Genomic DNA, 115,343 nt, shown 5'->3' on the forward strand with positions numbered 1-115,343 from the left:
TCGGATGCGATCTCGCGCACACGGCGACCGAGACCGTCATGGACGTAGTCCAGACGACGGCCATCCGGCAGCGAACGCGACAGCAACTGGCCGGCAGCGTCATACACGGACGACGAAGCGGCCCCGTCGACGGACTCTCGGATCAGACGACCGGCCTGGTCGTAGACCCAGGTCGAATACGACCCTCCGTCCGCTCGCAGCGACGTCAGCTGGCACGCGTCGTCGTAGCCGTACTCGACGCCGCCGTCCGGACCGGTCACCCGGGCGATACGGCCCGCGTCATCCCGCGTGATGCGAGTCGTTCGGGCACCGTCGGCACCAGTCGTCGTGTGTTCGACTAGGTCGCCGTCGGCGTAGGTCCAGCTCTGGAGCAGGTCCCCAGCCGCCGAGCCGATCACGCGCCCCGCGGCATCGTAAGAGACCGACGACTCGACACCGGCGTGCAGCACGGACACGACTCGTCCAGCGGCATCGCGGCGGTACTCCGTGCGGGTGCCGTCGGGATCGATCCGGGCCGTGCGGCGTCCGTCCGCGTCGTACTCCCATGCGATCGACGACTCGCCCCGCGAGCGACGCACCAATGCGCCGCGGCGGTCGTAGGTCAACTCGTGCTCGACATCGCCGCCGTCACCACGGGTGTGGTCGGTCACGACCACCGACCGCGAGAACGCATCGCGCGACACGGTGGAAAGGCGACGGCCGTCGACGACCGTCCCGACCTCCCGCCCGGCCTCGTCGTGCAGCCACTCGGTCACGTGTCCGTCGGGGTCGCGCTGCAGCACCTGCCGTCCGGCGCCGTCGTAATCTGCCGCGGTGGTGCGTCCCCGCGCATCAGTGACACTCGTGACCTTGTCCCGGGCGTCGTAGGTGCGACGAGTCACGGCACCCAGGGGATCGGTGATCGCCACCACGCGCCCGCGAGCGTCGTACTCGTATCGCGTGATCCCGCCGAGACCGTTGATCGCCTCGATCAGCTGGCCAGCCGCGTCGTAGCGGAATCGTCGCTGCCCGTGACGGGTGTCCTGGCTCGAGGTGAGGCGCCCTGCAGCGTCGTAGCCGAAACGAGCGACGCCGTGTCCCGGTGTCCTTCTGCTCACGACACGGCCCACGGCGTCATACTCGACGCGCTCGACGTCGCCGGTCGGCAGCGTGCGCGCGACGACCCGCGAGTCGGCGTCGTAGGTCAGGGTGGTGCGTGCGCCGAGGGGGTCGACGCTCGCCGAAGCGCGGCCGCACGAGTCGTACTCGTAGGTCGTCCGGGCTCCCGAGGGGGTGACGACCGCGGTGACGCGCCCGCCGGCATCGCGCTCGAGACGTGTGAGACCGCCCTCGCCGTCGACCAGCTCGACCGGACGGCCGCAGCGGTCGTACGTCGTCAGCTCGGATGAGCCGTCGGCGGCCTCGGTCGCGACCGGGCGGCCGAACTCGTCGAAACGGAGGGTCGTGGTGCCGAACGCGTCGCGCAGGGTGCCGGTGCCGTCTGCACGGTCGACCCGCGCCTCCTGCCGGACTCCCGTCGGGTCGACGGTCGCCGTGAGCGCACCGGTGACGTCGTACTCGCGGGTCCAGTCGTGGCCGGTGGGGTCGGTGATCGTCCGCAGGCGCGAGAGACCGTCGTGCGCGAACGCCCACGACGAGCCGTCCGGCAGCTCCAGAGCCGAGACGTCGCCCTGGTCGTCGAAGCGACGCGAGACGACACGGCCGAGCGGATCGGTCGTGGTCTCGAGGTCTCCGTGCGGGCCGTAGCCGAATTCGGTGCGCGCGCCCAGGGGGTCGATGATCGCGCTCACCCGGGCACCCGCACCATGCTCGAAGCGCCAGATCGCCCCGTCGGCATCGCGACGCGAGACCAGCAGCCCCGCGGCGTCGTACGTGTAGGTCGTGCGGGCTCCCGACGGGCTGACCGCCGCCACCGGACGACCGGCGTGGTCGCGCTCGATGCGCGCCACGTCGCCGACGGCGTTCTCCGTGGCGATCAGGTCGCCGTACTCGTCGTAGTGGCAGCGGACGACGACACCTGTCGGGTCGACGACGCTCTCGAGCAGCCCGTCGCGCCAGCGCATGAGCGTACGGCCGCCTTCGGGGTCGACCAGTGCCGACGGGTTGCGCTCGGCGTCGTCGGCGTACTCGTACTCGACGACGGCGCCCGACTCGGTCACGACGGTGGTGACCCGGTCGAGGGCGTCGTAGCCGTAGGTGAGATCGGCGCCCGACGGCGTGACGGTGCGGACCTTGCGCCCGCGCTCGTCGTAGCCGTTGACGGTGACCGATCGGTCGCGCTCGGTGACCGAGACGAGGTTGCCGTTCGGGTCGTAGCTCATCGACTGGCGCTGGTCGTCGGAGTCGACCACCCCGACGAGTCGGCCCTTCCTGTCGGCCATGTAGCTGTTCGACCGGGTGCCGTCGACGTCCGAGACGACCGTCACCCGACCCGGCAGATACGCGAAGCGGACTGTGCGGCCGTGCGGCGACACCTGCAGTGTCACGCGCCCCTGCTCGTCGTACGTGTTCAGGGCCTCGACCACGCCGGAGGCGCTGGTCACCGTCGAGATCAGACCCGCGTCGTTCCAGTCGTACCGTCGCGTGCCCACCTCGTTCGCGGCGCCGGTCAGGCGCCCGGCTGCGTCGTAGGCGTACTCGACCCGGCGGCCGTCGGAGGCGGTGAGGGTCGCGACGCGACCGTCGACGTAGTCGATGTCGATCGTTCGACCACGCGCGTGGGTCAGGCGCGATGGGAGTCCGTCGGGGGCGCGGGTGACGCGGACGACGGTGCCCGCGCCTCCTCCGCTCGCCAGCCAGACGCCGGCGGGGGAGAAGGCCCACCAGCCGCCGGTGTTGTCGCGGACCACGAGGAGCGTCTCGGCGCCCGTGTCGCCGAGGCCGGGCAGGGTCGAGGCGACCTCGGCTGCGAGCCAGAAGTTCTCGCCGACGGCGCGATCCCACGAGCTGCCGAGACGGGGGAACGTGACGACGCGGCCGTCGTCCATCGTGAACGCGGCGCCCTCGTCGTCGAGGGTGAGGCCGATCTCGAGCACGGAGCCCCAGCCCGGGCCGAAGGGGCCGACGTGGTCGTCGAGCGAGTTGTAGGTGCGCGAGACCCGCAACGAGGAGGCGGCACCCGCGAAGGCGAGGTCGACCTCCGTCTCGAGGAAGTTGCCTGTGGTCGTGTTGACCGGGTCCATCGTGAAGCCGGTCGTGGGCGGCGACCCCCAGCCCTGGGCGGGCGGGACGACGAGGTCGTCGCGCTGACCCTGGACCCCGGCGGACTGCAGTGCGGCGGCGAGAGCAGAGTCCGCGACGGTCGAGACGACGCCCGAACCGCCGGCCGCCTCGAACGCGCCGGCGACCGTATTCGCCCACGCGACATCGGTGTCGTTGGCGGTCAGCCAGGTCGAGAAGCTCGAGACCACGCCGTCGGCGTGGATGACGCCCCACTGGCAGTCGGACGCGAAGTCGGCGAGCTTGCCGGAGAGCGTCGAGGGGCGGCCCGCGAGCTCGGCGTCGAGGGCTGCGCTGCCGGTGGCGAACGAGCGGAGGTCGTCGGGCTTCGCCGACGAGGTGCCGCCGCTGCCGCCGCCCGTACCGGGCGCGGGAGTCTCGCGGGTACCGACGTTGGCGTCCTGGGGCTCGAGCTGGGGCGCCGGCTCGGGCTGCTCCCGAGGCATCTCCTCGCCGCCCCAGATGCTGTCTCGCCACTCTTCGAAGCCGTTGCGATCGTCCTGGCGCTGCTGCCATTCCCGTGCCTTGCGGCGGCGGTCGTTCTCCTGCTTCGCCGCCTCCTTCAGCTCGCCGGCGAAGTCCGCTATCGCCCGGAAGCTCGTGGCGAGGGTGCTGGCACCCGTCGCAGCAGTCGCCGCGTTCGTGGTGAAGAGCTCGGAGAAGAGACCACGGAACTCCTGCGACGCGGTCGTGACGAGCGACGAGCGAGAACCGCTCTGCCCCTCGATGTCGTCCGCTGCGTTGTTGAACGCGGTGACGAGTGCGTCGGCCGTGCCGTTGTCGAACGGTACGGGCTCATTGCCGCCTTTGGGATCCCCCATGAATTGTCCTCCCCCTCAGGAGTGATGCTGCGATGTCGCGGATAGCTGGTGCTGACGCCTGCCGGGCGTCTGGCGTCGTCGTGCCGAATCTCACGGCGTCGCGTGATCTCTGACGCCCGGCGCGACGCGAACGCCCCCGTCCCCCCGGAGATCGGGGTGACGGGGGCAGTCGTCTGGTGTTACGCGCCGCCGCCGGCGGAGAAGATGTTGGCGGAGATGTTGTCGAGCTGGGTGCGGAGCTGCTCGAGCTCGGTCTTGGCCTTGTCGAGGGCGGCCTTGGTCTCGGGCCAGGTGGAGCCGCGGAAGGTCGCCGCGAGAGGTCCGTCCCAGACGTTGGGGTCGGACAGGATGCGGCCCTGAGCGTCGAGCTGCGAGATCTGGTCGGTGAAACCGCCGTTGACGATCGACTGGACCTGGCGGATGGCCGTCTTGGCCTGCTCGGTGGAAAGTACGCGTGACATGGTGATGTCCCCTTCATCTGGAATTAGCCCCCGTGCAAGACGCCCCCGGGGCTTGAACATGACGAGACTAGCTCGTCACGGCCAGGATGCACCCCTTCTGCACCGATCTGTCGGTCCCCGTTCGGGGGGTGGCAGCCTGGGGAGGGATCAACGGCGTCGCAGCCTTCGCCGGCGCAGCCGCTCGGCGCGGGGTTCGCCCCGTCGAACCGAGTTCGGCGTCGATGTTCGCCTGTGGAAAGGCCGCCGATCCTCGTCCCTGCACCGATCCGTCTGTCGCCGGGCCGCTCACGACCCTGATGGGGGACATCACAGCCGTCCGACATACCCCTATCATGCAAAGGAGGGACAGCACTTTCTAGGGGGAACGGTCTGCATGGCCAGGGGAACGAAGACACACAGCACGACTCTGCGACGGCACCGAGGGGGGCGCGCACTGGGCGTCGTCGCCATGGCGGGCGTCGTCGCACTGCTGGCCACGGCCTGCACGTCCGAGCCGACGGTCGTCGAGAATCCGTCGAAGGTCCTGCAGACCGTCGACACGGCACTCGCCACCGACGGGTCGATCACGGCCGTCTCGAGCACGGCCATCTCCGTCGACGACGCGACCCGTACCTCCTCGACGACCACCGCCGAGCACGTGCCCGCCGACGTCGCGGGCGACCTGCCGCTGCGCATCAGCACGCAGTACCGCACGACCGACGGCACGGGCACCGACCTGGCCGACCTCGACGGCTACGACGGCCGCGTCGAGATCGAGTTGACGGTCGAGAACCTCACCGTCGCCCCGCAAGACCTCAGCTACGACGTCGCCGGCGCATCCCGCACCGACGCGGCCCTCGTGGGCGCGCCCATCAGCCTCGCCGCATCGACCGTGCTGACCGGCGTCTCGCCGAGCCAGGTCATCTCCGACTCGACCGGCAGCGGCACCGGTGCCGGCACCGACGGCATCGTCAGCACCACGGAAGACGGCGACGCCGTCGTGCAGTGGGCCGCCTTGCTCGCCCCTCCGCGCTCGGGTGCCAGCACCACCCTGCACCTCGTCGCCGATGTGACCGACTTCGCCGCACCCACGATCGACCTCGCAGCGCAGCCCGGCATCTCGACCGACCTCACCGTCGACGGCGTGCTCGGGTCGGCCTTCGACTCGTCGACGACCTCGGAGCTGGCGCTGCAGCAGCGCACCATCGAGCTGGTCGGCGACGTCAACACCGTCCTGAGCCGCGCCGGCGAGACGATCACCGAGGTGCGTACGAACCTCGAGAGCACGTCCGAGACGCTCGGCGTCCGCACCGCAGAGCAGCTGAAAGAGAGCAGCTCGTCTCTCGCCAGCACGATGGACGGCCTGAGCGGCCAGCTCGGTTCGCTCGAGACCGACCTCTCGGCCACCGTCACCGGCACCCAGTCGACCGTGCTGAGCCAGCTGCAGCAGACCGTCTCGAGCGTCGACTCGCTGCTCGGCGACACGTCGGCCACGGCACCCGCCGTCACGATCGACGGCGAGGGCTGCGCCGCGGTCGTCGCCGAACCGGGTCAGACCGCCAGCGTCTACGGCAGCCTGCTGCAGGTGTCCGCCCAGCTCGACGGATACGCCCAGTCCACCGCCGGCTGCCGCGACCAGGTCGCCGCCGAGCTGCAGCGCACCGTCGGCCCGTCGAACCCCGACGCCGCGAGCTGCGCCACCGAGTCGTCGCTCACCTGCTCGCTGTTCGCCTCGTCGGTCACCGTCACGGTCGCCCTGATCGGTCTCGTGACCGACGGCGTCGCGCTCGCCGAGTCGCTCGACGCGAAGCCTGCAGTTCTCGCCATCGAGAGCAACGACGCGCTGACGGCCGATCTCGCCGCGCTCGACGCCCAGCTCGACGCCCTCGCGGCCGACGCGTCGGAGGACGACGTGGCCGAGGCCCTCGACGACCTCCGCGACGCAGCCGACGCCGTCTCGGTCGGCGTGCCGACCCTGCGCGACCAGGTCGACGCCCTGCACGACGCCGCAGAAGACGCACGGGCCGAGATCGGCGACCTGCCCGACGCCGCCGACGGCGGAATCGACCTGCCGTTCTCCGGCGACACGATGCAGGAGCAGAACGCCGAGCTCGCCGCCCGTCTCTGCGACGAGATCGGCGAGGGTATGTCCCGGAGCGAGGTCGAGCGGCTGCGGGCGTACCTGACCGATGTGGCCTGCGAGGTCCCCGAGGGAGGCGACGACGACGGGTCCGAGCCCACGCCCGAGCCCACCGGCCTGCCGACCGGTCAGCCCACGACCGCACCGACCGGTGAACCGACGGTGGCTCCCACCGCTGCGCCCGGCGGCGACAGCGAAGGAGGCGCGGCTCCCCGCATCATCGACCTCCCCATCGGTCTCGAGCCGATGAGTCAGCGTCTCGACGCGCAGGCCACCGCCTGGGACGCCGTCCTCGCGGCCTCCGACGTCGACGACGATCGTGCCCCCGGCGGGATCGGCGACACCATCGCCACCCTCGACGAGACGACCTCCGCCGTGGATGACGCCATCGATCGACTCGCGCGCACCATCGAGGCGGGCGACGGCGGGCTCGACTCGTCGATCGAGGCGCTGCAGATCAGCGTTACCAGGGCCCAGGGGCAGAACGCCGCCGTGGCGGAGAATCTCAACACGCTCAAAATCCAGCAGGACGCCCTGGCGGACGAGGTCGAGAAGGCCTTCGTCGAGGCCTCGATCGACGCCTCGAACGAGATCCAGGGACTCATCGGCGATCAGGTCCGAGAGGTTTCGACGCAGGGTGCCGCTACGCGCCAGACCGTCATCGATGCGTTCGACCGCTCCATCGTCGGCCTCTCGTCGACGTCCGACGTGGTCGTCGGCGATGCGAAGGAGACCATCGAGGGTCAGCGAGTGGACCTCGACGAGCAGACCTCCGGGCTCGCCGCCGCCATCGACGAGCAGACCGCGTCGTCGCTCGAGCGCATCGCCGCGAGCACCCAGAACTCGACGCGCGACGTCGAAGGCGCCTCGACGCTCCTCGCCGGCGACCTCGCGAAGGTCATGCTCGACCTCGGCGACCGTCAGGTGGAGGGCTCGGGGATCCTCGGAGCGATGGCCACCAGCGCGGCCAAGGCCGACACCGCCGACTTCCAGCTCGCCCTCGCGACGCAGAACGCGTCCGGCTACGCCAACGTCCGAGCGGAGGACATCGCCGGCATCATGCTCCGCCAGGCGCAGTTCACCGCGTCGCTCGAAGCAGCCACCGCCCTCCCGGCGTTCCACCTCGACGTGCCCTCCGGCGCCACGTCGACCACCCTCTACGCCTTCACGATCGGCGGCGCACGATGAGCGAGCGCGGAGCACGCCACAGCGAGACGCCCGGCGCCACGTCCGACGGGGCCGGCAGCTCGCCGAGCGCGAAGTCGACCGACTCAGTCGAGTCGGCCGCATCGACTGTGGACACCGAGACCCGCCCGCGTCGCCGTGGTCGCACCATCGCCATCGTGGCGGGTGCCCTCGTCGTCGCCGCGGCCATCGTCGTGACCGTCGTCGTCGTGCAGCCCGACGACGAACCCGTCGGCGCCCCCGTGGCCGCGACCCTCCCCGTCGCCCTGACCGCGACCGATCTGCCCGAAGGCACCACGGTCGGCGTCATCGTCACCCTCGGCCCCGGCGCCGAGGGCGCCGACTGGAACGGGGCCGCCCAGGGCGCCCTGGTCGCCGAACGGCGCCTCGAGCTCGGCGGGGCCGACATCGCCCTCGCGACCGAGAACGACGGCGGCACCGAGGCCGGCGCAGCACAGGCCGTGACCGCCCTCGTCGACCAGGGCGTCGCCGGCATCGTCATCGCCTCGTCCGGTCCGCACATCATCGGCGCGGTGACCGCCGCCGCCGACGCAGGCATCCCCGTCGTCCTCCCCTACGCCCCCGTACCCGACGGCGCCTCGGGCGACGTCTGGTCGACGGCTCCCGACGCCGCGCAGACCGGTGCCGCCCTCACCGAGGCGCTCGGCGGCGCGACCAACACGCTGCTCGTCGACGCCGGAGGCGGAGCCCCCGTCGGCGTCGAGATCGGCCGCACCGAGACGGCGTCGTCGTCAGCCGGCGACGAAGCCCTCGCCCGCGAGGTCGCCCGCCTCACCGGGTCGACTCCGCCGGCCACGAGCACGACCGCGACCGGCGACGACGTCTCGGCCACCGCCTCCCAGGAGACCGAGCCGGTCGCCGATCCGTCCGACGCCGTCCTCGTCAGCGGCTCGGCGACACGCCAGGCCGCCGTCGTGGCGCGGCTGCAGGCCGCCGACCTCGCCGTCCCCGTCGTGCTCACCCCCGACGCCACGAGCCCCGCGTTCTCCGCAGTGCTGAAAGAGGACGGCGCCAGCCTCTCCGGTTCGCTCGTCACGGTCGGCGCCGAGAGCGGCGACGCGACCGCCCTCCGCGGTGACGGCGCCGGTCGATCGGTGTCGGCGTTCCTCGGCGGAGTCCGCGTGCTCGCACAGGACCCGGACGCCGTGAACCTGACCGGCGATCAGCCGTTCTCGGCCGTCGCCGGTGCGGCCGACGCCCGCAGCCACGACGCCGTGGTCGCCCTCGTGCGTGCCGTCGAATCGGCCGGCTCGATCGAGCCCCGCGCCGTCGGCGACGCACTCGGAGCCCTCGGTCTCGGCGCCGGCGACGGCATGGCCGGCCCCGCCGTCGACTTCTCGTCGGCGCAGGCCCTCGACGCCGACGTCGCCGTGCTGAACTCGTCGTCGCAGGACCTCGGTCTGCGCCCCGCCGTCGACGACGGGTCGACGGGACTCATATGGTTCGCCGGCCCCGTCACCGCTCCCGCCGCCGGCTGACGAGAAGAACAGCGCCCCCAGCGAGCCCGCCCCACCCCACCTCCGACCGAGGAGCCCCCATGCGTGTCCTGATCGATCTCGACGGCGACCGACGGAGCATCGACGTCGACCGCTGGCAGAGCGCGGCGACCCTGGGCGAGCTCGTCACCACCGCCGGGGGAGCGCTCCACGCCGGCGACGCCGACCTCTTCGTCGACGAGGCCGCCGTGCCGCTCGACACCCCGCTCGACGAGCTCGTGCTGCTCGAGGGATCGCGCATCGCCCGCACCCCCGGCACGCGCCGACGCCAGGTCGCAGGCTGGAGCGTCACCCTCGCCGGCGGTCTCGCCGCCGGGCAGGTCGTCGAGGTGCCGCGCAGCCGGCCGCTCGTCGTCGGCCGCGCCCCGCAGGCCGACCTCGTGCTGCCGACCGCCAGCGCCTCATGGGAGCACTGCACCATCGAGAACGAGCCCGACGGCGACGGGGTCCGCATCCGCGACGCCGGCTCGACCAACGGCACCCTGATCGGCGGCGAACGGGTCGATGCCGAGGGCCTGGTCATCACCGAGGCGACGACGGCCATCGTGGGCGGCGCCGTCCTGCTCGTCCGCCCCGCTCTGGCCGAGGTCACCGTGCCGGCGCCCGGGTCGCTGCACAACCTGACCCCCGCCTCCACGGCTCCCTTCAACCGCCCGCCCCGCCCGGGCCGAGCCGACGACGGTGAACCCGTGCAGCCGCCCGACCGCAAGGAGGTGCCCCCCGCCTCGAAGTTCAGCTACATCACCGTGCTCGCGCCGCTGCTGCTGGCCGGTGCGATGGTCGCGCTGCTCGGCGACGCCCGCTTCGCGCTCTTCGCGCTGCTCAGCCCGGTGACCGCGATCGGCATGTGGCTCGAGCAGAAGCACCGCCGCACGAAGAACCTCCGCGAAGAAGAGGAGCGCTTCGAGAAGGCCATCGGCGACTTCTCCGCCGAGATCGCCGAGGCGGCGGCCGAGGAGGCGCGGCGCCGCTTCGATCTCGTCCCCGACCCGGCGACGGTGCTGCGTCGCCCCGAGCTGCCGACCACGCTCCTCTGGCAGCGTCGGGTCGGCGCCGACGACTTCCTCGCGCTGCACGCCGGCATCGGCGACGTGCCCTGGCGGCCCGCCCTCGACGACCGCGGCTCAACCCGCCGAGACGACCGCGTCAAGGAGGCCCTCGCCGCCGGGCGGCTCGCCTCGGCGCCCGTCGTCGTCGACCTGACCGACGCCGGCGTCGTCGGCATCGTGGGCGACCGTGCCGGGGCGCTCGCGCTCGCCCGCAGCCTGCTCGCCCAGGCCGCGGTGCACTGCGGCCCCGCCGACCTCACGATCGGCACCTTCTGCGACCCCGGTCGCGACGGCGACTGGGAGTGGGCCTCGTGGCTGCCGCACACCCGTCAGGTCGGCAGCAGCACCGGCGACCGCTGGATGTCGGCCCGCCGCGAGGCGAGCGTGTCGATGCTGCGCGGCCTCCGCGAGACGGTCGACGAGATGCCGACCCCCGCCCTGCTCGTCGTGCTCGACTCCGAGGTGCTGACCGAGGGGCGCGACGCCCCGGCCCGCGCGATCCTCGGTCACGGCCGCTCGACGCCCGGTTCGTCGCTGCGTCCGAACGAACGCAGCGTGCGCGTGAGCGGCATCGTCATCGCGACCAGCGAAGAGCAGCTGCCCGCGTCGTGCACCACCGTCGTCGTGGTCGGCGAGGATGCCGCCGCGACCGTGCACCGCCCCGAAGACCGCACCCGCGTCGACGACGTCGTCCTCGCGGGGGTCGACGTGCCCACCGCCGAGGAGTGCGCCCGTCATCTCGCCCACTTCGACGACCCCGAGCTGATCGTGCCGGGCGCCTCGCTGCCCTCCCTCGTGCGCCTGCCCGAGCTGCTCGGCGTCCCGCGGGTCGACGCCGAGTCCGTGCAGTCGATGTGGCGCGCCCGCACCGGTGTCTCGACCCCGATCGGGTCGTCCGAGTCGGGGGTGCTCACCCTCGACCTCGTCGCTGACGGACCGCACGGACTGGTCGGCGGCACCACCGGTTCGGGCAAGAGCGAGTTCCTCCGCTCGCTCGTCGCCGGGCTCGCCGCGCGCAACGACCCGACGCGGCTGAACTTCATCCTGATCGACTTCAAGGGCGGCGCGGCCTTCGCGGCCTGCGAGCGGCTGCCCCACACGATCGGCACGATCAGCAACCTCGACGAGCAGCTCGCCGACCGCGCCCTCCGATCCCTCGAGGCCGAGATGCAGCGCCGTCAGCGCGTCTTCGCCGAGGCGGGCGACGACATCGACAACCTCGAGGCGTATCTGGCGACGTCTCCTGCGGAGCCGATGCCGCGCCTCCTCCTGGTCGTCGACGAGTTCGCGATGCTCGCGAAGGACTTCCCCGACGTGCTCAGCTCGCTCGTCAGCGTCGCCGCCGTCGGCCGCACGCTGGGCGTGCACATGATCCTCGCCACGCAGCGCCCGGCCGGCGTGGTGAACGACGACATCCTCGCGAACACGAACCTCCGCGTCGCGTTGCGGGTGCAGAGCCGCGAGGACTCCAGCAACGTGATCGGCGTGCCGGCGGCCGCGGGCATCTCGCGCGCGCAGACGGGTCGCGCGTACGTGAAGCTCGGACAGGACGACATCACCCCCGTGCAGACCGCCCTCGTCACGGGGCGCGCCCTCGAGGCGGCGGCCGAGGCCGTCAGCGTGCGCGAGATCGGCCAGTTCGGCGTGCCCGCCCCGCGCCCGGCGCCCCCGCGCGCCTCGGCGAAAGACAGCACCGACCTCGACGAGCTGATCGACGCGATCGTCGCGGCCGACTCCGAGGCCGGCTTCGCGCCTCCTCGGCAGGTCTGGCCGGAGGCGCTGGGCGAGTCGATCGCGCTGGCCGGGTTCCCGACGGCGGACGGCGACGGCGGGTCTAGCGACGGCGAGGGGTCGGGCGACGACCGGGCGCGCCACGACCGCGTGCGCGGCGGCGGGCCGCAGGTCGGCGGGGTGGTCGGCGACCGGGTCGTCGTGGCTCTGGCCGACGAGCCCGATCTGCAGCGGCAGAGCCCCGCCGGGTGGGACATGGCGCAGGGCAACCTGCTCGTCATGGGGATCCCGGGCAGCGGCACGAGCACGACGCTCGCGTCCCTCGCGCTCGCCCTGGCGCGAGAGACCGACCCCGCCGACCTCGACCTGTACGTGCTCGACCTCGGCTCGCGCGACCTCGCGCCCCTGGCCGATCTGCCGCACACCGTCGCCTACGTCGGACCGGGTGCCGGGGCGAAGGAGCAGCAGGCGCGGTTCCTCCGGCATCTGCGCACCGACCTCGAAGCCCGCCGCGCCGACCCGAGCGGCCGTCGTCGCGCCGTCGTGCTGCTCGACGGGCTGGCCGCGCTGCGCGACGAGCTGCAGGACTACGAGGGGCAGCAGCTGCTCGACCTGCTCTACCGCGTCTACGCCGACGGGCCCGCGCTGGGGCTCTCGTTCGCCGTGTCGACCACCCGCGCGAAGGCGGTGCCGTCGGCGATGGACGAGGTGACGACGCAGAAGTGGCTGTTCCGCCTCGCCGACCCCTACGACTACGCATCGCTCGGGGTGAAGGGCAAGAGCATCCCCGCGCCGGTGCCCGGTCGTCTCGTCGACGTGACGAACCGGCTGCAGATGCACGTCGCGACCCCGGCGGGCAGCCTCGTCGAGGCCGTCGCGCACGTCGCCTCCGTCTGGAGCGACGCCGCCCCCAAGTCCAACGCCATCGGACAGCTGCCCGACGACGTGCGCGTCGACGAGCTCGGCCTCGCCCCGACCTTCGACGACGAGCCGTGGCGACTGCCGATCGGCATCGGCGAAGACGACCTGACCCCCGCCGTGCTCGAGGTCTACGAGGGCGAGCACGTGCTCGTGGCAGGGCCCGCGCGGTCGGGCAAGTCGACGCTGCTGCTGGCGATCGCCGAGTCGATCCGGTCGGTGTCGGGTTCTGCGCGGCCCGTCGTCTGGGGCATCGGCGACCGCCGTTCGCCGCTCGCCCACGCTCCGCTCGACCGGGTCGCCGTCGGCGCCGACGAGGTGCCCGCGCTGCTCGCAGCGCTCCGTCTCGAACGCGGACCGGTCGTGCTGCTGATCGACGACGCCGAGCGCTTCGACGACACCGACCAGTCGATCGCGACCCTGCTCGCATCGAACCGGCCGGGCCTCTGCGTCATCGCGGCGGGTCGGTCGGCCGACCTGCGCACGCTCTACGGGCACTGGACGAAGACCGTCCGCAAGTCGCGCTGCGGTGTGCTGCTGCAGCCCGACGTCGACTACGACGGCGAGCTGCTCGGCGTGCCGCTGCCGCGGCGGGCGCCGGTCGCGCTGACCCAGGGGCGCGGCTACGCCGGTGCAGGAGGCGCGGTGCGGCTCGTGCAGGCGATGAGCCCGAGCGTCGCGGAGCCGGCCCGCACGGCCTGACCCGCGCCTCCTCGGCGTCGTGCCTGCGGTCGCCGGCGTGCCGGGCCGGGGCGTGCTGGGGTGCGCTGAGGTGCGCTGGGGTGCGCTGAGGTGCGCTGGGCGTGCTCCGCTCGGCGTGCTGGGGTGCGCCCGCACGCAGCCGGATCGAGGGTGGTCAGAAAGCGTCCTTCCGGGCGCCGTGAAGGGCGTCTTCTGACCACTCAGGTGTTCTGCCGACGTGGGCGCGGTCGCGGGGTCGAGTGGTCAGAAAGTGTCCTCCTGCGCGCCGTGAAGGGCGTTTTCTGACCACTCGAGTGCGGTGGCGACGTCGGCGACGCCGGGGTGGGGCGGTCGCGGGTGGGAGCGGGGTGAGTGGTCAAAAACTGTCCTTCCGCGGGCCGCGAAGGGCGTCTTCTGACCACTCGAGTGGGGTGGCGATGCCGGGGTGGGGCGGTCGCGGGTGGGAGCGGGGTCGAGTGGTCGGAAACTGTCCTTCCGTGGGCCGCGAAGGGCGTTTTCTGACCACTCGAGTGGGGTGGCGACGCTGGGGCGCGGCGCGGGCGCGGGGTCGAGTGGTCAGAAAGCGTCCTTCCGCGGGCGGTGAAGGGCGTTTTCTGACCACTCGATGGGGCGACCCGCGCACGCACGCCGGCCGGCCGGGCGGACCGACGGCTAGTCGCGAGTCGTGATGCTGAAGGGCGAGCTCTCGAGGTTCGTGAAGTTGCCGACCGTGGCGCGCAGCACGCACGCGGGCGCGATCGACAGCGCCGTGACCACGAGCCCGTCGGACGACACCGCCAGCGCCCCGCCGCAGCCGTCGGCGAACCGCACGCCCTCCTCGCCGCCCGCAACGTCGACGAGCATCTGCGACGGCGACCCGGTGCTCGGGCTCGAGTACAGCGGGTTCAGCTCGTCGGGACCGCCAGCCCAGACGGGCACGAGGGTGACGGTCAGCGGCGTCTGGCTGACCGTGCGCGACGGCGTCACGACCTGGACCCCGAGGAGGCGCTGCGCCGGATACGCGGATCCGGTCACGGTCTCGTCACCGGTCGCCTCGGTCGTCGCCGCCGCTGCCGCATCGAGCCAGGCGTCGAGCGCCGTGGCGTCGGCGAACTCCGCCGGGAGCGTCGCCTCGACCTCGACCTGACCGCCCGCGGGCACCTCGACCCCCGTGAGGGACCAGCCGCAGTCGACCGTCACCCCGGTGACGGAGGGCTGGTTCCGGGTGCCGGTCGCTCCCGTCCAGGTGACGGGCGGGCAGCCGTCGCCGTCGGCGGCCGCGGGCAGCACCTCGAGCAGCGGGCCGGTCAGCGGGGCGCTCTGCGCGGCGTAGGCGATCGTCACCGAGACGGTGCCCGCCTCGGGGTCGTAGCTCGCGTCGCGGACGATCGACAGCCCCGTCGGCAGCGCCGTGTCGCGCTGGCTGGCCGTGGCCGCATCGGGGGAGGTGGGGGTCTCTTCGGCGGGGGAGTCGCCCGGCAGCAGCACGACGAGCCCGATCACCAGCGCGGCGATCAGCACGACGCCCAGCCCGGCGAACGCCGCGACCTTGTTCGTGAGCCAGACGGGTCGCCACCCGGGGGTGGCGGTCTCAGCCGCCGCGGCCGCACGGGTCGGCGGTGCCACGCGACGGGGCATCGGCCGCACGATCGTGGCCGAGCCACCTGTGCCGAGGTCGGGTCGGGGCTCGGCGAGGGCGGCCGCGGCCGCGTCGGAGCCGGCCGCGTCGGGGTCGCCGGCCGCCCCGGGGGACCGGCTCGCGCCTCCTGGGATGGTGTCGGGCGAGGCGGACCCGGCCGCCGCACCACGGACGATCGTCGCCGGCCGTTCGACGTCGTCGAAGCCCTCGGGTGCGACCACCGGTGCGAGTGCCGGCAGCTCGGCGTGGGCCGCTGCGAGCCGACGCATCGAGCTCGCCGCGTCGGCGGCCGACGGGCGTGCGGCAGGGTCCTTCGACAGCACCGACTCGAGCGCAGCCCACAGATCGGCCGGCACGTCGAGGGGAGGGGGAGTCGAGGTGACATGACGGTAGGCGACCGTGAAATCGGTGCCGGGCCCGGCGAAGGGCGTGCGGCCCGAGAGGAGCTCGTAGAGCATCACACCGGTGGCGTAGACGTCGCCGGGCCCACCCGAGCGACCCTGACTGATCAGCTCGGGCGACATGTACTGCGGCGTGCCGAGCAGCCCGGTGGTCTGCCTCAGCTTCTCGTCGACCACCGAGGCGATGCCGAAGTCGCTCACCCGCACGGCACCGGTCAGACCGGGGCGCCACGGCTCGGAGAGCAGCACGTTGTCGGGCTTCACATCGCGGTGCGTGACCTGGCGTGCGTGCGCGGCCGCCAGGGCGTCGAAGACCTCGGCGACGAGATTCAGGGCGTCTCGAGCGGGCAGCGGACCGGACGCGGCGAGCAGATCGCGCACCGAGCCGCCGGGCACGAGGTCCATCACGATCGCGAGACGGTCACCCTCGACCACGAGGTCTCGCACCCGCACGATGCTCGGGTGACGCAGCGAGAGCAGCACCGAGCGCTCGCGCACGAACCGCTCGACCAGGCCTGCGTCGTCGGCGTGCTCGGGTTTCAGCAGCTTGGCGGCGGCCTCGCCGGAGTCGGCGGGTGCAGCGTCGGCAGGCGAGCCGTCGGCGGCGCCGTCGACGGCGCCGTCATGCGTCACCTCGGCTCGCGACACGGAGACGCGCCAGACCTCGCCGACCGCGCCGGTGCCGATCAGCTCGACGAGTCGATAGGACGCACCGAGAGCCTCCCCTGACCGCGACTGCGCCACTGCTTCCCCCTCGTGTACCCCCGTGCGGACGATCCGGGCCCGCGCCCGACCGTTCCACCCCTCATCGTACTGACCGCACCGGCACCGGGATGCGCGCGGCGCGGGGCGCTGTGGAGACGACGCGACGCAAGCCGCGGAGACGACGCGACGCACGCCGCGGAGACGACGCTGATCACGCTGTGGAGACGACGCGACTCACACCCATCGGGCGTGCTGGACCTCTGTCGGTGGTCGATGCCATGCTCGATCCATGGCTACCCTCACTCGTCCCCGCCGCGGCAAGGTCATCGCCGGCGTCTGCGCCGCGCTCGCCAACCGCTTCAACCTCAGCCCGTTCTTCGTGCGACTGCTCTTCGTGCTGTCGATCGTGCTGCCCGGGCCCCAGGTGCTGCTGTACGTGGTGCTCTGGGTGCTGTTCCCGAAAGAGAAGTAGGCGCGACCTGCCGCGTGGCGCTGGCCAGGCCGACCCCGCTCAGCGACGCGTGAGCGTCTGCAGCAGCGACTCCTGCAGGTAGCCGAGCCAGTCGAACACGGCGAGCATCGCGCGGAGGTGCGGTTCGGCGTCGTCGGGCATCCCCTCGTCGGTGACGCCGAGGCGGGTTCCGAGGGTCAGCCGCAGATCGGTCAGGCTCCGCAGCCACGCCTGCTGGGCGGCGGTGTCGAGCCGGCGCTCGTCGGGGCGAGGTCCGCGCGGTCTCGACCCGCGCCTCCTCGGCTCCGTGTCGGCGGTCGTCGGGCCGGTGTCGTCGCCCGACGGCTCGAGCGGCCGGTCGGCGAGGGTCGCGAGCACGACGCGGGCGTTCGCGATCTTACGATTCGTCAGATCGTCGGCGGTGAACCGTCTGAACTCCGAGGCGGCCTCGGCGTCGTCGGGGTAGGCGGACGGCAGGAGGCGCGCGACGGCGGCATCGTCGGCGTCACCGTGCTCGAGCAGCTGCACCACCTGCCTGGTCAGGTCGATCAGCAGCGCGCGCTCGTGCTCGGGCAGCTCGAGCAGCACGTCGTCGCCGCCGCGCTCGCGACGGAACGGCAGCTTCACTCGTCGGCCTTCGACACGGTCGCCCACAGGCCGTAGTCGTGCAGAGCCTCGACGTGGCGTTCCATCTGCTCGCGGGGCCCCGTCGCGACCGTCGCCTTGCCGCTCGTGTGCACCTGCATCATCAGGCGTTCGCAGCGTGCCTTCGGGTAGCCGAAGTAGGTCTGGAAGACATAGGTCACGTATGACATCAGATTGACCGGGTCGTCCCACACGAGAGTCACCCACGGGGTGTCGGGGGCCCCGAGGAGGCGCAGGTCGGCCTCGGCCCGGGTGCCGGTGCGTTCTTCGTCGAGGGTCGTGCTCACCTCACCAGGGTGTCACGCCCGGCCGTCGTGGGGTCGCCCGGCGCCCGGGGCCTACCCGGTGCCGGGCGGTCGCGTTATGCTGGGGCGGTCGCGACTGGCGTTCAGATGGTCGACCATCGGGGAGCGACTGACACACGGTTGGTGGCCGTACGCCTGGGCCACGACACCAGATCCCGTCCGTCCCGTGTGCCGAGGAGCAGTCCCATGACCGTCAACCAGAAACTCCCGTCGACCTTCAACGAGCCGCTCTCGGTCGTCGACCCCGAGATCGCCGCCGTGCTCGAGCAGGAGCTGGGCCGACAGCGCGACTACCTCGAGATGATCGCGTCCGAGAACTTCGTGCCCCGCGCCGTCCTCGAGTCGCAAGGCTCCGTGCTGACCAACAAGTACGCCGAGGGCTACCCGGGTCGCCGTTACTACGGCGGCTGCGAGTTCGTCGACGTCGCCGAGAACCTCGCCATCGAGCGCGCCAAGTCGCTGTTCGGCGCCGACTTCGCCAACGTGCAGCCCCACTCGGGCGCGCAGGCCAACGCCGCGGTGCTCGCCGCGCTGGCCGACATCGGCGACACCATCCTCGGTCTCGAGCTGTCGCACGGCGGTCACCTGACCCACGGCATGAAGCTGAACTTCTCGGGCAAGATGTACAAGGCGGTCGCCTACGAGGTCGACCCCGAGACCTACCTGATCGACATGGACGTCGTCCGTCGTCAGGCCATCGAGCACAAGCCGAAGGTCATCATCGCCGGCTGGTCGGCCTACCCGCGTCAGCTCGACTTCGAGGCGTTCCGCGCCATCGCCGACGAGGTCGGCGCGTACCTCTGGGTCGACATGGCCCACTTCGCGGGTCTCGTCGCGGCGGGCCTGCACCCGTCGCCCGTGCCCCACGCCCACGTCGTCTCGTCGACCGTGCACAAGACCCTCGCCGGCCCGCGCTCGGGTGTGATCCTCTCGAACCACGAGCCGCTGTTCAAGAAGCTCAACTCGGCCGTGTTCCCCGGCCAGCAGGGCGGCCCGCTGATGCACGTCATCGCGGCCAAGGCCACGGCGTTCAAGCTCGCCGCCGAGCCCGAGTTCAAAGACCGCCAGGAGCGCACGATCCGCGGCGCTCAGCTGCTCGCCGCCCGCCTGATGAAGGACGACGCGCAGGCGGCCGGCGTCGACGTGCTCACCGGCGGCACCGACGTGCACCTCGTGCTCGTCGATCTGCGGGCCTCCGAGGTCGACGGCAAGCAGGCCGAGAACCTCCTCCACGAGGTGGGCATCACCGTCAACCGCAACTCCGTCCCGTGGGATCCTCGTCCGCCGATGACGACGTCGGGCGTGCGCATCGGCACGTCGGCCCTCGCGACACGCGGCTTCGACGATGCCGAGTTCACCGAGGTGGCCGACATCATCGCCCTCGCCCTGATGCCCGAACCCGACATCGCGGCCCTCGCGGCACGGGTCAAGGCGCTGACCGACGCGTTCCCCCTCTACGCGTGACGGTGGGCGCGACCGGGTCGACCCGCGCCTCCTCGGGAGACGTCGTCGATCCGGTGCTCGACGTGCCGGCCGCTGATGCGCCGACGGCTGATGTGCCGACCGCCGGTGCGGCGGCCGACGTGCCGACCGCTGATGTGCCGACGGCCGAGGTGCCGGTGCTCGACGCGCCGGTCGTGCCTCGCGAGCGGTTCGTCGCCGGTGACGAGTCGACCGCGATCCGCATCGACGGGACGGCGCTCGCCGCGGCGGTGAAAGACGACCTGAGGGTGCGGGTCGAGGCGCTGAAGGCGCGGGGGATCGCCCCGGGGCTCGGGACGATCCTCGTCGGCGCGAACCCGGGGTCGCTCTCGTACGTCGCGGGCAAGCACCGCGACTGCGCCGAGGTCGGCATCGAGTCGATCCGCATCGACCTGCCCGATACCGCGAGCGAGGCCGAGATCCGCGGCGCCATCGAGACGATGAACGCCGACCCCGCGGTCACCGCCTTCATCATCCAGCTGCCGCTGCCCGCCGGCATCGAGCCGACGGCCATGCTCGAGCTGATGGACCCGGCGAAGGACGCCGACGGACTGCACCCCGTCAACCTCGGCGAGCTCGTGCTCGCGGTGCCCGGCGGCAAGGGGTCGATCGACACGCCGCTGCCCTGCACACCGCGCGGCATCGTCGAGATGCTGACGGCGTACGACATCCCGATCGCGGGGCGGCACGTCACGATCATCGGCCAGGGGCTGACGGTGGGGCGCCCGCTCGGGCTGCTGCTGACGAGGCTCGAGGCGACGGCGACGCTGACCCACTCGCGCACGGCCGACGTCGCCGCCGAGGTGCGTCGCGCCGACATCGTCGTCGCGGCCGCCGGCGTCGCGGGGCTCGTGAAGCCCGACTGGGTCGCACCCGGGGCCGCCGTGATCGACGTGGGCATCACCCGCGTGCTGAACGACGAGACGGGCAGGTACCGGCTGCGTGGCGACGTCGACCCGGCGGTCGCGTCGGTCGCCGGGTTCCAGTCGCCGGTGCCGGGAGGGGTGGGGCCGATGACGCGCGCCATGCTGCTGAAGAACGTGGTCGAGGCCGCCGAGCGCTGATCCGCCGAGCGCGCGGCGCCCGGCGCCCGTCGCCCCCGGACCACGACGCCACAGACTCGACACGACGCCACGCGATCCGGTGGCGGCGTGTCGAGTTCGTGGCGGCTTGATCCCCCACGACGCCAGAAGGTGGACACGACGCCAGGTTTAAACCCGGCGTCGTGTCCACCTTCTGGCGCGCTGGCGCGCTAGGCGTCGCGGCGCGCGCCCTCGTCGGCGTTCACCGTGAAGACGGTCGGGGCGGCGAAGCCCGCCTCGGCGAAGGCCGCGACGACGGCCTGCTCGACCGCGGCGCGTGCCTCCGTCGGCACGAGCGCGATCGCCGAGCCGCCGAAGCCGCCGCCCGTCATGCGGGCGCCGAGGGCACCCGACGCCTGGGCGGTGGCGACCGCGAGGTCGAGCTCGGGCACCGAGATCTCGAAGTCGTCGCGCATCGAGACGTGCGAGGCGTCGAGCAGGTGCCCGATCGCGCGGGCGCCGTCGGTCCGCAGCGTGCGGACGGTGTCGAGCACGCGCTGGTTCTCGGTCACCACGTGGCGCACGCGGCGGAACGTCTCGTCGTCGAGCACCTGCTCGGCACGAGCGAGGTCGTCGGCGTCGAGATCACGCAGCGACGAGACGCCGAGGGCTGCGGCCCCTCTCTCGCAGGAGGCGCGGCGATCGACGTACCCGCCGGTCGCGTGCGCGTGCTCCACCTTCGTGTCGACCACGAGCACCTCGAGGTCGGCGGCGGCGAAGCCCAGCTCGACGACGTCGGCGTCGAGGCTGCGGCAGTCGAGGAACACGCCCGAATCGGCCCGCCCGAGCAGCGACGCGGACTGGTCCATGATGCCGGTCGGTGCGCCGACGGCCTCGTTCTCGGCGAGCTGACCAACGGCGGCGAGCGTCGAGCGGTTGACGTCGATCGACCAGAGCTCGGCGAAGGCGAGCGCCACCGAGCATTCGAGGGCGGCCGACGACGACAGGCCGGCGCCGACGGGCACGTCGGACTCGACGAAGAGGTCGAGACCCGTGGCGGTCGACAGGTCGACACCCGACAGGTCTCCGCCGGCGGCGCTGAACGCGGGGGACTCGGCACGGGTCGGGGCGACCTGCAGCGCCCAGGCGATGCCGAAGACGTAGCTCGACCAGCCCGACATCGACGCCGGGTCGAGGGCGTCGAGCGAGATCTCGTGCACGCCGGCCTCGAACGACGACGAGACGCGGAGCAGGCGATCGGTGCGGACGCCGACGGTCACGGTGGTGCGTCGGTCGATGGCGAACGGCAGCACGAAGCCGTCGTTGTAGTCGGTGTGCTCGCCGATGAGGTTCACGCGGCCGGGGGCCGACCAGCGGCCGACGACCTCGGTGTCGAAGACGTCGGAGAACCCTCGGGGTGTGGTGGTGTCGGTCATGCGCGTTCGATCGCCTCTCTGATCAGGTCGGCCTGGGCCTCGGGCACGAGGTCGCCGATCCAGGCTCCCATCGCCGCCTCCGAGCCGGCCAGGAACTTCAGCCGCTTCTCGGCTCGTCGCGGCGACGTGATCTGCAGGTTGAGCCGCACGGTGTCGCGGCCCACGTTGACAGGAGCCTGGTGCCAGGCCGAGATGTACGGGGTGGGGTCGCCGTAGAGGGCGTCGACCCCCCGCAGGAGGCGCCGGTACATGATCGCGAGCTCGTCGCGTTCGTCGCCGGTCAGCCCCGCGAAGTCCGGCACGTGACGATGCGGCAGCAGGTGGATCTCGATCGGCCAGCGGGCCGCGAAGGGCACGAACGCCGTGAAGTGCTCGCCGGCGAGCACGACGCGCGGGCCCTCGCGCTCGGAGTCGAGCAGGTCGGCGAACAGCGTCGGGCCGTACGACTCGATGCTGCGCAGCAGACCCAGCGTGCGGGGCGTGATGTACGGGTAGGCGTAGATCTGACCGTGCGGGTGGTGCAGCGTGACGCCGATCGCCTGGCCGCGGTTCTCGAACGGGAAGACCTGCTCGATGCCGGGCAGCGCCGACAGCGCCTCGGTGCGGTGCGCCCACGCCTCGACGACGGTGCGGGCACGCGACTCGCTGAGCTCGGCGAACGAGCCCTCGTGCTCGGGGCTGAAGCAGACGACCTCGCAGCGGCCGACGCTGCGGCGCGTGCGCCCCATGCCGAGGCGGGCGAGGTCGTCGACGCCCTCGGGCGCCTGGTCGTCGGTGAGCAGGGGGCCGAACGAGGGCGAGCGGTTCTCGAAGACCGCGACGTCGTAGACGTCGGGGATCTCGGACGGATTGGTGGGCGACGCCGGGGCGAGCGGGTCGAGCTCGGCCGGGGGCAGGAACACGCGGTTCTGCCGTGACGCCGCGATCGACACCCAGTCGCCCGTCAGGACGTCCTGTCGCATCGTCGCGGTGTCGGGGCGCGGGTCGAGCACGCGGGCGTCGGCCTTGCGGTCGGGGCCGAGCGTCGTGTCGGCGTCGTCGAAGTAGATGAGTTCACGCCCGTCGGCGAGCACCGTGGTGCGGGTGGCGATCGACGCCATGGGGGAGCCTCCTCGGTCGTGCCTCGCACCGCGGGATTTGCAGTTGCGAAAGCACCTGAAAGCATACGAAAATGACGGGGTGAACGCCAACCCGATCGACGAGCAGCTGCCGGCCGGTCGCCGCCGTGATCGGATCGCCGACCTGGTCGGTCGGCGCGGCTTCATCCGCACCGCCGAGCTCGCCCGTGAATTCCGCCTCTCCGAGGTGACGATCCGCACCGACCTCGAGAGTCTCGCCTCCGACGGTCTGCTCTCACGCGTGCACGGGGGTGCGCTGTCCCTCGACAGGCCGGTCGTCGAGCGCCCGTTCGAAGAAGAGAGCTCGGTCGGCATCGAGGCCAAGCGGGCCATCGGGGTGACCGCCGCCTCCTTGGTCCGGTCCGGCGACTGCGTCGTCATCGACGTCGGAACGACGACCACCCAGATCGCCCTCGCGCTGCTCGAGCGAGACGACCTCGACGACGTCGTGGTCGTGACCAACGGTCTGACCATCGCGCTCGCGCTCGAGCAGGCGGTGCCGCGCTTCACGGTGATCGTGTCGGGCGGCACGCTCAGGCCGCTGCAGCACTCGCTGGTCAACCCGCTCGCGACCAGCGTGTTCGCGAGCATCACGGCCGACGTCGCCTTCATCGGCTGCACCGGCGTCGACGCCGCGCACGGGGCGACCAACGTCAACCTGCCCGAGACCGATCTGAAGCGGCTGATGACGCAGACCGCGCGGCGGTCGTATCTGGTCGCCGACGGGGCGAAGCTGGGGGAGGCGCACCTCGGCGTCATCGCTCCCCTCGACACCTTCGAGGCGCTCGTGACGGCCGGGGCGTCGGGTGCTGAGATCAGCGGACTCCGAGGTGCCGGTCTCACAGTGATCGAGGCCGATCGGGACGACGACGCGGCGGCGCGTGACGATGGCGGCCATCGCCACGAGGGCCATCACCGCCCTGAGGGTGACGAGACAGGAGACGCGACATGACCGAGCCATCCAGCGAGGGCCCCCGCCCGGCGACCATCCATCCGCCCACGGGTGCGCAATACCGCCTGTCGCTCGACGAGGCCGGGCACGAGGTCGGCGCGATCGTGACCGAGGTCGCAGCGGGCATCCGGGCGCTGTCGGTCGACGGGCATGCCCTCACCGAGACCTTCGCCGAAGACGAGACCCCGCCGTCCGCCTGCGGCATCACGCTGTTCCCGTGGCCGAACCGGGTCGACGGCGGCCGGTGGACCCTCGACGGCGTCGTGCAGCAGCTCGATCTCACCGAGCCCTCGAAGGGCAACGCGTCTCACGGCCTGCTGCGGTACACGGCCTACCGGCCCCTCGTCGTCGAGCGGCATGCGGTGACCCTCGGGGCGACCGTCCACCCGCAGCACGGGTTCCCGTTCCAGCTCGACCTGACCGTGCGGCACGAGCTGGTCGTCGACGGCATGCGGGTCACGCAGACCGTCGCGAACGTGGGTCGGGGCAGGGCGCCGTTCGCGGTCGGCGCCCATCCGTTCCTCCGGGTCGGCGACCACGACCCGGCGACGCTCCGGGTGACGCTCGACGCGGCCACCCGGTCCGAGGTCGACGATCGCAGCATCCCGACGGGTACGGCGCCGGTCGCCGGCACCGAGTACGACCTCACCGGCGGGCCGCTCGTCGGCGACCTCGATCTCGACACCGGTTACCGCGACATCGCTCCCGACGACGCCGGCATCCGCCGGACCCGCCTCACGGCCCCCGACGGCTGGGCCACCGAGCTCTGGCAAGACGAGGCCTTCCCGTTCGTGCAGGTCTTCACGCCTCGCAACTTCCCCCGCGGGGGCGTGATGGGGCTCGCGGTCGCCGCCGAGCCGATGACGGCTCCCGCGAACGCCCTGGCGACGGGTGAGGGGCTCGTCTGGCTCGACGAAGGCGAGACCTGGTCGGCCCGGTGGGGCATTCGGCGGACCCGCGCTTGACCCCGATCCGCTGAGAGGCTGTCCTGTTTGCGCACTCTCACGCAGATCGTTTCCTTGTATGAGAAAGCGCGATACCGTGAATCGTCCGGCTGGTTACCGGACGACAGTCGCCGGGTAACGCAGGTGGCCGCTCTTTTCCTGATCCGAATGGCGGCCTCGCCCGCCCGGTGCATCGTGCCCCCGGTCCCGACGCCCAGCGCCTCGGAGCCGGGGGTGCGGTCCGTCACCGACGGTGGGGTGCGGCGCACAGGCGTGACGCAGTTGGCGGAGCGCCGTCCTCGACGCCGGAGAAGAGTGGGCCCCATGGGGCTCGAACCCATGACCCGCGGATTAAAAGTCCGATGCTCTACCAACTGAGCTAGAGGCCCTCGGCGACAACAATACGGGATCATGCGCGGCGCCGTCGTCGCTCGGACGCCCCGCCGGGGGAGTGAGTGTCAGGGGTCGCGCCTATCGTTGAGGCGATGCCAAGAGACTTCCACCGCCCCACCCAGTTCTCCGGCGCCGAGTTCGAGGCCTTTCAAGGCGGAGACGACCCGGCGACGATCAACCGCGTCGCCCACGAGTCCGCCGCGGCGCTCGTCGCCCGCGTCAAAGACGACCCGTCGCCCGAGATCCTCGACCGCCTCGTCAGCTACACCGACCTCCACGGCATCGACGCCGTCGCCGAGCTGTGGGCCCACGCCGGGGCGCACACCCTGCCCGGCGCCCTCTGGCGCATCTACCTCGTGCGGGCGGTCATCCGGCAGAACCCGGCCGACATCACGTTCCTCTTCGAGCGCGGCGTCGAGTCGTCGTCGACCATCGACCCCATCGTCGCGGGTGCCCCGGCGCCGGCCAGCCCGGAGGAGATCCTCGAACTCGCCGACCTCATCCTCCGCGGCGTGTTCGTCGGCGACTTCGCGACGGCGCTCGAGCGAGGGGCGGCGTTCTGCCGCCTCGCCTCCGCCGGGGCCACGAATCTCGCAGACGACCACGACTCGATCGGCTCCGACCACGCCTCCGACCTGACCCGCCGGGCACTGCGGCTCTCCGAACTCGCCGTCGACCTCGTCGCCTGCGCCCACCTCTGGCGCACCGACAGTCTCGACTGACCCCTGCCTCGCGCCACCCGCCCGATGCAAGTCGGCGGGCGCATCAGGTCGCGGATTTCGCACCCGGCGAACGTCGAGGCGGATGCCCGAGACAGCGGGTAACATCGATTCTCGCCGGGCCGCAGTAACCCCGGGCTCCAAATTTAGCCGCTTCGAGCGGCCTCGCGCCGAGAGGCGTTTCTGCGGCCTGGCACCTCTTCCGGCTGAAGCCGACATCACCAGTCGTGCATCGCCCGCAAACTCGCCCAATCCGGCTGCGAGCTCGTGCCGAACCAATTGTGTGAGAGCGAAAGCTCCTCCGCCGGTTCCGGTCTCCCTAAGACCGGGGTCAGCGGTCCGCTTCCTCCACGAGGCCCTCGGCGTGTTTACCATCCCAGGCGGTGCGCCTCGCGGAGGGAGCGGACACACTCCACGTCACCCGACGTGCTGTCCACAATCGCAGGCGCGAAGCGTCCTGCACGACCCGACGCGGCCGTCACGATCTTCTCGTGAACAGGCCCCTGAGAAGCGCACGGAGGTGAACCCTGACATGCTGAAGCTCGTGACCCGAGAGACCGAGATGCCCGACGCGGCGCAACCGTCGTCCCCCGACGAGCTGCTGCACAGGGTCGCCGGCGGCGACCAGGTCGCATTCGGAGAGCTGTACGACCAGACTGCGCCACGGGTGCTGGGTCTGATCAAGCGCCTCCTGAAAGACCACTCGCAATCGGAAGAGGTCGCCCAAGAGGTGTTCCTCGAGATCTGGCAGACGGCGTCGCGCTTCGACACCACGCGCGGCAGCGCCGCGAGCTGGATGCTCACCATGGCTCACCGGCGGGCGGTGGATCGCGTCCGCGCCTCGCAGGCCGGTCGTGACCGCGACCTCCGCATCGGCGTCCGCGACATGGCTCCCGAATACGACTCGGTCACCGAGTCGGTCGAGATCCGCATCGAGCACGAGCGCGTCGAACGGGCTCTGGCCCGATTGACCGAGCTCCAACGCCAGGCGGTCCAACTGGCCTACTACGGCGGCTACAGCCACAGTGAGGTGGCCACCATGCTGGGGGTGCCGATCGGCACCGTCAAAACACGACTCCGCGACGGAATGATCCGACTTCGCGACGAAATGGGGGTTGCCTCGTGAACGACCGCAACGAACCCACCGGCACCGATGGTGTCGGCGAAGCGACGGAGAACCTCTCCGGCGCGTACGTGCTCGACGCCCTCGGCGACGACGAGCGACACGCCTTCGAGGGACTCCTCGACGGCTCACCCGATCTGCAGAGAGAAGTGGCCGATTTGCGCGAGACAGCACTGTTGCTCGCTCACGCGGCACAGCCGGTGGCACCCTCGGCCGAGCTGCGGAGCTCGCTGATGGAGAAGATCGCCCGCACACCCCAGCTGCCGCCGCTGCGGCAGCCCGAGGCCGAGACCGCCGGAGGCGCGGGTGACGAGCACGAGCGCGTCGCCCCCCAGCGTCGGCCCGTCCCCGAGATGGAGCCCACCGAGACCGAGGCGCGCATCCTGCGTCCGACCGGTGCCGCCGAGCGTCGTTGGTTCACCCGCCCCGCCGCGATCCTCGGCGCTGCTGCAGCAGCCGCCGGTCTGTTCTTCGGCGGAGGCGCCGTGATCTCCGCAGTCAGCGGCCCGGGTCAGTCGCAGGAGGCGACGGCTTCGGCTCTCGACGAGATCTACGCCGCGTCCGACTTCCAGCGCACGGTGGCCGAGGTCAGCACGGGCGGGACGGCCACGCTCGTCTGGTCGAACGAGCTGCAGCGCAGCGCGATCGTCGCCGACGGCCTCGAGTCGCTGCCCGGCGACCGCACCTACGAGCTCTGGTACATCGGCGACGACGGCCCCATCCCGGCGGGCACGTTCGACACGACGACCGACTCGGCCGTCACGCAGGTGCTCAAGGGCGAGATGTCGCCCGGCGACGTCGTCGGCGTCACGATCGAGCCGGCCGGCGGCTCCGACCAGCCGACCACCGAGCCGATCGTGGCCCTGCCGAGCGCCTGACGCGACGCGACCACGAGAACGACGAGAGGCGCCCCACCTGCTGGTGGGGCGCCTCCTCGGCTCTCCGGGGTTCTAGACCGGACGGGGCCCGGACCGGCCCGAGGGCTCGATCAACCGAAGCGGCCCGAGACGTAGTCCTCCGTCGCCTGAACGCTCGGCTTCGAGAACATCGTGGCCGTGTCGTCGTACTCGATGAGCTTGCCCGGCTTGCCCGTGCCGGCGATGTTGAAGAACGCCGTCTTGTCGCTGACGCGGCTGGCCTGCTGCATGTTGTGGGTCACGATCACGATCGTGTACTCCTGCTTCAGCTCCTCGATGAGGTCCTCGATGGCGAGCGTCGAGATCGGGTCGAGGGCCGAGCAGGGCTCGTCCATCAGCACGACGTCGGGCGAGACCGCGATCGCGCGGGCGATGCAGAGACGCTGCTGCTGCCCGCCCGACAGACCCGAGCCGGGCTTGTCGAGGCGGTCCTTGACCTCGTTCCAGAGGTTGGCGCCCTGCAGCGACTTCTCGACCAGGCCGTCCTGGTCGCTCTTCGACATGCGGCGGTTGTTGAGCTTCACACCGGCGAGCACGTTGTCGCGGATGCTCATCGTCGGGAACGGGTTCGGGCGCTGGAAGACCATGCCGACCTGACGACGGACGAGCACCGGGTCGACGCCGGGGCTGTAGAGGTCGTTGCCGTCGATCAGGACCTCGCCGTCGACGTACGCCCCGGGGATCACCTCGTGCATGCGGTTCAGCGTGCGGAGGAAGGTCGACTTGCCGCAGCCGGAGGGGCCGATGAAGGCCGTGACGGTGCGGGGCTCGATGGTGATGTTGACGTCTTCGACGGCCTTGAACTTGCTGTAGAAGACGTTGAGGTCACGGACCTCGATGCGCTTGGACATGGTTCCTCCGGGTGGTTCCTGGCCTAGCGGCCGAGCTTGGGTGCGAAGATTCGGGCGATCAGACGGGCGAGCAGGTTCAGCGCCATGACGATCAGGATGAGGGTGAGGGCCGAGGTCCACGCACGGTCGATGTAGGCGGCCGCGTCGGTGCCCTGGCTCACGTAGGAGCTGTAGGCGAAGACCGGCAGCGACTGCATGCGGCCGTCGAACAGGTTGTAGTTCATGCTCGCGGTGAAGCCGGCGGTGATCAGCAGCGGGGCGGTCTCGCCGATGATGCGCGCGATGGCGAGCATGACACCGGTCGTGATGCCGGCGATCGACGTGGGGAGGACCACCTTGAGGATGGTCAGCCACTTCGGCACGCCGAGCGCGTACGCCGCCTCGCGCAGCTCGTTCGGCACGAGTTTCAGCATCTCCTCCGTGCTGCGGACCACCACGGGGATCATCAGCACGGCCAGGGCGACGGAGCCGGCGGCGCCCATGCGGACGCCCTCGCCGAAGAAGATGACGAACAGGGCGTAGGCGAACAGACCCGCGACGATCGAGGGGATGCCCGTCATGACGTCGACGAAGAACGTGATCGCCCTGGCCAGACGGCCCGTGCCGTACTCGACGAGGTAGATCGCGGTCAGCAGGCCGATCGGCACCGAGATCACCGCGGCGAACGCGGTCATCAGAACGGTGCCCACGATCGCGTGCAGGCCACCGCCTCCTGCGCCGACGACGTTGCGCATCGACTGGGTGAAGAAGTCGCCGTCGAAGCGACCGGAGCCGGCGGTGACGACCGTGATCAGCAGCGAGACGAGCGGGATGAGGGCGATGATGAACGCCGACCCGACCAGGGTCGTGACGACGCGGTCCTTCGCGCGGCGGATGCCCTCGACCTGCATGGCGACCACGAAGACCAGAGCCGCGTAGAGGACGGTGCCGAGGATGAGCGCTGGCACCCAGTTGAAGCCCTCGGTGACCCCGGCGGCCTGCAGCAGGGCGAAGACGACGCCCATGATGATCCAGCTGCCGATGAGGATGATGACGGGGGCGCCCTTGGGCAGGCGTCCGGTCGTCAGGGTGTTGACGGCCTGGCTCTCGCGACGCACGCCGCTCGTGGTGGGGGTGGTCGTGGCCATCAGTTCGCTCCCGAGAAGGCCTTGCGGCGGTTGATGACGAAGCGGGCGATCGAGTTGACGATCAGCGTGATGACGAACAGCACGAGGCCGGTCGCGATCAGGGTGTTGATGCCGATGTCGTGCGCCTCGGGGAACCTCAGCGCGATGTTCGCGGCGATGGTCGACGAGTTGGTGGACGTGAGGATCGCGGGGTTGATGACGAGCGCCGGCGACAGCACGAGGGCCACGGCCATCGTCTCGCCCAGGGCGCGCCCGAGACCGAGCATGGCGGCGGAGATGATGCCGGGGCGGCCGAACGGCAGGACGGCGATCTGGATCATCTCGAAGCGCGTGGCGCCGAGGGCCAGCGCGGCCTCTTCGTGCAGCACGGGCGTCTGGAGGAACACCTCACGGCTGAGGGCGGTGATGATCGGCAGGATCATCACGGCGAGGACGATGGAGGCGGTGAGCAGCGTCCGCCCCGTGCCCGACACCGGGCCGGCGAAGATCGGGATCCACCCGAAGGTGTCGACCAGCCAGGTGTAGAACGGCTGGATCGCGGGGGCGAGGACGATGCTGCCCCAGAGGCCGAACACGACCGACGGCACGGCGGCCAGCAGGTCGATGATGTAGCCGAGACCCTGCGCGAGGCGGCGGGGCGCGTAGTGCGAGATGAAGAGCGCGATGCCGATGGCGACGGGCAACGCCATGAGCAGGGCGAGGGCAGCCGCGTAGACCGTTCCGAACGCGAGGGGGCCGACGTACTGGAAGAACGAGTCGGGGAACCCCGAGAGCGAGATGTCGTCGGCGTTCGCGGTGAGCGCCGGGATGCTCTGGACGACGAGGAACAGCGCGACCGCGGCGAGGATCGCGAGGATCAGCCCGCCGGCGACGATCGTGCTGCCCGCGAAGATCCGATCGGCGGGACGACGCCGGGGTTTTGGCGCCTGGGGCGGCGCCGAGGTCGTAGCGGGGGCGGTCATCGGACGGATCCTCCGGGTGATCGGTGTTCGAGTCGAGCGGGGCGATTCAGGCAGACGGCCCGGGAACGCACGCGGTGCGCCCCCGGGCCTGTCGTGTGGTGCGGGTCGTTACTTGATCAGCTCGATCGCGGCGGCGACCTGGGTCGAGAGCTCGCTCGAGATCGGAGCCGAGCCGGCGGCCTCGGCCGCGACCTGCTGGCCCTCGTCGCTCGTGACGTAGCTCAGGTACGACTTGACCAGCTCGCCCTGCGCGGCGTCCTCGTAGGACTCGCACGCGATCAGGTAGCTGACGAGGACGATCGGGTAGACGCCGGCTGCATCGGTGGTGCGGTCGATCTCGATGGCGATGTCGCCCTCGGTGCGGCCCTCCTCCTCGGGGGAGGCGTCGACGATGGCCGCGGCGGCCTCGGGCGAGTAGCCGACGAACTCGTCGCCGACCTTGACCTTGGCGACACCGAGGTCACCGGCGCGCGAGGCGTCGGCGTAGCCGATGGTGCCGGTGCCGTTGGTGACCGCGTCGATGACACCCGAGGTGCCGGTGGCGCCCTCGCCGTCCTTCGTCGGCCAGACGCCGTCCGCCTCGGCCGTCCACACGTCGGGGGCGGTCTTGTTGAGGTAGTCGGTGAAGTTCTCGGTGGTGCCCGAGTCGTCGGCGCGGTGCACGGCCGTGATCGGCGTGCTGGGCAGGTCGACGCCGGGGTTGTCGGCGGCGATCTCGTCGGCGTCCCACGTGGTGATCGAGAGGTTGAAGATGCCGGCGATCGTGGCGGGCGACAGGTTCAGCTCGGTGATGCCGTCGAGGTTGAAGACGACCGCGATGGGCGAGACGTAGGCGGGCAGCTCGACGATGCCGGTGTCGGGCGTGCAACCGGCGAAGGTGCTCGACGAGATCTCGTCGGTGGTGAACGCACGGTCCGAGCCGGCGAAGGCGGCCGCACCGGAGATGAAGCTCTCGCGCCCGCCACCCGAACCCTGGGGGTCGTAGTTGACCGTGACGCCCTCGTTGGCCGTCTGGTAACCGGCGACCCAGGACTCCTGCGCAGCCTGCTGCGACGAGGCGCCGATGCCGGAGATCGTGCCGGAGAGGTCGGAGCCGCCCTCGGAGGAGCCGGACGAGCCGCCTTCGTTCGTGGCGCAGGAGGCGAGGAGCATGGTGCCGACTGCGGCGATGGCGACGAGGCTGCCGGTGCGCTTGAAATTCAAGTGTGATTCCTTCTCGGGTGGTGACGACTGTGTTCTGAGACCGGGTTCCGGCCCCTGCGAGACGCTACGTCGACGGGTTAACCACGGTCGCCCGTCTCGGTGAACGGCAGGTAAACGGGCGGGGAACATCGGAGCCGTCCGCGGCGGCGCTCCGACGCGTTCCGCGCGCCAGGGTGTTGGTGTGCGAATCGCGACGGATCTGGGGCGGAACGGGGTGTTTCGACGAAGATGAGCGGCGTGCCGCGGCCGTTCGGTCGGGTTCGGCACGGCTGCAGCCGTCCGCGCGGTCGCGATCTGCACGCGGGGCGCGGTCGCGATGTGCGCAGGGGCGGGCGCGGTCGCGATTTGCACAGTCGTCGGGCGCCGCGCGTGGGCAGGGCGGCGCCGCGCGCGGGCCGGGCGGCGCCGCGTCAGGCGAGCGGGCCGTGCGTCTCGACGGCGACCAGCGAGGCGTCGGTGGTCGACACGTGCAGCACCGTGTACTCGCCCGGCGACAACGAGGAGGCGCGGCGCAGATCGAGCCGTTCGCCCCCCTTGGTCGCGAGCGCGATCTGACGGATCAGCTCGGGCAGCACGGGACCGTGGCTGCAGAGCACCGCACTGGTGCGCTTCTTGAGACGCTTAGCGACGACGCTCGCGACGTCGTCGGAACCGTTCTCGAACGAGTCCTGGCTGATGGCGTCGGTCTGCTTGACGCCGACGCGGGTGAGCGCCGAGAGGGGCTCGAGCGTGGCGAGGCAGCGGGCGGCCGTGCTGCTGACGATCCGCTGCGGTGACCAGGCGGCGATCCCGGGGGCGATCGACTTGGCCTGCCGTCGACCGGCGGGGAGCAGCGGTCGCGTGGCGTCCGAGCCGCTCCAGTCGCCGGGGGCGGTCGTCTTGGCATGACGCAGGGCGACGAGGGCGAAGGTGCGGGCGTTCTTCGCCGCGACGCGGTCGGCGAATCGCGCGAGCACGTCGGCGTCGCGCTCGTAGGTCAGCTTCGCGCGGGCCTTGTCGATGCCGACCCACTCGATGGCGCCGACCTCGCTGTTGGGCGTGAACTCGCCGGCGGCGACGAAGGCCTCGTCGGTGACCTCGGCGGCCCAGTAGTGCACGATCTTGTCGCGGCCGCCGGGCATGACGTACTCGACGTGCCCGAGGGGGGCGCCGAGGGCGACCCGGTAGCCGGTCTCCTCCCGGATCTCGCGCACGGCCGCCTGAGGCGTCGACTCGCCGGGGTCGACCTTGCCCTTGGGCAGCGACACGTCGCCGTGATGATCGCGGTGGATCAGCAGCACCCGGGCCTTGCCGTCGACGAAGCGGAAGAGCACGGCGCCCGCGGCGACGACGGTCGTCGAGGCGACGGTCACCGGCTGCTCCGCTTGCGCTGGTTGATCTGCTTCATCAGCGCGTTCTGCAGGTCGACCAGAGGGCGGCCCGACTCGTCGCGCGCGTGCCGCGTCCACGTGCCGTCGGCCTCGAGCCACCACGAGGCGGTCTCGTCGCTCATGGCGCTCTCGAACAGCGACGCCACCTCGTCGAGGTGGTTCTGCTGGGTGAGGCGGACGAGCGCCTCGACGCGGCGGTCGAGGTTGCGGTGCATCATGTCGGCACTGCCGATGAACAGCTGCGGGTCGCCGTCGTTCGCGAACCAGAAGAGCCTGGAGTGCTCGAGGTAGCGGCCGAGGATGGATCGGACCCGGATGGTCTCGCTCAGACCGGGCTGCCCGGGCTTGATGGTGCAGATGCCGCGCACCCAGACGTCTACCGGCACCCCGGCCTGGCTGGCCTTGTAGAGCGCGTCGATGATCTGCTCGTCGACGATCGAGTTGATCTTGATCTTGATGCCCGACGGGCGACCGGCCTGGGCGTTCTCGATCTCGTTCTGGATCTGCTTCAGCAGACCGCGGCGGAGATAGCGCGGCGCGACCAGCAGGCGCTTGAACTTCTTCTCGATGGCGTAGCCGGAGAGCTCGTTGAACAGACGCGTGAGGTCTTTGCCGACCTGGTCGTCGGACGTGAAGAGACCCATGTCTTCGTAGATGCGGCTCGTCTTCGGGTTGTAGTTGCCCGTGCCGATGTGCGTGTAGTGCTTGAGCGTGCCCTTCTCCTGGCGGATGACCAGGGCGAGCTTGCAGTGCGTCTTCAAGCCGACGAGGCCGTAGACGACGTGCACGCCGGCCTTCTCGAGCTTGCGGGCCCAGGTGATGTTGTTCTGCTCGTCGAACCGGGCCTTGACCTCGACCAGCGCCAGCACCTGCTTGCCCGACTCGGCGGCGTCGATCAGGGCCTCGATGATGGGCGAGTCGCCGCTGGTGCGGTACAGCGTCTGCTTGATGGCCAGCACGTTGGGGTCGGCGGCCGCCTGCTCGAGGAACGCCTGGACGCTCGTCGCGAACGACTCGTACGGGTGGTGCACGAGGATGTCCTGGCGGGCGATGCTGGCGAACATGTCGGGCTTCATGTTCGGCTCGGTCGGCTGCAGCTGCACGGCCGTGGTGGGCAGGTGCTTCGGGTACTTGAGGTCGGGGCGCGACATCTTCGTGATCTCGAACAGCCCGGCGAGGTCGAGCGGCGCGGGCAGCTTGTAGACCTCTTGATCGGTCACGTCGAGCTCGCGCACGAGCAGCTCGAGCGTCACGGGATCCATGTCGTCGGTGATCTCGAGACGGATCGGGGGCCCGAAGCGACGACGCAGCAGCTCGCGTTCGAGGGCCTGGATGAGGTTCTCCGACTCGTCTTCGTCGACCTCGACGTCTTCGTTGCGGGTGACGCGGAACACATGGTGCTCGACGACCTCCATGCCCGGGAACAGGTCTTGCAGGTGGTTCGCGATGAGGTCTTCGAGGGGGATGAACCGCACGCGCCCGGATTCGTCGTCGGGGAGCTGGACGAAGCGCGGCAGCATCTGCGGCACCTTCAGGCGCGCGAACTCCTGTCGCATCGTCTTCGGGTTGCGGACCCGAATGGACAGGTTGAGCGACAGCCCCGAGATGTACGGGAACGGGTGCGCCGGGTCGACGGCGAGCGGCATCAGCACGGGGAAGATCTGCTCGGTGAAGATCTCGCGCATGCGCACGCGGTCGGCCTCTTCGAGGTCGGACCACTTCTCGACGTGGATGCCGGCCTCGTCGAGGTCGGGCTTGACGATGTCCAGGAACGCGCGCGCGTGCCGCTCTTGCAGCTCGTGCGCCTTGTTGCTGATATCGGCCAGCACCTCGTTCGGACCGCGGCCGACGTTGGTCGGCACCGCCAGCCCGGTCGCGATGCGACGCTTCAGACCGGCCACGCGGACCATGAAGAACTCGTCGAGGTTGCTCGCGAAGATCGCCAGGAAGTTCGCCCGCTCGAGCAGGGGGGTGCTCGGGTCTTCGGCGAGCTCGAGCACCCGCTGGTTGAACGAGAGCCAGCTGAGCTCACGGTCGAGGTACCGCTCGGCGGGGAGGGTGCCGTCTTCGAAGCTGACGATCTCGTCGAAGTCGTCGAGGAAGTCGGGGGTGACGCCGGCGCCGTCGACTCGGGGTTCGCTGTCCATCGTCCTATCGTGCCACCGCCCGGGCCCCTCGCGACGCCGCTCAGGTAAACGGTGGATGACGAGGCCCGGCGGGCGCCCTGAGGAGGAGCGGTGCGGGTGTCAGAGAGCGCCTCCCCGCAGTCGCGCGACCGACCGCCAGGTGATCGTGCGCCACAGCCACTCGACCGGCCCGTACGACAGGCGGGTCAGCCAGAGGCGGCTCGCCACGGCCTGCACGACGAGCAGCCCGAGGGCCAGCAGCAGGCCGGGGGTCGGGTCCGATCGCTCCGATGCGTCGACGCCCGGGACGAGCGCCACGACGGACGCGATCACGATCGAGGCCGACACGTAGTTCGTCAGAGCCATGCGCCCCAGCGCCTCGAAGGCGGCGGCGAGGACGCGTCGCACCGGCGTGCGCCAGAGCAGCGCGAACCCGGTGACGTACGCGACGGACAGGACCATGCCCACGGATTCCGCGACGAAGCCGTACGACAGCTCGGGGCCGAGGAGGAGCTGCAGTGCGGCGCCGGCCGCACCCACCAGGGCTGAAACGACGAACACCCGGACGACGCGTGGCCCGCCGCGCTCGAGGGCGGCGGGCAGCCCGAACGACGCCGAGGCCGAGCCGAGCGCCAGCAGGCCCGGCACGGTGGCCATCCCGCCGCCGACGGCGAAGCCGGCCGCCAGCAGCACGACCCCCGCCACGGCGACGATCACGCGGGGGGCGAGGATCGCGAGGGGGAGGATCAGCAGCCCGCCGACGGCGTAGATCCGCAGGACGTCGCCGGGGAACACGAGCGCGTGCAGCAGGCCCATGCCGAACAGGGCCCCGAGTCGGAGCAGCAGCGGCGGCCACGGCGACGAGCCCCGGCGCCGCGCCGACGTCACGATCAGCTGCAGGCTGAGGCCGAAGAGGAAGCAGAAGATCGGGACGAAGCGCGACTCGACGAGCAGATCGAGGGCGGTGGCGCCGACGCTCGGTCGCCAGTCGCCGGCCTCGAGGCCGTAGCCGAGCGTCGTCAGCGACCCCACGTTGGTCAGGAGGATGCCCGCGAGCGCGAAGCCCCGGATGGTGTCGACGAGCCGCCAGCGGGTCGACGACGGTGGCGAGGGAGGCGCGGTGACGGAGTCGAGAGACGATCCAGTATGAGACATGCCACGATTCTGGCACCGGGCCTCCTGAACGACGTCGTCCCACCGGATGACATCGCCGGGGCGGTGTCGTCCGATGGGACGAGGGTGTTCGGGCTTACTTCTCCTCCTGCTTCAGCGCGAGGCCGAGAGCGAAGAACGTGGGCGCCCAGTGGCCGATGAAGATGCCCCAGCGGTCGGACTGCGCCTTGTCGGACGAGTCCTTGCCCTGCGAGGCGAGCCAGGCGACGAGCGCGATGACGATGGAGGCGAAGCCGCCCCAGTAGGCGTGCTTGCTCTGGACTCCGAGGTCCGAGACGAATTTGACGGGGTTCATGGTGGTCTCCTGTGCTGCGGTCGAGGCGTGGTCTGTTCCGGTCGACCTCAATCCACACCCTGCCGCTGAGAGCGCCATGGCAGATCGTCGTCCCCCTGGGGAGTAAGCGCCATCGCACCCGTCAGCAGCCCGATCTGTACCCCGTTCTGTACCCCGTGCCGGGGCGAGGGCCCCGTTGTCCGGGCTAGGCCCAGCCGCCGACGTACCCCTCGACGTCGGGCTCGTCGACGAGTCGCACCACGGAGGGGCTGCAGCGCTCGACGGTCTCGTGCAGCGCGTCCGAACCCCAGCGTCGACCTCTGATCGCCGCTCGCCGGGAGCTGACGGTGAGGAGGGTCGCGCCCTCGTCGTCGACGTAGACGATCGCCCCGGGCCCGCGTCCGTCCAGCTCGGCGACGGCCCGCCGCAGCTCGCCGTCGCGCACCCGCACCGGCGCGTCGGCGACCACCACGTCGACCCTGACCCGGTCGAGCCGACGGCCGTCGATCGCCAGCCCGGCGTCGTCGCCGACCACCGGCGCCCCGACGACCGACGCCTCGGGCACCTCCGCCAGGATCGAGTCCAGGCAGACGAACCGCGCCGCCTCGCCTCCCGTGAGGGGACCATGCAGGGCGACGTCGGCGTGCGGTCCGCGCAGCGCCCGGCCGCGGGACCCGGGGGCGGGCACGAGATCGGCGAGCAGCAGGGCCTCGGCGTTCTTCGCCCGTTGTCGATCGGCCAGGTCGCGGCCCGACCACTCCGGCCCGTCGTGCCAGGCCACGGCCGACGGCACGTGCGCCAGCACACCGCCCGCGAGCCAGGCGCGGTAGGCCCACTCCCAGTCCTCGCCGCCGTAGCGGGTGAACGCCTCGTCGTAGCCGCCGGTGTCGGCGAACAGGTCGGCCGAGCAGGCGGTGACCGCGCCGATCACGAAGCGGTACGAGCGGTCGTCGGCGTCGAGCAGATCTCGCGAGTCGGCGTACGCGCGGCGGAGCCAGGCCGGCTCGTCCAGTTCGAGGGCGGGGGCGACCTGCTCGACCCGTGCCTCCTCGGGGGCCCGATCGAGCGCCGCATGACGTCGGCGACCGGCCGCGACGACGTCCGAGGCGAGGGCGGGCAGGCGGGTCAGCTCGCGCACGTAGTCGGGCTCGGGCGCGGTGTCGGCGTCGAGGAAGCACAGCACGTCTCCGTCGGCGACCGAGGCGCCGAGGTTGCGGGCGGCGGCGAGGCGGAACCCGCGGTCCTCCTGCACGACGAGTCGCACACCGTCGGGCACGCGCGGCGTCTCGGGCGACCCGTCGTCGACCACCACCACCTCGAGTCGGGAGGCCGGGTGCGTCTGTCGGGCGAGTGCGAGCAGCGTGCGGTCCAGCTGCGCCTGCTGCCGGTAGTGCGCCACGACGACGGTGACCGAGGGAGGCGCGGGTGGCGTCACCCCGTCGAGGAGGTCCCAGCGGTTCCCCGGCAGGGCGCGCCCACGCCCGGGTCGGGGCGTCGGGCCGGTCACGGGGCGACCTCGCGCCACCACGCCAGGTGCGCCGCGGCGGTGTCGTCGAGGGTGGGGGCCAGAGAGGTGCCGGCCGGAAGCGCCGTCGACCGCGGGTCGCGGTGCGCGGCGAGCAGCGCGGCCGCCAGGGCGCCGTCGGACTCGGGGTCGTACAGGGCGATGCTGCCGGGCCGGAGGGCGTCCATCTCGCGGGTGTACCGGGTGTCGGCGACCACGGCCCGGCGACCCTGCTCGGCCCAGTCGAGCAGCGAGCGGGACGCCGACCAGTGGCGGTGCGCCACGAGGGGCACGACGGGTGCGTGGAAAGCGGCGGCGTAGGCCTCGTCTCCGAGTCGCCCCGTCACCTCGAAGCGGACGCCGACCGCCGTCGCGGCCGACGCCAGCGCCTCGACGTCGCGCTCGTGACCGGCCGACGGGCCGCCGAGGGCCACGACCGTCGCCGATGCCGCCTCGCCCCGGCGCACCAGGTCGCCGCAGGCCGCGATCGCGTCGTCGTGCCCCTTGCCCGGGTAGACGTAGCCGGCGATGACGACGCGCAGCTCGGACGGGTCGACCGCAGGAGGCGCGGATGCGGCATCCACGCCCGACCCCGCCGACCCCGCCGAGGCGAACGGCGCGCCGGGTCGCGTCCCGAGCGGGGCGACCAGCACGCGGGGGAGAGCGTCGTCGACGTGCTCGGCCAGCAGCGACCGCTCGTGCTCGCTGCTCACGACGACGCCGTGGGCGGCCCGCGCCATGCGACGGTACGCGGCGGCGCGCCGGTGCACCGCGGTCTCGCCGTCCGACGGCTGGGGGAGGTCGTGCAGGGTCACCGTCAGCGAGGTGAGGGCGGCCAGTCGTTCGATCCGGTCGGCCGCGTCTTCGAGACTCGACCCGAACAGCTTGTCGGTCACGTGCAGATGGACCCGGGCGGGGCGCTCGTCGGCGACGAGGGTCTCGGCGAGCTCGGCCGTCGCGACGTCGCGACGCCGCACAGCCGGGTCGGCCTCGATCAGCGAAGCGGCGACGTCGGACGCGTAGGCCGTCACGCCGTGAGAGGGCGGGCCGACGACGATGCAGAGTGGGGTGGGCACGCGTCGGACGTTACACGCGGCAGCACCCCCGCCCGAGCGCCTGCCGAGGCCCCTGTGGAGAACGACGGACAGCACGCACCCGATCGGCCTCCCTGGGAGTACGTTCCACAGGTGGCCCGAGTCGTCGTCGACGCTCGGGCGCCGAGAAGCGGAGGAAGCATGACGCGCCCCTTGCGCGTCGTGGCCGTCCCCGCCTCGCACCCCTACGTGCGTCGGGTGACCGCCGACGACGCGATCACACTCCACGACGACCCGCGCCCCGACGGCGCCGGGCCGGGCGTCTGGTGGCCCCCGGTCGCGCTCGACGCGGCCTGGATCCGCGCCCACGCCGACGAGGCCGACCTGCTGCACATCCACTTCGGCACCGAGTCGTTCGACGTCGCCCACCTCGTGGACGCCGTCGACGCGGCCCACGCCGTCGGCTGGCCCGTCGTCCAGACAGTCCACGACCTCGACCACCCGCAGCTCGCCGACGCCGACCAGGGCCGCTACGTCGCCCAGCTCGACGCCCTCTTGCCCCGTGTCGACGCGGTTCTGACCCTGACCGAGGGCGCCGCGGCCGAGATCGCGCGCCGCTGGGGAGTCGAGGCCGTCGTCGTGCCGCACCCGCGCCTCCTCGGCTCCGACTTCACCGCCGACACCGCGCCCATCGGGTTCGCCGCCGACGGGCGGGTCGTCGGCCTGCACCTGAAGGACCTCCGGCCCGGCGTCGACGGACCGGGTGCCACGACGGCGCTCGTCGCGGCCCTCGACCTCCTCCGCGCCCGCGGGGACGCCGTCACGGGCGAGGTGCGCCTGCACCGCTCCGTCCGCGACTCCGCCGCCCGCGACGAGGTCCGACGCCTCTGCGCCGCCTCCGACGCGGTCGTCCTCGTCGAGCACGACCGCCTCGACGACACCGCGCTCGCCGCAGGGCTCGCCCGCCTCGACGCCTGCGTGCTGCCCTACCGGCACGGCACCCACTCGGGCTGGCTCGAGCTCTGCTGGGACCTCGGAGTGCCCGTCGTCGCACCCGACACGGGGCACTACGCCGACCAGCACGACGACCCCACCGTCGCCTCCGCCCGGTTCGCCGCCGACGGCTCGGCGCTCGCCGACGCCCTCGACGGGGTGCTCCGGGCGGGTGCCCGCCCCGGCACGACACATCGACGTGACATCATCACTGCCCGATCGGCCGAACGCGACCGGGTCGACAGGGATGTCGTCCGCGCTCACCTGGCCGTCTACCGCGCCGCCCTGGCGCGTCCCCGAGCTCGGCCGGCACCGTCGGATCCCACGATCCAGCCCGCCCGACGACCCGCCCCGCCCGCCGAGAGGACCCCTGCGTGACACCGCCACGACCCTTGCGCATCGCCACCATCGCCCCACTCCGGTACCCCATCCGACAGCCGCACGCCGGCGGCGTCGAGTCGGCTCTGTGGAACGAGGTCGCGACCCTCCGCTCACGCGGTCACCATGTCGACCTCGTCGCCCCGCGCGGCTCGGACTTCATGACCGGCGGCCCGGCCGAGTACGTCATGCCCGCCGTCGCGTGGGCCGAGGGCGAGATCGCCGCCGACGACACCTACCCGGCTGGTTACCTCGACGACGCGCTGCCCCGTCTCGACGCGGCCCTCGACCGCATCCGCCGTCACGCCGACGACTACGACGTGGTCGTCAACCACTGCCTGCACGGTCTCCCGCTCGAGCGTGCCGGATCGCTCGGAGTCCCCGTCGTCTCGACCCTGCACACGCCCGTCATCCCCGAGCTGCTCGCCGCCGACCGCGCGTCGGTGGGCGGTCGCAGCACGTTCCTGTCGGTCAGTCGCCACACGGCCGACGAGTGGTCGGCCGCGGGCGTCGACTCGGTCGTGCTGCCGAACGGCGTCGACGAGTCGCTCTGGCCCCTGGGGCCGGGAGGCGCGGGTCTCGTCTGGTTCGGACGTCTCGTCCCCGAGAAGGGCACCCATCTCGCGATCGAGGCCGCGCGTCTCCTCGACCTGCCTCTGACGATCGTCGGTCGAATCGGCGACCAGGCCTATTTCGACCACTTCGTCGCCCCCGCGCTCGGCGACCGGGTCGCCTACGTCGGGCCTCTCGGGCAGGCCGAGCTGGCGGAGCTCGTCGGTCGGAGCGCCTGCTCGCTCACGACCCCGGTCTGGGCTGAGCCGTTCGGGCTCGTCGTGCCCGAGGCGCTCATGACGGGCACCCCCGTCGCCGCGCACGACGTGGGCGGGGTCACCGAGATCGCCCGCGGTTCCGTCGGGATCACCACCGTCACCCCGGGCGACCCGGCCGCATTGGCCGTCGCCGCGCGGGATCTCATCGAGGCGTCGCGCACGCCCGGAGGTCGCGACGACATCCGCGCCAGCACCATCGCGCGCTTCTCGCTCGGAGCCCGGGTCGACCGCCTCGAGGAGGTGCTGCGCGCGACGGTGCGCCGCGAGGGTCTCCGCCGCGAGGGTCTCGACCACGACGCTCTCGAGGTCGACACGTCGGACGCGTCTGACGCGTCGCACGCCGAGCGGCCCGAGGAGGCCGCGTGACCCGACCCGTCGTCGGCTGGTACCTGCATCATCACGGGGGAGGGCACGTCGCACGGTTCCGGGCCGTCCGCCCTCAGGTCGACGCCGACGTCGTCGTGTTCAGCTCGCGCCCCGCGCCCGACGACCTGCCCGCGGACACCCGCTGGACGACCCTTCCGCCCGACGCCGGGGTCGAGATAGACGATGCCGGGCGCGAGCTCGACCCCGCCGGGGCCGACCCGACGGCGGACGGCGTGCTGCACTGGGCGCCGCTCGGTCACCGGGGTCATCGCGACCGGCTCGCGGCGATCGCCGAGACCGTCGCCCGCGAGCGGATCGACGCGATGGTCGTCGACGTCTCGGTCGAGGTCGGACTGCTCGCGCGCCTCCTCGGCGTCCCGGTCGTGCTGTTCACCCAGCCCGGTGATCGCGACGACGAGCCGCACGCCCTGATCGAACGCCTCGCCGCCGCGATCGTCGCCCCCTGGCCGCGCGAGCTCATGGAGCCGGCGCATCTCGCCGCCCATCGCGACCTCGTCGCCTGCACCGGCGGCATCAGCCGGCACGACGGCCGCGCGGCACCTCGTGAGCCTGCGGCCGAACCCGACGGCACCCGCGTGCTCGTCCTCGCCGGAGGCGGCGGACACGACGTCACCGCCGACGACATCGAGGAGGCGCGCGCGGCCACCCCGGGAACGCACTGGACGGTGCTCGGGGTCGACGGCGTCGACGGGCAGCCGTCCGTCGTGGTGGACGACCCGTGGCCGGCCCTGAACCGGGCCGACGTGGTCGTCACCTGGGCGGGGCAGAACGCCGTCGCCGACATCGCCGCCGCAGGTGCCCGTGCGATCGTCGTGCCGCAGACGAGGCCCTTCGGCGAGCAGATCGCGACCGCGACCGCACTCGACCGCGCGGGGCTCGCCGTCGTCGAGCCGGTCTGGCCGACGGCCGAGCGGTGGCCCGAGGTCATCGCGCGCGCTCTCGAGCTCGAGCCCGACTGGGCGCGGTGGGGCACGGCCGGAGCCGCCCGCCGGGCCGCCGACGTCATCGAGCGCGTCGCCGGTTCGGAGCAGCAGCCCGGTCGGCACGTCGCCGTCGTCACCCTCTGCTCGGTCGCCCGGCTCGACCACCTGCGGCATCAGCTCGCGGCCGTCGTGCGCGATGCCGCGTCGCCCGAGCCCGGACCCGAGCCCGGACCCGACGCGTCTGCCCCGTCACGGTCGACGACTCCGCGGGTGTCCACCGTCGTGGTCTGGCTCGACGACGAGCCCGCCCCGAGCGATCTGGGCGTCGACCTCGTGGTGCACATGCCGCCGGCCGCCGAGGGCTTCCGGCTCGCCGCCGCACGCAACGCCGGGGCCGACGCCGCCGTGGGGCTCGGCGCCGACCTCGTGGTGTTCCTCGACGCCGACTGCGTGCCCTCGCCCTCGCTGGTCTCCCGCTACGTCGACGCCGCCCGCGCCGAACCCGACGCGGTGCTCTGCGGTCCCGTCACCTACCTCGCGCCCGGCGTCGACGTCGACGACCCGGCCGTGCTCGCCGAGCTGACCGCTCCGCACGCGGCTCGACCCGCGCCTCCTGCGGGGCTGCTGACACGGGCCGGCGACGGCGAGTACGCCCTGTTCTGGTCGCTCTCATTCGCGCTCACGGCACGGGCCTGGCGCTCCGGTCCGCGCTTCGACGAGCGCTACGTCGGCTACGGCGGCGAGGACACCGACTTCGCCTTCGCGTTCCGCCGGGCGGGTCGGCCGCTCGTCTGGGTCGGCGGGGCCGACGCGTACCACCAGCACCACCCGACCTCGTCGCCCCCGTGGCAGCACCTCGACGACGTGCTCCGCAACGGGCGGCTCTTCGCCGAGCAGTGGGGGGAGTGGCCGATGACGGGCTGGCTCGAGGCCTTCGCCCGCGGAGGAGCGGTGCGGCGCGTCGCCGACGGCTGGGAGCGCGTACCCGAGTGGGACGGCTCGCCCCGGCCCGGCGCGTGAGTCCGCTCAGCGCATGAGCGTGCAGCGTTTGAGCCCGCTCGGCGCGTGAACCCGCTCAGCGCGTGAGCGTGTACTGCACGTCGACCGCGTGGTCGGTGAATCCGCGCGCCGCGTACAGGCGGAGCGCCGCCGTGTTGTCACCCTCGACGTAGAGAGCCGCCGTGCCGACGCCCCTCTCGGCGAGGCGGGCCATCCCGGCGTCGACCACCGCGCCTCCCAGGCCCTCGCCCTGGTGGTCGGGGGAGACCCCGACCGCGTAGAACTCGCCCGGCTGGCCGGTCTCGACCTTGAGCCAGCAGAACGCGATCAGCTCGTCGCCGCGCCAGAGCAGCACGAAGTCGTCGGCGTCGAACCACGAGTCGGCGCGGCGCGCGTCGAGATCGCCCTGATCGAGCGAGCCCTGCTCGGGGTGATCGGCGAACGCGCGGGCGTTGAGGTCGAGCCAGGCCGTGTCGTCGACGCCGGGCCGGAAGGCGGCGACGCGGTCGCCGTCCGACAGACGGGGTGCGCGCGAGGTCACCGGGGCCCGCTGCTGCAGCAGTCGGCGGGTCTCGACGGCGCCGAAGCGGGAGCCGAGCGCCCGTGCGCCGGGCAGATCGCCGTGGGCCCAGAAGGCGATCGGGCCGGTCGTCTCGTCGAGCACCGTCTGCACGAGCCGCGCACCGAGACCACGGCCGCGGTGCTCGGGGTGCACGGCGAGCTCGGCCTCGCCCTCCCGGACGATCGCCGCCGCCTGGCCGTCGCCCAGCACCCGGGCCTCGCCCGAGCGCAGCTCGACCAGCGACTGGTCGTTGAACGGGGGGCTCCCGTCGGTCGTCGCGGCTGCGGACGCCAGGGCCAGCACGTCGGCGACCCGGCCCGCACCGCCCGTGCCGCCCGCACCGCTTCCGTCGAAGGCGGCCGAGGAGGCGCGGGTCGACCCGCCGGGATCGCTCACGGTCAGGCCCCCGGCGCGACGTTGTCGTCGTCGTAGACGTTGAACCGGTAGCCGACGTTGCGCACGGTGCCGATCAGCGACTCGAGGTCGCCGAGCTTGGCGCGGAGACGGCGGACGTGCACGTCGACCGTGCGGGTGCCGCCGAAGTAGTCGTAGCCCCAGACCTCGCTGAGCAGCTGCTCGCGCGTGAAGACCCGGGAGGGGTGCGTCGCGAAGAACCGGAGCAGCTCGAACTCCTTGAAGGTGAGGTCGAGCGGACGGCCGTGCACCTTGGCCGAGTAGCTCGCCTCGTCGATGACGACACCCGACGCGTGGATCTTCGACCCGGTCTGCGACTGCGCGAGCCGCCCCGTGACGAGCCGGATGCGGGCGTCGACCTCGGCGGGGCCGGCGCCCTCGAGGATGACGTCGTCGACACCCCACTCGGCGTTGACCGCGGTGAGCCCGCCCTCGGTGAGCACGAGCACGATCGGCACGGTGACGCCCGTCGTGCGGAGGATCTTGCAGAGCGACTTGGCGCTCGCGAGATCGGCCCGCGCGTCGACGAAGATCAGATCGCTCGACGGCGCGTTCACCAGTTGCGCGGGTTCGGCGGGGATCTGGCGGGTACGGTGACTGAGGAGTGCGAGCGCGGGGAGGACGTCGGGCCCGCCTGCCGAGGTCAGTACCAAGAGCTGCGCCACACGACCTCCAGTGAATGTACTGTCGAGCAGTCTAAAACATGAGCCCGGCCCATCCCGACCACCCGATGCTAGGGCAGGTCTCGAACGGAGAACGACGAAGTGGCAGATCCCCTGACCCCCAGCGCGGTCGACACGGCGCGGCTCAAGCCGCTGACGATCATCCCCGTGTGGCTCGCCGCCGTCGTCGCGGCCGTGCTCATCGTCGTCGTCGCCCCGCGCGACGAGGCGTTCACCTGGCTCTCCCTCTCGCTGGGCGGTCTGATCGTCCTGACGTTCGTGCTGCAGCTCGCGGCGAGTCAGAAGGACGGCCTCGTGTCGCGCACGATGCTGGCCCTCTGCGGCAGCCTCGTCGTGCTCGCCGTCGCGACCCTGGTGGTGGCCGTCACCGGCTGACCCGCCGCGGCCGCTCCGGGCGGCGCGCCTGCCGATGCTCCGAGGGTCTGCTGAGGCCCTCCCGATGTCGGTGGTCGGCGGGTAGGGTTGCCCGCATGGATTCCTTGCTCGCTCTCGAGTTGTTCTTCGTCGGCCTCCTCGCCCTGGCGTCCCTCGGCATCGGGTTCGTGTCGGTCGTCGTGCTGGTCAAGCTCTTCAAGGGTCAGCGCTGACCTTGATCGACATCCCCACCGACCTGCCGTCGGAGCTCGTCCCCCTGTCGTGGTTGATCGGCGTATGGGAGGGCACCGGCGTCGTCGACTACAAGATCGGCGAAGGCGACCCCGACCTGCCCGCCGAGGGCTCCGAGCCCGCCGAGCGGCGCGTCCACGAGTTCGGTCAGCGCATCAGCTTCAGCCACGACGGCCTGCCGTTCCTCAACTACAGCTCGTTCACCTGGCTGCTCGACGACGAGCGCACGCCGTTGACGACCGAGACGGGCTACTGGCGGCTCGAGCGGCCGGCCGAGGTGGGCGACCGCGGTCCGGGCATGCTGCCCGGCGTCGGCGTCCAGCCGTACAACTCGGCGCGTGCCGTCGAGATCCTCCGCACCCCCGACGACGGCTTCGGTCTCGAGGTGCAGATCGTGCACCCCACCGGGGTCAACGAGCTCTACCTGGGTCGCGTCAAGGGCCCGCGCATCGATCTCGCGACCGACGCCGTGCTGCGCTCGAGCAACGCCAAAGAGCACTCGGCGTCGACCCGCATGTACGGGCTCGTCGAGAACGACCTCCTCTGGGCATGGGACATCGCGGCCCTCGGCCAGGAGCTGCGCACGCACGCGTCCGGCAGGTTGTCGCGCGTTGACTGACACCTCCGCGGGCGGCGCGACCGACGCGACCACCGCCTCCTCGACCGGCTCCGCGTACCGCTCGCCGTTCGCGGCGCGCGACGGCTTCGTCGACGACGGCACCGGGGTCGCCGCCCACTACGGCGAGCTGATCCGTGAGCAGCGCCTGCTCTCGCAGGGCACGGCGGTCGTCGACCTCTCGAACCGCGGCGTGCTCACCGTGAGCGGCCCCGACCGGCTCAGCTGGCTCAACTCGCTGACCAGTCAGAGCGTCGGGCGTCTGGCGCCCGGCGAATCGACCGAGACCCTGCTGCTCGACGCCAACGGGCGACTCGAGCACGCGGTGCGACTCGTCGACGACGGCGAGACCGCGTGGCTGCTCGTCGACGGCGACGAGACCGAGCCGCTCCGGTCCTGGCTCGATCGGATGCGCTTCATGCTCCGCGTCGAGGTCGTCGACCGGTCGTCCGACGTCGCCACGGTGGGGTCGATGCACGACCTCTCCGCCGACGCCCGGGTGCCCGTGTTCACCTCGAACGACGTCGCCATCGCCTGGGTCGACCCCTGGCACGAGGTCGCCGTCGGCGGTCACAGCTACGCCGACTCCGAGAGCCACCCCGGCAGGCAGTGGTCGTACCACGAGACGCTCGTGTCCCGAGACGACCTCGCCGCGCTGGCCGCGTCTCCCGCCGCCGACCTGCCCGCCGCCGGCACGCTCGCCCTCGAGGCGCTGCGGATCGAGGCCTGGCGCCCGCGTCTCACGACCGAGGTCGACGAGCGCAGCATCCCGCACGAGCTCGACTGGATGCGCAGCGCCGTGCACCTGGCGAAGGGCTGCTACCGCGGCCAGGAGACCGTCGCCAAGGTGCACAACATCGGGCACCCGCCGCGGCGCCTGGTGATGCTGCACCTCGACGGCAGCGACGGCGTCCTGCCCGAGCACGGCGCCGCCGTCGTGCTCGCATCGCCCCCGACCGACGCGTTCGGTCAGACCGCCGCCGCCGACCCCGACGCCGGCCCCGACGCGCAGCCCCGCTCGCCCGCGGTCGTCGGTCACGTCACCAGCGTGGCGCTGCACCACGAGCTCGGCCCCGTCGCGCTGGCGCTCGTGAAGCGCACCACCCCCGAGACGGCGGCACTCGCCGTCGTCGCCGACGACATCGTGGTCGCCGCCTCGCAGGAGGTCATCGTGCCCTCGTCCGCCGGCGCCGCAGCGGGGGTACCCCGCCTGCCCCGTCTCGGCGCCGTCCGCCGCTGACCCGGCGGTGAGCGGGTCCGAGGGCGCGAGCGCCTCGTCCACGCGACGGGTGCGGTCGATGCTGACCCGCGCCTCCGGCGGGTTCGATCCGAGGGTCGCCACCGCGCGCACGATCGCGTCCGGCCCGGCGGTCGTGCAGATCGTCGTGGCGGTCTCGCTCTCGTACGCGATCACGCACTACCTGCTGGGGCACGCGATCCCGCTGCTGGCCGTGACGATCACCATCTCGTCGCTCGGCCTCGCCCGCGACGCCCGGCCGCGACGGGTGCTCGAGAACGCCGTCGGGGTGCTGATCGGCATCGCCCTCAGCGAGGTGCTGCTGATGATCGTCGGCAAGGGGCTCTGGCAGATCGCCCTGGTGCTGTCCGTCGCCCTCCTGGTGGGGCGCTTCTTCTCGTCGAGCAGCGCGTTCGCGGCCGCCGCGGCGACCCAGTCGATGCTCGTGATGCTGCTGCCCGACCCCGACGGCGGGCCGTTCGTCCGCAGCATCGACGGCGCGATCGGCGGAATCGTGGCGCTGCTGATCACGGCGGTGATCCCGCGTGATCCGATCGGTCTGGCCCGTGCCGACGCCGAGCAGCTCTTCGCCGAGGTCGAGCAGGCGTTCGCCTCGCTGGTCGCGGCGGTGCGCACCGACGACGTCCGTCGGGCCGACGACGCCCTCCGCCGCCTGCGCTCGACGCAGCCGCTGCTCGACGACTGGTCGTCGACCCTCGAGTCGGCGCAGTCGATCGCTCGGCTGTCGCCGTTCTTACGCTCGCGACTGCCTCACCTCCGGCAGCAGGCCGTCGTGCGCCGCTGCGTCGACCTCGCCGTGCGCAACCTCCGGGTGATCGCTCGTCGGCTCGACACCTCCGTCGGCGACGGGGTCGATCGCCGTGCGGTCGGCGATCTGCTCGAGAGCACCGCGCGGGCCGTGGGTGTGCTCGGAGAGTCCCTGCGCGACGTCGAGAGGCGACCCGTCGCGCGCGAGGCGCTGACCGCTGTGGCCCGCCGACTCGACCCGGCCGTGGTCGTGCCGGGTGCGCCCGTGACCGAGGCGATGATCGTGCTGATGATGCGCCCGCTGCTGGTCGACCTGCTCATGGCGACGGGGCTCGACCACGACGAGGCCCGCGCCCTGCTCGCCCGCGTCTGACCGCCCGCCCGGCCGGCATCGCGACTCAGGCCCGGGGTGCGCCCGCGTCTGACCGGCCGCCCGGCCGGCCTCGCGACTCAGGCCCGGGGTGCGACCGCCTGCCACGGCAGCGACAGCTCGCCGAGCCGCCAGCGCGAGCGACCGTGCCGAACCGGCCACCCGCCGTCGCGCAGCCCCTGCACCGTCGCCAGCCAGCGCTGCACCGGGCCGTACACCGACAGCGGCGCTGCGACGGCCCACTGGCGGTCGAGGTCGACGAGCAGGTCGTGCACGCGCTCGCCCGCGACGTTGCGGTGGATGAGCGCCTTGGGCAGCCGCTCGGCCACGATCGAGGGCACGTCGAGCTCGGCCAGCCGCAGCGACACGGTGAACGCCTGCGGCCCCTCGGGCGTCACGTCCACCCAGCTCGCCACGCGTCCGATCTCGTTGCAGGTGCCCTCCACGAGCACGCCGCCGGGCTGCAGCCGCGCGGTCATCAGCGCCCAGGAGTCGGCCACCTGCGACTCGTCGTACTGCCGCAGAACGTTGAACGCCCTGATCACGGCGGGTCGGCGGTCGCCGTCGAGCGGCACCTCGAAGCCGCCCCGGCGGAAGCTCACGCCCGGTCGCGCCGACAGGTTCGCGAGTCTGACCCGCTCGGGATCGATCTCGATGCCCACCACCTCGACATCGGGGCGGACCCGCAGGAGGCGCTGGTGCAGTTCGAGAGGGGTCGTCGCGCTCGCCCCGTACCCCAGGTCGACCACCAGCGGGTCGTCGGCCCGGCGGAACGAGGGGTGGGCGGCGATCCACCGATCGACGCGGCGGAGCCGGTTGGTGCCGGTCGTGCCGCGGGTGATCGAACCGATGGGCATGCGCCGAGTCTGCCAGCATGTCGTCGCGATACGCTTGTCGCATGACTTCGACCCTCATCCTCCTGCGTCACGGCAACAGCGAATGGAACGCGAAGAACCTCTTCACGGGATGGGTCGACGTGCGACTCACCGAGCAGGGCCGCGCCGAGGCGAAGCGCGCCGGCGAGCTGCTGCGCGACAACGACCTGCTGCCCGACATCCTCTACACGTCGCGGCTGACCCGTGCCATCCAGACCGCCGACATCGCGCTCGAAGAGGCCGACCGGCTGTGGATCGACGTGAAGCGCTCGTGGCGGCTCAACGAGCGCCACTACGGCGCCCTGCAGGGCAAAGACAAGGCGCAGACGCTCGAGCAGTACGGCCCCGAGCAGTTCCAGACCTGGCGTCGCTCGTTCGACGTGCCGCCGCCCCCGCTCGACGACGACAGCGAGTTCTCGCAGGCCCACGACAAGCGCTACGCCGAGCTCGGCATCGACGCCCCGCGCACCGAGTCGCTGGCCCTCGTCATCGAGCGGATGCTGCCCTACTGGCACAGCGACATCACCGAGAGCCTCGCCGCCGGTGACGTCACGCTGGTGGTGGCCCACGGCAACTCGCTGCGCGCCCTGGTCAAGCACCTCGACGGCATCGGCGACGACGAGATCTCCGAGCTGAACATCCCCACCGGCATCCCGCTGGTCTACGAGCTCGACGACGACTTCGCGCCGACCGGCCCCGGCCGGTACCTCGACCCCGAGGCCGCCGCTGCCGGTGCCGCCGCGGTCGCGAACCAGGGCAAGAAGTAGCCCGAACCGCCCTGCGGCCGCGCTCAGACGGGTGTGGGGCGGGTTCGCGTCATCCGCGGCGGGTGAGCGCTGACCCGCCGCGGAGGACACCGACCCGCCGCACCCGAACCGGCCGCACCCGAACCGCCCGCACGCGAGCCCGCCGCACGCGAGCCCGCCGGCAGGCGAGCCCGCCGCACCGGGCCCCGGCTAGACGAACTGCTCGCTGATCTCCAGCACCAGCGCGTCGATGTCGACCGGGGTGCTCGTGTCGACGCGGATCACCGGCCACGCCCCCAGGGGCTCGGCGGCGGCCGCCCACTCGCCCCACGCCGCGCGGGTCGACTCGACCGTCCCGTGGGCCGGGTGCCGCCCGCCCGCCGCGATCCGGTCGACGCTGCGCTGCAGCGCCACCTCGGGGTCGACGTCGCACCAGACCTCTACGGTGCGGGGCGACCCGGCGCGGGCCACGCCCGATCGTGCGCCCTCGAGCTCGGTCGGACGATGCCAGAACGCGTCGACGACGACGCCCGCCTCGACCTCGGCCGCCATCGACCACACGGTCTCGTGGGCGATCCGGTCGATCGCCTCGGGGGCGACCATCGGCCCGGCCAGGTCGACCAGCGCCTCCTCGACGGGGTCGTGGGCGAGCAGCGGGCAGCCCAGCACGCCCGCGAGCGTGGCCGAGAGGGTGGTCTTGCCCGAGCCGGGCAGACCGTTGACGAGGATCGCGACTGAAGCCATCCCGCCATCCTCTCGCAGTTCTGCGGGGGCGGACGCGAAGGAGGCGCGGTGTCCGTCGGGCGGACACCGCGCCTCCTCGGCGATGCGGGTTCTCAGACCTCGGATGCGACCCAGTCGCCGGTCGCCAGGTACTGGACCTTCTTGGCGATGGAGACCGCGTGGTCGGCGAAGCGCTCGTGGTAGCGCGAGGCGAGGGTGGAGTCGACCGTGTCGACGGCCGCGCCCTTCCAGGTCTCGCCGAGCACCTTGTCGAAGACGCTGAGGTGCAGCTCGTCGATGCGGTCGTCGTCGTTGCGGATCTCCTCGGCGAGGCGCACGTCCTCGGTCGTCAGCAGCTCGGTGAGCTTGTTCGCGATCGCGACGTCGAGCTCGCCGAGCTCTTTGAACGTCGGGCGCAGCGACTTCGGCACGACCTTCTCGGGGAACCGGTAGCGCGCCAGCTGGGCGATGTGCTCGGCCATGTCGCCCATGCGCTCGAGCGAGGCGCTGATGCGCAGCGCGCTCACGACGATGCGCAGGTCGCGGGCGACCGGGTTCTGGCGGGCCAGGATGTCGATGGCCAGCTCGTCGAGGGCGATGGCGCGCTCGTCGATGGCGTCGTCGTCGGCGATGACCTGTTCGGCCAGCGACACGTTCGACTCGTTGAAGGCCGTCGTGGCGTTCTTGATCGAGATGGCGACGAGGCCTGAGATCTCGACCAGGCGCTCCTGGACCTCTTGCAGCTCCTGCTGGAATACCTCGCGCATGTCGTAGTCGACCCTCTCGTAGCTCGCGGGGGCGTGGACGCCCGGCAGCGGGGGCGATGTCGCCCGCACAGTCCAGTCCAGCCTCATGGGTGAAGGTTAACGACCGGTGCCGGTGGCCTGAACACTCACCAAAGTACAGGCCGTCGCAGCCCCTCCCGTTCATCATGCCCCGCGCGGGTCACTATCGTGATGGCATGGACTCAGCCTGGTTGGTTCCGCTGTCGCTGGCCTTCGGGGCCGTGGCCGGTGCCGCGATCGTCATCGTGGTGGTGGCGGCGCACGCCAGGTCCGTCAAGGTGGCACGGCTCGTCGAGGTGTCGCTGCCCGACGGCATCGACGCCGTGCTCGACGCGCTCGAGTCGGCGGGCGTCGTCGTCGACCCGTCGGGCAACGTGCTCAAGGCGTCGCCGCGGGCCCTGCAGCTCGGTCTGGTCTCGGCGCAGCAGCACCTCGTGCACGCCGAGATCGAAGACCTCGTGGCCCTCGCTCGGCGCGAAGGCGAACCGCAGGCCGACGAGCTCACCCTCGCGCGCCTCCCGGGCAGCGAGGCGACGTTCGTGCTGGGCGTGCGCGTGGCGCCGCTCGGCGGTCGGTACGTGCTCGTGCTCGCCGAAGACCGCAGCGAGGGGCGTCGTCTCGACGACATGCGGCGCGACTTCGTCGCCAACATCAGTCACGAGCTGAAGACCCCGATCGGCGCGGTCGGGCTGCTGGCCGAGGCTCTCGAGTCGGCCTCGTCCGACCCCGAGCAGGTGCGGCACTTCGCGAAGAGCCTGACCCGCGAGGCCGGTCGCCTGGGGCGCCTCACACAGGACATCATCGAGCTCTCGAGGCTGCAGGCGACCGACGCCCTCGAATCGAGCGAGCCCATCGACGTGCGCGTCGTCGTCGACACCGCGGTCGACCGCAACCGCGTCGTCGCCGACGCCCGCGGCATCTCGCTGGTCGTGCGCGGCGGCCGGCATGCGACGGTGCTCGGCGACGAGCAGATGCTCGTGACAGCCGTCGACAACCTGATCGCCAACGCCATCAACTACTCGCCCGACGGCTCGCGGGTCGGCATCGGCGCCACCGTCGACGACTCGGGCACCGTCGAGGTCGCCGTGACCGACCAGGGCTACGGGATCCCCGACGACGAGCTCGACCGCGTCTTCGAGCGCTTCTACCGCGTCGACCCGGCGCGGTCGCGGCGGACGGGCGGCACCGGGCTCGGGCTCGCCATCGTGAAGCACGTGATCCAGAATCACGGGGGCGACGTGCGCGTCTGGTCGCAGGTCGGCAAGGGCAGCACCTTCACCCTCCGTCTGCCCGAGGCGCGCACGCAGCCGGAGACCCGATCGACCCCCCTGCCGGTCACCACCCGACAAGACCGCACCGCCCGACACGACGGCGCCCGAACAGACGGCGCCCGCCGTGAGGGCACCACCCGACAAGACATCGAGGCACGATGACGACCCACATCCTGATCGTCGAAGACGAGGAGTCGCTCAGCGAACCGCTGGCGTTCATCCTCGAGCGCGAGGGCTACCGCACGACGGTCGCCGAAGACGGCCCCGCGGCGATCGCCGCGTTCGAGAAGGGCGGCGCCGATCTGGTGCTGCTCGACCTCATGCTGCCCGGCATCCCCGGCACCGAGGTCTGCCGGGTCATCCGCACCAGGTCGCAGGTGCCGATCGTCATGCTGACCGCGAAAGACAGCGAGGTCGACATCGTCGTCGGGCTCGAGCTCGGCGCCGACGACTACGTCACGAAGCCGTACTCGACGCGCGAGCTGCTGGCGCGCATCCGGGCTGTGCTGCGCCGCCGCGTCGACACCGACGACCTCTCCGACTCGATGCTCGAGGCCGGCGACATCCGGATGGACGTCGAGCGCCACGTCGTCACCGTGCGCGGCACCGACATCGCCATGCCCCTGAAGGAGTTCGAGCTGCTCGAGCTGCTGATGCGCAACGCCGGCCGGGTGCTCACCCGCGGTCAGCTGATCGACCGCGTCTGGGGCGCCGACTACTTCGGCGACACCAAGACGCTCGACGTGCACATCAAGCGCATCCGCTCGAAGATCGAGGCCGTGCCGTCCGAGCCGAAGGCCCTGGTGACCGTGCGCGGACTCGGGTATCGCATCGAGGCCTGACCCGCGCCTCCTGCCCGGGGCCCTCGCCCTCTCGTTCCCCGACCGGAGCCGAGGAGGCGCGGGTCGGGGCGGACGACATCCCGACCGGAGCCGAGGAGGCGCGGGTCGGGGCGGACGACGAGAGGCCCGGCCCCGCAGACAGCGGGCCGGGCCTCTCGTGGTGCGTGCGGTGCCTACGGAGCGGTGGTGGCGCTCGGCGTGGCGCCCTCTTGGGTCGTGCCCTCGTTCGTCTGGCGGTCGTTGCCCTCGGGGTTGGCGCTGGACTCGGGGAGCGGTGTCGAGTCGGTGCCCGGCTCGGCGCTCGTGGCGGGGGAGGGGAGCAGCGTCGCGTACTCGGGCAGATCGCCGTTGAGCACGGGCACCTGGAGGGTCTTGCCGGTCTCGGTGCCGTACTGGATGTACACGGGGAGCAGCGAGCCGACCGTGAGGTCGAGGTCGGACATGAGCAGCTGCTCGTCGCCCTCGGTCGTGCCGCGGCTGACCTGCGAGTCGCCCTCGACCGTGACGGTCTCGGTCTGGCGACCGGCCTCGGTCTCGTACTGGAACGAGACGTCGACGCTGTCGTCGCCCGTGTTGAGCACGACCATGCTGAGGCTGGCCTCGGTGCCGTCTTCGGTCAGCGCGATCGCGTTGCGCACCGCGACGTCGCCGATGTTCAGGCTCGTGCCGTCGCTGGCGTCGTACTGCTTGAGGGTCGCCTGGGGGCTGATGAAGTTGCACCCGGCGGCGACGAGCACGACGCCGACCCCGACGGCGGTTGCCGCCACGGTGCGACGGGCGAGCGCCGATCGAAGTTCCAGCACAGATCCGTCTCGCACGGGTGTCCTCCAGGATCCAGTCAAAGCAAAAGGTCTCTACAGCCTAGCCACCGCGGGGCAGGCCGGAGGGTAAGGGAGCCCTTACCGGTAGGCCCCCATGTTAGCCTGTGAGCCGCAGGATGGAGCCAGATTGATGCAGTTCGAGCCCGGCGTGACCGAGGTCGACGATCTGCTCGTCGACGTCGCCCGCGCAGTCGTCGTCGTCGCCGCCGGCAGCGGCACCCGTCTCGCCCAGGGGGCGCCCAAGGCCTTCGTCGCGGTCGCCGGCCGCAGCATCCTCGAGCGGTCGCTCGAGTCGATCTTCGCGTCGGCCGACCCCGTGCAGGTGGTCGTCGTGGTGCCGGCTGCGCTCGTCGACGAGTCGCGCGCCCTGGTCGACTCCGTCGCCGGGCCGGCGTCGGGCTACGCGTCGGTCGTCTCCGGCGGTGCGAGCCGTCAGGCCTCGGTCGCGGCCGGCCTCGCCCGCGTCGCCCCCTCGGTCGCGACCGTGCTCGTGCACGACTGCGCCCGACCCTTCACCCCGACGGCGCAGTTCGACCTCGTCGCCTCGACGGTCGAGCGGACCGGTCACGGGGTCGTGCCGGGGCTGCCCGTCAGCGACACCATCAAGCGCGTCGGGTCCGCCGGCGAGGTCGTCGAGACCGTCGACCGCTCCGAGCTGGTCGCCATGCAGACGCCGCAGGGGTTCCCCCGGGCCGAGCTCGACGCGGCCTACGCCACGGCGGGCGCCGAGCACACCGACGACGCAGCGCTCTTCGCCGCGCACGGGCACCGGGTCGTCGTCGTCGAGGGCGACCCCGTGGCCTTCAAGATCACCACCCCGTGGGATCTCCGCCGGGCCGAGACGATCGCCCGCGAGCGCGCCGCAGCCGCGCCCGCCCCCGCCGCCGCCTCTGCCGCCGCCGCCGAGCGCGGTTCGAACCCCGCCGCCGAGCGCGGTTCGCGCTCCGACGACGACGCGCACCGGCTGCGCACGGGTCTGGGCGTCGACGTCCACGCCTTCGACGACCGCCAGCCGCTGCACCTCGGTCTGCTGCACTTCGAGGGCGAGGCGGGTCTCGCCGGGCACAGCGACGGCGACGCCGTCGCGCACGCCCTGGTCGACGCCCTGCTGTCGGCGGCGGGCCTCGGCGACATCGGCTCGATGTTCGGCACCGACGACCCGCGCTTCGCCGGCGCGAGCGGCGAGGTCTTCGTCACCGCGACGCTCGAGCGCCTGACCGCGGCCGGGTTCGACGTCGTCTCGGCGGCCGTGCAGGTCATCGGCAACCGCCCGCGGCTCGCCCGCCGTCGCCTCGAGATGGAGGCGCGGCTCATCGAGGTCGTCGGCGCGCCGGTCAGCGTCTCGGCGACCACCACCGACGGGCTCGGCTTCACCGGGCGGGGCGAGGGCGTCACGGCGATCGCGACCGCGCTGGTCGCCGTGGTCGACGGCACCTCAATAGGCTGATCGCGTGACAATCCGCCTCTACGACTCCCGCGCCCAGGCGCTCGTCGACTTCGAACCGCTCGTCCCCGGTCAGGTGGGCCTCTACGTCTGCGGGCCGACCGTCCAGTCGTCGCCCCACATCGGGCACCTGCGCTCCGCCCTCGTGTACGACCTGTGGCGCCGCTGGTTCACCTACCGCGGTCTCGACGTCACGCTGGTGCGCAACGTCACCGACATCGACGACAAGATCCTCGCCCTGGCCGCCGGCACCGACGAGCAGTGGTGGGCACGCGCCTACCGCTACGAGCTCGAGTTCACCGCCGGCTACCAGGCCCTCGGCATCCTCGCGCCGACCTACGAGCCCCGCGCGACGGCGAGCATCAGCGAGATGCAGCAGATCGTCGAGCGGCTGATCGAGCGCGGGCACGCCTACGCGGCGGACGACGCCTCGGGCGACGTCTACTTCGACACGGCGAGCTGGCCCGCCTACGGCGCGCTCACCCGGCAGGACGTCGCCGACATGGCGTCGGCCGCCGACGCCGACCCGCGGGGCAAGCGCGACCCCCGCGACTTCGCGCTGTGGAAGGGCGCGAAGGCCGACGAGCCCGCATCGGCCGCCTGGTCGTCGCCCTGGGGCGAGGGCCGACCCGGCTGGCACATCGAGTGCTCGGCCATGTCGCGTCGCTACCTCGGCCCGGCCTTCGACATCCACGGCGGCGGTCTCGACCTGAGGTTCCCGCACCACGAGAACGAGCTGGCCCAGTCGACGGCAGCCGGCGACGGGTTCGCGCGGCACTGGCTGCACAACGGTCTGGTCAACGTCGACGGTCAGAAGATGTCGAAGTCGCTCGGCAACTCGATCTTCGCCGCCGAGTTCCTCGAGAAGGCCCGACCCGTCGTGGTGCGGTACTTCCTCAGCGCCGCGCACTACCGGTCGACGATCGATTACCACGACGGTGCGCTGGTCGAGGCCGATGCGGCCCTCGACCGGGTCGAGACCTTCCTGTCCCGCGCCGAGCGCCGTCTCGCCGGCACGCGCTTCGCCTCGGTCGGCGCGCGGGTCGTCCCCGACGACTTCGCCGCCGCGATGGACGACGATCTCAACGTGCCTCAGGCGATCGCGGTGCTGCACGACGCGGTGCGCGCCGGCAACTCGGCCCTCGACGACGGCGACCTCGACACGGCCGCCCGCGAATGGCAGCACGTGGCCGCCATGGTCGCCGTGCTCGGCATCGATCCGCTCGCCCCCGAGTGGCGCGACGACGACGAGGGCGCGGCGCACCGCGCGCTCGGTGCCGTGATCGACGTACTCTTGGCGGAACGCCAGCATGCCCGGGCCGATCGCGACTTCGCACGGGCCGACCAGATCCGCAGCACCCTCTCGGGTGCCGGGATCCTCATCGAAGACACCCCCAGCGGGTCGCATTGGAGCTTGGAACAGTGAAGAACACCAGCGGAGCACGTAAGGGCCGTCCCGGCAACAGTGCCGTGCGGCAGGGCAGCAAGGGCAAGCAGGTCGGCAGCGGCGGGCAGGGTCGTCAGGCCCTCGAGGGCAAGAAGCCCACCCCCGCGGCCGAAGACCGCCCGTACCACCCCGCCGGCAAGGCGAAGATCGCCCGCGAGCGACTCGAGAGCGCCCGCGGTCGCAGCAGCAACGGCCCGCGCGCCGGTTCGCCGATCGCCGGTCGCGGCGGGGCGAGCGACGCCCAGCGTCGTCGCCCGAAGTCGGCCGACGACCACGAGATGGTGACCGGTCGCAACTCGGTGCTCGAAGCGCTGCGCACGCGCATCCCCGCGTCGACGCTGTACATCGCGGCCCGCATCGAGATGGACGACCGCACGAAGGAGATCCTGCAGCTCGCCACGCGACGTGGTCTGCCGGTGCTCGAGGTCATGCGCCCCGAACTCGACCGTCTGACCGGGGCCGACTCGGTGCACCAGGGCGTCGCCCTCAAGGTGCCGCCGTACGAGTACGCGCACCCGATGGACATGCTCGAGACGTCGATCAAGCGTCAGCAGAAGCCGCTCTTCGTCGCCCTCGACGGCATCACCGACCCGCGCAACCTCGGGGCGATCATCCGATCGGTGGCCGCGTTCGGCGGTCAGGGCGTCATCGTCCCGCAGCGTCGCTCGGTCGGTCTCACGGCCTCGGCCTGGAAGACCTCGGCCGGCGCCGCGGCGCGCATCCCCGTCGCGATGGCCTCGAACCTCACGCAGACGCTCAAGTCGTTCAAAGAGCAGGGCGTCTTCGTGGTCGGCCTCGACGGCGGCGGCGACGTGATGCTGCCCGGTCTCGAGCTGGCCGACCGCCCGATCGTGGTCGTCGTCGGCAGCGAGGGCAAGGGCCTCTCGCGCATCGTCGCCGAGACCTGCGACGCGATCGTGTCGGTGCCGATCACCGGCGCCGTCGAGTCGCTCAACGCCGGCATCGCCGCGTCCGTCACGCTCTACGAGATCTCGAAGCTGCGGGCCGAACGCAAGAAGTGAGCCCCTGCAGGAGGCGCGGATCGGGGTCGTCCCGGCCCGCGCCTCCTGCGTTCTCCGGCCGGGTCAGACCTTGCTGCGCCAGTCGTCGTCGTCGAGCGACTCGGCCTCGGGCAGCGCGATCGACTCCGTCGGCGGCTCGATCACCATCTGCTCGTCGCGACGGTGCCGCAGCACGTCGTTGATGTACGAGGTGAGCGCCTCGGCGATCGGCACGTCGCGGTTCTCCTGCTGCGAGCGGTACCAGCGGTGCTCGAGCAGCTGGTGGAACACCTCGGCCGGCTCGAGACGCCCGCGCAGCTCGCGGGGGATCGACCGGACGACGGGCTCGAAGACGCGGGCCGCCCACTCGTGCGCGATCATCTCCTCGTCGTTGTCGTTGTTGCCCGTGCGGAGCCGGTAGGCGTCGAGGTCGTTCAGCAGGCGTCGGGCCTGGTTCTCTTCGACGTCGAGACCGGTGAGACGCAGCAGGCGCCGCGAGTGGTGACCCGCGTCGACGACCTTCGGCTGGATCTTCACCTGGGTGCCGCCCTCGGCCGTCTTGATCGCGAGCTCCTCGATGTCGAAGCCGAGGTCGTTCAACCGCTCGACGCGGTCGTTGATGCGCCAGCGCTCGGAGCTCGAGAAGGTCTCGCTGCCGGTGAGCTCCGTCCAGAGGCTGCGGTACTTGGCGACGATGCCGTTGCTGACGTCGACGGCGTCGAGGTTGTCGTCGAGTCGCCCGCCCGCCTCGAGGTCGAGCAGCTCGCCGGCGATGTTGACGCGGGCCACCTCGAGGTCGTTCTCGCGCTGACCGTTCGACAGGCCGCCGGGGTAGAGCTTGCCCGTCTCGGCGTCGACCAGATACGCCGCGAAGGCGCCTGCGTCGCGACGGAACAGGGTGTTCGAGAGCGACACGTCGCCCCAGTAGAAGCCGATGATGTGGAGGCGCACCAGCAGCAGGGCGAGCGCGTCGACCAGTCGCTTGGCCGTGTCGGGTCGGAGGGTCTGCGAGTAGAGCGCCCGGTAGGGCAGCGAGAACTTCAGGTGCCGCGTCACGAGCACCGGGTCGAGCGGCGAGCCGTCCTCGTCGTGCCGGTTCGTGATGACGGCGAGCGGGTCGACGCAGGGGATGTCCATGCGCTGCAGGGTCCGCAGCATCTCGTACTCGCCCCGGGCCATCTCGCCCGATGTCTCTTTGATGGCGATGACGTAGCCGCTGAGGTGGGCGAAGCGCACCAGGTGCCGCGAGATGCCCTTCGGCAGCGTCGCGATGGCGTCGTCGGGCCAGGCCCCGAGGGGGAGATCCCAGGGGAGGTCGAGCAGGGCCGGGTCGACCGTGGCGGAGGTGATGTTGAGGGAGTCGGGCATCGTCTCGTGGTCTCTGTGTCTCTCGGGTGCGTCTCGGGGGTGTCTGACAGGAGGTACGGGATCGGGCCGACGAGTCACCGGGCTGGCGCCCAGGTGACCCGTCGGGCCGATGAGGTGTGCTGCTACGCGCTGATGACGGCCTTGTCGCCGAGGCGCTCGCCGCTCTCGGTGTCGAAGACGTGCACGTGGTGCGCCTGCGGCGTGATGTGGATCGTCTCGCCCAGCTTGGGGTGGTTGCGACCGTCGACGCGCACGACGATGTCGACGCGCTGACCGCCGACCTCGGTGTGACCGTAGAGGTAGCCGTCGGCACCGAGCTCTTCGACGACGTCGACCGTGACCGCGAGGCCCTCGCCGGTGGTGTTGACGACGACGTCTTCGGGGCGGACGCCGACGGTGACGCTCTTGCCGTTGGCCTGGCCGACGGTGTCGCGGTCGACCGCGGTGACGGCGGTGCCGAACTGGATGCCGCCGTCGACGACGTCGGCGGGCAGCAGGTTCATGGCCGGCGAGCCGATGAAGCCGGCGACGAACACGTTCTGCGGCTTCTCGTAGAGGTCGCGGGGGCTGCCGACCTGCTGCAGGACGCCGTCTTTCAGCACCGCGATGCGGTCGCCCATGGTGAGCGCCTCGGTCTGGTCGTGCGTGACGTAGACGGTGGTGACGCCGAGTCGACGCTGCAGCGAGGCGATCTGGGTGCGGGTCTGCACGCGCAGCTTGGCGTCGAGGTTCGAGAGCGGCTCGTCCATCAGGAACACCTGGGGCTGACGCACGATGGCGCGGCCCATGGCGACGCGCTGACGCTGACCACCCGAGAGGGCCTTGGGCTTGCGGGCCAGGTAGGGCTCGAGGTCGAGCAGCTTGGCGGCCTCGAGGACGCGGGTCGCGCGCTCCTCTTTGCCGACGCCGGCGATCTTGAGCGCGAAGCCCATGTTCTCGGCGACCGTCATGTGCGGGTACAGCGCGTAGTTCTGGAAGACCATGGCGATGTCGCGGTCTTTCGGCGGCACGTCGGTGACGTTGCGGTCGCCGATGAAGATGTCGCCGCTGTTGACCTCTTCGAGACCGGCGAGCATGCGGAGGGTGGTCGACTTGCCGCAGCCGGAGGGCCCGACCAGCACGAGGAACTCGCCGTCGGCGACCTCGAGGTCGATGCTGTCGACCGCGGGGCGGGTCGAACCGGGGTACAGACGGGTTGCCTTGCTGAACGTGACTGACGCCATGATGTTTCTCCTTCACCGGCAGGTACGTGCCGGACGATCCGTTGTGAATGGATGGTGATCAGACCAAGAGGTCCGCGATGACCACCACCCGACAGTATGGCACCGAACCGAGACGGTCTCATGCGGTGTCCGGGGCGGGGACGGTATCGTTTTCGACACGGTCGTCCGGACAGTCGTCCGGTGCGGCCGGCACCCCCGACAGGGCGCTGCACTCGCAGACCCTCCCCACGCCCCCTACGACGCGACGGCGACACCCCGTGGCGCATCGGAGAGACCCGTTCCATGACTGACAACACCCCGGACGACAAGATCCTCACCAAGAACCAGCGTCGCGCCGCCGCGCGGCAGAAGGCTCAGCTCGCCCGCAAGAAGCAGAAGCGTCGTCAGAAGACCGGTCGACTGCTGCTGCAGGGCGGCATCGCGCTCGCGCTCGTGGCCGTCGTCGTGATCGTCGTCGTCGTCATCACGAACAGCATCAAGCCCGCCGGCCCCGGCCCCGCCAACATGGCCAGCGACGGCATCCGCATCGGCCAGGACTTCGTCGCCGAGACCACCCCGGCGCTCGCCGCCGACGACGACCCGGTGCCCTCCGAGACGACGGCCGCGAGCGACACCGTCGACATCGTCGTCTACCTCGACTACCTCTGCCCGATCTGCGGTCAGTTCGAGGAGGCCAACAACGACTACATCGCCGGCCTCGTCGACTCGGGCGCGGCCACCGTCGAGTACCACCCGGTGGCGATCCTGACGAACTCGTCGGTGGGCACCCGGTACTCGAACCGCGCGGCCAACGCGGCCGCCTGCGTGGCGAACTACTCGCCGAACTCGTTCTTCGACTTCAACACCGCCCTGTTCGACCAGCAGCCGGAGGAGGGCACCCGCGGTCTCGACGACGCGACGCTGTCGGACATCGCGACGGGCATCGAGGGCGTCGTCGACCCGGCGCGCATCACGACCTGCATCGACGACGAGGAGTTCGCGTCGTGGGTCACCAACGCGACCGAGCGGGCCGTCGACGGCCCGATCCCGAACAGCACCGTCGACGCCCTGCCCGGCACCCCGCTGGTGCTGGTCAACGGTCAGCAGTACGAGGCGAGCACGCCGTTCACCAACGAGGAGTTCCGCAACTTCGTCGTGACGGCCGCCGGCAACAGCTACGCCGACAGCAGCACCGCCACCCCGACGCCGACGCCGACCGAGTCGGGCGCGCCCGCCGAGCCGGCCGAGAGCGAGGCGCCCGCAGCGACGCCCGCGGCGACCCCCGCAGGCTGATCGCGGCCGATGCCGCGGCTCAGGTCGTCCTGCGCGGGTGGGGGAGCACCCCGGGCCGCTTGACCGGCAGCTCGTGCAGCACGACGTCGCGCACCGCGCCGGCGTCGAGGGTGAGCGTCAGGTAGGTGGCGTGCGCCTGGCGGCGCCGATCCGTGGGCGACCCCGGGTTCAGCAGGCGGAGGCCCGCCGGGGTCGTCGTGTCCCACGGGATGTGGCTGTGGCCGAAGAGCAGGAGGTCGGTCTCGGGGAAGAGGCGGTCCATTCGGCTCTCGCGCGCCTCCTTGGCTCCGGTCTCGTGGACGACCGCGAGGCGGATGCCGTCGACGGTGGTCCGCACCACCTCGGGAAGCCTGTCGTCGAACTCGGGGCCGTCGTTGTTGCCGCGGACCCCGATCAGGAGGCGCGCGCGGGTCTCGAACTCGTCGAGCAGCGGCAGGCCGGTCCAGTCTCCGGCGTGCACCACGACGTCGGCGCGATCGACGGCGGCCCAGACGGCGGACGGCACGGCCTTGGCCTTCTGCGGCACATGGGTGTCGGACACGACGAGCACGGAGGTCGGCATCCCCCCACGCTAGGGGCGCGCGGGGCGATGCGGCCCGTTATCGTCGTTTCAGGGTTGGCTTGCTCTGTCGGCTCGTCAGCCTGACCGCAGCGCACCACCAGAAACGAGGACGACATCGTGGGACTCTTCCGCAGCCAAGCCACCGAGGTGGCCCGGCAGGACGCCGCCGTGCGTCACTCGCTCTGGGCGGACGCCTTCGGCGCGCTCGCGACGCGCGCCGTGCAGATCATCGCCGTGGTCATCGTGGCCGCCGCCCTCATCTACGTGTTCCTCAGCCTCAGCCTGGTGACCCTGCCGGTGCTGCTCGCGCTCATCTTCGCCTCGGCGATGCTGCCGGTGGTGTCGTTCCTCCGGAAGCACCGAGTGCCCTCGGTGCTGGCGACCCTCATCTGCCTCTTCGCCGTCGTCATCATCCTCGGCCTCATCGCCTGGCTGATCGTCTGGGCCGTCGAGAATCAGGCCGCCTCGCTCGTCGAGTCGGCGACGCAGGGCATAGAGCAGCTTCAGAACTGGATCACGACCCTGCCCTTCTCGATCACGGACGACCAGATCCAGGGCGGCATCGACGCGGTCACCGACTTCGTCACCAGCGCGCAGTTCGGCTCGGGCGCCCTCGCCGGCGCATCGGCCGTCGGCAGCTTCCTGACCGGTCTCGTGCTGATGATCGTCGTGCTGTTCTTCTTCCTCAAAGACGGCCCGGCCATCTGGGAGTTCATGCTCCGCCCGTTCCGCGGCGAGCAGTACGCCCGTGCGCGTCGCATCGGCGACAAGACGGTGTCGACCCTCGGCGGCTACGTGCGGGGCACGGCGACCGTCGCGGCCGTCGACGCGATCGGCATCGGCGTCGGCCTCTGGATCATCGGCGTGCCCCTGGCGCTGCCCCTGGCGGTCGTCGTCTTCCTCACCGCGTTCATCCCGCTCGTCGGGGCCACGGCGGCCGGCATCCTCGCCGCGCTCGTGGCCCTCGTCGCCAACGGCGTTCCGGCCGCGATCTGGGTCGTGGTCGTCGTGGTCGTCGTCAACCAGCTCGAGGGCAACTTCCTCCAGCCGGTGCTGATGGGTCGCACGCTGCAGCTGCACGGTCTCGTCATCCTGGTCGCCCTGACCGCCGGCACCATCCTCGGCGGCGTCGTCGGCGCGGTCATCGCCGTGCCGCTGATGGCCGTCGCCTGGGGCATCACCCAGGTCTGGAACGGCGAGCACGAACCCGCCGAGATGTTCCGCCAGAAACGGCGCGAAGAGGTCCGCTAGCGGTCTGGCGACCCTTCCGATCCGAGGAGGCGCGGTGCGAGTTCGACTCGCACCGGGCCTCCTTCGTCTGCCCCCGTGTGCGCGCCGAAAAAAAGTGCAGATTCTGCAGATAGATGGTTGCGAATCGTCAACCACCGAGTATGGTTGACATTCTGCAACCAACGGACCAGCCATCGGCGTCGGGTCCCCACCATCTCGAATCACCGGAGCGCACCTTGTCGCAGACCACGACCGCCGCGGGCACGAAGCCCGCGGCACCGCACGAACCGGGCGAAGCGCCCGGCATGAGCCACCGCGAAGTCCTCACGGCCCTCTCGGGTCTGCTGATGGGCATGCTCGTCGCGATCCTGTCGTCGACCGTCGTGTCGACCTCGCTGCCGCGCATCGTCAGCGACCTGAACGGCAGCCAGACCTCGTACACCTGGGTCATCACCGCGACCCTGCTGGCGACCACCGTGAGCACCCCGCTCTGGGGCAAGTTCTCGGACCTCACGAACCGCAAGGTGCTGCTGCAGGTCGCCCTGGTGCTGTTCGTGCTCGCCTCGGTCGCGGCCGGCTTCTCGCAGAACACCGCGACGCTGATCACGTTCCGCGTGTTCCAGGGTCTCGGCGCCGGTGGCCTCACCGCCCTGGTGCAGGTCGTCATGAGCGACATCATCAGCCCGCGTGAGCGCGGCCGCTACATGGGCTACCTCGGCGCCGTCATGAGCGTCGGCACCATCGGCGGCCCGCTGCTCGGCGGCGTGCTGACCGACAGCATCGGCTGGCGCTGGAACTTCTTCGTCGGCGTGCCCGTCGGCATCGCGGCCCTGATCGTCATCCAGAAGACGCTGCACCTGCCCGCCAAGCCGAAGAAGGCCGTCGTCGTCGACTACTGGGGCGCCGGGCTGATCGCCGGCGGCGTCTCGCTGCTGCTCGTCTGGGTGTCGCTCGGCGGCAAGCAGTTCGAGTGGAACTCGACCGCCAGCTGGCTGATGGGCGTCGGCGCCGCCGTGCTGCTCGTGCTCGCCGTGATCGTCGAGTTCCGCACCAAGGAGCCGATCATCCCGCTCACGCTCTTCAAGAACCGCACCTTCACGTTCGCGGTCATCGCCTCGCTCAGCGTCGGCGTCGCGATGTTCGGCACCAGCGTGTTCCTCGGTCAGTACATGCAGCTGGCGCGCGGTCAGTCGCCGACCATGGCGGGCATCCTGACTCTGCCGATGGTGCTCGGCCTGCTCATCTCGTCGATGGTCGCCGGTGCGCTCATCTCGAAGTACGGCAAGTGGAAGCCCTACATGATCGTGGGGTCGGTGCTGCTGGCCGCCGGTCTGTTCCTCATGTCGACCATCGAGTACGACACGAACTTCTTCGTCGTCTCGGTCTTCATGGCGATGATGGGTCTCGGCATCGGCATGGTGATGCAGAACCTCGTGCTCGTCGTGCAGAACTCGGTCGACGTGAGCGTCGTCGGGGCGGCCTCGTCGAGCGTCGCGTTCTTCCGCAGCCTCGGCGGCACGATCGGCGTCTCGGTCATGGGCGCCGTGCTCGGCACCAAGGTCTCGGGCTACATCACCGACGACCTGACCAGCGCCGGCGTCGACCCCAGCGCCCTCGGCGGCGGCTCGGCCTCGAGCATCCCCGACCTGAGCACGCTGCCCGGCCCGATCCGCACGATCGTCGAGTCCGCCTACGGGCAGGGCGTCGCCGACGTGTTCCTGATCGCCGCACCGCTCGCGATCATCACGATCGTGTTCGTCTGCCTGCTGCCGAACGTCGAGCTCGGCACGAAGAGCGGCATCCAGCGCGCCGCAGCGGCCTCGTCCGACGACGAAGGAGGCGCGGCTCCGGTCGACGGGAACGACGCGTCGCCTGCGGTCAAGGGTGCGGCGGCCACGGCCGGTCTGGCGCCTGCGGTGTCGAGCGGCCCGGCGACCGCCGGTGCTCCGACCTCCCCGGTCGACACCGGAGTCATGACCGGGACCGGCGCCACGACCGATGCCGGGGCCGGGGCTGGGAACAGGGCCGGGTCCGACGCCGTCGCAGGGGCCGAGGCCGTAGCAGGGGCCGACACCGCGGGGCGTCACCACACCCACACGACGACGCGCACCGGGACGATCGATACGATCATCGCGACGGGTGCCGCCGAGGTGGCGGGTCACCCGGTGTCCGACGACGAGCTGGCCGAGAGCCCGGTGTTCTCGTCCCTGGTCGAGGAGAAGGATGTCGCAGCGGACCGATGACGCGACGCGGGCGGGCGCGGTGCCGAGCGCACCGCGCCTCCCGAGCCCGGACGACGAGGGTCGCGAGGGGCTGATGGCGGGTGTGGTCGACGAGATCGGCTCGATGATGGTCGAGGCCAAGCGCACCATCGCCGCCGCGGCCTCGCGGTTCGACCCCGACGTGCCGCCGACGGCGTTCTACGTGCTGCGGTACGTCATGAAGCACCAGCCGTGCACCGCGGGCGACATCGTCAAGGCGATGGCGATGGACAAGAGCGCCGTCAGCCGCCAGGTCGCGCTGCTGCGCGACGCCGGGTTCGTCGACGTCGTGGCGGACGCGAGCGACGGCCGCGTGTCGATGCTCCGCAGCACCGAGCGGGCCGACGCCCGCATGCTCGAGGTGCGGCACGAGAACCGCGCCGTGTTCCGCAGCCACGTCGAGGGCTGGACGGACGACGAGCTCGGCGAGTTCGCCGGCTGGCTCCGCCGGTTCAACACGCCCTCCGCCGAGCCCCGGTAGCTCAGGCGCCGGTGCCGGTGCTGGCATCTGCGCCGGAGCGGGCGAGTTCGGCGCGGGCGGGCGGCGGCGGAGGACCGGTTGCGCCGGACTGGACCGTGTTCGGGCGCGCGTCGTGGTCGCGGTGCGGCACGGACGCCCGCTTCCGCCGGACTCGCCCGGGGTCGCGCGCGACCCGACCCGCGCCTCCTCGGCCCCGACCCGCGCCTCCTCGACCTGCGCCTCCTCGGCCCCGACCCGCGCCCCCTCGGCCCCGACCCGCGCCTCCTCGACCCGCGCCTCCTCGGCCCCCGCCTCGTCGACCCTCGACGGCGGAGGCCGCACACCACGAAGGCCCCCTCCGCAGCACGCGGAGGGGGCCTTCGTCGGAGCAGGTGCTAGATCGTGGCCGTGTCGATCACGAAGCGGTAGCGGACCTTGCTGGCGACGACGCGCTCGTAGGCGTCGTCGACCTCGTCGGCCCCGATCGTCTCGATCTCGGCGCCGATGCGGTGCTGGGCGCAGAAGTCGAGCATCTCCTGAGTCTCGGGGATGCCGCCGATGTTCGAACCCGCGAGGCTGCGACGGCCGCCGATCAGCGACCCGGCACGGAACGACTGCGGGTTCTCGGGCAGACCGACGAACACCATGGTGCCGTTGAGACGCAGGGTGCGGGCGTAGGCGTCGATGTCCATGTCGGCCGAGATCGTGTTGATGATCAGGTCGAACGAGTTCTTGAGCTTGCCGAAGGTCTCGGGGTCGCTCGACGCGTAGTAGTGGTCGGCGCCGAGCTTCAGGCCGTCCTCCTGCTTCGACAGCGTCTGGCTGATGACGGTGACCTCGGCGCCCATGGCGTGCGCGATCTTGACGGCCATGTGACCGAGACCGCCCATGCCGACGACCGCGACCTTCTTGCCGGGGCCCGCGCCCCAGTGCTTCAGCGGCGAGTAGGTGGTGATGCCGGCGCAGAGCAGCGGAGCGGCCTCGTCGAGCGCGATGCCCTCGGGGATCGACAGCACGTAGTTCTCGTCGGCGACGATCTGCTTGGCGTACCCGCCGTAGGTGGGCTCGCCCGAGTACTGACGGCCGTTGTAGGTCGCGACGTTGCCCTTGACGCAGAACTGCTGCTCGCCGGCCAGGCAGTTCTCGCACTCGCGGCAGCTGTCGACGAAGCAGCCGATGCCGACGCGGTCGCCGACCTTGTGCTTGGTGACGTCGCTGCCGACCTCGGTGACGATGCCGGCGATCTCGTGGCCGGGCACCATCGGGAAGATCGCCTTGCCCCACTCTTCGCGGGCCTGGTGGATGTCGCTGTGGCAGATGCCGGCGAACGCGATGTCGATCTGGACGTCGTTCGGACCGACGTCGCGGAGCTCGACGGTCGAGTGCTCGAAGGGGGCGCCGGCGGACGGCGTCAGCAGAACAGGGACTGTGGTGGTCATGGGTTACCTCCGGGGTTGCGAGTGACTCGCGCGTCTGTGGGCGCGCTGATCTCCGACGACGCTGTGGGGGACGGTACGAGCCTAGGCGCGCCTCCCTGGGGCTTGCTCGTGACGGGAACCGTTCTCAGATCGGGGGCGCAGGAGGCACGGGTCGAGGAGGCGCGGGTCAGCCGAGCAGGTCGGCCTGCCAGACGAGGGCGGCGGCCCCGACGAGCGGACTCTCGTCGCTCAGACCGGAGCGCACGACGCGGACGCGCCGGGCGTAGTCGTTGACCGGGGCCTCGTCGACGCTCTGGCGCACCAGGTCGAGGTAGTCGTCGCTGACGCGGGAGAAGCCCCCGCCGATCGCGGCGACGTCGAGGTCGAGCAGGGTCGTGACCGACGAGATGGCCTCGCCGACGGCGTTGGCCGATCGGCGGACGGCGGCGACCGCGATCTCGTCGCCGGCGACGTAGCCGGCGGCCAGGTCTTCGCCGCGCTCGCCCTGCCAGCCCTGCGCCTGCGCCCACGCGACGACGTTCGGACCCGACGCGATGACCTCGAGCGTGGCGGCCCAGGCGCTCTCGCCCTCGGGCCGGTCGGCGATCTGGATCTGGCCGATGTGACCGGCGTTGCCCGTGCCTCCGGACAGGAGACGGCCGTTGACGATCAGCCCGCCGCCGACACCGGTGGAGACGGTGATGGCGAGCGCATTATCGACACCCTGCGTGGCACCGACCCAGTGCTCGGCGAGGGCGAGGCTGACGCCGTCGAGTCGGAGGGTGACCGGGGCCGAGTCGGGCAGCGTGGCCGCGGCGAGCGAGGCGACCAGCTCGCGCAGCGGGTAGCCGCGCCAGGCGGGCAGGTTGATCGGCGAGACCGTGCCGGCGACGAGATCGACCGGGCCCGCGCTGCCGATGCCCGCACCGACGAGGACGTCGTCGCCCGGCAGGGACGCCAGGGCGTGGGCCACGACCGTGCGGACGGCCTCGGCCAGCTCGTCGGACGTCGATGTCGCACCCGTCGGACGCCGCTCGCGGCTGCCGTCGAGGAGGGTTCCGTCTGCGGCGACGAGCGCCGCCTCGACCTTGGTGCCGCCGACGTCGACGGCCAGTGCGTATTCGCTCACGTCGTCAGCGTAGCGGCGGGGTGCGACATCGGCCGGGCCCGGTCTAGGGTGACGTGTCGCCTCGTGACCCCGACGCCGAGGCACCCTACGGACCGCTATCGAGAGGCGCCTCATGACCACCAGCGAGGGACGCCCGCGCGGCGCCAGGGTCGTCGTCATCGGCGACGCGCTCATCGACGAGCTGCGCACCGAGACGGGCTCGAGCGATCACGTCGGCGGCGCCGGTCTCAACGTCGCCGTCGGTCTCAGTCGCCTCGGGGTGCCGACCACGCTGCTGGCGTCCATCGGCGACGATGCCGACGGGCGCTCGATCCGGAGCTTCCTCGCCGAGCACGGGGTCGACCTGCTCGAGACGGTCAACCCGCTCGGTACCGGTCGGGCCGTGTCGCTGCGGGTCGACGGCGAGCCGTCGTACGTGTTCACCGACGCCGCCGTCGCCCGCGGCCTCGACTTCTCTGCCGAGCAGTTCGCCGCCCTCGACGCGGCCCCGCTGATCGCCGTCAGCTCGTACCCGTTCGACGACGTGGCCCTCACCGACCGCCTGCTCGCGGTCGCCGGCGACTCGCCCCGCCGCCTGGTGGTCGACCCCAACCCCCGGCCCGGGTTCCTGCCGGGCGGCGATGCCCAGGTCGCCGCGTTCGGAGCCGGATTCGCCCGCGTGGCCGCGACGTGCCTCCTCGTCAAGATCGGCGACGACGACGCGGAGCTCGTCACCGGCGGCCCGCTGTCGGACTGGCAGGAGGCGCTGCTCACCGCCGGTGCCGGGGGAGTGCTCGCGACGCGCGGGTCCGACGGGGCGAGCCTGCTGCTGGCCGGCGGGGCGGAGCTGCGGCGCGGCATCTCTGCCGCTGACGGCGAGGTCGTCGACACGATGGGCGCGGGTGACGCGACCTTCGCCGCGATCGTCTCGTCGCTGCTCTCCGCGCGGCGCGAACCGGGGTCGGTGGACTGGGCCGACGCGCTCGGACGCGCGATGGACATCGCCGCCGCCACGGTGCGCTCGCCGGGGGCGCTGCTCCGCGCGCCGGGCCTCTGACGCGACCCGCGCCTCCTCGGCGATCGATGTGACTCGAAGCGGCGCTCGCGGTGCCCGGAGGGCCCCCGATGCGTCACTTCGGTGCGGTGCGGTGCGGTGCGGTGCGGTGCGTGCGGCGCGCGCTGCTCCAGCTGGCGACTCGCGCCTCCTCGGCCAACGATGTGACGCGAAGGGGGCGTTGCGGCGCGCGGAGAGCCCCTTATGCGTCACCTCGGTGCGGTGCGGTGCGGTGCGGTGCGGCGCGCGCTGCTGCGTTGGGTGAGCCGCGCCTCCTCGGCGATCGATGTGACTCGAAGGGGCGCTTGCGGTGCGCGGAGGGCCCCGGATGCGTCACTTGGATGCGGTGCGCGCTGCAGCGTTGGGTGAGCCGCGCCTCCTCGGCGATCGATGTGACGCGAAGGGGCAGTTGCGGCGCGCGCGGGGGTCTTGTTGCGTCACTTCGATGGGGTGGCGCGGGGCGCGGCGCGCACCGGCGCGGCCCGCGTCAGGCGCTGGCCTCGTGCGTGCTGCGCGCCTTGCCCGACAGGTACCAGTGCGAGCGCACGCCGGTCTCGACGGGCTGCATGCCGACGACGACCTTGCCCCTCGAGTGATGCTCGGCGAGGTCGTCGAACGCCTGCGTGATGTAGTCGAACGGGTAGAAGCCCGAGATGAGCACCCGCACCTTGTTCTCGGCGATCAGCTTCGCGAGGGCGGCGAGCACCATGGCGGGCTCGGTGTCGTCGCGCTCGGGCCGGATGTAGTGCATCTCGAGGTCGAGGCGGTGCTCGCTCGAGCTGAACCGCGCCTCCTTCACTCCGAGGCTCGTCGCCAGTTCGGGGTTGTCGCCGCCGAAGTTGTCGATGAACGCGGTGATGGGTCGCTTCGCGGCCTCCTCGATGCGCTGCTGCAGACCCTCGCCGTACGTGATGGGCGTGACGCCGATCGAGCGCAGGTAGTCGTGGTTCGGCGGGCTGCAGGTGCCGATCACCTTCGCCCCCGCCGCGAGGGCGAGCTGGCACTCGATGTGACCCACCCCGCCGGCCGCCGCGGTGATGACCACGATGTCGCCCGGCCCGAGGTGCAGCGAGCGGACCACGTCGTACGCCGTCACTCCGGCGAGATAGAGCCCGCCGGCGACCTCCCATCCGACGTTCGACGGCTTCTTCACGATCGACGAGGCGGGGACGGTCACGTAGGTGGCGTGCGCTCCGCCCTCGATCGCGTGACCGATCACCTCGGCCCCGACCGAGAAGTCGCGAACCGCCGAGCCGCGCTTCTTGACGATGCCGGCGAAGCACGACCCCTGACGGGCCGGGAACTCGAGCGGCAGCCGGTCGGTAAAGTCGCCCTTGCGGATGAAGTTCTCGATGTGGTTCAGGCCGGCGCAGACGACCTCAACGACGACCTCGTCGTCGGCGGGGACGGGCAGCTCCTGGGTGACAAAGTGCAGCTCGTCGACGTCTCCGTAGCGTTCGAACTCGACGGCTCTTCCGGTGCGACTCATGACCGACCTCCTTGTGGCGTTGCCTGATTGTGCGCCTCCTCGCGGCGGTGCGCACGCCCCCATCCGAGGTCGTCGGGCCGTCGAGGTCGTCAGGCGAGCAGCCGAGGAGGCGCGGTGCGGGCCGCCGGGTCGGCTCACCACTCCGACGGGGCGGGGCTCACCACTCCGAGGAGGCGCGGTGCGGGCCGCCGGGTCCGCTCACCACTCCGACGGGTCCCGCTAGAGCCGCTCGGTCGGCACGGCGAACGTGTCGCAGGCCCCCGCGCCGCCGGCGCGACCCGTGTCGAACCACCTCTGGCGCTGCTCGGCCGAGCCGTGGGTCCAGGTGTCGGAGTCGACGCGGCCGCCCGACGCCTCCTGGATGCGGTCGTCGCCCACCGCCGCCGCGGCGTCGAGCGCGTCGGCGATCTGCGCGTCGGTCACCGGTTCGAGGAACGTCGTGCCGGCGTCGTCCGCGACCGTCGTCGCCGCGCCGACCCAGGCCCCCGCGTAGCAGTCGGCCTGCACCTCGAGGCGGATGGTGTCGGAGCCGGGCCCCGTCGCACTGCGGTCGGCGCGGTCGAAGGCGCCGGTCAGCTGCTGGATGTGGTGGCCCCACTCGTGCCCGACGACGTACATCTGCGCGAGCGGACCGGCGCTCGCCCCGTACTGCTCGCGCAGCTGGTCGAAGAAGTCGGTGTCGACGTAGAGCGCCTGGTCGGGCGGGCAGTAGAAGGGGCCGGTGGCGCTCGTCGCGCTGCCGCAGCCGGTGTCGACGGCTGCCGTGAACAGGAAGAAGTCGGGCGTGACGTAGTCCCCGACGCCCAGCTGCGCGGCCTCCGTCGACCAGTACGTGTCGAGCGAGTCCGCCGCGCCGGCCATGCGGCAGTCGATGCTCGCGTTGGCGTCGGCGCCCGTCTCGCAGCCCTCGAGCGGAGCCGCCGCGATCTGATCGGGCGAACCCGAGCCGGTCGACGTGCCGTCGAGCAGCCCGCTGAGGTTCACCCCGGTGAACTGGTTGATCAGGGCGACGACGATGATCGCCACGACGCCCGTCCCGCCGGCCGCGATGCCGGTGGTGCGACCCCGCCCGCGCCGCCGGACCTTGCTGCTGTCGATGCGCGCATCGTCGTTGAATGACATGCGTCAGAAACTACGCGGGTCGCGGGGGCCGCGGCCCGTCGAGGTCAGGCCTGGTCGGCGCCCTCGGCCCGCTCGCGCTCGGCGCGGAGCAGCGCGCGACCGGCGTCGCGGTCTTTCACGCGCTGCTCCTCCTCGCGCACCTCGGCCAGGTTCGCGCGCTCGGTGACCAGCCAGGCGGGCATCTCCTTCAGCAGATCGTGGATCTCGTCGGTGGTGAGCGCGTCGTCGACGCCGGCGCGCGCGAGACCCGAGATCGTCACGCCGAGCTTCTGCGCGACGACGGGGCGCGGGTGCGGGCCGGTGCGGCGCAGCTCGGCCAGCCACTCGGGCGGGTTCGCGGTGAGCTCGGCGAACTCCTCGCGGGTGACGGGCGTGTTCTGGAACGACTCGGGCGTGGCCGGCAGGTGCACCCCGAGCTTCTTCGCGGCAGTGAAGGGCTTGAGCGTCTGCGGGGTCTTCTGAGTCATGCCGCAAGGGTACCGGGAGGCGCGGGTCGGCACGAGCGCGCACCCCGGTACCCTGGGGCGATGACGACCGAGCCGACCCGCGCCTCCTTCCGCATCGGGTTCGTCCCCGGCGTCACGCTGTCGAAGTGGTCGCGCCTGTGGGAGGAGCGCCGGGCCGACCTGCCCCTCGACGTCGTCGAGATCGACGCCTCGAGCGCCCTCGACGCCCTGCACGGCGACGCCGCCGTCGACATGCTGCTCGCGCGGCTGCCCCTCGCCACCGACGACGACCACTCGGTCATCCGTCTCTACGACGAGCGCGCGGTGGCCGTCGTCTCGAAAGACCACCCGCTGGCCACGCTCGGCATCGAGCACGAGCTGACCGCCGCCGACCTCGAGGGCGAGACCCGTCACGACCTCGATCCGACGCTGACCGACGCCCAGGCCGTCGACGTCGCGGCGACCGGCGCCGGCGTCGCGGTCGTGCCGCAGTCGATCGCGCGGCTGTATTCGCGCAGCGGCCTGACCTACCGATTCGTCTCGGATCTCGAGCCCACCGTCGTCGCGCTGGTCTGGCTCGTCGACCGCAGCGACGACGACACCGACGACTTCATCGGCGTCGTCCGCGGGCGCACGGCGCGCAGCAGCCGGTCGAGGAGGCGCGACGAGCCCGAGCAGGCGGCCCCGGCCAAGAAGGGGTCGGCTCCCGACCCTCGCGGCGCCAAGCCGAAGCGGACGCCGCCGCAGGGCCGCGGACCGCAGCGCGGCACCGGGCGCAGCCGGCCCCGACGCGGCCGCTGAGCCTCGGTCGCTGGGCCGCAGCCATCGAGCCGCAGCCGCTGAGCCGCAGCCGCCCCGACGCCCCCGCCTCGCACCGTCCGGACGCGACGAGGGGTACACGCGTGGGGTACAGGACCGCCCTCGGAACCCCTACCCCTCCGGGCTGAGCGGCCTGCGGGCCTCCGCGGCGTAGCGTCCACGCCACGATCGCATCGACGACCGGCCGACGACGGCCGGCGCAGACGAAGGAGGCGCGATGACGTTCAGCAAGGGAGACCACGTCACCTGGAATACCCCGCAGGGCGAGACCCACGGCACGGTCGTGGAGAAGCGCGTCGAGGAGTTCCAGCTCGACGGGCAGAAGTTCAAGGCCTCTGACGACGAGCCCTACTTCGTCGTCGAGAGCGACAAGAGCGGCTCGAAGGCGGCCCACAAGGAGTCCGCCCTGAGTAAGAAGAAGTAGCCCCACCCCGCACCCGCGACACCCTCGACCCAAGGAGACAGCATGGCCGACCTGACCGATGTGCGCTGGAACGACGAAGCGCGCGACAAGATCCTGACCGACTCCGACCGCGTCCTGCAGGAGGCCGTCCGCGATGCCGCGGCCGCCCACTCGGGCGAGTCGTGGGAGGAGTCGTACAAGGCGATCAACGACGCGGTCAAGGACCGCTTCATCGACTACGAGCCCGGCCCGGACGTGCGCAAGTACGCCGAGGCCATCGAGCGCGGCGATTACAGCTGACCCGCGCCTCCCGGGGGTGCGCGGTCAGGCGACCCGCGCCTCCGGGGCGTCGACGCGGTGCACGCGGGGGTGCACCGCCACGGCCGTCGCGACGGTGACGACCAGCACGGCCAGGGCGATCAGCGCGGTCGACGTGCCGACCAGCTCGGCGACCTGGCCGACCGCGATCTCGCCGACCGGCATCCCCGCCAGCGACGCGACCGTCACGGCCGAGATCACCCGCCCGCGGTAGAGACCGGGTACCTGCCGCTGCACCGCGATGTCGAGCGGCACGGTGAACACCTCGAGTCCGATGCTCGCGACGAAGAGCCCGACGCTGATCCAGAAGAACCAGTGCAGCGGGTCGAAGGCGACCGGGTCGGTGGTGATCGTCAAGGCGAGCAGCACCAGGGGGATCGCGAGCGCCCCCGCGCCGAGGCAGGCGGCCCACAGCCGCACCCGGCCGCGCAGCGAGCCGGCCCAGAACGCTCCGACGATCAGCCCGAGGGTCTGCACGGCGCCGGCGAATCCCCAGAGCAGGCGCCCGAAGGCGTCGTCGGCCACCAGGGGGCCGAGAACGTGGATCCCGCCGCCGAAGGCGAACTGGAACACGAACGCGAGCGCCGCGGCGGCGCCGAGCCACCGGGTGCGCCAGACGAACCCGAGTCCGCTGCCGAGATCGGCCAGGACGGTCGTCCCCCCGGAGGCGCGGGCCGAGTCGGCCGGCAGCCCCACGAACACGACGCCCGCCACCGCGAAGACCGCACCGCCGAGCGCCAGGGCGAGACCCGAGCCGAGGGTGGCGACCACGGCACCTCCGACCGCGAGGCCGACGACGAGCCCGACGTTGGTGCCGACCCGCATGAGCACGGTCGCGTCGCCGATCCGTGCGTCGCGCACCGTGTCTCTCACGAGTGCGCCGGTGGCCGGTCCGAAGAAGGCGGCGGAGGCGCCGTTGACGGCCCCGATCACGGCGAGGGTCGTCAGGGTCTCGGTCTCGGTGAGCATCAGGAGGGCCGCGATCAGCAGGGAGCCGGCCGAGACGAACGACGAGACGACGGCGACGAGGCGCTTCGAGAGTCGATCGGCGAGGGCTCCGCCGAAGAGCAGCAGCGCGATGTTCGGCACCGATCGCGCCGCCACGACGAGGCCGAGGTCGACGGGGTCGGCCCCCAGGTCGATCGCCGCGAAGACGATCGCGATGGGGGCGAATCCGCTGCCCGTCCACGACACGAGACGACCGAGCCACAGGGCCCGGAAGGCGGGGACCGTCAGCAGCGACCAGGGCATCGCTCGACTCTATGCCGGTGCGGGCGGGTGCACCCGCCCGGTGTCACACGGCCGGACGACGATTTAGGCTGGCCCCGATGGACGCCTCCGCCCCCGCCCCCTCCGCCGACCCGGGTTCCGAACCCGCGGTCGATCCCGCGGCGGGCCCGGAGGTCGGCCCTGAGGTCGGCCCCGCGGTGGCGGACGTGCGCGAGCCGGGTCGCTACCGCAAGGGCATCGCCAAGCGCGAGGCGATCCTCGACGCCGCGCTGCCCGTCTTCGGCCAGGTGGGGTTCCACGGGGCGTCGCTGCGGGAGATCGCGCGGCAGTGCGGGGTGTCGCACCAGTCGCTGATGCACTACTTCCCGACGAAGGACGAACTGCTGATGGCGGTGCTGCGTCGGCGTGACGAGCGCCTGCGGCGGCACTTCGACGACGACGGCGGCATGCGGGTCGAGGAGCTCGTCGAGCTGGCCGAGTACAACGTCGACGTGCCGGTCGTCATCTCGCTGTTCATCACGGCCTCGGCCGAGGCCGTCTCGAGCGAGCACCCGGCGCACGAGTACTACCGCGACTACTACGACCGCATCATCCGCTCGACGACGGCGTACCTCTCGGTGGCCGCCGACCGCGGCTGGCTGCGGCCCGGCTACACGGCGACCGCGGCGGCGCGGGTCGTGCTCGCCGTCCAGGACGGCCTGCAGCTGCAGTGGCTCTACGAACGCGACGCCGTGCACGTCGCCGACCTGATGCGGCTCGTGATCTGCAGCGTGCTGACCGTTCCGACGTCGGAGCTCGACGAGGCGGTCCGCGAGGAGGCACGGCGCCGGCGGTGACCGACCCGCCCTCCGGCGTCGCCCCGGGTCACTTCGCGCTGATGCGCTGGAACTTGCGGATGCAGAGGGGCACGAACACCACGAGCATCACGGTGATGCCGATCAGCACGGTCGCGTAGGGGTGCTGCATCGTCCAGATGTCGGGCACGGGGGTGTCGCCGAGGTTGCCGAACGACGTGCGCGCCGCCTGCACGAGCGACGAGACCGGGTTCCACTCGGCGAAGACCCGGAGGACCGTCGGCAGGGTGTCGCTCGGCACGAACGCGTTCGAGACGAACGTGAGCGGGAACAGGATCATGAACGAGGCGTTGTTGATCGTCTCGGGGGTCTTCACGCTCATGCCGAGCAGGGCCATGACCCAGCTGAACGAGTAGCTGAAGAGCAGCAGCAGGGCGACGCCGCCGAGGAACGACGCCGGTGACGCGTTCACCCGCCACCCGACGGCGAGACCGGTCAGCATCATGATGACCATCGAGATCGTGTTGAGCGCGAGGTCGCTGTTGGTGCGGCCGATCAGCACGGCCGAGGGGCTCATCGGCAGGGTGCGGAACCGGTCGATGATCCCCTCTTTCAGGTCTTGCGCCATGGCGGCCCCCGAGAACGTCGAGCCGAACACGACGGTCTGCGCGAAGATGCCCGCCATCAGGAACTGCGTGTAGTCGGTGCCCTCGACGGCGATCGCTCCGCCGTAGACCTGACTGAACAGCAGGACGAACATGATGGGCTGCAGCACGGCGAAGATCAGCATGTCGGGCGAGCGACGCACCTTGATCAGGTTGCGCTTGGTGACGGCCCAGCCGTCGGACGCCCAGGTCGAGAGACCCGTGTCGGTGGCGGGCTCGAGGGTCTGCGCGAGCGCGGTCGTGGTGGTCATGCGCGGGCCTTCTTCTCGCTCGGTGCGTCGGTGCCGGCGGCGTCGTCGTCGGCGCCGGTGCGGTGGCCGGTCAGCTGCAGGAAGACGTCGTCGAGGGTGGGGCGCCGCATGCCGGCGTCGTGCAGCTCGATGCCGGCCGCGCCGAGGTCGGCGAGGGTGCGTTGCAGCGCGGTCGGTCCGTCGGTGACGGCGACCTCGAGCTGACGGCCGTCGGCGTCGATCGTCGGCTCGTTGTCGCCGTGCCGGCGGAGGACCTCGACGGCCTGGGCCGATCGGGTCTCGTCGACCAGCGCCACGACGAGTCGATGACCGCCCACCTGGGCCTTCAGCTGATCGGACGTGCCCTCGGCGATGACGGCGCCGCCGTCGATCACCGAGATGTCGTCGGCGAGACGATCGGCCTCCTCGAGGTACTGCGTGGTGAGCAGCACCGTCGTGCCGCCGTCGACCAGGCTGGTGATGATGTCCCAGAGGGCCAGCCGGCTGCGCGGGTCGAGCCCTGTGGTGGGCTCGTCGAGGAAGAGCACGCGCGGGTTCGTGACGAGGGCGCCGGCGAGGTCGATGCGACGGCGCATGCCGCCGGAGAAGCCCTTGACCGGTCGATCGCCGGCGGCGGAGAGGTCGAACACGTCGATGAGCTCGCGAGCGCGCTCGCGGGAGACCTTCGCGCCGAGGTGGTAGAGCCGCCCGATCATGTCGAGGTTCTCGAAGCCCGTGAGGTTCTCGTCGACTGCGGCGTACTGGCCCGAGACGCCGATCGAGCGCCGCACGGCCTGCGCGTCGGCGACGACGTCGAGACCGGCGATGGTCGCGGTGCCCGTGTCGGGGCGCTCGAGCGTGGTGAGCATCTTGACGACCGTCGTCTTACCGGCGCCGTTCGGCCCGAGCAGCGCCTTCACGGTGCCCTCGGGCACGGTGAGGTCGAGCCCGTTCAGGGCGTGGACGGGACCGGACTTCGACCGGTAGGTCTTGGTGAGGCCCCGTGCTTCGATCATGGCCATCGTCGATCCGTTCTCCGCTCGCTGCCGGTTTCCGGGGAGCGGCCCCGGACGCGCTCAAGGTAGCGCGGTCCGCCCCTCACCGCCAGTGATATTCCGTCAGCTGTGGACATCGACCGGACATCGATCGGACGGACGTGCGGACAGCCGTGCGGACGCCCTCGTGTTACGAGCAGATGTCAAACCTTGCCGCGTGGCAAGTTCCGCTCTACATTCATCCCATGACCACCTTCGACGAGACGGCGGGGCCGTCCACCGCTGAACAGCTCCTGCCCGTCGGCATCGGCGACGACGCCGTCGCCCTCGCACGCCGCTGGGCGCACGAGGCCTCCGCGGCCCCGAGCACCGGCTCGGCCCATCTGCTCGCACAGGTGCTGAAAGACGAATCGGGTCTCGCCTTCACGATCGGCTTCGTCGATCGCGTCGTCCGCCCCGAAGACCTCGGCGTCGCCGCCCGTAATCTGGCGACCCTCGCCAAGCAGGCTCCGTCGTTCCTGCCGTGGCACATGCGCAGCGCCGTCCGCCTCGGCGGCGTGATGGCGCCCGTGCTGCCCGGCGTCGTCGTGCCGATCGCCCGCCGCGTGCTCCGCGGCATGGTCGGGCACCTCGTCGCCGACGCCCGCCCCGCCCGGCTCGGCTCGGCGATCGCCTCGATCAAGCAGGACCGCACGCGGCTGAACCTCAACCTGCTCGGCGAGGCCGTGCTCGGCGACGCCGAGGCCGAGCACCGGCTCGCCGGCACCCGGGCGCTGCTCGCCCGCGACGACGTCGACTACGTGTCGATCAAGGTCTCGTCGATCGTCAGCCAGCTCTCGATGTGGGCCTTCGACGAGACCGTCGAGCGCGTCGTCGAGAAGCTGACCCCGCTCTACGAACTGGCCGCCCGCTCTCGCGAGCCGAAGTTCATCAACCTCGACATGGAGGAGTACCGCGACCTCGACCTGACGATCGCGGTCTTCACGCGCCTCCTCGACCAGCCGCAGCTCCGCGACCTCGAGGCCGGCATCGTGCTGCAGACCTATCTGCCCGACGCGCTCGGCGCCCTACAGGGGCTCACCGAGTGGGCGACCGACCGGGTCGACGCGGGCGGCGCGGCCATCAAGGTGCGCGTGGTCAAGGGCGCGAACCTCGCCATGGAGACCGTCGACGCCACCGTCCACGAGTGGCCCCTCGCCACCTACGGCACGAAGCAGGACAGCGACACGAACTACAAGAGGGTGCTGACCTGGGCGCTCACCCCCGAGCGCACCCGCGCCGTGCGGATCGGCGTCGCCGGTCACAACCTCTTCGACATCGCCTTCGCGCACCTGCTCGCCGAGGCCCGCGGGGTCGGCGACCGCATCGAGTTCGAGATGCTGCTCGGCATGGCCGAGGGTCAGGCCGAGCTCGTCAAGGCCGACGTCGGCGGGCTGCTGCTCTACACGCCGGTCGTGCACCCCCGCGAGTTCGACGTCGCCATCAGCTATCTCATCCGACGCCTCGAAGAGAACGCGTCGAGCGAGAACTTCATGTCGGCCGTCTTCGAGCTCGCTTCGAACGAGGCCATGTTCGAGCGCGAGAAGGGGCGGTTCCTCGCCTCGCTGGCGGCCGTCGACGGCGTCGTGCCCGCTCCGCACCGGGTGCAGAGCCGACTCGACCCCGCGCAGGCCCTCGAGCCGCGCCCGGCCGGCGGCGGCTTCGAGAACGAGCCCGACACCGACCCCGCGCTCGCCGCGAACCGCAGCTGGGGTCGCGGCATCGCCGCCCGCTCGGCCGACTCGACGCTCGGCGTCGACCTGATCGAGGCCGCCCGGGTCACGGACGAGGCGACGCTCGACGCCCTGCTCGACACCGCGGTCGCCGCCTCCTCCGATTGGGCGGCACGAGGAGGCGCGGGTCGGGCCGTCGTCCTCCGCGACGCCGCCGCGATGCTCTCCGCCCGGCGGGCCGACCTGATGGAGGTCGCGGCGAGCGAGACCGGCAAGACCATCGCCGAGGGCGACGTCGAGGTCAGCGAGGCGATCGACTTCGCCAACTGGTACGCCCACCTCGCCGAGGAGCTCGACTCCGTCGACGGCGCCGAGTTCGCACCCGAACGCCTCACGCTCGTCACCCCGCCGTGGAACTTCCCCGTCGCGATCCCCGCCGGCTCGACCCTCGCCGCGCTCGCCGCGGGCAGCAGCGTCGTCGTGAAACCGGCCGGTCAGGCCAAGCGCTGCGGCGCGGTCATGGTGCAGGCCCTCTGGGACGCCGGCGTGCCGCGAGACGTGCTCACCCTGGTCGACGTCGACGAGGGCGACCTCGGGCGGCACCTCGTGTCGCACCCGTCGGTCGACCGCGTCATCCTCACGGGGGCCTTCGAGACGGCCGCGCTGTTCACCAGCTGGCGCACCGACCTGCCCCTGCTCGCCGAGACCAGCGGCAAGAACTCGATCATCGTCACCCCGAGCGCCGACCTCGACCTCGCGGCCTCCGACGTGATCAAGTCGGCGTTCGGTCACGCGGGGCAGAAGTGCTCGGCGGCCAGTCTCGTGATCCTGGTCGGCTCGGTCGCCACCTCCGAGCGGTTCCGTCGTCAGCTCGTCGACGCCGCGTCGACGATGCGGGTGGGGCTGCCGTCCGACCCGACCACGCAGATGGGTCCGATCGTCGAGCCCGCGCACGGCAAGCTCGAGCGGGCGCTGACGACGCTCGGCGCGGGCGAGTCGTGGCTGGTCGAGCCGAAGCAGCTCGACGAGACGGGTCGGCTCTGGTCGCCCGGCGTCCGATCGGGTGTCGCGGCCGGCAGCGAGTTCCACCTGACGGAGTACTTCGGGCCCGTGCTCGGCATCATGACCGCCGCCACCCTCGACGAGGCGATCCGGCTGCAGAACGCCACCGACTACGGTCTGACGGCGGGTCTGCACACCCTCGATCCCGCCGAGCTCGAGATCTGGCTCGACGCCGTCGAGGCCGGCAACCTCTACGTCAACCGGGGCATCACCGGTGCCGTCGTGCGCCGCCAGCCGTTCGGCGGCTGGAAGAAGTCGTCGGTCGGCGCCGGCGCCAAGGCCGGCGGACCCAACTACCTCGTCCACCTCGGCTCGTGGCGGCCGACCCCGCTCGTCGAAGCCCAGGAGGCGCGCCCAGGTTCGGCCGTCCTGGCCGCCGTCGAGGCGTCGACGCCGCTGCTCGGGGCGTCGAGCGCGTCGGCGCACGACGACCTGCGTGCCGCCGCCGCCTCCGACGAGCACTACTGGGCGACCGAGTTCGGCGTCGCCCGCGATGTCAGCCGACTCGGACTCGAACGCGACCTGCTGCGCTACCGGCCCCTGCCGGTCACGGTGCGGGCGGCCGACGGCGCCGACCCCGCGGCCGTCGTGCGGGTGCTGCTGGCCGGTCTCCGGTCGGGCGCCCCGGTCACCGTCTCGTCGGCGATCGAGCTGCCGACGGCGCTCGTCTCTGCGCTGGGCCTCTCGGCGGGCTCCGTCACGCACGAGGACGACGCGTCCTGGCTCGAGAGGGTGCGCGCGGGGGGTCTGCGGACCGAGCGCGTGCGGTTGGTGACGGCTGCGGGCGACCCGACCCGCGCCTCCTCGGCTCTGTCGTCGGCTCTCGGCGGAGACCCGTCGGTGGCCGTGTTCGACGCCCCGGTGACGCCGACGGGGCGGCTCGAGCTGCTGCCGTTCCTCCGCGAGCAGGCCGTCGCGATCACGGCGCACCGGTTCGGCAACCCCGACCCGTGGAGCGACGCGGTCATCTGAGCGTGGTGCGACGCGGTCGTCTGAGCGTGGTGCGGCNCCCGAGGCGCAGGCGCGCCGCACAGCCCCGGTGCGAGCCCCGCAGATCAGACCGCGGGCTGCCCGGCGGCGTACCAGGCCGCGAGTCGCCGCAGGCCCTCGTCGACCCCGACGGCGGGCGTCCACCGCAGGTCGTGCTGCGTGCGCCGCTGATCGAACCAGTGCGCGGTCGAGAGCTGCTCGGCAAGGAACCGTGTCATCGGCGGCTCGTCGGCTCCCGGGCGCACGGCCCAGACCCGCTCGACGAGCGACCCGGCGCCCCGTGCCACCCCCGCCGGAACCCGGAGGCGCGGTGCCGGGACACCGGCCGCCAGACAGATCCCCGCCATCAGGTCGGCCACCGTGCGCGGCTCGCCGTTGGTGAGCACGTACGCCCCGCCGCTGACGGCGTCGGCCCGCTCGAGCGCCGCGGCGATGCCGGACGCCGCGTTGTCGACGTAGATCGAGTCGATCAGCGCCGCCCCGTGGCCGAGCAGCGGCAGTCGACCCGAGCGCGCGCGATCGACGATGCGGGCGACGAGCTGGGTGTCGCCGGGCCCCCAGACCAGGTGCGGGCGGACGGCCACGACGCGCAGCTCGGCGCCCGCCGCCTGCAGCGCCACGAGCTCGGCCGCCGCCTTCGTGCGGGCGTAGTGGCCGCGGGCCCGGCTCGGCGAGGCGGGAGCGGCGTCGTCTCCGACGATGGACGAGCCGGCGTGCGCGACCGACGGCGACGAGACGAACACGAGGCGGGGCACCGAGGAGGCGCGCATCGCCGCGATCAGCGACCGCGTGCCGCCGACGTTGACGGCCTCGAACTCGGCGGGTGCGCCGGCCAGCGAGACCTTCGCGGCCAGATGGACCACCGCCTCCTGCCCCTCGACGGCGGCGGCGACGGCTGCCGGGTCGGTCATCGAGCCGAGCGCGTCGCGGACCCCGGTCACACCGGACGGCCGACGCTGGAACGTCGTGACCTCGTGCCCGGCCGCGGCGATCGCACGGGCGACGGCGCCGCCGAGCAGCCCGCTGGCCCCGGTGACGAGCACCCTCACGGGCGGCGTCCGTCGCTCGGGAGAGGCGTGCCGGCGGCGGAGGCGGGCGTGTTCGGCGCGAACGGGCGCGTCCACGCGCCCGTCTCAGCCGAACCCGCCCGGGTTCGCCCGGCTGAGGCGACCAGCACCTTCACGGGCGGCGCATCCTGTCGCCCGAGAGCACGGACGTCGCCCAGGCGGCGAGGCGTGAGCGGTCGATCTTGCTGTTGTGACGCACGTCGGTCGGCAGCGCCGGCACGACGAGGACGGCGGCGACGGGTCGACCCGAGGCCGCGCCGACGGCGTGGCGGACCTCGGCGGCGAGTGCGGCCGACGCGAGACCGGCACGGCGTGCGGGCGGCACGGTCTCGGCGACCACCACCACCTGCTGGGTGCCGGCCGGGCCGACGCCGACGACGGCCGCGCGGGCGATGCCGGCCCGCGCCTCCGCCGCCTGCTCGGACGCGACCGGGGTCAGCACGCCGCTCGCCGTCGTGATCACGTGCGGCAGACGCCCCTCGACCCAGAGGCGGCCCTGCTCGTCGAGGTGGCCGACGTCGCCGGTGCGGTGCCAGCGGCTCGTCGTGGTCGACCCGCGACGGCTGGCGCGGTGCGTCAGCCAGAGCCGGTCGTAGTGGTCTTCGACGTGCGCGGCCGAGACGACGATCTCGCCGGTGACGCCGGGCTCGGCGATCAACTCCGAGGAGGCGCGGCCCGCCTCGTCGAGAGCGGCGATCCGCACCGTCGTGGTCGCGCCGGGCAGCCCCACGCAGACGCCGCCGGCGTCGGTGGCGCCGTCGGCGAGGCGCGCGGCGCGGTCGGCGGTCGCCGCACGGATCCCCTCGAGCGTGATGTCGGTCAGCAGCAGCCCCTCGGTCATGCCGTAGGGGGTGTGCGGGGTCGCGCCGGGCATCAGGTCGCCGGCGGCGGCGAGCAGCGACTCCGACACGGGCGCACCCGCCGACAGGAACGTCTCGACCCCGGCCAGCGCCGCGCGGTCGGCGGAGGTCAGCTCGCCGGAGGTGGCGACCACGTTGGTCAGCGCGGCGGGGGAGAGGAACACCACGGTCGCGTCGACGGCGGCGGTCGCGGCGGCCACGGCGCGCGCCGTCAGGGTGCGGGGCTTCGTGACGTCCATGTCGGGTGTCACGCTCGTCGCGCCGAGGGCGGGTCCGAGCAGGGCGAACGGCGCGAAGCCGGCGACGAGCCCGGTGCCCGGACCGACGCCGTACTGGGCGGCGAGGGCGTCGCGCAGCGCGGTCAGCTGCCGGTGGCGGTAGACGACGCCCTTGGCGGGGCCGGTCGAGCCCGAGGTGAAGAGGATGGCGGCCTCGGCGTCGCCGGTGGGCGACTCGGGCAGCTCGGCGAGGGCCTCGTGCGCGCGACGACCGAGCGCGGCGATCTCGGGCAGCGACGTCTCGACGCCGAGGGCGCGTCTCGTGACCCCCGGGAGGCGCGTGGTCGAGATCACGCGACCGGGCCAGCCGAGGGCTCGCGCGGCCGTGAGACCGGGCAGCTGCCCGATCACGTGGTCGGGCCACGCCCCGCGGACGGCGCGGGTCAGCCCGCGGACCCCGAGACCGGCGTCGGCGACGACCACCACGGCCCCGAGACGGAGGCAGGCGTAGAGCACCGCGGTGAGGTCGGCACCGGGCTGCACGAGCAGCGAGACGCGGTCGCCGGGGCGGACGCCGTGCTTGCGGAGCCCGAGGGCGATCTCGCGGACCCGGCGGGAGAGCAGCCGCCAGCTGACGGACCGGGGGCCGTCCGACCCGGCGGGCACCATCTCGATAAGTGCGGTGTCGGAGCTGTCGGCCAGAGCGTCGAGGTACGACCAGAGCGGGCGGTCTTGAGAGGAGTCGACCCGCGCCTCCTCGGCGACGTGCTCGGCGGATGCCGCCGCAGCGGCGGCCGTGGCCTCGTCGGCCCCCGCTTCGACGGCCTTCCTGGCCGCAGCGGCACCGGTCGCGCCGGCGCCGTCGAGCCGCCCGGGGCCTGCCGGGGTCGACGGGTCGCCGGGAGTCTCGGCCCCCGCGACGGCGCCGTCGACGGTGGGCTCGGCGGGTGGCGAGCCGTCGGGGAGCCGGTCGCCCAGCCAGGTGAGCACGGCCGCGGCGTAGTCGACGTCCTCGGCGAGCAGGTGACCGGCGCCCTCGAAGCGGTGCACGTCGGCGTGCGGCAGACGCTCGATGAGATCGTCGAGGTAGCGGTCGCCGAAGATCGGGTCGAGGGGCCCCCACAGCATGAGCGCCGGCACCGGCACCTCGCGCAGCGCCTCGGCGATGCGGTTCAGCTCGGGTGCGCTCTCGTGGTCGGCGTCGACCGGGATGTCGGCCACGAAGGCGCCGATGCCGCCGCGACGGGCCGCCGTGCGGTACGGGGCGCGATAGGCCTGCTTCACCTCGGCCGGCAGCGGCGGGTGACCGAGGGCGAGCGTCACGTCGACGAACGCCGTCGTGCCGACCGTCGCGCGCCCGAGCACGCCCCGGGCGAGTGCGAGTCGGAGCGGAGCGGGGATCGGGACGCCGCGCGGCTGGTGGATCGCCGTGTTGAGCAGCATCACACCGGCCAGCATCTCGGGGTGGTCCACCGCCCAGCCCATCGAGACGACGCCGCCCCAGTCGTGACCGAGCGTGACGACGGGGCCCTCGACGCCGAGCGCCTCGGTGAGGTCGCCCAGATCGGAGACGCGGCGCGCGAGGGTGTGCGGCGAACCGGTGCGTTCGGAGAAGCCCATGTCGAGCTGGTCGACGGCGACGACCCGCCAGGCCGGTCCGCCGGCGGAGGCCGTCTCGACGGTGGCCGCGACGAGCTCGCGCCAGAGGTACGACCAGGTCGGGTTGCCGTGCACGCACAGGATGGTGCCGACCGGCTCGACGTCGAGCCGGGCCAGCGCCTCGGCGTTGTCGAGCACGTGCCAGCGTCGGGAGGCGCGGTGCGAGCCGAGTCCGTACGGCACGTCGACGAGACGCGACCACGCGGGGTCGAGCCCTGCGAGCCCGTCGGGCGGCAGCAGGGCCGGTGCGGTCGACCGAGCGGCGCGGGGGAGGCGACTCACCAGGCGAGCTCCATCATCGCGGTGTTGATGCCCGAGCCCACTCCCATCAGCAGCACCCGGTCGCCGCGCGACAGGGTCTTGGACTCCTCCACGAGCGTGATCGGGATCGACGCGGGGCCGACGTTGCCGAGGGTGGGGTAGGTGAGCGGCACGCGCTTGCGGTCGATGCCGGCCGCCTTGACGAACGCGTTGGTGTGCACGTCGCTGACCTGGTGCATGACGTAGCGGTCCATGCCCTGCCAGTTCCACTCGGGCTTGGCCTCGCGCCAGGCCGAGACGACGAGCTCCATGCCGCGCTTGAGCAGGGCCTTGGCGTCGGTGAACATGCCGTCGACGCTGCCGACGCAGAGGTCGTAGTTCTCGGTCGCGGCGCGGGTCACACCGCCGAGGATGCGGTGGCCCTCGGGGTGCAGGTCGGCTCGGCCGATGACCGCGGCGGCGGCACCGGAGCCGAGGGTGAGACTCGCGAACTCGCTCATGAAGTCGTCGCGGTCGAAGCCCTCGGTCAGCAGACGGTCGATCGTGTTGACCTGGACGTCGTCGGCGTCCTCGCCGTCGATGATCACGGCGTAGTCGATCTGCCCGGCGTCGATCAGCTGCGCGGCGAGGGTCATGCCGTTGACGAAGCCGAGGCAGGCGTTCGCGATGTCGAAGTTGGTCGCCGACGACGGGAGCCCGAGCCCGTGGTGCAGACGGACGGCGACGGACGGCTCGAGGTGCGGGCGCGTGACGGACGTGTTGATCAGCAGTCCGACCTGGTCGGGTCGGACGCCGGCCTCGGCGAGGGCGCGCCTGCCCGCGTCGATGGCCGCGACGTCGAAGCTCTGCTCGGGGCCCCAGTTGCGGCGCTCGTGCACGCCGGCGACGCGCTGGAGGAGGCCGGTCGGCATGCGGAGGCGCTTGAGGACGGGTCGCAGCTTCTCGTCGATGCTCTCGGAGGTGGTGACCCGTTCGGCCATCGTGCTGGCGACCGACAGCAACGCCGCGTTGCTGTGCCGGGTCGTGGCGTTTCCGTTCACCGGAACTCCCTGTCGAATTGTCTGGGTAGGCGTATGCCGGCGCGGCTGAACGAGCAGTGACGATCAGGGCCGGGAGATCGTGGCATCGAACCGATGCATCCTGACGAGTTTACGGCTCCCGTCTCTGAGCGGTTGCCAGGTTGCCGGGGCACAGACATGCCGATCGGGGCATGTTCGGACGTCATCCGCGGGGGTCGCGGGGCAGACGGACGACGGCGCGACGCCCGCCGCGCGTCCACCAGACGAGGTCGGCGACGGCCCAGGCGATCGCCCCGGCCGCCGCGAGCAGCACGACGACGGTGACGACGGTGACCGAACCGCCTCCGACCAGCAGGGCCGCGACGATGCTCGCGACGACGATCAGGGCGCAGACGACGGTGACGACGGGCAGCACGCGACCACCCTGCTTGGTCAGCAGCCAGTTCGGCACGTCGGGGTCGACCCGGACCGTCTTCTCACGCATCCCGCCAGGGTAGTCTCGCGCGCCTCCTGCGGTCCCGCGCCCCGGGGTAGCCTCGACGCATGAGCACCCCGCGCCGACCCTTCTGGATCCTGACCAAGACGGGCAGCGTCCTCCCTCCCGTCCTCGAGGCGGCGCTCGGCGTCTTCGGCCTCGTCGTCCAGATCGCCACGCTGACGTCGGGTCGCCCGGTCGAGCCGGTGGCCTACGTGGTGCTGGTCGTCGCCCTGCTGCTCATCGCACAGGGCGTCGCCGACCTCGTCTGGTGGTCGCGGGACGGCCGCCGGGACGCCGCACGTCAGGGCTGAGTCCTCAGCGGCGGACGACCAGAGCTGCCGACCACCGAGCCGCCGGCGAGTAGCCGGCCTTCGAGCCCGTCGACTTGACGCGGATCTCGTGACCGACGTCCGACGCCCTGGTGCGGTACGTCAGGCCCGTGGCGCCGGCGATCGCCTTGCCGTCGCGCGTCCACTGCAGCGTCACTGCGGTGCCCGCGGTCCAGGTGCCCTTCTTGGCGGTGAGCGTGCTGCCGGCCTTAGCCGAACCCGAGATGGCGGGGGCCGGGGCGGTGAGCCGCAACGGGACGACCGTCGCCGCCTTCGAGGTGCGGGCGACCGCGGTGTGCCCCGGCTTGGTGCCGGTGACGACGACCGTCAGCGCTCGGTTCGCGTCGGAGGCCGTGGGCACGTAGGTCGGCGCCGTGGCCCGTGAGATCGACTTGCCGTCGCTCTTCCACTGGTACGAGAACGACGTGCCCGCCGTCCAGGTGCCGGTCTTCGTGCCCATCTTGCCGCCGACCTTCGGCGTCCCCGTCACCGCCGGCGTCGCACTCGCCAGAGGAGCGGGCGTGACGGCCACGGCCGCCGAGGTCTTCGACGCCGTCGTGTATCCGGTCTTCCTGCCCGTCACGACGAGGGTGATCTTCTTGCCGGCGTCCGCCGCGGTCGTGACGTAGCTCGCTCGTGCGGCCCCGGCGATGGCCGTGCCGTTGCGCAGCCACTGGTGGGTCAGCGCGGTGCCGCTCGTCCAGGTGCCGGTCTGGGCGGTGAGCGTCGCGCCCACGGTGGTCTTGCCGACGATCTTCGGCACGGGGGCGGTCAGGGTCTTCAGCGCCGGGGCAGGAGCCGGAGCGGGAGCAGGGGCAGGGGCAGGAGCGGGAGCGGGAGCAGGAGCCGGAGCGGGAGCCGGGGCCGGAGCCGGAGCCGGGGCAGGGGCCGGAGCAGGCGTCGGGGTCGGCGTCGGTCGGGCCGGTGCGGTCGGCACGCTGACGGTGGCGGGGCTGCCGGGCGTGTACGCGTACTGGCTGACCCAGTCGATCTGGAGGTGGCCGTCGACCTTCGCGTCCGGCTTCGTGCCGTTGGTCGCGGTCTGCAGCACCCAGTGCATGGGCGTCTTGGGGATGTTCGTCGTGGTCGACGCCACGACGATGCCGTCGAGCAGGTAGCTGATCTTCTTCGGCGTCCAGTCGATCGTGTAGGTGTGCCAGTCGGTGTACGACGTGTGCGTGTCGACGGCCAGGTCGTTGTTCCACGGCGTGCCGAGCTGGTGGTTGAAGGCCTTGGTCGAGCCGTCCAGGCTGCCTTCGGGGAAGTTGATCTCGCCGTTCGCCCAGGTCTCGGCGTCGTCCCAGAGGAGGAACGCGGTGCCGTAGCCGGGCAGGGCGTCGGCCTTCATCCGGATGCTGTAGCGCCCGTAGGTCTGGCCGCCCCACTGGCCGTTCATCAGGGGCACGGGTGCGGCGGCCCGCGGCACGCCGTCGGAGCCGGTGTGCAGGTGCATGTCGAGCAGCCCGTCGCGCACGGAGAGGATGTCGGACTCGTAGCGACCGATCTGCCAGGTGTCGCCGAAGCCGTCGTAGCTCATCCACTGCTTCGCGTACGGACCGGGGAACCCGCCCTGGGCGATGGGGGTCGTGAAGTCGTCCTTGAAGTTCTGCGTCCACCCCGCGAGGTTCCCGTTCAGCAGGGTCTTCGAGGCGGCCGCCGCGTCCGTGGCCGTCTTGCCCGCGATGATCGAACCGGTGGCGGCCGAGGCGCTCTGCGTGCCCGTCGCGACGAGAGCCGTCGCGAGGAGTGCGCCGGCGATCATCGTGGCGCCGATCGGCAGCGATCGTGAGTATGTCCGTGTGACCATGTCGCGGTGTGCCTTCCTTGGGATTTCGGAAGGGCGAGCGGGTGCATCGGGGGGTGGATCTGGCGCGACCCATCGATCGCTCGATGGGGTACAGCGCCCCGCGGTTCTTCGGGTTCCTCGGGGCGCGTCCAGTGTGCGCTCGGGGGACGGATGCCGTCATCCCCAAGACGGGTCGCCCTCGTTGGGGGGAGCGACAGGGCGTCTGTCCTCCTCCCTGTACCCCTGTCGACGCGAGACGTCTCGGACTCCCAGGCGGAGGGGCCCGGATGGAGGCGCGGCGGACGACGGAAGGCCCCGATCGCGGACGATCGGAGCCTTCTGAATGGAGCCGCCTGTCGGATTCGAACCGACGACCTTCGCTTTACAAGAGCACTGCGCTACCGGACTGCGCCAAGGCGGCTGACTCCACCACCCTACAAGCCCGGCGGCGAGGTCGGGAGCGACCCGGGATGGGCGCACGCAGTGCATCTTCGCGCCCGCGATTGGCGCAGGAGCGGTCATCAGTGGTGAAGTAGGGGGAGACGGCGTCGGCCGTCGCCCGGCCCGGATCACGAGGAGCCCCCATGACCAACATCCTGACCGCCATCGGTTCGATCGTGCTGCTGCTGATCAGCTTCGCGCTGTTCGCCTACTCGTTCGGGTCGGGCGAGCCGAACGCGATCATCTTCTTCGCCGGCATCGTCGCCATGACCGGCTCGTTCTGGCTGCCGATCACGTTCGTGGGCACCAGCCAGAAGACCTGGTGACCTCTTAGGGTCGCAGACCACGAGACCCCGGTGCCCCGGCACCGGGGTCTCGTCGTGTCACGGGCGGGGCGGGCCGCTCAGATGCCGATCGACCTCGACGCGCTTGCGCGGCTTGTCGGCGTCGCGCGGCCGATCGCGACCCCCGACGTAGAGCCAGCCCAGAAGCTTCTCGTCGCCCGTCAGACCGTGCGCCGCCTGGACCTCGGGGGCCCGGGTGTGCGTGCCGGATCGCCAGAAGACGCCCCAGCCCTCGTCGTCGAGCACGAGCGACAGCAGGTGGGCGACACCCGAGGCGACGCTCTCCTGCTCCCATTCGGGCACCTTGCGACTGGGCTTCGGCGACGAGACCACCGCGACGACCAGCGGTGCCCGCAGCGACTTCTGCTCGAGCTTCTCGGCGTCCTTGCCCACGGCGCCGTCGGCCGCCGCCAGCGACCGGCCGATCAGTCGGCGGTCGTCGCCCCTCAGCTCGATGAGCCGCCAGGGGCGCATCGACGAGTGGTCAGCGACGGTCGCCGCCGCCTCGACGGCTGCGACGAGCTGCTCGTGATCGGGGGCGTCGTCGGTGACCTTCGACCGAGATCGACGCCGGGCGGCCGCAGCCGCGACGGTGCTCACCGGGTCACTCGGCGGTGGAGGAGGCGTCGTCGCCCTCGCGGAAGCTGAGCGAGACGGAGTTCATGCAGTAGCGGTCGCCGGTCGGCGTGCCGAAGCCGTCGGGGAAGACGTGGCCCAGGTGCGAACCGCAGTTCGCGCACCGCACCTCGGTGCGGGTCATTCCGAGGCTGTCGTCGTCGATCAGCTGCACGGCCTCGGGGTTCACCGACTCGTAGAAGCTCGGCCAGCCGCAGTTGCTGTCGAACTTGGTGCCGCTCTTGAACAGCTCGGCGTTGCAGGCGGCGCAGGCGTAGACGCCGGCGCGGCTCTCGTCGAGCAGCTCGCCCGTCCACGGGCGCTCGGTCGCGGCCTCGCGCAGCACGGCGTACTGCTCGGGGCCGAGTTCTGCTCGCCACTGCTCTTCGGACTTCTCGACCTTGTACGACACGGGTGACTCCTCAGTTCTCGGGACTCCCCATTCAACACGGTCCCCCCGACAGTCATTCCAGGGCGGCACCGGCGCCGGCCCGTCGCAGTCCCGGCCTCCCTAGAATCACGACATGCTCCTCGCCGACCGGTTCCGCAGCCACGCCGACGCGTCCGCCCGCGAGCAGTCCCCTCTGTACGCCGAGTGGTCGCTCGGCATCGCCGGCGACCCCGACGTGCTCGCGCTGATCGAGAGGGCTCCGGAGGCGCGGCGCCAGCCCGCCCTCGTGCTCGCCGTGTCGCGCTGGCTGGGCGCCCCCCTCGCACCGTGGCCGCGCCTCCGGGAGTGGATGCTCGCCCACCCCGACGCCCTCCTCGCCGAGCTCGCCCGTCGGACGACCCAGGTCAACGACGTCCGCCGCCTCGGGCCGGTGTCGCTCGCGATGGCCAGGCTCGAGGGCCCGGTGGCCCTGCTCGAGGTCGGCGCCTCGGCGGGGCTCTGCCTGTTCCCCGACCGGTACGCGTTCCGGGCCGACCTCCGCGGCGCGGGCAGCGACGAGCAGGCGCGCTGGGGCGCGGCCGACAGCGACGTCGTCGTCGAGCTCGACGTCGATCTCGGAGACGCCGCGCTGCCGCACGACGAGTGGCCCCGCCGGGTCGTGCTGCCCGAGATCGTCTGGCGGGCCGGTCTCGACCTGGACCCCGTCGACGTCACCGACCCCGCCGCGGTCTCGTGGCTCGAGACGTCGCTGCCGCCCGGGCCGTCGGATCGGGTGGACCTGCTGCGGCGGGCCGTCGCGATCGCCCGGAGCGCGCCTCCTCGGCTCGTCCGCGGCGACGCCGTCGACGGGCTGGCCGCCCTGGCCGCGACCGCCCCGTCGGACGCGCGGCTCGTCGTGGTCTCGACCGGCACGCTCGTCTACCTGCCCGGTCGCCGGCGCCAGGCCTTCGTCGACGCCGTCCGCGCCCTCGGCGCCACCTGGGTGTCGTACGAGCGGCGCGACCTGCTGCACGACGTCGTGGCGGAGGTGCCGGAGGGCGTCGCGCCGGGCGACGGGTTCGCCGCGCTCGCACTCGACGGCCGGGCCCTCGCCGTCGGCGACGCTCACGGCACGCGAGTGCGGCTGCTCCCCTCCTGACCCGGAGCGGAGGGCTGCGCCTGAGGCGGCCCGGAGGCGGCCGCCCGTAGGATGACGACGATCGAGAGGGCGGGTGATGGGCGACAGCGGTGCGACTGGCGACGACGGGACGGTCATCGGGCTCTCCGAGCGCGACCGCGCGATCCTCGACCTCGAGCAGTCCACCACGGGGTCCGCGCGCCAGAAGGAGGCCGTGATCCGACGCGATCTCGGTCTCTCGACGGCCCGGTACCAGCAGCTGCTCAACTCGCTCATAGACCGACCGGCTGCACTGGCCTACGCGCCGATGCTCGTGGGGCGTCTGCTCCGACTCCGCGACGCCCGCTCGCTCGCCCGCACGACCCGATCGTTCGGGCCGCCGACCCGCTGACCCGCCGACCCGCCGACCCGCTGCACGCCGACCCGCCGACAGAGCGCCCGACGCCCGCCGAACCGACGCCCGCCGACCCAGAGAAGACCGACAGCACATGCCGAAGTTCCCCCGCGACCGTTTCGACGACCTGCCCGCCGATCTGCAGAGGGTCGGCGCGCACCGGTCCACCCCGAGGCGGGGCCGTGGGCTGGTCGTCTTCGCCTGGGCCGCTCTCGCGACGGGCGTGCTGGTGGGCGGCGGTGTCGTCGCCCTGGGCGTGCTGAACGACAGCATCCAGTTCGACGCCCCCACGACGACCGCCACCGAGACGGCCGAGGCGGAGGCGCCCGACGACACCGCCTCCGCGACGCCGACGGAGGCTCCCGTGACCGACCCCGCCGACGTCGACCCCTCCGTCACGATCGCGGTGCTGAACGGGACGTCGACCGCGGGTCTCGCGACCGCCGCCTCCGCCGACCTCGAGGCCGCCGGGTACACCGTCGCCACCCAGGGCAACGCGGGCGACACCTCGGCCACGACCTCGACCGTCTACTACGCCGACGCCGCCGACGAAGGGGTCGCCCTCGGGCTCGCCCAGACGCTCGGCGTCACGGCGACGGCCGTCAGCTCGGCGTTCCCGAACGCGTCGGTGACCGTCGTGCTCGGCGCCGACTACACGCCCTGAGGGCGACCGGGCCGAGGAGGCGCGGGTCGCGATCACCGCGCACCGCACCTCCTCGGATCGCCCGCGACGTCACTTGCACTCTCACCGGGCGAGTGCCAGAATCGTCACTGGCACTCGCGACACGTGAGTGCCAAAGCTTCTGCTTCATGACGTCCGGGAGGGACGAAAAACACACATGGCTAAGATCATTGCTTTTGACGAAGAGGCCCGTCGTGGCCTCGAGCGTGGCCTGAACATCCTGGCCGACGCGGTTAAGGTCACGCTCGGCCCGCGTGGTCGCAACGTCGTGCTCGAGAAGAAGTGGGGCGCCCCCACCATCACGAACGACGGCGTGTCCATCGCGAAGGAGATCGAGCTCGACGACCCGTTCGAGAAGATCGGTGCGGAGCTCGTCAAGGAGGTCGCGAAGAAGACCGACGACGTCGCCGGCGACGGAACCACCACCGCCACCGTGCTCGCTCAGGCGCTCGTCCGTGAGGGCCTCCGCAACGTCGCCGCAGGCGCCGACCCCATCTCGCTGAAGCGCGGCATCGAGAAGGCCGCTGCGGCCGTCTCGGCTCAGCTGCTCGCCGACGCGAAGGACATCGAGACCAAGGAGCAGATCGCGGCCACGGCCTCGATCTCCGCCGCTGACCCCACCATCGGCGCGCTGATCGCCGAGGCGATCGACAAGGTCGGCAAGGAGGGTGTCGTCACCGTCGAGGAGTCCAACACCTTCGGCACCGAGCTCGAGCTCACCGAGGGCATGCGCTTCGACAAGGGCTACCTGTCGCAGTACTTCGTCACCGACCCCGAGCGCCAGGAGGCCGTCTTCGAAGACGCCTACGTGCTCATCGTCAACTCGAAGATCTCGAACATCAAGGATCTCCTCCCCATCGTCGACAAGGTGATCCAGAGCGGCAAGCAGCTGCTCATCATCGCCGAGGACGTCGACGGCGAAGCGCTGGCGACCCTGGTCGTCAACAAGATCCGCGGCATCTTCAAGTCGGTCGCCGTCAAGGCCCCCGGCTTCGGCGACCGTCGCAAGGCCCAGCTGCAGGACATCGCGATCCTCACCGGTGGTCAGGTCATCGCCGAAGAGGTCGGCCTCAAGCTCGAGAACGCGACGCTCGACCTCCTCGGTCGTGCCCGCAAGGTCGTCATCACCAAAGACGAGACGACCATCGTCGAGGGTGCCGGCGACCCCGAGCAGATCGCGGGTCGCGTGCGTCAGATCCGCAGCGAGATCGAGGCGACCGACAGCGACTACGACCGTGAGAAGCTCCAGGAGCGTCTCGCGAAGCTGGCCGGCGGCGTCGCCGTCATCAAGGCCGGCGCTGCGACCGAGGTCGAGCTCAAAGAGCGCAAGCACCGCATCGAAGACGCCGTGCGCAACGCCAAGGCCGCCGTCGAAGAGGGCATCGTCGCCGGTGGTGGCGTCGCTCTCATCCAGGCCGGCAAGACCGCTCTGGCCGAGCTGCAGCTCGAGGGCGACGAGGCGACGGGTGCGAACATCGTCCGTGTCGCCATCGACGCTCCGCTGAAGCAGATCGCCTTCAACGCGGGCATGGAGCCCGGCGTCGTGGCCGACAAGGTCCGCGGCCTGCCCATCGGTCACGGCCTCAACGCCGCGACCGGCGAGTACGTCGACATGATCGCCGCCGGCATCATCGACCCCGCCAAGGTCACGCGCTCGGCGCTGCAGAACGCCGCCTCGATCGCCGGTCTGTTCCTCACGACCGAGGCCGTCGTCGCCGAGAAGCCCGAGAAGAACCCGGCCCCGGCCGGCGACCCCACGGGTGGCATGGACTTCTAGTCCGTACCGCACCACCGCACCACCACAAGGGCGGCTCTCCTCCGGGAGGGCCGCCCTTCGGCGTGTGCGCCACGACACCCCGCCCGAAGCCGCGCAGCACCCCGAGACCCGCGCGGCACCCCGCCCGAAGCCGCGCAGCATCCCGAGACCCGCGCGGCACCCCGAGACCCGCGCGGCACCCCGCCCGAAGCCGCGTAGCACCCCGAAACCCGCGGAGCACCCCGAGACCTGCGCAGCACCCCGCCCGACGCCGCGCAGCACCCCGAAAGCCGCGCAGCACCCCGAAACCCGCGTAGCACCCCGCCCGAAGCCGCGTAGCACCCCGAAACCCGCGTAGCACCCCGAGAAATGCGGGTGTTGCGCGGGTTTCGGGGTGTGGGGTGCGACGGCGGGCGCCGCGGGCGCGGGCGCCGCGGGCGCCGCGGGCGGCTAGGCGGGCTGCGGGCCGGCCGCGGGGGCGGTGGTGACAGCGGCGTCGGCGGGCATCAGGGGCAGGGCCACCTGGAACGTGGCGCCGCCGCCGGGGGTGTCGCGCACGTCGACGCTGCCGCCGTGCGCCGCGACGATGCCCGAGACGATCGCGAGTCCCAGCCCGCTGCCCCCGGTGTCGCGGGTGCGCGACGAGTCGGCTCGCCAGAACCGCTGGAAGATCTTCTCGCGGATCTGCGGCGGGATGCCCTCGCCGTGGTCGACGATCGCGAACGTCGCGACGCCGCGACCCGGGTCCGACTGCACCACGATCTCGATCGGGCTGTCGTGCTCGGTGAAGCGCATGGCGTTGCCCATCAGGTTGGTGATCACCTGACGGATCTTGTTCTCCTCGCCGATGACGATGGCGTGCGCCTCGTCGAGGGGTGTCTGCTCGACGGGCACGACGGCCGCGCTGCCGTCCGCGTTGCGGCCGCCGCGGGCACGCAGGCTCCGGAGGCGCGCGAGGGTGGCCCCCGCGAACGTCGCCGGTGCGCCGCCCGCCGTCGCCGACCCCGGCGCGACGGGCGCCACCGGGCCGGTCATCCGGCTCTCGACCGGGGCGCCGGGCGCCGCGTCGACCGCGGGCTCGGCCGCCTCGCCGTCATCCGCCGGGGTGGCCGAGGGGACGACCGGGTCGAGCACGAGCACCTCGATGTCGCGGTCGGGGTTCGAGGCCATCGTGTCGAGGGCGGAGTCGCGGGCGAGCTGCACGAGGTCGACCGGGCCGAGTTCGAGGGGCTTCGACTCGTCGAGACGAGCGAGCTGCAGCAGGTCCTGGACGAGCACCCCCATCCGGATGGCCTCTTTCTCGATCCGCTCCATCGCCTGGGCGACGTCCTCCTCCTTCGTGAGGGCGCCCATGCGGTACAGCTCGGCGTAGCCGCGCAGACTGACGAGCGGGGTGCGGAGCTCGTGGCTCGCGTCGCCGACGAAGCGCCGCATCTGGTCGATGGTCTTCGCGCGGTCGTCGAAGGCGTCGTCGATGCGGTTCAGCATCGTGTTGAGCGATCGATTGAGTCGCCCGACCTCGGTGTTGGGCGTGGTCGAGTCGAGACGCTGGCTGTAGTCGCCGTCGGCGAAGCGCGCGGCCGTGGCCTCGACGTCACGCAGCGGGGAGAACGTCGATGTGACGAGCAGTCGGGTGAGAGCGGCGCCGAGCACCACGACCGAGACGCCGAAGCCCAGGAAGATCCCGCCGAAGCGGTTGATCGTCGCGTTGGTCGCGGCGAGGTTCGTGCCCGTGACGATGGTGGCGTCGATGGTCTGCGTGGAGCCGGTCGTCGAGGTCAGCGTGAGCGGCTTGACCGTGGCGTAGACCCGCCACTCCTGATCGTGGGTGCGGTTGTCGACGCTCTGCGCCTCGCCCCCGGCCGACTCGGCCACGGTGACCCCGCCGAGCACGGGCCCGACGCCGTCCTCCAGCAGGTCGCTGGTGTCGCAGATCATGCTGCCGTCGGGGTTGAGGATCGCCAGGTAGCTCGACTTGTCGCCGAAGTTGATGGTGCACGACGTGCCGTTGCGCGATGCGCCGGTGAAGCTGTCGGCCGACGTCTTCAGCTGCGTGTCGACCTGCCCGTAGAGATAGGTGCTCAGCACGGTCATGGTGCCGAGCCCGGCGACGAGGAGTCCGAGGGTGACGAGGGTCACCGTGATGCCGGTGATCTTCGTGCGGATGGAGATCTCGTTCCACCACTGCGAGAGGCGTGCGTGCATAAGGGCGTCAGACTACCGAGAACGGCTGGGGGCCGAGNGCGCTTGGTCTGGATGATCGGCTCGGCCGAGAACTGGTCGAGCTTGCGGCGCAGGTACGAGATGTAGCTCTCGACGATGCCGGCGTCGCCGTTGAAGTCGTACTCCCACACGTGGTCGAGGATCTGGGCCTTCGACAGCACGCGGTTGGGGTTCAGCATGAGGTAGCGCAGCAGCTTGAACTCGGTCGGGCTGAGCTCGATGGCCGTCTCGCCGATCGTGACCTCGTGGGTGTCCTGGTCCATCGTGAGCTCGCCGGCGCGGATGATCGCGTCTTCGTCCTCGTTCATGGTGCGGCGGAGGATCGCCTTGATGCGGGCGACGATCTCGTCGAGGCTGAACGGCTTGGTGACGTAGTCGTCGCCGCCGACGGTCAGACCCGTGATCTTGTCTTCGGTGTCGTCTTTCGCCGTGAGGAACAGGATCGGCGACGTGTAGCCCGACGACCGCAGGCGCTTGGTCACGCCGAAGCCGTTCATGTCGGGGAGCATCACGTCGAGGATGATCAGGTCGGGCTCTTCTTCGAGGACGGCCGAGATGGCCTGCGCGCCGTTGCCGACTGCCCGGACTGCGAAGCCCGCGAATCGCAGGCTCGTCGTCAGGAGGTCGCGGATGTTCGGTTCGTCATCGACGATAAGGATCTTCGGGCCGTCACTCATGGGATAAGTATCTGCGCGCCTCCTCGGTGTTCCCTGTGAGCAGGAGGCACGTCAGCCGCATGCGGGCATCGTGTCGGCCCTCAGGACGCCGGGTCGGTCCATTCGACGTTCGGCACGAGCGCGATGCGGGTCGTCAGCTCGAGCAGCTCGTCGGGCACGGCGAGGGTGAAGTCGACGCCCTCGCGATGCTCGAGGACGGCGGTGTAGCCGGAGGCGCGGGTGATCTGCCACCCCGGGAACTCCTCGACCGGGGCTGCGACGACCCGCGCCTCCTCGGCGTCGTCGGTGGCGCCGATCGCGGTGAGACCGGCGAAGAGGTGGTCCTTGACCGGCGAACCGGCGAGGAGGTCGCTGCGGTCGAGCACGTCGGGGTCGGGGCTCCACGTGACGATGCTGAGCTGCGAGCCGGCGTGCAGCCCGCCCTGGACCTCGTAGGTGCGCTCGACGGCCACGACCACCGATGCGTCCCAGTCGGCGAACCGGGCGCGCTGGCCGCGGAACTCGATCGCGTCGTGCTCGAGCGACGCGACGAGCGGACCGAAGGTCGCGAACGGGGCCTGATCGGCCGCGAACACGCGACGGAGTCCGTCGCGCCAGAGGTCGTCGTCGCCGAGCGGCAGATCGGACTCGGAGGCGGTGCTCATGCGGCGAGGGCCGGCGAGTCGAGGATCGTGTAGCTGTAGCCCTGCTCGGCCAGGAACCTCTGGCGGTTCTGCGCGAAGTCCTGATCGACCGTGTCGCGGCTCACCAGCGTGTAGAACGACGCCGGCAGCCCCGACTTCTTCGGGCGGAGCAGGCGACCCAGCCGCTGCGCCTCCTCCTGGCGCGAGCCGAACGACCCGCTCACCTGGATGGCCACGGTGGCCTCGGGCAGGTCGACCGAGAAGTTCGCGACCTTCGAGACGACGAGCACCTTCACCTCGCCGTCGCGGAACGCCTGGTAGAGCCGCTCGCGCTCGTCGATCGGCGTGGCACCGGTCAGGGTCGGGGCGTCGAGGGTCTCCGCGAGCTGCTCGAGCTGGTCGAGGTACTGCCCGATCACGAGGATCTGCTCGCCGTCGTGGCGGGCGACGAGATCGCGGACGACACCGAGCTTGGCCGGGGCGGTGGCCGCGAGACGGTACCGCTCGTCGTCGGGGGCGGCCGCGTACTCGAGCCGCGCCTCCTGCGGGAGGTCGACCCGCACCTCGTAGCAGGACGCCGGCGAGATGTAGCCCTGCGCCTCGATCTCCTTCCAGGGAGCGTCGAAGCGCTTGGGGCCGATCAGGCTGAAGACGTCGCTCTCGCGGCCGTCTTCGCGCACCAGCGTCGCCGTCAGGCCGAGTCGGCGGCGGGCCTGCAGCTCGGCCGTCAGCTTGAAGACCGGAGCGGGGAGGAGGTGCACCTCGTCGTAGACCACCAGACCCCAGTCGAGGGCGTCGAGCAGCGACAGGTGCGTGTACTTGCCGCCCCGACGCGCCGTGAGGATCTGGTACGTCGCGATCGTGACGGGCTTGACCTCCTTGACCGAACCCGAGTACTCGCCGATCTCGTCTTCGGTGAGCGAGGTGCGCTTCAGCAGCTCGTCGCGCCACTGCCGGGCCGACACCGTGTTGGTCACGAGGATGAGCGTGGTCGTGCCCGCCGCGGCCATGGCGCCCGCGCCGACCAGGGTCTTGCCTGCGCCGCAGGGCAGGACGACGACGCCCGAGCCGCCGTCGAAGAAGTTGTCGATCGCCTGCTGCTGGTAGCCGCGAAGCTGCCAGTCGCCCTGGTCGAGGTCGATCGCGTGCGGGGTGCCGGGCGTGTAGCCGGCGTGGTCCTCTGCGGGCCAGCCGAGCTTGACGAGCTGCTGCTTGACCTCGCCGCGCGCCCAGGGCAGGAGCTCCCAGACGGTGTCGCTGCGGCGGACGCCGAGCAGCTCGCCGATCTTCTTGACCCGGGTGACCTCGCGCAGCACGGTGTCGTCGGTGCCGCGCAGCACGAGCGTGTCGCCGTCGCGCTCGATGACGATGCGCCCGTAGCGGGCCACCGTCTCGGCGATGTCGACCGAGACGCTCTGCGGCACGGGGAACTTCGAGTACTTCTCGAGCGTCTCGAGCATGTCTTCGGCGGTGTGACCCGCGGCCCGCGCGTTCCACAGGCCGAGTCGGGTGATGCGGTAGGTGTGCACGTGCTCGGGCGCCCGCTCGAGCTCCGCGAACACCGAGAGGTCGTGACGTGCGTCGTCCGACTGGGGGTGCGCGACCTCGAGCAGGACGGTGCGATCGCTCTGGACGATCAGGGGGCCGGTCATGAGGGTCGAGTCTAGGCGCGCCTCCTGCGGTCGTCCTCAGGTGGTGCGGGGACGCCGCGGGCGGGTCGGATCAGCGCGAGCTCGACACCGCGACCACGTGCGAGAGCGGCAGGGTGCGCTCGACGTCGGACTTCTTGTCGCGGCCACGCAGGCGGCCGCCGCCCACGCCGGTGGGCTCCATCTCGAGTGACGACGTCGTGCCGTCGGGCTGCTCGATCGAGATCGTGACGGTCAGCCGGCCCTTGACGGCCGCGTCGAGCTGGCGGGCGATCCAGGCGCGGTCGGTCGTCTCGGTGCTGCCCTCGTTCTCGGCCGACAGGCGTTCGACCATCTCGCGCAGCTGGTCGCGCGCCGGTGCGGGCACGGGGCGCCGGGGGCGGCGGCGGACGGGCGGCGTGACCGAGATGCCCGTCTCATCGAGCACCACGACGGGGTAGCGCTCGTCGCTCAGGGCCCAGAAGACGGTGTCTCGCTCGAAGCGGCTGACGATGCGGAGCCCGTCGAGGCGGCGCAGCGCGAGCGGCGACAGCGCGTGGTCGACCTCGAGGGTGTCGATGCTGGTGTGCTCGTCGGCCTCGACGAGCGTGACGGCGTCGGCGGGGAACCCGGGCGTGCCGGGCTCGACGCCCGACACCCGGTAGCGGCCGTGCCGCTCGGCGGACTGCTGCACGAGGTAGTCGAGCGGCTGGGGGATGCCCGTCGCCGAGATCTCGGCGAGGAAAGCTCGGAGCGTGTCGGCCGTCTCGCCCTCGCTCAGCGCCCGCTGCACCCCGCCCTCGGTGATGCGGTACGTGGCGGCGAGCCCGGCGCTCTCGACGACCGCGATGACCCGGAGGCGCGCATCCAGTGCCGGGGACAGCGGACCGGGCGAGACCACGGTGAGGTCGTGCTGCAGATAGACCTGCTCGACCGCCTCGGGCAGCAGCTCGGCGACCCGCGATCGTGCGGCGCCGGCACCCTCGCGGAACAGCGCGAGCGCCGCCGAGGTGGGCACCCCGCCGGAGCTCAGACCGAGCAGCTCGGCGGAGCGCGAGAACGCGGCCAGGCGCTCGGGCACCCACGCCGCACCCGCGGGGTAGGACCAGAGCGTGAACTCGCGGAGCGGCTCGCCCCACGAGGTCTCGACGCGCTGACGCAGCACGGCGACGATCTCGAGCGGCAGCGAGTCGAGCCACGAGCTCGTCAGGGCCTCCCAGCGGTCGGGCCACGACGAGGCCAGCCAGGCGTTCGCCTCGGCGGTGACGACCCAGCCGTCGGGGCTCGTGCGGGCGAGCCCGGCGCGGGTCGTGATGCCCAGCAGCGTGCTGACGTCGTCGACGTCGATGCGCGCGGCCTCGGCGAGGCGGCGCGTCTCGGGCAGCGCGAGCCCGCCCTTGGCCAGCTCGCGGGCCGGCGACTGCTCGAGCGCACGGAGGATCTCGGCGACCTCGATCACGATGGCGTAGAGGCGCTCGGACGATCGCGCGTCGACGGCCTCCCGATCGATGTCGTCGACCGCCTCGAGCACGACCGGCGGTCTCTCGTCGGCCAGCCGCTCGGCGGAGAGCAGCGGGTCGTCGTCGAGGCGCTCGCCGACGGCGTCGGGGGTGGCGACGATCCGGCCGTCGGTCGACGGCACGAGCAGGAAGAGGTCGAGGAGGTGCGCGACGGCCGTCTCGACCGGCGAGAGGGCGTCGTCGGCGGGGCTCGCGAGACGCTCGGCCAGCGTCGCCGTGTCGGCCGGCTCGCGCGCCGCCTGCAGCAGTCGCAGCTCGGTGCGGTCGAGGCGCGACAGCACGTCGCGCACCGAGGCCGGCTCGAGCAGCGAGTCGGCGAGGTCGAACGCGTCGTGGACGGTCGAGGGGCGCAGCTGTCTGGCCGACAGGCGTCGGAGCAGATCGTCGGTCGGGGCGCTGCGAAGCACGCCCGCGAGATCGAGTGCACTGGTCATTGGGGTCGACCTCCGAAGATTGCGCAGCCGGGTGCTGCGTCTACCGTGTGGTGCCCCGGTTCTCTCGCACACGTCGGGCGCCACTGGCGACGACGTAGGCGATGATCAGCAGGATGGCGAGGGGGAGACCGATGAGCGGCAGCACGCTGATCGCCGGCCAGACGCCGACCGTGTAGTCGGAGACGCCCGTGACGCTTCCGATCAGACGGACGACGAAGGCGACGATCGACAGGACGACGATCGCCGCGATCATGAAGATCAGCACGCGTTCAGTACGATGGACGCTCGTCGGCGTGCTCTCGTCGGTCTTCTCAGCCACCTGCACAGGATAGCGGGGGCGCGCCCCGACCTCTCGCTCTAAACTGAGGTCGCTTTCACCCCCACCTCTTCTAGGAGTCAAGTCATGCCCACCGGCAAGGTCAAGTTCTACGACGACGAGAAGGGCTTCGGCTTCATCAGCAGCGATGACGGCCACGAGGTCTTCCTCCACGCGTCGGCCCTGCCCGCCGGCACCGTGGGTGTCAAGGCGGGTACCCGTCTCGAGTTCGGCATCGCCGACGGCAAGCGCGGTGCGCAGGCCCTCTCGGTGCGCGTGCTCGAGGCCGCACCGAGCCTCGCGAAGATGAGCCGGCGCTCGGCCGACGACATGGCGGTCATCGTCGAGGACCTCGTGAAGGTGCTCGACAAGGCCGGCGGCGACCTCCGCCACGGTCGCTACCCGCAGAACGGCGCCCGCATCGCCGTCCTCCTCCGAACCGTCGCCGACTCCTTCGATGCCTGACGCCGTGACGACCCCCTGGTCCGAGCTCGCGCGACGCGCCCTGCTCGAGATCACCCCCGACGAGACGATCGGCGCCGAGGCCCCGCCCGTCGACGACGAGCCGGGAGTCACCTCGGTCCGGTTCGCGACCCTGCTGCCCGGTTACCCCGGCTGGTTCTGGACGGTCAGCGTCGCGCACCTCGAGGGCGAGGAGCCCTCGGTGCTCGAGGCCGAGCTGATGCCCGGCGACGACGCCCTCATCGCACCCGACTGGGTGCCGTGGGCCGACCGGCTTGCCGAGATGCAGGCCCAGGAGGCGCGCGACGGCGCCGAGGGCGACGACGAGTCGGACGATGACGACTCCGACGACGAGTCCGACGACGAGGACGACTCGGATGACGACGACTCCGACGATGACGACGACGATTCAGACGACGAGGACTCCGATGACGAGGACGAGTCGGACGAGGGCGACTCCGACGACGATGCGCCGCGCGGCAGCATCGTGCACGGGGGCGACGTCGACGGCGTCGACATCGACGACCTCGACGTGACGACGGACGGCGGATCGTCCGACGACGACGACGACGACGACGACGACGACGACTCGGACGACGACGACTCGGACGATGACGACTCCGACGACGACGGCCAGCAGGCCGACACGGGCTCGACCCGGGGCGAGCAGTCCGGCGGCGGCAGGCCGCGGAGGCGTCGACGGCGGTAGATGATCTCAGGGGCGCACGCCGCGCCTCCTCGGCACTCCACGGTGTCGGACGACGAAGACCCCCTCGCCTGATGCGAGGGGGTCTTCGTCGTCTGCGGGCCCGACCGTCAGACGGCCAGGGCGCTCACGACGTGGTCGATCGAGCGGATGAGCTGGCGGACGTCGTCGGGCTCGATGGCCGCGAAGGTGGCGACGCGCAGCTGGTTGCGCCCGAGCTTGCGGTACGGCTCGGTGTCGACGATGCCGTTCTGCCGCAGGACCTTCGCGACCGCGGCGGCGTCGATCGACTCGGCGAAGTCGATCGTGGCGACGACCTGCGAGCGGTGCGACGGGTCGACCACGAAGGGCGTCGCGTAGTCGGACGCGGTCGCCCAGTCGTAGAGGGCCGACGACGACTCGCGCGTGCGGGCGTCCATCCCGGCGAGGCCGCCGTTGTCGAGCATCCAGCGCGTCTGGTCTTCGAGCAGCAGCAGGGTGGTGAGCGCCGGGGTGTTCAGCGTCTGGTTCAGCCGCGAGTTGTCGACGGCGTTCTTCAGGCTGAGGAACTCGGGGATGTACCGGCCGCTCGCGGCGACGCGCTCGACGCGCTCGATCGCCGCGGGGGAGAAGAGGGCGAGCCACAGACCGCCGTCGCTGGCGAAGTTCTTCTGCGGGGCGAAGTAGTAGACGTCGGCCTGCGTCGCGTCGAAGTCGATGCCCCCGGCCGCGCTCGTCGCGTCGACCACGGTCAGCGCGCCGGCGTCGCCGTCGACCCGGGTGACGGGGGCCATCACGCCGGTGGACGTCTCGTTGTGCGGCCAGGCGTAGACGTCGACGCCCTCGAGCACCTCGACCTCGGCCAGCGCGCCGCCCTCGGCCGTGATCACGTGCGGCGCCTCGAGCCAGGGCGCCGCGTTGGCCTTGGCGAACTTGGAGCCGAACTCGCCGAACGACAGGTTCTCGGCGCGCTTCTCGACGAGACCGAACGCCGCGGCGTCCCAGAAGGCGGTCGAGCCGCCGTTGCCGAGCACGACCTCGTAGCCCTCGGGGATGCGGAACAGCTCGCCGAGGTCGGCGCGCACCCGCCCGACCAGGTCTTTGACCGGCGCCTGCCGGTGCGAGGTGCCGAGGAGGCGCGCCCCCGCGGTGACCAGGTGCTCGAGCTGTGCGCCGCGGATCTTCGACGGCCCGCAGCCGAATCGACCGTCGGTGGGCAGGAGGTCAGTGGGAATCGAGATGTCCGCCATGCGTCGATCCTAGTGACCGCGGCGGAGCGTCCAGCGTGCAGCCACTAGGCTGACGGGGTAGTCCACGCGTTCCACCGGGAGGCCCCTGTTGACCGATCTCGTCGACACCACAGAGATGTACCTGCGCACGATCCTCGACCTCGAAGAAGAGAACATCGTGCCGCTGCGTGCGCGCATCTCCGAGCGCCTCGGCCACTCCGGTCCGACCGTCTCGCAGACGATCGCCCGGATGGAGCGCGACGGTCTCGTCGTCGTCTCGGGCGACCGGCACCTCGAGCTGACCCACGACGGGCGCAGCAAGGCGACCCACGTGATGCGCAAGCACCGCCTCGCCGAGCGCCTCCTCGCCGACGTCATCGGCCTCGACTGGGCGTACGTCCACGACGAGGCCTGCCGGTGGGAGCACGTGATGAGCGAGCAGGTCGAGCGCCGCCTGCTCGAGATGCTCGACCACCCGACCGAGTCGCCCTACGGCAACCCCATCCCCGGTCTCGACGAGCTCGGCGACTCGCCGGCCGGTCGGTTCCTCGACGGGGTCGTCAACCTGGTGCAGGTCGTGGCCGAGAACCCCGAGGGCGTCACCCGCCCGATCCGCCGTCTGGCCGAGCCGGTGCAGTTCGAGCCCGAGCTGCTGCAGCAGCTGCAGAACGCCGGGGTCATGCCCGGCAGCTCGGCGACCGTCACCGCTGCCGGCTCGTACGTCTTCGTGCAGGCCGAGGGTCGTGACGAGGGCCTCGAGCTGCCCAACGAGGTCGCGCAGCACATCTACGTGTCGAGCTGATTCCCAGCCCTCGTTCGGCTGTTTACCAATTCGTTACAAATATCCCTCTCGGGGATGATTTCACGCAGGGCTTCGCGTACAGTCGCAGAGTCCCTCGGCCAGGAAGCCGGTCGCGGGATCCGTGGCAAGACGTCTCGCAGCTCCCGTCTCTTGCCATGAGACGTTGATCTGACGAACGGACGGGCCAGCATCCCTAGTGCTGTCGAGACGCCGGAGAACCACCCTCTTGACCCAGCCTGTTCCCGCCCGACACGAGAACGAGCAGCCGAAGACCGCTGCCCTCCGCACCCCCTCCGACCTCCCGACCCGTTCGTCGCTCCGACGCGCCGCGGCCGCCGCCCCTGCACCGCGACGCCGGACGAGCGCTCGCCGCACGGCCGTCTCGGTGACCGTGATGACGCTGACCGCCGGTCTCTTCGGCACGCTGGCCCTTCCCGCGTTCGCCCAGACCCCGGGCGCGACCGGTGCGTCCGACGTGTCGACGGAGTCCGCTGCCTCGGCCGCGCTGACGAAGTCGCGCACCGCCGACGCGCAGACCGTCTCGGTCGCCGACGGCGTGGCCGCCGCCGACACGGGTCGCGACGGCTACACCGCGACCTCGCAGGCGACTCTCGACCAGGCCGCCGCGGCGGCCGCCGAGGCCGTCGAGCGCGAGCAGGAGCGAGCCCAGCTGGCCGAGCAGTACGCGAGCTACAGCGGCCCGACCGCGTCGGAGTACGTCGCGACGGCCGGCGAGGCCACGTCGTCGACGTCGACGTCGGCCGCGGCAGCGGCCGCTCCGGCCGCCGGCGCCGCGACCCCCGGGGCCTTCAGCCTCGACGCCGTCTACCAGACGGCCCTGCAGTACCTCGGCACACCGTACGTCTACGGCGGAGCGACCCCGGCTGGCTTCGACTGCTCGGGCTTCATCATGTTCGTCTACGCCCAGTACGGCATCTCGCTGCCGCACTCGGTGCCCGCTCAGGGGGCGCTCGGCACGCCGATCTCGGCCGCCGAGGCGCAGCCCGGCGACGTCATCATCTTCAACGACGGCTCGCACGACGGGTTCTACGCCGGCAACGGGATGATCCTCGACGCGCCCAAGCCCGGCGGCGTCGTGAGCGTGCGGCCGCTGTGGACGGACGCCGTGCACTACGTGCGCTTCGGGGTCTGACCCGACCCGCGCCTCCTCGGCTCCGCGTGAACAGGCTGTGAAGAGCCGCCCCGCCTCTAGGCAGGGCGGCTCTTCGGGGTTAACCTGGCGATCTCGGAGCACCGCTGAGACCAGGAGAGTCACATGCCTCGCACGACCGCCGCTCGCACCATGGGTGCGCGGTCGAGCGAGCACATACGACGCCCAGCCGACCGATAGAGCACTGCCCTGAGGGGCGGTGCTCTCTTTCGTTCGGAGGGCACTGCTGGGCCCGGCTGCTGCGAGACGGATCGAATCCCTGGAAGCCGTCCAGGGTGCTTCGAAAGGGACAGCATGCGCACTCTCGTTCTCAACGCCGGCTTCGAACCGCTGGCCGTGGTGTCCGATCGGCGGGCCCTCGTGCTCGTCATGACCCAGAAGGCGACGGTCGTGTCGGCCGACGCCGAGCATCCGGTGCTCGCCGCCCGCGCCTCGTACGACCGGCCGTCGGTCATCGTGCTGACGCGGTACGTGAGGATCCCGCACGGGCGGACGATCCCGGTGTCGCGGCGCGGGGTGCTGCGACGCGACGCCCACCACTGCGCCTACTGCGGGCGGGGTGCGACCACGATCGACCACGTGCAGCCGCGGTCGCGCGGGGGAGCCGACAGCTGGGAGAACCTCGTCGCGTGCTGCCTCAAGTGCAACAACCTGAAGAGCGACCGGACTCCGGCCGAGATGGGGTGGTCGCTGCGGTGGGCGCCGAAGGCTCCGCACGGGGTGGGGTGGATCGTGCGCGGGGTGGAGCGGCCGCAGCGCGAGTGGGACGAGTTCCTGGCCGCCGCTGCGTAGAGGTGCCGCGTGGGCGGGCCGGGGTCGTCGACCTCACCCGCGATGAACCGTGTTCGCGAAGATGAACCACGATAGAACGCGGTTCATCTTCGCGAACGCGGTTCATGGTGCGCCCGGACGGGGGGAGGCGCGGGTTCGGTAGACTCGCCGGGTCAGCCTCTGTAGCTCAATGGAAGAGCAGTTCCGTCCTAAGGAAAGGGTTGGGGGTTCGAGTCCCTCCAGGGGCACCTCAACGACGCTGCGCGCCGATGTGCCCCTGGAGGGACTCGAACCCCCGCGGCCCCGCGCCAGACTCGGCACGACGCCAGGAGATGGACACGACGCCAGGAGTTCTTCTGGCGTCGTGTCCATCTCGTGGCGTCGTGGGGGCGGCGGGTCAGCGGGCGGCAGGTGCCTTCGAGCGGAGGCGCGCCACGATGAAGAGCACGGCGCCCGCGGCGAGCAGGATGCCTCCGAAGAGCCAGACCTGCCCGCTCTGCTGCGTCAGCAGCAGCACGCACGAGGCCACGCCCAGCACCGGCACGGCCGTCCACACCCGGAAGTGCTCGTGCTCGACCCGGTCGCGACGCAGCACGAGCACCGCCACGTTCGTGCTGATGAAGACGAAGAGCAGCAGCAGCACGACGGTCTCGGCCAGCGTGCCGATGTCGCCGATCAGCGTCAGACCCATCGCCACGGCCGTCGTCACGAGGATCGCCGCCCAGGGCGTCTTGCGGCGGAGCAGCACAGCGCCGAGCGCGCGGGGCAGCAGGCCCTGCTCCGCCATTCCGAACGTGACGCGGCTCGCCATGATCATCGTCAGCAGGGCGCCGTTCGCGACCGCCACCAAAGCGATGAGGCTGAAGACCCACTCGGGGATCCCGGCACCCGAGGCCGAGACGACGGCGAGCAGTGGTCCGGTCGAGTCGGACAGCTCCGACGCGGGCAGGGCGATCGAGCTCGCGAGCCCGACGAGCACGTAGACGACGCCGGCCGTGATCAGCGAGGCGAAGAGGGCGCGAGGGTAGACGCGCGACGGATCACGCACCTCCTCGGCGATGTTGGCGCTCGTCTCGAAGCCGACGAACGAGTAGTACGCGATGATCGCGGCGCCGAGAGTCGCGATGGCGGGGTTGGCGTCGGCGGGGAACTCGCCGATCCGGCTGACGTCACCGCCCCCGCCGCCGAGCATCATCGCCACGACGGCGATCACGACGACGAGACCGGACACCTCGATCACCGTCATGATCACGTTGCCCTTGAGCGACTCGCTGATGCCCCGCGCGTTCAGGCACGCGACCAGGGCGAGGAACACGATGGCCGTCGGCACGGCCGGCAGGTCGACGAACGTGCCGAGGTAGTCGCCCGCGAAGGCCAGCGACAGACCGGCCGCGCTCGTCACCCCGGCGGCCAGCATGCTGAACCCGACCAGGAACGAGATGACCGGCTGACGGAAGGCGCGCTCCGCGAAGATCGCCGCGCCTCCTGCCTTCGGGTACTTCGTGACCAGCTCGGCGTACGAGCCCGCCGTCAACAGTGCCAGCAGCAGCGCGAGCAGCAGCGGCGCCCAGCGCGCCCCGCCGACCTCGGCCGACAGCGTGCCCATCAGCGCGTAGATGCCCGCACCGAGCACGTCGCCGAGGATGAACAGGTAGAGCAGCGGCCCGGTGATCCCCTGCTTGAGCTTCGACGGCGAGCTGTCGGACGCCGCGGGGGCGCTGGTGGGGGCGGGGGTGTTCATGGGTCTCCTCGAGGTCGGGTGCCTCGGACAGTCAATGCGTAAACGGAAGAGGAGGCGCGGGTCCGCCCCATGAGGCCGCGAGGGGTTGACAACGGGGGCGGGCTTCCGGTCTCGGACCCGCTTCGGAGCCGGAGCCGGAGCCGGGGCCGGTGCCGGTGCCGGTGCCGGGGCCAGACGCGGGTACCCTCGGCGAGGCGCGTATCGGCGCACGATCGAGGGATGACGAGGAGGCGCGGTGACAGACGACCCGGCATCCCGCTCCGGCGACGGCAGCGGCTCGCGACCCGCCGCCACCCGACCCCTTCACCTGCGGTGGAGTTCGCTCGGCCTGGTCGCGCTCGGCGGAATGGTGGGGACCGCGCTGCGCGAGGGGCTGGCGCTGACGTTCGCCGCGCCTCCCGGGGGGTTCCCGGTCGCGATCCTCGTCATCAACCTCGTCGGCTCGTTCGCGCTGGGTCTGCTGCTCGAGTCTCTGGTGCGCCGTGGATCGGACGAGGGGCGGCGTCGGACGGCGCGGCTGCTCGTGGGGACGGGGCTGATCGGCGGCTTCACCACGTACAGCGCGTTCGCGGTCGACGTCGGACTGCTCGGATCGGGCGACGGCCTCGTGATGGCCCTCGCCTACGCCGTGTCGTCGGTGGTGCTCGGGACCCTCGCCGCCGGGGCCGGCATCGCCCTCGCCGGACGACTGCACCGACGCGACGACCGACCTGGCGACCGGCGCGTCGACCGGCGCGTCGACCGGCGCCCGCCCGGACACGGGCAGGGAGGCACGGCATGACCGGCCCGCTCGTCTTCGTCGCCATCGCGCTCGCGGGCGGGGTGGGTGCGGCTCTGCGCCTCGTCGTCGACGGGATCGTGCGGTCGGCCATCGCGGCGCGGACGCGAGTCGACTGGGCGCCGCGACGGCTGCCGCTCGGCACCGCGCTCATCAACGTGACGGGGTCGTTCGCGCTCGGTCTGCTGACCGGGCTGGCGTCGACCGGCGGGGTCTCGCACGAGGTGCTGCTCGTCGCGGGCGGCGGACTGATCGGCGGGTACACGACGTTCAGCACGGCGAGCGTCGAGACCGCGCGACTGCTCGCGGACGGGCGTCGCGGCGCCGGCGCGCTGAACGTCGTCGGCGTGCTGGTGCTGTCGGTCGGAGCCGCGGTGCTCGGGGTGGCGATCGGGGGCTGAGCCTCGAGCAGGGCGGCAGGGTGCGGCTGCGGCTGCGGCTGCGGCTGCGGCTGGGGTTGAGGCGCGGGCTGCGGCCGGGGCCAGGGCGCGGGCTGCGGCGTGGGCCGGGGCCGGGGCCGGGTCCGGGACCGCGGGCGTGCGCTCAGCGGCGATCGGCGGGGTAGACCTCGGCGGCCGCGCGGTCGAACGAGAACCAGACGGGGTGCCCGACGCGGTCGTCGAGCTCGGCGGCCCGCCTCGGGCTGAGGTCGGCCGACAGCAGCGCGCCCCGCAGCCGGACGACGTCGCCCCGCGGTTCGAGGTCGAGCAGCTCGCCCCGGACGCATTCTCGCGAGGCGTCGTCGGGCCGATCGAACGACACGGTGACCAGGGCAGGAGGCACGGCGAACGACACGGCGCCTCCTTCGGTCATGAGGCGGTCGGCTCCCGAGCCGGTGCCGACGCCGAGGCGCGTGTCGGCGTCGACCTGCACCGCGCCCCGGTCGACGACCCCGGTGACCAGGTTCACGCCGGCGAGCCGCGCAGCGAAGCGCGTGCGCGGACGATCGAAGACCTCGGTCGGCGTCCCCTCGTCGACGATGCGACCGCCCTCGACGAGGACGACGCGATCCGCGAGCGTGTAGGCGTCGAGCGCGTCGTGCGTGACGATCACCACGGTGCGATCGGCGAGCACGCGCCGCAGGGTCCGACGCAGGGCGGGCGTCACGACCACGTCGAGCGCCGCCAGGGGCTCGTCGAGCAGCAGGACGCCCGGCTCCGACGCGAGCGCCCGGGCGATGGCGACCCGCTGAGCCTGACCGCCCGACAGCTCGGCCGGATTCCGGCCCCCGAGATCGAGCACCCCGACCTCGTCGAGCCGGCGCCGGGCCGCGCGGCGTGCCTCGTCGGCGGGGCGCCCTGCGCTGCGCGGGCCGAACGCCACGTTCTCGAGCACGGTCAGATGCGGGAAGAGCAGCGGCTCCTGCGCCAGGAGCGAGACGCCGCGGAGGTGCGGTGCGAGCCACGACGACGCGTCGCCCCGATCGGGGCCCGCCTCGGCGAGCACGGCGTCGTCGAGGGTGATCCGACCCGCATCGGGTCGCACGAGCCCGGCGACGGCGCCGAGCAGCGTCGACTTGCCCGCGCCGTTCGGGCCGAGCACGGCCACCGTCTCGCCCGGCGCGACGACGAGGTGGAGGTCGACGTCGCGCTCGTCGACCCGGAGGGTCACGTCGAGACGACGCGCAGGCGCGGTGGGCGGGGAGGAGCGCAGCGGAACGCGATCCGCTCGCAGGCCGCCGTCGGCACGGTCGGGAGCGTCCGTCGACGGGCGGTCCGGGGGCGCCGCCCCGCGGGTGGGCGCGAACCCGCCGACCCGATGCGCGACCGCGACGATCACGACGGCGACGACGACCAGTACGAGCGAGAGGGCGACGGCCGTGTCGGGGTCGGTCTCGCGCTGCAGGTAGATCTCGAGCGGGAGGGTGCGGGTCGTGCCCTGCAGGCTCCCGGCGAAGGTCAGCGTCGCGCCGAACTCGCCGAGGGCCCGGGCGAACGACAGCACGGCGCCCGAGATGACCGCGGGCAGCACGAGAGGCAGCGTGACGCGGCGCAGCGCGGTCGTCGGTCGGGCGCCGAGTGTCGCGGCCACGACCTCGTACCGCGTGCCGACGGTGCGCAGGGCGCCCTCGAGACTGAGTACGAGGAACGGCAGGGCGACGAAGGTCTGCGCCAGGACGACCGCCGTCGTCGAGAACGCGATCTCGACGCCGAGCACGTCGAGCACCCCGCCGAGCAGCCCTCGCCGGCCGAACGTGTAGAGCAGCGCGATGCCGCCCACCACGGGTGGGAGGACGAGCGGCAGCAGCACGAGCGCGCGCAGCAGCTGCTGCCCGCGGAATCGCGCCCGTGCCAGCACGACGGCCATCGGCACGCCGAAGACGACGCAGAGGGCGGTCGCGGCGATGGAGGTGCGGAGGCTGAGGAGGAGCGCCGACAGCGACGACTCCGATGTGACGAGCGGGATGAAGCGGGGCCAGTCCACCCGCAGCACCATCGCCGCGAGGGGCAGCACCACGAATGCCGCGCCCACGGCGGCTGCGATCAGCACACCCCCCGGGATGCCGAGGGCGGGTGCGCGGCCGACGGGCCCGCGCCTCGTCACGGCGACCCGAATCCGGCCGCCGAGAGCACCGCTCGGCCGTCGGGACCGGCCACGTAGTCGACGAACGCCTGCGCCGCATCCGACTCTCGGGAGTCGGTGAGCGCGACGATCGGGTACGTGTTGACGGCTTCGGCCGACTCGTCGAAGGGAACGCCCTCGACGGCGTCGCCCGCGGCGGCGATGTCGGTCACGTAGACCAGCCCCGCGTCGGCCTCGCCCGAGGTGACCTTGCCGAGCACGTCGGTGACGGAGGACTCCTCGCTGACCGGGGTCAGCGCGACCCCCGCCGCCTCCGTGACGGTGGTCGTCGCCGCGCCGCAGGGCACGGCGGGGGCGCAGACGACGACCTTCAGATCGGGGTCGGCGAGATCGGCGAGGTCGCGCACGCCGGCGGGATCACCCGGAGGCACGGCGATCTCGAGCACGTTCGTCGCGAAGTCGACCGGGTCGCCGTCCGCGAGGCCCGCATCGACCACCGTGCTCATGTTCTTCGCATCGGCCGAGGCGAAGACGTCGGCGGGCGCCCCCTCGACGATCTGCGTGGCGAGATCGGACGAGCCCGCGAGGTTCAGGTCGACCGACACCCCCGGATGCGCGGCCTCGAAGTCGGCGGCCAGGTCGGTGAACGAGCCCGTGAGCGATGCGGCGGCGAAGACCGTCACGCTGCCCGACAGCTCGTCACCGCCCGATGAGTCCGACGCCGAGGTCGCATCGCCGCCGGATGCCCCGCACGCGGTCAGCGCGAGAAGCGTCAGCGCGACGGTGCCGAGCACGCCGGTGCGGCGGGTGCGGC

General features: G+C 71.9%; 97 protein-coding genes, 3 tRNA genes, 2 pseudogenes and 1 riboswitch (1 of these 103 running past the window's edge). Of the genes and pseudogenes, 48 read left to right on the top strand and 54 right to left on the bottom strand.

Features of this window, described 5'->3' with window-relative positions; all coding sequences use genetic code 11:
* A partial coding sequence (locus IFT51_RS11865) for a DUF6531 domain-containing protein (protein ID WP_192061298.1) occupies positions 1-4,040 on the bottom strand: 4,040 nt, incomplete at its 3' end.
* 179 nt (positions 4,041-4,219) lie between these two features.
* Positions 4,220-4,501, bottom strand: coding sequence for a pyrophosphorylase (locus IFT51_RS11870; protein ID WP_192061299.1), 282 nt, complete (start codon positions 4,499-4,501; stop codon positions 4,220-4,222).
* A 448-nt stretch (positions 4,502-4,949) separates the two neighbouring features.
* Here IFT51_RS11870 and IFT51_RS11875 point away from each other — a divergent pair, with 448 nt between their 5' ends.
* The 3 genes from IFT51_RS11875 to IFT51_RS11885 are packed head-to-tail and all read left to right on the top strand — an operon-like array spanning position 4,950 to position 13,722.
* Positions 4,950-7,808: a PT domain-containing protein gene (locus IFT51_RS11875; RefSeq protein WP_244637264.1), complete on the top strand. Its 2,859-nt coding sequence runs from the start codon at positions 4,950-4,952 to the stop codon at positions 7,806-7,808.
* Entirely contained in the window at positions 7,805-9,304 is a 1,500-nt protein-coding gene (locus IFT51_RS11880; protein ID WP_192061301.1) for a hypothetical protein, read from the top strand. The genes IFT51_RS11875 and IFT51_RS11880 overlap by 4 nt, the downstream gene beginning before the upstream one ends.
* A 59-nt stretch (positions 9,305-9,363) precedes the next feature.
* Positions 9,364-13,722: an FtsK/SpoIIIE domain-containing protein gene (locus IFT51_RS11885; RefSeq protein ID WP_192061302.1), complete on the top strand. Its 4,359-nt coding sequence runs from the start codon at positions 9,364-9,366 to the stop codon at positions 13,720-13,722.
* A 651-nt stretch (positions 13,723-14,373) separates the two neighbouring features.
* Here the strand turns inward: IFT51_RS11885 and IFT51_RS11890 are convergent.
* Complete coding sequence (locus IFT51_RS11890; RefSeq protein ID WP_192061303.1) at positions 14,374-16,485, bottom strand: protein kinase; 2,112 nt, start codon at positions 16,483-16,485, stop codon at positions 14,374-14,376.
* Positions 16,486-16,735: 250 nt separating this feature from the next.
* On the opposite strand from IFT51_RS11890, the gene IFT51_RS11895 reads away from it, so the two are divergent.
* Positions 16,736-16,918: a PspC domain-containing protein gene (locus tag IFT51_RS11895; RefSeq protein WP_192061304.1), complete on the top strand. Its 183-nt coding sequence runs from the start codon at positions 16,736-16,738 to the stop codon at positions 16,916-16,918.
* 39 nt (positions 16,919-16,957) lie between these two features.
* On the opposite strand, the gene IFT51_RS11900 is transcribed toward IFT51_RS11895, so the two are convergent.
* Positions 16,958-17,524, bottom strand: a complete 567-nt coding sequence (locus IFT51_RS11900) for a DUF2017 family protein (protein WP_371740778.1) — start codon at positions 17,522-17,524, stop codon at positions 16,958-16,960.
* Positions 17,521-17,829 (bottom strand): ATP-dependent Clp protease adapter ClpS, encoded by a 309-nt coding sequence (clpS, locus tag IFT51_RS11905; RefSeq protein WP_192061305.1) that lies wholly within the window; start codon positions 17,827-17,829, stop codon positions 17,521-17,523. Before clpS ends, IFT51_RS11900 begins: the two co-directional genes overlap by 4 nt.
* A gap of 80 nt (positions 17,830-17,909) precedes the next feature.
* Positions 17,910-17,995: riboswitch (ZMP/ZTP riboswitch) on the top strand.
* A 38-nt stretch (positions 17,996-18,033) separates the two neighbouring features.
* On the opposite strand from clpS, the gene glyA reads away from it, so the two are divergent.
* Complete coding sequence (gene glyA, locus IFT51_RS11910) at positions 18,034-19,311, top strand: serine hydroxymethyltransferase (RefSeq protein WP_192061306.1); 1,278 nt, start codon at positions 18,034-18,036, stop codon at positions 19,309-19,311.
* A 173-nt stretch (positions 19,312-19,484) separates the two neighbouring features.
* The gene (locus tag IFT51_RS11915) at positions 19,485-20,393 is read left to right on the top strand and encodes a bifunctional methylenetetrahydrofolate dehydrogenase/methenyltetrahydrofolate cyclohydrolase (protein ID WP_192061424.1); all 909 of its coding nucleotides are present in this window, start codon (positions 19,485-19,487) and stop codon (positions 20,391-20,393) included.
* Positions 20,394-20,581: 188 nt separating this feature from the next.
* On the opposite strand, the gene galK is transcribed toward IFT51_RS11915, so the two are convergent.
* The gene (galK, locus tag IFT51_RS11920; protein ID WP_192061307.1) at positions 20,582-21,787 is read right to left on the bottom strand and encodes a galactokinase; all 1,206 of its coding nucleotides are present in this window, start codon (positions 21,785-21,787) and stop codon (positions 20,582-20,584) included.
* Positions 21,784-22,887, bottom strand: coding sequence for a galactose-1-phosphate uridylyltransferase (gene galT / locus IFT51_RS11925; RefSeq protein WP_192061308.1), 1,104 nt, complete (start codon positions 22,885-22,887; stop codon positions 21,784-21,786). Before galT ends, galK begins: the two co-directional genes overlap by 4 nt.
* Before the next feature lie 79 nt (positions 22,888-22,966).
* On the opposite strand from galT, the gene IFT51_RS11930 reads away from it, so the two are divergent.
* The gene (locus IFT51_RS11930) at positions 22,967-23,857 is read left to right on the top strand and encodes a DeoR/GlpR family DNA-binding transcription regulator (RefSeq protein WP_371740780.1); all 891 of its coding nucleotides are present in this window, start codon (positions 22,967-22,969) and stop codon (positions 23,855-23,857) included.
* On the top strand, positions 23,854-24,822 hold the full coding sequence (locus IFT51_RS11935) for an aldose 1-epimerase family protein (protein WP_192061309.1): 969 nt from the start codon (positions 23,854-23,856) through the stop codon (positions 24,820-24,822). The genes IFT51_RS11930 and IFT51_RS11935 overlap by 4 nt, the downstream gene beginning before the upstream one ends.
* Positions 24,823-25,117: 295 nt before the next feature.
* On the opposite strand, the gene IFT51_RS11940 is transcribed toward IFT51_RS11935, so the two are convergent.
* Positions 25,118-25,190: transfer RNA gene (locus tag IFT51_RS11940), tRNA-Lys, on the bottom strand.
* Between the two features lie 96 nt (positions 25,191-25,286).
* Here IFT51_RS11940 and IFT51_RS11945 point away from each other — a divergent pair.
* The 3 genes from IFT51_RS11945 (at position 25,287) to IFT51_RS11955 (ending at position 27,914) form a co-directional block, all read left to right on the top strand.
* On the top strand, positions 25,287-25,916 hold the full coding sequence (locus IFT51_RS11945; RefSeq protein ID WP_192061310.1) for a DNA-directed RNA polymerase subunit beta: 630 nt from the start codon (positions 25,287-25,289) through the stop codon (positions 25,914-25,916).
* Positions 25,917-26,445: 529 nt separating this feature from the next.
* Complete coding sequence (locus IFT51_RS11950; RefSeq protein WP_192061311.1) at positions 26,446-27,039, top strand: sigma-70 family RNA polymerase sigma factor; 594 nt, start codon at positions 26,446-26,448, stop codon at positions 27,037-27,039.
* Entirely contained in the window at positions 27,036-27,914 is an 879-nt protein-coding gene (locus IFT51_RS11955; RefSeq protein ID WP_192061312.1) for an anti-sigma factor, read from the top strand. The genes IFT51_RS11950 and IFT51_RS11955 overlap by 4 nt, the downstream gene beginning before the upstream one ends.
* A gap of 110 nt (positions 27,915-28,024) precedes the next feature.
* Here IFT51_RS11955 and pstB read toward each other — a convergent pair whose 3' ends face one another.
* The 10 genes from pstB to IFT51_RS12005 form a co-directional block, all read right to left on the bottom strand.
* Positions 28,025-28,804, bottom strand: a complete 780-nt coding sequence (gene pstB, locus IFT51_RS11960; protein WP_192061313.1) for a phosphate ABC transporter ATP-binding protein PstB — start codon at positions 28,802-28,804, stop codon at positions 28,025-28,027.
* A gap of 23 nt (positions 28,805-28,827) precedes the next feature.
* Complete coding sequence (gene pstA / locus IFT51_RS11965) at positions 28,828-29,931, bottom strand: phosphate ABC transporter permease PstA (protein ID WP_192061314.1); 1,104 nt, start codon at positions 29,929-29,931, stop codon at positions 28,828-28,830.
* A complete protein-coding gene (gene pstC, locus IFT51_RS11970; RefSeq protein WP_192061315.1) occupies positions 29,931-30,893 on the bottom strand; it encodes a phosphate ABC transporter permease subunit PstC in 963 nt (320 codons plus the stop codon). Before pstC ends, pstA begins: the two co-directional genes overlap by 1 nt.
* Before the next feature lie 108 nt (positions 30,894-31,001).
* Positions 31,002-32,096, bottom strand: coding sequence for a phosphate ABC transporter substrate-binding protein PstS (locus IFT51_RS11975; protein WP_371740781.1), 1,095 nt, complete (start codon positions 32,094-32,096; stop codon positions 31,002-31,004).
* 410 nt (positions 32,097-32,506) lie between these two features.
* Complete coding sequence (locus tag IFT51_RS11980) at positions 32,507-33,448, bottom strand: NUDIX domain-containing protein (protein WP_192061316.1); 942 nt, start codon at positions 33,446-33,448, stop codon at positions 32,507-32,509.
* A complete protein-coding gene (locus IFT51_RS11985; protein WP_192061317.1) occupies positions 33,445-35,613 on the bottom strand; it encodes an RNA degradosome polyphosphate kinase in 2,169 nt (722 codons plus the stop codon). Before IFT51_RS11985 ends, IFT51_RS11980 begins: the two co-directional genes overlap by 4 nt.
* 99 nt (positions 35,614-35,712) lie before the next feature.
* Positions 35,713-36,747 (bottom strand): DUF418 domain-containing protein, encoded by a 1,035-nt coding sequence (locus IFT51_RS11990; protein ID WP_192061318.1) that lies wholly within the window; start codon positions 36,745-36,747, stop codon positions 35,713-35,715.
* Between the two features lie 94 nt (positions 36,748-36,841).
* The gene (locus IFT51_RS11995) at positions 36,842-37,060 is read right to left on the bottom strand and encodes a hypothetical protein (protein ID WP_192061319.1); all 219 of its coding nucleotides are present in this window, start codon (positions 37,058-37,060) and stop codon (positions 36,842-36,844) included.
* Between the two features lie 184 nt (positions 37,061-37,244).
* Complete coding sequence (locus IFT51_RS12000) at positions 37,245-38,546, bottom strand: glycosyltransferase (protein ID WP_192061320.1); 1,302 nt, start codon at positions 38,544-38,546, stop codon at positions 37,245-37,247.
* Entirely contained in the window at positions 38,543-39,619 is a 1,077-nt protein-coding gene (locus IFT51_RS12005; protein ID WP_192061321.1) for a hypothetical protein, read from the bottom strand. The genes IFT51_RS12000 and IFT51_RS12005 overlap by 4 nt, the downstream gene beginning before the upstream one ends.
* Before the next feature lie 159 nt (positions 39,620-39,778).
* Between IFT51_RS12005 and IFT51_RS12010 the strand changes: the two genes are divergently transcribed.
* The 3 genes from IFT51_RS12010 to IFT51_RS15210 are packed head-to-tail and all read left to right on the top strand — an operon-like array spanning position 39,779 to position 44,108.
* Positions 39,779-40,948 (top strand): glycosyltransferase, encoded by a 1,170-nt coding sequence (locus tag IFT51_RS12010; RefSeq protein ID WP_192061322.1) that lies wholly within the window; start codon positions 39,779-39,781, stop codon positions 40,946-40,948.
* Positions 40,945-42,144 (top strand): glycosyltransferase, encoded by a 1,200-nt coding sequence (locus IFT51_RS12015; RefSeq protein WP_192061323.1) that lies wholly within the window; start codon positions 40,945-40,947, stop codon positions 42,142-42,144. The genes IFT51_RS12010 and IFT51_RS12015 overlap by 4 nt, the downstream gene beginning before the upstream one ends.
* Complete coding sequence (locus IFT51_RS15210) at positions 42,141-44,108, top strand: glycosyltransferase (RefSeq protein ID WP_371740782.1); 1,968 nt, start codon at positions 42,141-42,143, stop codon at positions 44,106-44,108. Before IFT51_RS12015 ends, IFT51_RS15210 begins: the two co-directional genes overlap by 4 nt.
* 55 nt (positions 44,109-44,163) lie before the next feature.
* Here the strand turns inward: IFT51_RS15210 and mshD are convergent, their stop codons facing one another.
* Both mshD and IFT51_RS12035 read right to left on the bottom strand, forming a co-directional pair.
* Positions 44,164-45,045, bottom strand: a complete 882-nt coding sequence (gene mshD / locus IFT51_RS12030; protein WP_371740783.1) for a mycothiol synthase — start codon at positions 45,043-45,045, stop codon at positions 44,164-44,166.
* A gap of 2 nt (positions 45,046-45,047) precedes the next feature.
* Positions 45,048-45,728 (bottom strand): winged helix-turn-helix domain-containing protein, encoded by a 681-nt coding sequence (locus IFT51_RS12035; protein ID WP_192061324.1) that lies wholly within the window; start codon positions 45,726-45,728, stop codon positions 45,048-45,050.
* 99 nt (positions 45,729-45,827) lie between these two features.
* On the opposite strand from IFT51_RS12035, the gene IFT51_RS12040 reads away from it, so the two are divergent.
* The 4 genes from IFT51_RS12040 to IFT51_RS12055 all read left to right on the top strand — a co-directional run bounded on the left by IFT51_RS12040 (position 45,828) and on the right by IFT51_RS12055 (position 49,346).
* Positions 45,828-46,121, top strand: a complete 294-nt coding sequence (locus IFT51_RS12040) for a hypothetical protein (RefSeq protein WP_192061325.1) — start codon at positions 45,828-45,830, stop codon at positions 46,119-46,121.
* Positions 46,122-46,335: 214 nt separating this feature from the next.
* Positions 46,336-46,971, top strand: coding sequence for an FABP family protein (locus IFT51_RS12045; RefSeq protein WP_192061326.1), 636 nt, complete (start codon positions 46,336-46,338; stop codon positions 46,969-46,971).
* A complete protein-coding gene (locus IFT51_RS12050) occupies positions 46,964-48,208 on the top strand; it encodes a folate-binding protein YgfZ (RefSeq protein WP_192061327.1) in 1,245 nt (414 codons plus the stop codon). Before IFT51_RS12045 ends, IFT51_RS12050 begins: the two co-directional genes overlap by 8 nt.
* A gap of 7 nt (positions 48,209-48,215) precedes the next feature.
* Positions 48,216-49,346: an aromatic acid exporter family protein gene (locus IFT51_RS12055; protein ID WP_192061328.1), complete on the top strand. Its 1,131-nt coding sequence runs from the start codon at positions 48,216-48,218 to the stop codon at positions 49,344-49,346.
* 77 nt (positions 49,347-49,423) lie between these two features.
* On the opposite strand, the gene IFT51_RS12060 is transcribed toward IFT51_RS12055, so the two are convergent.
* On the bottom strand, positions 49,424-50,200 hold the full coding sequence (locus IFT51_RS12060) for a class I SAM-dependent methyltransferase (RefSeq protein ID WP_192061329.1): 777 nt from the start codon (positions 50,198-50,200) through the stop codon (positions 49,424-49,426).
* 41 nt (positions 50,201-50,241) lie between these two features.
* Here IFT51_RS12060 and IFT51_RS12065 point away from each other — a divergent pair, with 41 nt between their 5' ends.
* Positions 50,242-50,985 (top strand): phosphoglyceromutase, encoded by a 744-nt coding sequence (locus IFT51_RS12065; protein ID WP_192061330.1) that lies wholly within the window; start codon positions 50,242-50,244, stop codon positions 50,983-50,985.
* 189 nt (positions 50,986-51,174) lie between these two features.
* On the opposite strand, the gene IFT51_RS12070 is transcribed toward IFT51_RS12065, so the two are convergent.
* Both IFT51_RS12070 and phoU read right to left on the bottom strand, forming a co-directional pair.
* Positions 51,175-51,708 (bottom strand): AAA family ATPase, encoded by a 534-nt coding sequence (locus tag IFT51_RS12070; protein ID WP_192061331.1) that lies wholly within the window; start codon positions 51,706-51,708, stop codon positions 51,175-51,177.
* 92 nt (positions 51,709-51,800) lie between these two features.
* Positions 51,801-52,454: a phosphate signaling complex protein PhoU gene (gene phoU / locus IFT51_RS12075; RefSeq protein ID WP_192061429.1), complete on the bottom strand. Its 654-nt coding sequence runs from the start codon at positions 52,452-52,454 to the stop codon at positions 51,801-51,803.
* 194 nt (positions 52,455-52,648) lie between these two features.
* Here phoU and IFT51_RS12080 point away from each other — a divergent pair, with 194 nt between their 5' ends.
* Both IFT51_RS12080 and IFT51_RS12085 read left to right on the top strand, forming a co-directional pair.
* Entirely contained in the window at positions 52,649-53,905 is a 1,257-nt protein-coding gene (locus IFT51_RS12080) for a cell wall metabolism sensor histidine kinase WalK (RefSeq protein ID WP_192061332.1), read from the top strand.
* The gene (locus tag IFT51_RS12085; RefSeq protein WP_192061333.1) at positions 53,902-54,585 is read left to right on the top strand and encodes a response regulator transcription factor; all 684 of its coding nucleotides are present in this window, start codon (positions 53,902-53,904) and stop codon (positions 54,583-54,585) included. Before IFT51_RS12080 ends, IFT51_RS12085 begins: the two co-directional genes overlap by 4 nt.
* A 173-nt stretch (positions 54,586-54,758) precedes the next feature.
* Here IFT51_RS12085 and IFT51_RS12090 read toward each other — a convergent pair whose 3' ends face one another.
* Positions 54,759-55,403, bottom strand: a complete 645-nt coding sequence (locus IFT51_RS12090) for a hypothetical protein (RefSeq protein ID WP_192061334.1) — start codon at positions 55,401-55,403, stop codon at positions 54,759-54,761.
* A gap of 133 nt (positions 55,404-55,536) precedes the next feature.
* On the opposite strand from IFT51_RS12090, the gene ispD reads away from it, so the two are divergent.
* Genes ispD through rlmB form a run of 3 tightly spaced genes read left to right on the top strand, consistent with a single transcriptional unit; the run spans position 55,537 to position 59,319 of the window.
* Complete coding sequence (gene ispD, locus IFT51_RS12095) at positions 55,537-56,853, top strand: 2-C-methyl-D-erythritol 4-phosphate cytidylyltransferase (protein WP_192061335.1); 1,317 nt, start codon at positions 55,537-55,539, stop codon at positions 56,851-56,853.
* Between the two features lie 4 nt (positions 56,854-56,857).
* Positions 56,858-58,276 carry a cysteine--tRNA ligase gene (gene cysS / locus IFT51_RS12100; protein ID WP_192061336.1) on the top strand — a complete coding sequence of 473 codons (1,419 nt, stop codon included), beginning with the start codon at positions 56,858-56,860 and terminating at the stop codon, positions 58,274-58,276.
* Positions 58,273-59,319 (top strand): 23S rRNA (guanosine(2251)-2'-O)-methyltransferase RlmB, encoded by a 1,047-nt coding sequence (gene rlmB / locus IFT51_RS12105; protein ID WP_192061337.1) that lies wholly within the window; start codon positions 58,273-58,275, stop codon positions 59,317-59,319. Before cysS ends, rlmB begins: the two co-directional genes overlap by 4 nt.
* Before the next feature lie 63 nt (positions 59,320-59,382).
* Here the strand turns inward: rlmB and IFT51_RS12110 are convergent, their stop codons facing one another.
* Entirely contained in the window at positions 59,383-60,666 is a 1,284-nt protein-coding gene (locus tag IFT51_RS12110) for a DUF4032 domain-containing protein (RefSeq protein WP_192061338.1), read from the bottom strand.
* Between the two features lie 122 nt (positions 60,667-60,788).
* Entirely contained in the window at positions 60,789-61,889 is a 1,101-nt protein-coding gene (locus IFT51_RS12115) for an ABC transporter ATP-binding protein (RefSeq protein WP_192061339.1), read from the bottom strand.
* A 282-nt stretch (positions 61,890-62,171) separates the two neighbouring features.
* On the opposite strand from IFT51_RS12115, the gene IFT51_RS12120 reads away from it, so the two are divergent.
* Positions 62,172-63,161, top strand: coding sequence for a thioredoxin domain-containing protein (locus tag IFT51_RS12120; RefSeq protein ID WP_192061340.1), 990 nt, complete (start codon positions 62,172-62,174; stop codon positions 63,159-63,161).
* A gap of 19 nt (positions 63,162-63,180) precedes the next feature.
* On the opposite strand, the gene IFT51_RS12125 is transcribed toward IFT51_RS12120, so the two are convergent.
* Complete coding sequence (locus tag IFT51_RS12125) at positions 63,181-63,723, bottom strand: metallophosphoesterase family protein (RefSeq protein WP_192061341.1); 543 nt, start codon at positions 63,721-63,723, stop codon at positions 63,181-63,183.
* A 117-nt stretch (positions 63,724-63,840) separates the two neighbouring features.
* Between IFT51_RS12125 and IFT51_RS12130 the strand changes: the two genes are divergently transcribed.
* From IFT51_RS12130 to IFT51_RS12140, 3 genes are all read left to right on the top strand, one after another.
* A complete protein-coding gene (locus tag IFT51_RS12130) occupies positions 63,841-64,974 on the top strand; it encodes an AI-2E family transporter (protein WP_192061342.1) in 1,134 nt (377 codons plus the stop codon).
* Between the two features lie 284 nt (positions 64,975-65,258).
* On the top strand, positions 65,259-67,196 hold the full coding sequence (locus tag IFT51_RS12135; protein WP_371740784.1) for an MDR family MFS transporter: 1,938 nt from the start codon (positions 65,259-65,261) through the stop codon (positions 67,194-67,196).
* Complete coding sequence (locus tag IFT51_RS12140; RefSeq protein WP_192061343.1) at positions 67,177-67,695, top strand: MarR family winged helix-turn-helix transcriptional regulator; 519 nt, start codon at positions 67,177-67,179, stop codon at positions 67,693-67,695. The genes IFT51_RS12135 and IFT51_RS12140 overlap by 20 nt, the downstream gene beginning before the upstream one ends.
* Before the next feature lie 374 nt (positions 67,696-68,069).
* On the opposite strand, the gene IFT51_RS12145 is transcribed toward IFT51_RS12140, so the two are convergent.
* Positions 68,070-69,113, bottom strand: coding sequence for an NAD(P)-dependent alcohol dehydrogenase (locus IFT51_RS12145; RefSeq protein ID WP_192061344.1), 1,044 nt, complete (start codon positions 69,111-69,113; stop codon positions 68,070-68,072).
* Between the two features lie 166 nt (positions 69,114-69,279).
* Positions 69,280-70,221, bottom strand: a complete 942-nt coding sequence (locus IFT51_RS12150; RefSeq protein WP_371740785.1) for an ROK family protein — start codon at positions 70,219-70,221, stop codon at positions 69,280-69,282.
* Between the two features lie 112 nt (positions 70,222-70,333).
* Between IFT51_RS12150 and IFT51_RS12155 the strand changes: the two genes are divergently transcribed.
* Positions 70,334-71,257, top strand: a complete 924-nt coding sequence (locus IFT51_RS12155; protein ID WP_192061346.1) for a carbohydrate kinase family protein — start codon at positions 70,334-70,336, stop codon at positions 71,255-71,257.
* Between the two features lie 484 nt (positions 71,258-71,741).
* Here the strand turns inward: IFT51_RS12155 and IFT51_RS12160 are convergent, their stop codons facing one another.
* The 3 genes from IFT51_RS12160 to IFT51_RS12170 form a co-directional block, all read right to left on the bottom strand.
* Entirely contained in the window at positions 71,742-72,743 is a 1,002-nt protein-coding gene (locus IFT51_RS12160; RefSeq protein ID WP_192061347.1) for an NADP-dependent oxidoreductase, read from the bottom strand.
* A 219-nt stretch (positions 72,744-72,962) separates the two neighbouring features.
* The gene (locus IFT51_RS12165) at positions 72,963-73,865 is read right to left on the bottom strand and encodes a neutral zinc metallopeptidase (RefSeq protein WP_192061348.1); all 903 of its coding nucleotides are present in this window, start codon (positions 73,863-73,865) and stop codon (positions 72,963-72,965) included.
* Positions 73,866-73,909: 44 nt separating this feature from the next.
* Entirely contained in the window at positions 73,910-74,332 is a 423-nt protein-coding gene (locus tag IFT51_RS12170; RefSeq protein ID WP_192061349.1) for a DUF5997 family protein, read from the bottom strand.
* Between the two features lie 60 nt (positions 74,333-74,392).
* Here IFT51_RS12170 and IFT51_RS12175 point away from each other — a divergent pair, with 60 nt between their 5' ends.
* The 3 genes from IFT51_RS12175 (at position 74,393) to IFT51_RS12185 (ending at position 75,833) form a co-directional block, all read left to right on the top strand.
* A complete protein-coding gene (locus IFT51_RS12175; RefSeq protein WP_192061350.1) occupies positions 74,393-75,112 on the top strand; it encodes a LysR family transcriptional regulator substrate-binding protein in 720 nt (239 codons plus the stop codon).
* 235 nt (positions 75,113-75,347) lie between these two features.
* Complete coding sequence (locus IFT51_RS12180; protein WP_192061351.1) at positions 75,348-75,554, top strand: DUF2945 domain-containing protein; 207 nt, start codon at positions 75,348-75,350, stop codon at positions 75,552-75,554.
* Between the two features lie 42 nt (positions 75,555-75,596).
* Positions 75,597-75,833: a hypothetical protein gene (locus tag IFT51_RS12185; RefSeq protein WP_192061352.1), complete on the top strand. Its 237-nt coding sequence runs from the start codon at positions 75,597-75,599 to the stop codon at positions 75,831-75,833.
* Positions 75,834-75,857: 24 nt separating this feature from the next.
* Here IFT51_RS12185 and IFT51_RS12190 read toward each other — a convergent pair whose 3' ends face one another.
* Positions 75,858-77,102 (bottom strand): MFS transporter, encoded by a 1,245-nt coding sequence (locus IFT51_RS12190; RefSeq protein WP_192061353.1) that lies wholly within the window; start codon positions 77,100-77,102, stop codon positions 75,858-75,860.
* A gap of 77 nt (positions 77,103-77,179) precedes the next feature.
* Here IFT51_RS12190 and IFT51_RS12195 point away from each other — a divergent pair, with 77 nt between their 5' ends.
* Positions 77,180-77,917, top strand: coding sequence for a TetR/AcrR family transcriptional regulator (locus tag IFT51_RS12195; RefSeq protein ID WP_192061354.1), 738 nt, complete (start codon positions 77,180-77,182; stop codon positions 77,915-77,917).
* 28 nt (positions 77,918-77,945) lie between these two features.
* Here the strand turns inward: IFT51_RS12195 and IFT51_RS12200 are convergent, their stop codons facing one another.
* Positions 77,946-78,791 (bottom strand): ABC transporter permease, encoded by an 846-nt coding sequence (locus IFT51_RS12200; protein ID WP_192061355.1) that lies wholly within the window; start codon positions 78,789-78,791, stop codon positions 77,946-77,948.
* Complete coding sequence (locus IFT51_RS12205; RefSeq protein WP_192061356.1) at positions 78,788-79,792, bottom strand: ATP-binding cassette domain-containing protein; 1,005 nt, start codon at positions 79,790-79,792, stop codon at positions 78,788-78,790. Before IFT51_RS12205 ends, IFT51_RS12200 begins: the two co-directional genes overlap by 4 nt.
* 218 nt (positions 79,793-80,010) lie before the next feature.
* Between IFT51_RS12205 and IFT51_RS12210 the strand changes: the two genes are divergently transcribed.
* Positions 80,011-83,511, top strand: coding sequence for a bifunctional proline dehydrogenase/L-glutamate gamma-semialdehyde dehydrogenase (locus tag IFT51_RS12210; RefSeq protein WP_192061357.1), 3,501 nt, complete (start codon positions 80,011-80,013; stop codon positions 83,509-83,511).
* An 83-nt stretch (positions 83,512-83,594) separates the two neighbouring features.
* Here the strand turns inward: IFT51_RS12210 and IFT51_RS12215 are convergent, their stop codons facing one another.
* The 4 genes from IFT51_RS12215 to IFT51_RS12230 all read right to left on the bottom strand — a co-directional run bounded on the left by IFT51_RS12215 (position 83,595) and on the right by IFT51_RS12230 (position 89,097).
* Complete coding sequence (locus IFT51_RS12215) at positions 83,595-84,578, bottom strand: NAD-dependent epimerase/dehydratase family protein (RefSeq protein WP_192061358.1); 984 nt, start codon at positions 84,576-84,578, stop codon at positions 83,595-83,597.
* Between the two features lie 130 nt (positions 84,579-84,708).
* A complete protein-coding gene (locus IFT51_RS12220; protein WP_371740786.1) occupies positions 84,709-87,615 on the bottom strand; it encodes an alpha/beta fold hydrolase in 2,907 nt (968 codons plus the stop codon).
* Entirely contained in the window at positions 87,612-88,634 is a 1,023-nt protein-coding gene (locus tag IFT51_RS12225; RefSeq protein WP_192061359.1) for a 3-oxoacyl-ACP synthase III, read from the bottom strand. Before IFT51_RS12225 ends, IFT51_RS12220 begins: the two co-directional genes overlap by 4 nt.
* 181 nt (positions 88,635-88,815) lie before the next feature.
* Positions 88,816-89,097: a hypothetical protein gene (locus tag IFT51_RS12230; RefSeq protein ID WP_192061360.1), complete on the bottom strand. Its 282-nt coding sequence runs from the start codon at positions 89,095-89,097 to the stop codon at positions 88,816-88,818.
* A 59-nt stretch (positions 89,098-89,156) separates the two neighbouring features.
* Between IFT51_RS12230 and IFT51_RS12235 the strand changes: the two genes are divergently transcribed.
* Positions 89,157-89,402, top strand: a complete 246-nt coding sequence (locus tag IFT51_RS12235) for a hypothetical protein (protein ID WP_192061361.1) — start codon at positions 89,157-89,159, stop codon at positions 89,400-89,402.
* A 4-nt stretch (positions 89,403-89,406) separates the two neighbouring features.
* On the opposite strand, the gene IFT51_RS12240 is transcribed toward IFT51_RS12235, so the two are convergent.
* Both IFT51_RS12240 and IFT51_RS12245 read right to left on the bottom strand, forming a co-directional pair.
* A complete protein-coding gene (locus tag IFT51_RS12240) occupies positions 89,407-91,227 on the bottom strand; it encodes a family 16 glycosylhydrolase (RefSeq protein WP_192061362.1) in 1,821 nt (606 codons plus the stop codon).
* Between the two features lie 323 nt (positions 91,228-91,550).
* Positions 91,551-91,627: transfer RNA gene (locus IFT51_RS12245), tRNA-Thr, on the bottom strand.
* Positions 91,628-91,790: 163 nt separating this feature from the next.
* Between IFT51_RS12245 and IFT51_RS12250 the strand changes: the two genes are divergently transcribed.
* Positions 91,791-91,973 (top strand): hypothetical protein, encoded by a 183-nt coding sequence (locus tag IFT51_RS12250; protein ID WP_192061363.1) that lies wholly within the window; start codon positions 91,791-91,793, stop codon positions 91,971-91,973.
* A 57-nt stretch (positions 91,974-92,030) separates the two neighbouring features.
* On the opposite strand, the gene IFT51_RS12255 is transcribed toward IFT51_RS12250, so the two are convergent.
* Together IFT51_RS12255 and msrB are read right to left on the bottom strand one after the other, a co-directional pair.
* A complete protein-coding gene (locus IFT51_RS12255) occupies positions 92,031-92,591 on the bottom strand; it encodes a nitroreductase family protein (protein ID WP_192061364.1) in 561 nt (186 codons plus the stop codon).
* A gap of 4 nt (positions 92,592-92,595) precedes the next feature.
* Complete coding sequence (msrB, locus tag IFT51_RS12260; RefSeq protein ID WP_192061365.1) at positions 92,596-93,018, bottom strand: peptide-methionine (R)-S-oxide reductase MsrB; 423 nt, start codon at positions 93,016-93,018, stop codon at positions 92,596-92,598.
* A gap of 112 nt (positions 93,019-93,130) precedes the next feature.
* Here msrB and IFT51_RS12265 point away from each other — a divergent pair, with 112 nt between their 5' ends.
* The 4 genes from IFT51_RS12265 (at position 93,131) to groL (ending at position 96,967) form a co-directional block, all read left to right on the top strand.
* Positions 93,131-94,135: a DUF2332 domain-containing protein gene (locus IFT51_RS12265; RefSeq protein WP_192061366.1), complete on the top strand. Its 1,005-nt coding sequence runs from the start codon at positions 93,131-93,133 to the stop codon at positions 94,133-94,135.
* Between the two features lie 76 nt (positions 94,136-94,211).
* Positions 94,212-94,505: a DUF3263 domain-containing protein gene (locus IFT51_RS12270; protein WP_192061367.1), complete on the top strand. Its 294-nt coding sequence runs from the start codon at positions 94,212-94,214 to the stop codon at positions 94,503-94,505.
* A 97-nt stretch (positions 94,506-94,602) separates the two neighbouring features.
* The gene (locus tag IFT51_RS12275; RefSeq protein WP_192061368.1) at positions 94,603-95,172 is read left to right on the top strand and encodes a LytR C-terminal domain-containing protein; all 570 of its coding nucleotides are present in this window, start codon (positions 94,603-94,605) and stop codon (positions 95,170-95,172) included.
* Between the two features lie 175 nt (positions 95,173-95,347).
* The gene (gene groL, locus IFT51_RS12280) at positions 95,348-96,967 is read left to right on the top strand and encodes a chaperonin GroEL (RefSeq protein WP_055800382.1); all 1,620 of its coding nucleotides are present in this window, start codon (positions 95,348-95,350) and stop codon (positions 96,965-96,967) included.
* Between the two features lie 429 nt (positions 96,968-97,396).
* Here the strand turns inward: groL and IFT51_RS12285 are convergent, their stop codons facing one another.
* The 6 genes and pseudogenes from IFT51_RS12285 to IFT51_RS12310 form a co-directional block, all read right to left on the bottom strand.
* On the bottom strand, positions 97,397-99,151 hold the full coding sequence (locus IFT51_RS12285; RefSeq protein ID WP_192061369.1) for a cell wall metabolism sensor histidine kinase WalK: 1,755 nt from the start codon (positions 99,149-99,151) through the stop codon (positions 97,397-97,399).
* A gap of 38 nt (positions 99,152-99,189) precedes the next feature.
* Positions 99,190-99,846, bottom strand: a pseudogene (locus IFT51_RS12290) (response regulator transcription factor); the annotation flags it as partial.
* An 80-nt stretch (positions 99,847-99,926) separates the two neighbouring features.
* A complete protein-coding gene (locus IFT51_RS12295) occupies positions 99,927-100,490 on the bottom strand; it encodes a hypothetical protein (protein WP_192061370.1) in 564 nt (187 codons plus the stop codon).
* Entirely contained in the window at positions 100,487-102,121 is a 1,635-nt protein-coding gene (locus IFT51_RS12300) for a DNA repair helicase XPB (protein ID WP_192061371.1), read from the bottom strand. Before IFT51_RS12300 ends, IFT51_RS12295 begins: the two co-directional genes overlap by 4 nt.
* Before the next feature lie 70 nt (positions 102,122-102,191).
* Positions 102,192-104,051, bottom strand: coding sequence for a helicase-associated domain-containing protein (locus IFT51_RS12305; RefSeq protein ID WP_192061372.1), 1,860 nt, complete (start codon positions 104,049-104,051; stop codon positions 102,192-102,194).
* A gap of 40 nt (positions 104,052-104,091) precedes the next feature.
* Complete coding sequence (locus IFT51_RS12310; RefSeq protein ID WP_192061373.1) at positions 104,092-104,370, bottom strand: hypothetical protein; 279 nt, start codon at positions 104,368-104,370, stop codon at positions 104,092-104,094.
* Positions 104,371-104,454: 84 nt separating this feature from the next.
* Between IFT51_RS12310 and IFT51_RS12315 the strand changes: the two genes are divergently transcribed.
* Together IFT51_RS12315 and IFT51_RS12320 are read left to right on the top strand one after the other, a co-directional pair.
* Positions 104,455-104,832, top strand: coding sequence for a cold-shock protein (locus IFT51_RS12315; protein ID WP_192061374.1), 378 nt, complete (start codon positions 104,455-104,457; stop codon positions 104,830-104,832).
* Positions 104,825-105,538: a DUF3027 domain-containing protein gene (locus IFT51_RS12320; RefSeq protein ID WP_192061375.1), complete on the top strand. Its 714-nt coding sequence runs from the start codon at positions 104,825-104,827 to the stop codon at positions 105,536-105,538. Before IFT51_RS12315 ends, IFT51_RS12320 begins: the two co-directional genes overlap by 8 nt.
* Positions 105,539-105,645: 107 nt before the next feature.
* On the opposite strand, the gene serC is transcribed toward IFT51_RS12320, so the two are convergent.
* Positions 105,646-106,764: a phosphoserine transaminase gene (serC, locus tag IFT51_RS12325; protein WP_192061376.1), complete on the bottom strand. Its 1,119-nt coding sequence runs from the start codon at positions 106,762-106,764 to the stop codon at positions 105,646-105,648.
* An 88-nt stretch (positions 106,765-106,852) separates the two neighbouring features.
* On the opposite strand from serC, the gene IFT51_RS12330 reads away from it, so the two are divergent.
* The 4 genes from IFT51_RS12330 (at position 106,853) to IFT51_RS12345 (ending at position 109,735) form a co-directional block, all read left to right on the top strand.
* A complete protein-coding gene (locus IFT51_RS12330; protein WP_192061377.1) occupies positions 106,853-107,545 on the top strand; it encodes a metal-dependent transcriptional regulator in 693 nt (230 codons plus the stop codon).
* Positions 107,546-107,771: 226 nt separating this feature from the next.
* On the top strand, positions 107,772-108,698 hold the full coding sequence (locus IFT51_RS12335) for a C40 family peptidase (protein ID WP_192061378.1): 927 nt from the start codon (positions 107,772-107,774) through the stop codon (positions 108,696-108,698).
* A gap of 312 nt (positions 108,699-109,010) precedes the next feature.
* Positions 109,011-109,508 carry an HNH endonuclease gene (locus IFT51_RS12340; protein ID WP_192061379.1) on the top strand — a complete coding sequence of 166 codons (498 nt, stop codon included), beginning with the start codon at positions 109,011-109,013 and terminating at the stop codon, positions 109,506-109,508.
* Between the two features lie 155 nt (positions 109,509-109,663).
* A tRNA-Arg gene (locus IFT51_RS12345) sits at positions 109,664-109,735 on the top strand.
* Positions 109,736-109,884: 149 nt separating this feature from the next.
* Here IFT51_RS12345 and IFT51_RS12350 read toward each other — a convergent pair.
* Positions 109,885-111,228 (bottom strand): APC family permease, encoded by a 1,344-nt coding sequence (locus tag IFT51_RS12350; RefSeq protein WP_192061380.1) that lies wholly within the window; start codon positions 111,226-111,228, stop codon positions 109,885-109,887.
* Between the two features lie 235 nt (positions 111,229-111,463).
* Here IFT51_RS12350 and IFT51_RS12355 point away from each other — a divergent pair, with 235 nt between their 5' ends.
* Both IFT51_RS12355 and IFT51_RS12360 read left to right on the top strand, forming a co-directional pair.
* Positions 111,464-112,009 carry a CrcB family protein gene (locus IFT51_RS12355; protein ID WP_371740787.1) on the top strand — a complete coding sequence of 182 codons (546 nt, stop codon included), beginning with the start codon at positions 111,464-111,466 and terminating at the stop codon, positions 112,007-112,009.
* Entirely contained in the window at positions 112,006-112,407 is a 402-nt protein-coding gene (locus tag IFT51_RS12360; RefSeq protein ID WP_192061381.1) for a CrcB family protein, read from the top strand. The genes IFT51_RS12355 and IFT51_RS12360 overlap by 4 nt, the downstream gene beginning before the upstream one ends.
* 142 nt (positions 112,408-112,549) lie before the next feature.
* Here IFT51_RS12360 and IFT51_RS15215 read toward each other — a convergent pair whose 3' ends face one another.
* The 3 genes and pseudogenes from IFT51_RS15215 to modA form a co-directional block, all read right to left on the bottom strand.
* The gene (locus IFT51_RS15215) at positions 112,550-113,785 is read right to left on the bottom strand and encodes a sulfate/molybdate ABC transporter ATP-binding protein (RefSeq protein WP_371740793.1); all 1,236 of its coding nucleotides are present in this window, start codon (positions 113,783-113,785) and stop codon (positions 112,550-112,552) included.
* A pseudogene (locus IFT51_RS15220) lies at positions 113,765-114,508 on the bottom strand (ABC transporter permease); the annotation flags it as partial. The gene IFT51_RS15215 and the pseudogene IFT51_RS15220, both read right to left, overlap by 21 nt.
* A gap of 38 nt (positions 114,509-114,546) precedes the next feature.
* Positions 114,547-115,343, bottom strand: the 3' portion of a protein-coding gene (gene modA, locus IFT51_RS12370) for a molybdate ABC transporter substrate-binding protein (protein ID WP_192061383.1). It continues 64 nt past the right edge of the window; 797 of the gene's 861 nt are visible here — the last part of the coding sequence; its start codon lies off the right edge, out of view; the stop codon is at positions 114,547-114,549.

It is taken from the genome of Frigoribacterium sp. CFBP 13712 (assembly GCF_014842255.1).
Lineage (GTDB): Bacteria > Actinomycetota > Actinomycetes > Actinomycetales > Microbacteriaceae > Frigoribacterium.

Excerpts from the sequence above, each read along its gene's own strand:
- IFT51_RS11870 (WP_192061299.1), bottom strand. The coding sequence starts at position 4,501 with ATGTCACGCGTACTTTCCACCGAGCAGGCCAAGACGGCCATCCGCCAG.
- IFT51_RS11875 (WP_244637264.1), top strand. The coding sequence starts at position 4,950 with ATGGCGGGCGTCGTCGCACTGCTGGCCACGGCCTGCACGTCCGAGCCG.
- IFT51_RS11880 (WP_192061301.1), top strand. The coding sequence starts at position 7,805 with ATGAGCGAGCGCGGAGCACGCCACAGCGAGACGCCCGGCGCCACGTCC.
- IFT51_RS11885 (WP_192061302.1), top strand. The coding sequence starts at position 9,364 with ATGCGTGTCCTGATCGATCTCGACGGCGACCGACGGAGCATCGACGTC.
- IFT51_RS11895 (WP_192061304.1), top strand. The coding sequence starts at position 16,736 with ATGGCTACCCTCACTCGTCCCCGCCGCGGCAAGGTCATCGCCGGCGTC.
- glyA (WP_192061306.1), top strand. The coding sequence starts at position 18,034 with ATGACCGTCAACCAGAAACTCCCGTCGACCTTCAACGAGCCGCTCTCG.
- galK (WP_192061307.1), bottom strand. The coding sequence starts at position 21,787 with ATGACCGACACCACCACACCCCGAGGGTTCTCCGACGTCTTCGACACC.
- galT (WP_192061308.1), bottom strand. The coding sequence starts at position 22,887 with ATGGCGTCGATCGCCACCCGCACCACGGTGCTCGCCGACGGGCGTGAA.
- IFT51_RS11935 (WP_192061309.1), top strand. The coding sequence starts at position 23,854 with ATGACCGAGCCATCCAGCGAGGGCCCCCGCCCGGCGACCATCCATCCG.
- IFT51_RS11945 (WP_192061310.1), top strand. The coding sequence starts at position 25,287 with ATGCCAAGAGACTTCCACCGCCCCACCCAGTTCTCCGGCGCCGAGTTC.
- IFT51_RS11950 (WP_192061311.1), top strand. The coding sequence starts at position 26,446 with ATGCTGAAGCTCGTGACCCGAGAGACCGAGATGCCCGACGCGGCGCAA.
- pstB (WP_192061313.1), bottom strand. The coding sequence starts at position 28,804 with ATGTCCAAGCGCATCGAGGTCCGTGACCTCAACGTCTTCTACAGCAAG.
- pstA (WP_192061314.1), bottom strand. The coding sequence starts at position 29,931 with ATGGCCACGACCACCCCCACCACGAGCGGCGTGCGTCGCGAGAGCCAG.
- pstC (WP_192061315.1), bottom strand. The coding sequence starts at position 30,893 with ATGACCGCCCCCGCTACGACCTCGGCGCCGCCCCAGGCGCCAAAACCC.
- IFT51_RS11985 (WP_192061317.1), bottom strand. The coding sequence starts at position 35,613 with ATGGACAGCGAACCCCGAGTCGACGGCGCCGGCGTCACCCCCGACTTC.
- IFT51_RS11990 (WP_192061318.1), bottom strand. The coding sequence starts at position 36,747 with ATGTCTCATACTGGATCGTCTCTCGACTCCGTCACCGCGCCTCCCTCG.
- IFT51_RS11995 (WP_192061319.1), bottom strand. The coding sequence starts at position 37,060 with ATGAACCCCGTCAAATTCGTCTCGGACCTCGGAGTCCAGAGCAAGCAC.
- IFT51_RS12010 (WP_192061322.1), top strand. The coding sequence starts at position 39,779 with ATGACGCGCCCCTTGCGCGTCGTGGCCGTCCCCGCCTCGCACCCCTAC.
- IFT51_RS12060 (WP_192061329.1), bottom strand. The coding sequence starts at position 50,200 with ATGCCCATCGGTTCGATCACCCGCGGCACGACCGGCACCAACCGGCTC.
- IFT51_RS12065 (WP_192061330.1), top strand. The coding sequence starts at position 50,242 with ATGACTTCGACCCTCATCCTCCTGCGTCACGGCAACAGCGAATGGAAC.
- IFT51_RS12070 (WP_192061331.1), bottom strand. The coding sequence starts at position 51,708 with ATGGCTTCAGTCGCGATCCTCGTCAACGGTCTGCCCGGCTCGGGCAAG.
- phoU (WP_192061429.1), bottom strand. The coding sequence starts at position 52,454 with ATGCGCGAGGTATTCCAGCAGGAGCTGCAAGAGGTCCAGGAGCGCCTG.
- IFT51_RS12080 (WP_192061332.1), top strand. The coding sequence starts at position 52,649 with ATGGACTCAGCCTGGTTGGTTCCGCTGTCGCTGGCCTTCGGGGCCGTG.
- IFT51_RS12085 (WP_192061333.1), top strand. The coding sequence starts at position 53,902 with ATGACGACCCACATCCTGATCGTCGAAGACGAGGAGTCGCTCAGCGAA.
- ispD (WP_192061335.1), top strand. The coding sequence starts at position 55,537 with ATGCAGTTCGAGCCCGGCGTGACCGAGGTCGACGATCTGCTCGTCGAC.
- IFT51_RS12110 (WP_192061338.1), bottom strand. The coding sequence starts at position 60,666 with ATGCCCGACTCCCTCAACATCACCTCCGCCACGGTCGACCCGGCCCTG.
- IFT51_RS12115 (WP_192061339.1), bottom strand. The coding sequence starts at position 61,889 with ATGGCGTCAGTCACGTTCAGCAAGGCAACCCGTCTGTACCCCGGTTCG.
- IFT51_RS12120 (WP_192061340.1), top strand. The coding sequence starts at position 62,172 with ATGACTGACAACACCCCGGACGACAAGATCCTCACCAAGAACCAGCGT.
- IFT51_RS12125 (WP_192061341.1), bottom strand. The coding sequence starts at position 63,723 with ATGCCGACCTCCGTGCTCGTCGTGTCCGACACCCATGTGCCGCAGAAG.
- IFT51_RS12135 (WP_371740784.1), top strand. The coding sequence starts at position 65,259 with ATGAGCCACCGCGAAGTCCTCACGGCCCTCTCGGGTCTGCTGATGGGC.
- IFT51_RS12140 (WP_192061343.1), top strand. The coding sequence starts at position 67,177 with ATGTCGCAGCGGACCGATGACGCGACGCGGGCGGGCGCGGTGCCGAGC.
- IFT51_RS12145 (WP_192061344.1), bottom strand. The coding sequence starts at position 69,113 with ATGACCACCACAGTCCCTGTTCTGCTGACGCCGTCCGCCGGCGCCCCC.
- IFT51_RS12155 (WP_192061346.1), top strand. The coding sequence starts at position 70,334 with ATGACCACCAGCGAGGGACGCCCGCGCGGCGCCAGGGTCGTCGTCATC.
- IFT51_RS12160 (WP_192061347.1), bottom strand. The coding sequence starts at position 72,743 with ATGAGTCGCACCGGAAGAGCCGTCGAGTTCGAACGCTACGGAGACGTC.
- IFT51_RS12165 (WP_192061348.1), bottom strand. The coding sequence starts at position 73,865 with ATGTCATTCAACGACGATGCGCGCATCGACAGCAGCAAGGTCCGGCGG.
- IFT51_RS12170 (WP_192061349.1), bottom strand. The coding sequence starts at position 74,332 with ATGACTCAGAAGACCCCGCAGACGCTCAAGCCCTTCACTGCCGCGAAG.
- IFT51_RS12175 (WP_192061350.1), top strand. The coding sequence starts at position 74,393 with ATGACGACCGAGCCGACCCGCGCCTCCTTCCGCATCGGGTTCGTCCCC.
- IFT51_RS12180 (WP_192061351.1), top strand. The coding sequence starts at position 75,348 with ATGACGTTCAGCAAGGGAGACCACGTCACCTGGAATACCCCGCAGGGC.
- IFT51_RS12185 (WP_192061352.1), top strand. The coding sequence starts at position 75,597 with ATGGCCGACCTGACCGATGTGCGCTGGAACGACGAAGCGCGCGACAAG.
- IFT51_RS12190 (WP_192061353.1), bottom strand. The coding sequence starts at position 77,102 with ATGCCCTGGTCGCTGCTGACGGTCCCCGCCTTCCGGGCCCTGTGGCTC.
- IFT51_RS12195 (WP_192061354.1), top strand. The coding sequence starts at position 77,180 with ATGGACGCCTCCGCCCCCGCCCCCTCCGCCGACCCGGGTTCCGAACCC.
- IFT51_RS12200 (WP_192061355.1), bottom strand. The coding sequence starts at position 78,791 with ATGACCACCACGACCGCGCTCGCGCAGACCCTCGAGCCCGCCACCGAC.
- IFT51_RS12205 (WP_192061356.1), bottom strand. The coding sequence starts at position 79,792 with ATGGCCATGATCGAAGCACGGGGCCTCACCAAGACCTACCGGTCGAAG.
- IFT51_RS12210 (WP_192061357.1), top strand. The coding sequence starts at position 80,011 with ATGACCACCTTCGACGAGACGGCGGGGCCGTCCACCGCTGAACAGCTC.
- IFT51_RS12230 (WP_192061360.1), bottom strand. The coding sequence starts at position 89,097 with ATGCGTGAGAAGACGGTCCGGGTCGACCCCGACGTGCCGAACTGGCTG.
- IFT51_RS12235 (WP_192061361.1), top strand. The coding sequence starts at position 89,157 with ATGAGCACCCCGCGCCGACCCTTCTGGATCCTGACCAAGACGGGCAGC.
- IFT51_RS12240 (WP_192061362.1), bottom strand. The coding sequence starts at position 91,227 with ATGGTCACACGGACATACTCACGATCGCTGCCGATCGGCGCCACGATG.
- IFT51_RS12250 (WP_192061363.1), top strand. The coding sequence starts at position 91,791 with ATGACCAACATCCTGACCGCCATCGGTTCGATCGTGCTGCTGCTGATC.
- IFT51_RS12265 (WP_192061366.1), top strand. The coding sequence starts at position 93,131 with ATGCTCCTCGCCGACCGGTTCCGCAGCCACGCCGACGCGTCCGCCCGC.
- IFT51_RS12270 (WP_192061367.1), top strand. The coding sequence starts at position 94,212 with ATGGGCGACAGCGGTGCGACTGGCGACGACGGGACGGTCATCGGGCTC.
- IFT51_RS12275 (WP_192061368.1), top strand. The coding sequence starts at position 94,603 with ATGCCGAAGTTCCCCCGCGACCGTTTCGACGACCTGCCCGCCGATCTG.
- groL (WP_055800382.1), top strand. The coding sequence starts at position 95,348 with ATGGCTAAGATCATTGCTTTTGACGAAGAGGCCCGTCGTGGCCTCGAG.
- IFT51_RS12285 (WP_192061369.1), bottom strand. The coding sequence starts at position 99,151 with ATGCACGCACGCCTCTCGCAGTGGTGGAACGAGATCTCCATCCGCACG.
- IFT51_RS12295 (WP_192061370.1), bottom strand. The coding sequence starts at position 100,490 with ATGAGCACCGCCTCCGAGTCCGATCTGCCGCTCGGCGACGACGACCTC.
- IFT51_RS12300 (WP_192061371.1), bottom strand. The coding sequence starts at position 102,121 with ATGACCGGCCCCCTGATCGTCCAGAGCGATCGCACCGTCCTGCTCGAG.
- IFT51_RS12305 (WP_192061372.1), bottom strand. The coding sequence starts at position 104,051 with ATGACCAGTGCACTCGATCTCGCGGGCGTGCTTCGCAGCGCCCCGACC.
- IFT51_RS12315 (WP_192061374.1), top strand. The coding sequence starts at position 104,455 with ATGCCCACCGGCAAGGTCAAGTTCTACGACGACGAGAAGGGCTTCGGC.
- IFT51_RS12320 (WP_192061375.1), top strand. The coding sequence starts at position 104,825 with ATGCCTGACGCCGTGACGACCCCCTGGTCCGAGCTCGCGCGACGCGCC.
- serC (WP_192061376.1), bottom strand. The coding sequence starts at position 106,764 with ATGGCGGACATCTCGATTCCCACTGACCTCCTGCCCACCGACGGTCGA.
- IFT51_RS12340 (WP_192061379.1), top strand. The coding sequence starts at position 109,011 with ATGCGCACTCTCGTTCTCAACGCCGGCTTCGAACCGCTGGCCGTGGTG.
- IFT51_RS12350 (WP_192061380.1), bottom strand. The coding sequence starts at position 111,228 with ATGAACACCCCCGCCCCCACCAGCGCCCCCGCGGCGTCCGACAGCTCG.
- IFT51_RS12360 (WP_192061381.1), top strand. The coding sequence starts at position 112,006 with ATGACCGGCCCGCTCGTCTTCGTCGCCATCGCGCTCGCGGGCGGGGTG.